The organism is Rhizobium mongolense subsp. loessense (assembly GCF_900099775.1).
In the GTDB taxonomy this organism is placed as follows: Bacteria; Pseudomonadota; Alphaproteobacteria; order Rhizobiales; family Rhizobiaceae; genus Rhizobium; species Rhizobium loessense.
Window position 1 is genome coordinate 114,138 of sequence record NZ_FMTM01000004.1, and the last position, 114,695, is coordinate 228,832.

Below are 114,695 nucleotides of genomic sequence, written 5' to 3' on the forward strand. Positions count from 1 at the left end.
CCGACGATGCTAAAGTCAATGCCAAGGTGACGGCGGGGCTTGCCGAACTGCTGCTGCGCAAGGGCGGTGCGGCAAACGAAGAAGAAGCGCAAGCTCTGCGCGCCGCGTTGCACCCTGCCGAACCTGCCATTCTGGCTCCGTCCGGCGTCGGTGGACAAGAACAGGATCTTGCCACAGACAGCGAAGCGGCCCTACGCGACAAGATGTCAAAGGGCTCGCTCGATGCGGCTTTCGAGCTGCTTCTGCTTCTCAATCGTCAGAACTCCGCCGAAGCCGATACGCTGCGCAGCCAGATTGTGCTGATGGCCAACTTATCGGCACTCGACAGCGACAGCGCGGTTATCCGCCTCGCTGGACGCTATGCCTCCTCCTTCGATGCGCAAGAGCACCCCGATGTGCTCAAGTCGTTGCTGGAGCTGGCCGCCGGTTACGGCAGCGACAGCGCCGCCGGGATCATCGAGAAGAACCGGGATGTGCTGTTTTCCATCCTCGGCAAAGACGAACTGCGTCATCTGATCTGGGAGCTCGTCGACGGCGGCTCGAGCCGCGCAGCCGAGCTTATCGCGTTCGACTTGGTTGATGAGAACGTCTACGGCTTCGACGAGGCGGATTCCAAGTGGGCCGTGTCGATGCTCGACGAGGCCAGAAGCTACCGAGCCAATTACCTGATCGCCAAACTCTACTACCAGGGCATCTACGTCGAGAAAGATCTGGCCCGCGCCACCGCTGCTATGGACCGGATGCTGGACGGCGCTGCCGAGGCGGGACAGGAGCGTCTCGTCGTAGCCGACCGCTTCGCCCGCATTAACCTGCCGGACAGCCTGATCGCAAAATACGCCCTGCCGATCTACCTGGACATCTGGAAGGGCGGAAGATCGTCGGTCATCGGTCGTCTGGCCCGCATAGTCGTCAGCGCCGAGAAGGCCGGCTACTATGTGACACGGGCGGCGATGCCCATCCCGCCGGAGGAGCTCGTCGCCGAACTGTCGAACGCCTATGACGCGGGTGACCTTTCGGCAGGCCTCATCCTCGGTGAGATCTTTCGCGAGGGGCGCCTGGTCAAGGAAGAACCGGCCCGGGCCCAGTCGATCTACGAGCAATTGAAACAGCAGTATGCGGATTCGCCCGAGATGCAGCTCAAGCTGCGCGAAGCGCTTGCCAAGCTGGTCCGGCAAGATCTCGAAGTTACGCTGAACTATTCGCCCTATTATGCCGAGGTCCGCGAGCTGGCGGACCGGCATAATCTATGGGCGATGAAGGAATATGGCGTGCTGCTGGCCAAGGGGGCGCCGCAGTTCGAAGCCGATCCGGAAGCCGGGTTCACTCTGCTTCTGAATGCGCTGTCGCAAGGCTATTTTTCCGCCGGCCCGGATGCCGCCGAACTCGCGCTTTCGACCGGCAGCGCCGACAAGCTCAAACGTCTTGCCGATGTCTACGCGAGTTTCGATCCGCGCATCCTGACGCCGGAAAGCAATGTGCAGCTCGCTAAGATCGATTTTGCGCTCAAGCAGTTCGAAAAGGCCGAGGTCCTGCTGGACACGCCGGAAATGTTGGAGGTGCCCACTGGCCGCTTTCTCTTGGTCCAAGTCAGGCGGGCGGCCGGCAAACTGGATGCGGCGGAAGCGCATCGACAAATGAAAGATGTCGTCGTGTCCTTCAAGGGCGACGATGCCACGCTACTCGACTTCGTTCAGCAACTAACGCAGGAGGATGGCCTTAGCGAAGATTTTGCTGAACCGATTCTGGTTCAGCTGGCACAACTTGCCGACAGGGGTGACGTCAATGCGATCATCGCAGCGTTCAAGCTCCGCCAGAAATGGCCGTCAAGCCAAGCGTTAAACTTCCGCAAGGTGGTCGGCTGGTGCAACATCCTTGCCGAACGTGGACAAGGCGGGCCGCTCACGCGCGTCGCCGTCAACGTCAATCCCAAGGTGGTCGGTGACGAGAGCTTCCGCTATCTGATCGACACGGTCGAAAGCGCACTGCCGCATCTGCCGACCAACGGCAATCTGCGTATGTTCCTTGCCCGGCAGTATCTGAACGGCCAATACAGGCTCAAGGACTTCGCCAAGGCCGACCAACTGACCAAGCAGGCGGCTGAACTGGGCAATGAGGAAGCCCTAAACACTATCGCGACAAATTACTATTTCGGCCAGGATGTGGAGATGGATCGCGATCGGGCCGAAGCGCTCTATCGTGATCTGGCCTTCATGGGGTCCAACCGTAGCGCATTGGCGCTGGCGCGCAACTATTCCAAGGGACCGAGCTCGCGCGTCTATGAATCGCGAGCCTTCGCCTATTACATCAAAGCCGCGCTCAACGGGTCCGTCACCGCGATGACGGAGATGGGCCGGAGTTATCTTGCCGGTGCGGGTGCCGGGCAGAACGAGCAAAAGGGCGTTGCCTGGCTGGAGAAAGCTGCCGAGCTCGGTAACACCGACGCGATGATTCAGCTCTACTACTACTATTTCATCAAGAACCCGACCAACCAGAACCCTAAGGCCGAACGTTGGCTCAACGCGCTCGTTGCGGTCGAAGTTCCAGACATGATTTTGCGCAAAGCCGTTCTGCTCTACGGCCGCGACAAGGACGCCAACAAGGATGAGATCTTTGCCCTACTCGACCACGCCGAGGAGTTGGGCAGCCAGTTCGCGCGGCGCCTGAAAAACTCCTACGTCAAGGAAGCCCGTGCAGGAGTTTCGAAATGATGCAAGCCAACTCCTTCAGCGCGGCGCGTTTATTGAGCGTCTTTTCCATAGTCGGCATGGCAGCTCTTACGTGCGCTCTTTCCGCGGCTTCCGCGTCGGCCGGTGAAATACTCTACAAGTGCGAGGGGCTCGAGGAAAAGTCTCCTCAGACTTCGATAGCAGTAAAGATGTATCAAGGTTATGGCGGCTGGTTCTTCCGCGAAGGCGACATGGAGAACATGTATGAGCTGTCTGCGGAAACGCTGGATGCATTCACGGACGTGAACGACGCCCTGCGTCATCGAGGTATTCACCTCATTTTGGTGCCGATGCTGCCCCGTGGCGTTGGCGGTGCGCAGTTTATCCCCAACGGCGGCATATTTTCTGACATGTTCTACGATCCGGCGTTCTCCGCCGAGCAGTTCCGAGCGATGGTTCAGTCTTTGCGCGACGTCGGGATCGATGCAGTCGACATTACCAAAATCAAAGACACCAAACCGGATTTCGACTGGAGTACATATTATCTGAAGCGGGACATTCACTGGACGCCGGAGGGTGCGCAAGTTGTCGCCAAGGCTCTGGCGGAGAAGATCCGTGGCCTAGCTGGCGACATTACCGACACCGTTGAGTTTAAGACCGAACTGACTGGTAAGGCCGCTCCGATACGCTTCAATATGGGCAAAGCGCTCAATGAGATTTGCCAAGAGAAGATCCCTCCTGAAAGCGTCACCGGCTATTCGACCAAGCGCAACGTCGATAACTTGGATGCGCTGCTGACCGAGGGTGACACGCCGGGCCGAGAGCTCGTCCATGTCGTCGGCACGTCCTTTACGGATGAGCGGATGGATTTCAACTTCAACGGCTTCCTTCGGGAGGCCCTGAAGCACGATGTATCTGGCTTCTCGATTGCTGGCGGTGGTCTGACACAGTCGATTTACGGCTGGACACAGAACGCCAATGGGTTGGCCAAGAAGCCTGAAATACTGGTGTGGGAATACTCGGATCTCCAGTCTGTGCTGCGAAGTGTGGAGTATGTTGACGAGACGATCGTTCCTGCAATTGTTGGTGATTGCGACGGAAAATTAAAGCTCGCCGAGAAGACGTTTGATGAGACCGATACGGTTGATCTTGATCTGCCTGCGTTGGTTGGCAAGGCATCTGATCATTACCTCGCCTACACGTTTGCCAACAAAGCACTGACCGGGTTCCAGTCGAGCTTTAGCTACGCCAATGGTCCCGCCAAGAAGGTTTCCTTCGAAAATCCGTCGCGCGTGAGCGGACTTGCCAAGCTTTATCAGGCGCTCCCCGGGGGGACGCGGAATGCACCTGTCCATGTTCGCCTCGAGATTGAGGGAGCGGCAAAATCGGCGGGCTCGGTGAAACTGTGCCGTTACCCAGAACGCATTTTCCAGAATGCGGCAACGTCCAATTGAAGAATGGTGATGAGATCATGAAACGCAAAATCCAAGCAAGCCGTATTGCAATCGTCTTGGGAGCCTACGTGGGCACCCTCTCGACGCACGTGCTGGCAAACGACGCCGGCCTCTACGATGCGCCGATACCGGCCGACAAAAGCCTCGTTCGCTTCCTCAATGTGAAGTTGAAGAACGGCGTGAGCCTCGACTTCTCGGGTCAGAAGTTCGACGTCGATCCTGTCGCACTGTCGAATTACCGGCTGATCGCAAACGGCTCCTATAAGATTTCCGATGATTCAAGCTCCACCGAGGCTAAGCTTGAGCCCGGCAAATTCTACACCGTGGCGGTCGGCGCGGACGGCGCCGGGCAAAAAGGCATCGTGGTTATTTCCGACAAGGAGGTCGAAAATCCCTCCAAGTCAGCTTTGAGCTTCTACAATTTCTCGACAAAGCCGGCCAACCTGTCGCTGCTCCTCAACGGCGACAGCAAGGTGCTGTTCAAGGATCTTGCGCCGGCCGCCATGGCATCCAAGGAGCTGCCGGTCATCGACATCGGCTTGGCAGTCTCTGAGGGGGACAGGAAGGTCACCGAGCTAGAGAAGGTTTCTCTGACCGCTAAGGACAGACAGAACGTCGTCGTCGTTGAGACGCCGAACGGTCCGGCCGGTTTCCTGGCAGCGACGGGCATCGACCGATAATTTCGAAACAGATGGGGCACGAGAGTGGGGACGAGTAGAGTGCGCAAATTTCATTTTCATCAGTCTTTAGTCGCTGCCGTCGCGGTCGTGGCCGCTTCGGCCGGGTTTGCGACCGCAGTCCGAGCCGACAATCCGGCAATTCCGCTCGACCCTCCGAATCTCGATTACAAGGCTGTGTGCAAGCCTGTAACCAACCAGGCGGCGCGCGTGAAGCTCGACCGTGATTGGACGAAGGGGCCCATCAGCGACATCAACCTGCCATCGCAGGATGTCGTTGCTCTTGCCCTCGAATACAGTCGGGGCAGCGAGCGGGTGCAGAAGTCGCCTGCCGTGGCCGAAGAACTCTTGCGCGCCGGCCTGAAGAAATATCCGGCTCGCCGCGACATCTTCCTCATTCCGCTTGCACGCGTGCTGATGGAGAACGGCTCAACTGTCGACGAAGTTCGGGAAGCAGAGTCCTATCTACTCGATGCCTATGGTTCGGGCAGCACCCGTGCGGCTTTCGTGCTGGGCCAGCTCTATGGCGACGATGGCCCGAGCGAGATGCGTGATCTGAGCAAGTCGCGCTTCTACCTAGAAAAGTCGGCGCTGGCATCCGACCCGCAGGGGATGATCGAATATGCGCGCATCATCACTCTCGACCCGCAGGCTGCGGACGATCAGAAGAAGAGTGCGGTGACCAACGCCCTTCTCGGGCTCGTGGCGCAGGTCAAGCAGGGCGATTGCTCGGCCCTGAACCAGATCGGCTTTCTCTATCTGCGCGGCAACCTCGTCAGCAAGGAGGTCGAAACCGCGCTCAAGTGGCTGGAAGCCTTTGCTAAGACCGGTGATCCGAAAACGGCGCAGAACCTGGCCGAACTTTACCGCTCGAACCAGATCGACCAGATCGACATCCAGAAGTCGGTGAGCTATCTCAAGCAAGCCGCCGAAGGTGGAATGTCGTCGGCCCAGTTCAGCCTCGGCAAGGCTTATGCGACCGGCATCTCGGTGCCGCAGGACCTCACGCTGGCTGTGAAGTATTTAGGCGCGGCCGCCGAGGCCGGGCTTCGCCCGGCAGACGAGTGGTTGGCTCGAATCTATTCGGGCGAATTCGGCGGTGACCGCAACGACGCGAAGGCGAAAACCTATTTCGAGCGCGCCATGCAAGCCCCGGACCGTTCGGAAGATGTGCCTGTGCAATATGGCGAGTTTCTTGCGAGCAGTGGTGCCTCAAAGGACGACATCGAGAAGGCGCTGAAGATCCTGCAGGCCGCGGCCGCGGCTGGCTCCTCCGATGCCAGCGACGAGATCGGCAAGATCTACCTGGAGATGGGCAGGAAGGATCCCAACTACCTGAATAAAGCCATGCAGTTCTTCAGCGAAGCTGCCGCGGCCGGGAATTCTGACGGTGCGGCGAAACTCGCCGGCATGTTCGCCTGCGGACAGGGCGCGCCGATCTCAGTGGAATTGGCAAACGACTGGCGCCACAAGGCGGCGATCTTCGGGTCGGTCTATTCGATCTATGTCACAGGCCTGAACATGCTGACCAAGGCGGACGAGGCTGACCGCGCCAAGGGTCGCGTTTATCTCCAGCAGGCGGCCTTCAAGGGCAGCCCAGATGCAATCGGCTATGTCGTCGCTCGCTGGGAGACCGGCACCAACAGCTTTGAGCAGAATCCGGAAGCTGCGCAACGCCTGCTCCTTTTCGTCTCCTCGCTGCAGGACAAGGAGCAGCAGCGCCTGGCGCAGTTGTCGATCATCAGCAACCGCTTCGACGTCGCGACCAAGCTCAGCGACAAGCTCGTCCAGATCGCCTCCCTAGATCCGGTGATCGAGTCAGGTGATCCGGATGCGCTCATGCTGAAAGCCCAACTCTTGCAGCGAGCCGGGCAAGCGACGCCGACGACGCTCAACGACATCTACAAGAAACTCGCCGAAATCGGCGATCCGCGAGGCATGCGGGAATATGGCAAGATCCTTCTGGCGGACTTGGCACAGGACTCTGCAGCCGGGCGCGCATGGCTGCAGAAGGCGGCCGATGCCGGTGACTTCAAGGCGAAGATCTCGCTCGTCGATCCTGGCGACCCGAACGCGCTACAGGATCTGGCAAAAATGACCGCCGCGGGCGAGGCGTGCTCGGTCGATGCCATCGTTAACGTGGCTCGTGTCTATTCGACGTTGCCTGATCCTCAGGCAAAGACCTTGGCACGCTACTGGCTGTCGTTGGCCGAGAGTATGTCCGATCAGGATGCCGACGACTTGTACGCGGTCGGCGCAGCCTTCCGCGATGGCGTGGACGGCGTGGACAACCGCGCCAAGGCAGAAGGCTTCTTCCTGCGTTCCTATGCGCTCGGACGCATCTCGGTCCTACGTGACTTGGCCGAAGGCCATCTGCAGGGCATGTGGACCGCTTCCTCCACCGAAAAGGCCAAGGAACAGCTGCTTACGCTCTATGCCTCCGGCGACAAGGATGCGGCTAACAAGCTGATCAGCGAGATTGCCGACGAACGCATCGCATCGACGCCGGCCGAAGTGAACGAGCTTCTGATTTTCCTCGGGCCGGACATCAGCGCTCCAGGCAAGTATCTGCTGAAGATCGCGCGCCTCAATATCGACGGCAAGTTGGGGAGGCGGGATGATGCCATGGCCATTCGTTGGTTGACAGTTTCGGCTGGGGCCGGAGAGCCATATGCCATGTATCGCCTCTACCAAGCCTATTTCTTCGGCAACGGCGCGGCAAAGGATACCACCAAGGCATTCGACTGGCTGACCAGGTCGGCGGACGCCGGCAACTCCAAGGCTGCCCGCGAGTTGGCCGTCGCTTACAAGGTCGGCGTTGTCGGACTGGATCCCGATGCTGGCAAGGCTGCTTATTGGGACAGCAAATACAAGGCCCTGTCCACGGCGCAATGAAGAGCGTTCCAGCCTCGGTCGTGAAGATCGAGGCTGGAAGCGAGACGACGCAACGAAATGAACCGAGTACATGCAATGGTCGAGCTTTCGAGATTTAGCCTCTTGGCGAGTGCCTTTATCGTGGTGGGCACAACGCAGGCCGTTCAGGGCGCCACATTGACGGTGCCCTTCGAGCTGGCGAGGCATATCGCGAAGAACAATGGCAAGAAGACCTGCACGGTCAGCCCGCCGGCACCGGTGATCTCGCTCAGTCTTTCCAGCATCTATGAGGATGACGACGAGAGCCACTCGACGATCGATCCGCAACACAAGGAACGTTACGACAAGGCGATATCCCAGACGCGCCAGTTCGCTGCATTCGTTACAAAGTATGCGAGCAACTATACCGAGACAGATGGTAACCGGCTGGATGCGGCAAGCTGTGCCCTGAAGGCGCTGGACAGTTGGGCGCGGGCCGATGCGCTTTCGGATTTGAAGACGCGCCAGAGCTATCTGAGCACGACGCGAATTTTGGCCGGCGCCGCCCTGGCCTATGTTCAAGTTCGCCCTGCTGCGGCGCTGCTCGAGTTCGATACCGGTGCCATCGAGAAGTGGCTTGGCAGTCTCGCCGACCGGACGATCCCCGTCTATACGGAATCGGGCGAGCGCAACTCTAACAAACAGAATCATCGCTACTGGGGCGGGTTTGCCGTGACCGCGGTCGGAGTTGCGATCGGGCGCAAGGACTTCCTGGATTTCGGTTTCGAGAGCTACAAGCTGGGCGTTTGTCAGGTGACGGCCGACGGCGCGCTGCCTCTCGAACTCATGCGCAAGAAGAAGGCGCGCGACTACCACCTTCATGCCGCGGGGCCTCTTGTGATGATGGCGTCGCTTCTGCAGGCCAACGGATACGATGCGCTGTCGCAATGCGACAACGGCCTGGAGAGACTGGCGCACTTCGCCTTGGGTTCAATCAACGACCCGTCGAAGATGGAGATGCTGGCGGGAGAACCGCAGGTCAATCTGCCGCGCGACAAGAACGGCCTGATCCGTCCCGATCGCATCGCCTGGCTGGATGCCTACCTGCATTATTATCCAGAGGACAGAAAGGTTTACGGGAAGCTGTTCGAAGGGGCGTTGTTCTCCTCGAATCTCGGAGGACGCGTCAGCGTTCTCTACAACGTATCGGAACGAGACTGACACTTAATTGCGTTTTGCTTCAAGGAGGCTGGTTTGAGCCTGAAATTTGGTACGAGTGGATTGCGCGGGCTATCTGTGGACTTGAAGGGGAAGCCCTCCTTCGTGTATTCGGCAGCGTTTGCAACCTTTCTGTTGCGGAACCGGATCGCAAAACCGGGCGATCGCGTTCTGGTCGGCTATGATTTCCGCGACTCCAGTCCGGAGATCGCCGCCAACGTCAAATTGGCCCTTGCTGCACAGGGCCTGCAGCCAGTCGATTGCGGCAATCTGCCTACTCCCGCGCTTGCCTTTTACGGGATCCGCACAGGCGCTGCGGCGATGATGATCACCGGCTCACACATTCCGGCCGATCGCAATGGCATCAAATTCTACCTGCCTGATGGAGAAATTGACAAAAATCACGAGCAGGGAATTTCCGCGATCGCCCAGGAACTGGTCGATTTGGAGCTGCCTGTCGCGACGGATTCGGCAAAGGAAACCGACGGGGCGGCGGATGCCGTGTCGCTGTTCATGGACCGTAACAAGACCTTGCTGCCGCAAAGTGCCCTTTCCGGTATGCGGATCGGCGTCTACCAGCATTCGACGGTTGCCCGCGACATGCTAAGCGAGATCCTGAACTATTACGGGGCCGAGGTGTTCGATCTAGGCCGATCCGAAGTCTTTATTCCAGTCGATACGGAAGCCGTCTCCGCTCAAACCATTGCAGCGTTGCAACAGTGGGCCACCGAGCTTCGCCTCGACGCAATCGTATCGACCGATGGCGATGGTGACCGGCCCCTGATCGCCGACGAGACCGGCACGCCGATCAACGGAGATATATGCGGCCTAATCGCGGCCCGCTTTCTCGGCGCCGATGCGATCGTCACGCCGATCACCTCCAACTCGGGCATAGAAGCCCTTGGCAGTCATGTCGTCCGTACCAAGGTAGGTTCCCCCTTCGTGATTGCCGGAATGCAAGAATCGTTGAAGGCACACCAAGGCGTCGTTGGTTTCGAAGCCAACGGCGGGACGCTGACCGGTTCCTCCTTTCCGGTGGCATCAGGCTTGTTCGAGCCTTTGGCAACGCGTGACGCGTTCCTGCCCATTCTGGCCGTGCTCGCCACGGCGGCGGCGACCGGCCGGGCGCTGTCCAAGCTGAAACTGGATCTCGGTCTGCCGTTCACAGCTGCCGATCGGTTGGAGAATTTTGCGACCGAGCGGAGTGCCGCATTGATGGCTTGGCTGCGCGCCGATGACGCTAATCTTGAACGCTTCACTGCCCCGCTGGGACAGGTGTCCGGGATCAGCGAGCTCGACGGACTGCGGGTGACTTTGAGCAACGGCAGGATCGTCCATTTCAGGCCGTCCGGGAATGCTCCGGAGATGCGCTGCTACGTCGAGGCCGGCAGCCCCGAGGAGACGGCGCAGGTGCTTGATACAGGGTTGGGATTGTTGCGCGGCTTCGACGCCGCCTGATCGGTGCTGAACAAGGGATAAGGCCGGCCTGACGCGGCCTTGGTGGTGGTTTGGACCTGCCGACGTGATCGGTTAGGGCCGCCGTTGGATGCATTTGAGGGGTAAGGGTGGACTGACAATGAAGAAGATGATGAGTTTGAGTAAGGCGCTTGTGGTGGGAACCATGGCGATCTCAGCGGCCGCGTGCACGAGTTCGCCTAAGTTTGCTTATGACGACGCCAAGGCCCAGATCGGTTACGAGAAGGCGGGCTTCAAGTCGCGCCGTGATCCGGAACAGTTGCTGGCCTTTGCCGCGCAGCATGCGAAGGCACAGGAAGACGTAGTCCGCTACAACCGCGCCTATGCCAATCTGGTGCGCAATCGCGGCAAGAGCCAGGAGGCCTATGCCGCTTTCGAGCGCGCTGCACTTGCCGGCGATGCCAGCTCCGGCCGCCGCCTCGTCAAGGGACATCTCGACGGGGTCTATCGTCCGGCAAACGTCCCCATGATCGCCCATTCGGTCTATCTGCCGCTGACAGCGGACAAGTCCGACGCAAACACGCGGCTGCTCCTGGCGCAATTGCTTGACAGCGGCGAGATCGGGGGCGGGGAATTCCGCACCGCGGACGCTTGGCTCGACGAAGCTGCGGCCGCGGGTGCTACCAAGGCATTCCGTGAACTGGCCGAGCGCGCTGAGAAGTCCGGCAATGTCGCGCTTGCCTCCGATTACTATTATCGGGCGGACAAGACGTCGAAGGCCGATCGTGCCCTGCGCCAGGCGCGGGTTTACTATCTCGGCCTCGAGGGTGGCCCCAACCCGAAGCTCGGTCACGCCTGGCTCGAACTGGCGCGTAAGCTCGACAAGCAGGGCGCTGGCCAGCTGGCTGCGCGCATCTATCGCACCACCTTGGGCGGGCGTGATGGCTCCTACCTGATCAGCGTTGCTACGACCGCAGGCGTCAACGTCCTGTCGCGAGAACAAGTGCTGGAAGCCTATCGCAGTGCCAAGACCAATGCGGACCGGGCGAAGATCCTCGAACCGCTGACGGCAGCGGCGCGTAATAACGATCCCAATGCGTCCTATGAACTGGCCGCCATCTACATCAGCACGCGCGGCGAGCCGAGCGAGATCAACAGCCTCCTCGTCAAGGCCTATTCCAAGGGCAAGCCTGAGGCCTTGGACCTGATGATCTCGCAGCTGATGCGGGCGGAAGCCGGTCAGGAGGCCGCGGATATCCTGTTCGACGGTGTCCTCAAGGCGGCGCAGAAAGGCAACGTCGAGGCCGCCCGATCGCTAAGCTCGCTTTATCGCATCGGTGGGTTCAAGGCTGCTAATCGCGAAGAGAGCCGCATGTGGCTGCAGCGGGCCGCCGACGCGGGCGACGCCAAGTCGCAATACGAACTCGGTGTCGATCTCTACGAGAACGGTGGCAACCCGCAATCCAAGCAGATGGCGCTGCAATATCTCAACATGGCAGCCGGGCAAGGTGACCTCTTCGCCCTGACCTACCTCAAATCCAAGACGTAACGGGAGTATTGGCGAATGTTGGACGCTGAGTATTCACGCGCCTTGGCCGCCTTTTCGGACGAGGTCTCTCTCTTGCGCGACTGGCTGTACGGCAATGCGCTGCCGCTCTGGTTCGAGGTCGGCTACGACCGGCAGGCCGGAGGTTTCTTCGAACGGGTCGGGTTGGATGGCACGCCTTGCTTGGAGGACAATCGGAGGGCTCGGGTGCATCCGCGGCAGATCTATTGCTTTGCCGCGGCCGGCGCGCGCAACGTACTTGTTGACTGGCGCGAACTGATCCAGCACGGATTTTTGTGGTTTGAGCGCGTCTATCGCAGGGACGATGCGTTCTTCGGCAGTGTCGCGTCGCCTTCGGGGGAGATGATCGACGAGAGCTTCGACCTCTATAATCAGGCCTTCGCCCTCTTCGCTTTTTCCCAGTTGGCCCTGTCCGTCCCCGAACAGAAGGACGCGATGGAAGAAAAGGCGCGCGTCCTGCTCGCCACGCTGAAGGCGGACTATGCCCATCCGGAGGCGGGGTTCGAGGAAGGCCGCCCGGTCAAGCTGCCGCTGTGCTCCAATCCGCACATGCATCTCTTCGAGGCCTGCCTCGCCTGGGAGACGATGGCTGCTGATCCTATACCCTGGGCTGCGTTGGCCGATGAGATCGCCAATCTTGCGATGACGCGGTTCATCGATCAGGAGACCGGTGCGCTCAGGGAGTTCTTCGACCGCGACTGGTCACCGTTTCCCGGCGACAAGGGACGAATCGTCGAGCCCGGTCATCAATTCGAATGGGCATGGCTCCTGGCACGCTGGGGGATTGCGCGCAACGTCCCGAAGGCAATTGCGGTCGCCGAGCGGCTCTTCGAAATCGGCGTCGAACACGGTGTCTGCGACGAGCGGCAGGTGGCCTTCATGGGGCTGTATGACGATTTTTCGATTTCTGACCCTGTCGCAAGGCTCTGGCCGCAGACCGAATGGCTGAAGGCCTCCGCCCTCCTGGCCCAGATCAGTCGTGGCGAGCAGCGGACCTATTATCTGCGCCAGGCGGTGAAGGCCGGGACGGCGTTACGCAAGTTCCTCGCCACAGACATTCCGGGGCTCTGGTACGATAAGCTCCCCCTGAGCGGGCAGTTTGTTAACGAGCCTGCGCCTGCCAGCAGTTTCTACCACATCCTTTGCTCGATCTACGAAGTCGACGACACCCTGAAACTGTTGCAGTGAATTCCGCCCATTTTTTTGCCGGTCTGTTTCGACCCGACGCCCCGAGCGGCATGATTCGCCGCCGGTCTGCAATCACGAATGAGGACATCAACTTGGCCACTGATCTTGCTTCCGACCATGAGGGCGCAGCTTTGCGCGGATGCGCGGTTTACTCGTCGTCGCGGGACGCATCGAGCCGCGCGGGCTGCCGCCCGAGTTCGCGCCAGGACTAGGACTTTCGGACATGGTCTTTTCGTCGGTCATCTTCATTTTCGTCTATCTGCCGCTGTTCCTCGCGCTCTATTACGCCTGCCCGGCCCGATACAGGTCCTATTTCATCCTGATCGGCTCCTACTGCTTCTATGCCTGGTGGCGGGTGGATCTTTCTCTGCTGATGCTGGCCACAACGGCGTTCAACTATTGCGCGGCGCTGGCGGTCCACGGGGCAGGAACGCCGCAAAGGCGAAAACTGTTCCTCGTCGCGACCGTCGTCGGCGATCTCGCGCTGCTCTTCTATTTCAAATATTTCAACTTCTTCGCCGATAGCAGTGCTTATTTGTTCAATCAGGGCGTGCCCTACAGCTGGTCCTTGCCGCACGTCATCCTGCCGATCGGCATCTCCTTTTATATCTTCCACAACATCAGCTACGTCGTCGACGTCTATCGGCGCGATCTCGAACCGTCGCGGACCTTCGTTGATTATGCGGCGTTCATCGCCTTTTTTCCGCATCAGATCGCCGGTCCGGTGCTGCGCTTTTCCGATCTTGCCGAGCAATTCTATGGCCGTGAGCACAACTGGACGAAGTTCAACTACGGTGCAATGCGCTTCCTGACGGGACTTGCGAAAAAGGTGCTCATCGCCGACTCGATCGCTCCGGTCGCCGACGCGGCCTTTTCGATCCCCAATCCGACCATGGCGGAGAGCTGGCTCGGCGCGATAGCATACACGCTCCAGCTCTATTTCGATTTCTCCGGCTATTCGTCCATGGCGATCGGACTCGGCATGATGGTAGGCTTCCATTTTATCGAGAACTTCGACGCGCCCTACAGATCGGTCAACATCACGGATTTCTGGCGCCGCTGGCATATTTCTCTCTCGAGCTGGCTACGCGACTACCTCTACATTTCGCTGGGCGGCAATCGGAAAGGCGTTGGGCGTACCTATTTTAACTTGGCGGCCACCATGGTTCTTGGAGGATTGTGGCACGGAGCAAACACGACCTTCCTCGTTTGGGGGGCTTGGCACGGCTTCTGGCTCGCGGTGGAGCGCTATTTCAACGTTTCGGCCAATGCGCCCTTTCGCATTTCCTCCTGGCTCTTCACCATGATGCTCGTGGTGATCGGCTGGGTTTTCTTCCGGGCGGCCAATATGACCGAAGCGATGAGCATGCTCGCCGGCATGGTCGGGCTGAATGGATTTGGCTTGCGCAGCGACTATGCCTGGGAGTTTCCCAACTTTGGATTTCTGCTGATGGTCGTCGGTGTCCTCACGGCGCTTGGCGAGCCGCAATTGCGCCGGTTCTTCGGACTGAAAACGACCAAGGAACTGGTGTACGTCGGAGGGATCGATTATCCGCATGTCAACCCCGTTCTGGGGGTTACCGCGACCGTTCTCGGCTTGGCTGCGATCGTCAAGCTAGTGGCCGATAGCGATACACCTTTCCTCTATTTTCAGTTCTAAGGAGTGTGCCAGGTATGGACGAGTTCACTGAGGTCGTCGCTTCCGGCGAAATAGATGCTCTGACGTCAAAAAAAGACGGGCGTAGGCTGAATGCGAAGCTGGCTTATCTACCGGCTCTGTCGATTTTCATCCTGTTTGCCTGCGGCGTTGCCGTTCTCGGCCACTTCTGGAACAGCAAGGAGATGGCGGATCATCGGCAGTCGAAGCGTTCGCTCGCAGACGTCATCCAGGGCCGTGAAGCATTGGCGGTCGAGAGGATATACAAAGACGTGTTCCCGATTCGGGACTTCTCCACTGGCTTGTTGAACCTCATAAGCTTCAAGATCTTTGGCGAAGCGCGCAAAGGGCTGATCAAGGGGAGCGACGGCTGGTTCTTCAGCGATGAGGAATTCAGCTGGAATCGCAAATCCTTGAGCATGCTAGAGAAGCATCTGAATTTCGTAGAGGACACGCTTTCCACGCTGAGGGAGGCCGGTATCGAGCCTATTCTACTTTTGATTCCGGAAAAGGCTGACATTTATCGCGATAAGCTCGGCGATGTTGCCGTGCCGTCGTCACGTGAGCACTTTTATGAAAACGTACGGCTCCGGCTGATCACTATGGGTGTACCGGTTCCCGATCTGCGGGAGGCGTTCCTACAGGCTCGTGAACAAAAGCCGGTCTTCCTGAAGTCCGACACTCACTGGACTGTGCAGGGCGCTGGTGTGGCCGCCGGTTCCGTCGCTCAGGTGCTAGCACATCATCCAGACCTGAAGCACAAGGAATTTACTTTGAAGCCAGAAGAAGAGATCGTGCATATGGGTGACCTCTACAAGTTTGCCAAGTTCTCGATCTTTGAGCCTTTCGTTCCAATGCCCGGCGATGCTCTCAGGTCGCTTGCCGCCATGAGCGCGGATGCCAGCCTCGACGACCTGCTATCTGACGAGAATGAGGGGCCGGAGGTGGCGATGGTGGGCTCCAGCTACAGCGCCAACGCCAAATGGAGCTTCGAAGCCCAGTTAAAGGCGGAGGCGAGAGTCGACGTCATCAATTTCGCTGAGGAGGGTAAGGGGCCGTTCGCCCCGATGGAGACCTTCCTCAAAGAGAAGCTCCACGAGCAGAAGCAACTCAAATATGTCATATGGGAAATGCCACTTCGCTATTTCGATGAGGTGGCGTACTGAAGCGGATGTGGTTGAATGGTCGATATTGACTTTGCCGTGAAAGTACGAGTTGCAATATTACTCTGCCAGGTGGCGACAAATGCAAAGTTTTGGATCGATCGCCTGGCTTTCTTATCCGCGGTTCGATCCCCATCAAGGCGACGGAAGGAGCACCTGTTGTGCCCCTTGGATGACGTTAGGGAACGTCCGCGTTGAGACACGTGAACAGGGTGTCAAAGCACAGTTGGGATCATGACTACCTTTATCGCCGCTCCGGTTGAGCGTTGTCAGGATTTCAGCCCACCTTTTTTACCATCGATGTCCCCGCCGAAAGAACACATCGTTGCTCGCGGTAGCGATGTTGCCCAGGCAAGCCACATGAAGCCATCTTCGTACCAACTGCCCGCAGCACCTCACAGCGGAGAAAGCCGATGAGTTCCGCGTCTAAAGCAACAATTTTACGGGATTTTTTTACCGGGACTTGTTGCGCTATGGGCTAGCTTTGGGCTCTTTCGCAGCGAGTATTTCACGGCCATGAGTTTTATCAATCGTTACTCCCCCACCACAGTAAAATCGGCCTTGCTGCTTGCTGCGATTGGCGCGGTGTGCTGCCTTGCAGGATCCGTTGGTCTTTTACTTGTCTTAAACATTCTCCTCCCGGAGAAACCATTTTTAGCCGGATTCGTGAGCATCATCGTCGTTTCGCTTGTTGTTGCATTTCCGCTGCTCCTCGCGCTGCAGCTCCGAAACGCAGAACTTGCGGCGCTGCACACGAATATTGACCATACGGCCCGGCATGATCCGGTGACGAACGCACTCACCGCCACCGCCTTTGCGACCGCGATGCAGAACTATGCCGAGCGCCGCCGGAAAATCGCAACCGACGCCGGCGGAATCATGATCGCCGTGGTCGTCGAGACGCTCGACGCGATCAGCCGCCGCTATGGCCCGCAATGGGCCGACACGGTGATGCTGTCGCTCGCCGAAATCATCAGGACCTCGGTCAGAAGCGGCGACCTCGTCGCCCGGCTCGCCTCAAACGAACTCGGCATTTTCCTGCCCGGCGCCAGCCCCGAAAACGCTCAAGACATCGGCGCACGTATCCGCAGGCGCGTCTCACAGGCTGCCTTCGAATCCGAGGAGGCGCCACTCGACCTTCAGCTCAAGCTCGGAGGCGCCCTCTTCGAGGGGGCTGAGGATTTCAACCGAATCAGACAGCTTGCCGGCGAGATGGCGTTTGATAGCGGAACTGATGATGGCGAGCCGATCGCGATTGCGAAATTGCCGGCGGCTTGACACCGGATGGCAGAAGGGCGCGCTTTTGCCGCTTTCCTGAGATTCAGTCGATTTTCAGCCGACGTGCACCGCGGTGTGTATCATGCTTGTCGGCAGTCAAGATATTGACCGCTCAAGCTTTTTTTGGAGAACACATGTGCAAGCGCCCGGTCGTTGACACCGGCGATGCTAGCGAGATCCCGACCGTCGATTGAAGCCCAAAGATGATCCAGCGCCGCTCACCGGATGATGGAGAACGGCGTAGAGGAGTTTAATTTGGCGCCGATCAGCAGAATGCCGGCTTGGTTTTTCAGCAGGCTGTAGGAGAGCACGCAGGCATCCGTTCCGACGACGGGCGATAATGTCGCGCTCGTTAGCTGCTCCATGGATCGACGATCTCGATTCCGAAACCTTCAAAATCCCTGGTATTGCGCGTAGCGAGGGTAAGATTGTGTGCCATTGCCGTAGCAGCGATCAAACCGTCCATCGAGGCGAGCCCACGATCGCTGCGCTTCGCAAGTGCCGTCAGGTCGCCACGCCAGGGCGACAGGCTCCTCTACCGGAATGACCCGCTGCTCGAAACGTTGCGGAAGATCCGTGGCAAGCCATTCCGCCAGCGCGTCGCGTTTTCGCCCACTATCCATCAAGGCAACACCGCGGCGAATTTCCGCGATCGATACAAGACTGATGAAGGCGCGATCTTCGTCAAGCCCATCGAGCCATTCCAGGACGCGTGTATCGGGACGCGGCTTCGTCACCTCGGAGAAGACATTGGTGTCAAGCAGCAGTCTCACAGCGGCAAATCACGCGGTTCATCACGTTGACGCTCGAGGTCCAGATCGGTGCCGCGCAGTGGCGAGTCCATCAGGAACTCGGCGAGCGAACCTTTGCGCGCCGTTTTCCTTTGCCAATCCTCCACCGAAACAACGACGACGCTCGGTTTTCCGTTTCGGGTGATCGTCTGGGGCACGGATTGTGCTCGCTCGATAACCTCCGAAAGATTTGCTTTGGCGCTGGCGACCGTCCAGCTCTTGTCATTGTGCGTTGATGGTTGCATTACTCAGCTCCTGACTATTTTGACTATATGCGACGGTCTGATCTAGATGTTTGATCCCAGGCTTTGATAGGGTCTCCTTGTCTTCCGCATCAAAGGATGCGCTATGGGCCAGGTTCTTCATGGAAGCGCCACGACGACAGAGGCAGTCCGTCGAGCGATACAACATAGTCAAGAGAGCCTGAGGGCTAGATGGAATATCTATTCAGCCTATATTTCTGGTGTTCTTTCATCGCCGTTCGGCTCAGACCTCTTGTTGGACCTTCTTCAGAATGATTTGCGAACCTCCTTCACGGCCTCAACCTTCGTTGCATGACCAAAATATTGAAATCCACGAGACGACGGTTCGGTCATATCGTTCCCATCGCCTGAACGAACGTATTGAACGCAAAGAATGCTGCCTTGGCAGTGCTATTCGCCGAATTAATGCCAGTCTCGCGCAACCACAGGGCACCGTTTCGGCAGTCTATTCTTGGGAAAGCCGGCGCAGCGCGTCATAAGGATCGAAGTCCAGTATTCTCGACAACTCGAGGAACTCAATGACATCCACTCGGCGCTGGCCACTTTCCAAACGCGCCACAAACGATTGATACTCACCAAGTTTGTCGGCGAGTTCCGTCTGCGTGAGGCCCGATGCCTCCCGCTTCTCGATCAGGAGCGCTATGAGCGCTCTGTGCCTTTCCGTGCCGAGAGTCTTCGCCACGTTACCCACCTTGCTTAAGGGGAACAGGCGGAGATCGGTATCGACGACCTACGCTCCGAAAAGATCATCGCCTTCAATCGCCAGAACCTCTCCTATACCGAGCGGTACTTCAACGAGAAGTTCGACGAATACGATCTGACCCGCAACATCGCCTATAGCTGCGATGATACCTATTCGCTGGTATCGCTGGTCTCCGCGGGCCTTGGCATCGGCTTTGCGCCGGAATGGGTTCAGGACCTGCCGAACCGGACCGCAGTTCCGATATAGGTGCCACATCATGAAGGACTTAGAGATGCAGGACGAAGCCTCAGCGCTTTTGGAAACCTTGGTCTTTACCTTGGGGGTCATCACCAACAGCAATGCTGAAGATCGGCGCCGGATCGCAGAGGCCTATCACGAGGCGCAGCGCATGGTGGCCACGATTGAACTTGAAAGCGGCTCGGCCCGCCATCGAATCATTGCCTGCCTCGAACGCTTTAACGCCTATAAAGCCGAGGACGACGTCGTAGCTGCCGGCTGGATGCTCACTGCCATTCAAGAACGGATAGGCGAGTGTGACCTCACGGATTGGAAATCGTCGCAGAACAGGCCGTGCAGCTGCTTTTGGCCCCGCGAAACGAGCTGCATTAGTGCAAAGCGGGGCGCGCCGAGGTGCGACACAGGACCGCCCAAATCGTATCTTTCCCAAATGTACTTGAGGGTGGTCGGTGTGGAAAATCATGATAGCGTTGTTATGGGATGGGAGGTCCTAACCGATGAAGAGGCCATTGAAGCTGCGATCGACAAACACGGCAAAGACCCGACGACGTCAGTTGCGTATTGCGCGTTCGAGGCGTCCGGCAGTCGAGACGGACCCGAGTATCGGTTTTGGTTGAATCTGTTTTTGAAGCTTGTCAAAGAGGCTCATGTCGGATGGGCGTAGGGGACCCTTGTCGCCTGGCAGTTAAACGTGAGAATGCGGCTGTTTCGGCCAGGTTTGGCATTTAAAAGGTTAGAATCCGAGCGAGCGGATTCTCAAATTGACTGCAATTTTGAAGACGCCACTGATTGGCATGGCCGTGATCTCGTCGATTGCGTTGCTGAATCGCGCCTCGTCCTATATGGCCCCGCAGCATTTGGAGTATCTCCGGTCCGGCCCGCTCGACGATGGCTACTCCGGCAAGCAGACATGGTCGAAGGTGAAGCGGCAGGATCGGACTTGCCGGTGTAGGCAGGTTCCTCCTTCCGAAGCGACGACACTATCGAGATCTGGAATGATTGCACGAGCACCCTGAATCGCACGGTTCGTAGCCTCAGGGAAGGGGTCTCGGCACGCGTCGCATCAGCAAAAGGCGTGCGATTTCGGCCGGTGATGTCCATGTTCTGTCGAGGGCCGTTCTCCTATGAGCGGACATCAATCACACGCCTCACGACCCGCAAGCGTTGTCGGACGTGGTCAGCATCAGGGTCGTAGCGGCGGACAGTAGCCCATCCAAGAAACAGAAGAAGCCCCCTGCACGACCCTGACCGCAATGGGAGGTCGAATTCCAGAAGTGCAAAGATGAGAACAATTTGCTGCAGTCAGTGTCATTCAATTAATCGCCGCCGAGGCTTCGGCTCATGCTCAATCGAACGAAGAACGCACTCCGGCACCCACCGGGGCAAAAGTCGAATTCCTGGACATCAAGAACAATCAGAAGATTCCTCGCGGCACCACCATCCACTTCGGTCTGACGAAAATGGGGATCGCCGACCGGTACGGGGCACTGATGGCCGGGGCGCGAAAGATCAAATCTTACCTTTATCGTTCACAGACGCTTCAGCATTTCCGAGGACCAGATGCGGTTAACTGCTGGAATCGTTTTGTAATTTCGGATCTCGCTCTATCTGCGACTGTAGTGAAAGGCAGTGCCCCGCCCTGGGATCTCGCCTTTCATCAACAGGAAACGCGCGCTTCCATTGGTTTTCATTGCCGGGCATTGGCTTCGGCAGGAGATAAGTCAGGAGGTTGAAATGAGCGACTACAAGTCGACCCTTGCCGTCTTGGCCATCGGCTGCACGGCTCTCATCGCGCCGCTTCACGCAAACGCATTGGACATCGGCGGCAAGAACGGAATTGGCGTCAACGGCAGCAGCAGTGGTCTGAACGCCTCTGTCGGAGGCGCCAATGGAGTTAACGCCAGTGTAGGCCGCAGTTCGAGGGGCGGCCTCGGAGTGGACGCATCGGTTGGGGGCTCCAACGGGATCAACAGCAGCACATCCGTGAGCCGTCGCAGACCCGCCCTCGACGTCAGCACAACCGCCAGCATCGGCGGATCGAACGGCGTCAACGCTGATGTCGATGCGAGCATCGGAGGCTCGCGCCTGGCCACCGCAGCAGCAAGGGTTGGAGTTTCGGAAGATGCTCCTGTCCAATCCACTCTCGGGACGCTTTCGGAAGGCGCTGCGGTCACGAGTGGTGTGGGGGCGGGCAGTATTCCTCGCAGCACGTCCCTGGCCTTAAGCGAGATGTCTACGGCAGATAAAGCCAAGGCAAAATTGCGCTGCAAGGACGTCCTGAGCTCGGGTGGATTCGACGCGAGCCTTGTCAAGCTCTGCAAAATGGTCGTCGCGATGCGCTAGCTGATCGCGCGCTCTCCGTTCCAACATCCTGATCGAGATTCCCGGTGCTTCGGCGTTTCCGACCGTCCGGGAATCCCATCGCTTGTCTGATCCGCAAAGGTGTCACCGAGCCTTTCGCGTCAATAGGTCAGGGTGACAACTACGGTATCGGTGTAGGTGCCGGGGTTGGGTGTGTCCTGCGGAGGCACGCGGCCATAGACGGTCAAGACTTGAGCCTCGCCGGATCCGGTTCCCGCAACCGTACTGCCCGGTGTTGTCGCATCTCCCCACGGCTGCGAGCGAGCTACATCCTTGTAGAGGCCGTAGGTGACCGTTTCGGCTCCTCTCGACATCTTGCGCGCCATCGGTGCCGAGTTCGTGGTGCCGCCGTTCAAGGAGATCGTATAGGTCGTTCCTGGCGTGCAGGTCGCCGTTATGGAGCCGGTGGCATCGACATTGGCGTTTAGGATACGCTTGGTGCTGACGTCGATATTCTCCACGGCGACAAGACAGTTCGCAGCAACGTTTGCATTGACGCTGAATGACGTCGTGGCCGAAGTTCCCTGGGCTGCATTGCAGTTGCTGTTGGTGGTGTAGCGATATCGGAAAGGAGCGTGGCTTCCGGAAAAATTAGTTCCAGTCGTAGCCGCTGGCTGGCTGCCCAATACCGCCCCGTAGACGGTAAAATCCAGTCGTGGCGGCAGGCGTCCATTCCCACAAGGCAAGGCGAACTCAACTATTGCTGACCACCAATGCGGGACAGATTGATCCGCATTTCCGCCGATCCAACACCTTGGCCTTGCTCAGAGCTTTGGGCGCTCTCTCCCTCGATGGCTGTCGCAAGGACCGGGGACGATCGGACCCCACCAATCGGGCCGAAATGAAATGGAGGGCGGCCGGAAGGAACTTTGTTGCCGCGCGAGGAATGGCGGCGCCGCCGCCAGGAGCAGAAAGTTTCCGATGGCCGTTGCGGGAGGACGATCGAGGCGAAGCCGCTCTCCGGTCAGACATGCCTCATCGAGCCCGCGAATGGAGCGCCGCTAACAACCGGCTAAGGGACGTGGCAATGGCGGCCACTCCGGCTTTAGTTCAGGCCGTACCAGGTCCCGCGACCCGCTCCATGAAGGGTCAGATGCCCCTGCTCGGTCAACGCCCGAAGATGATCCTTGACGGTGTTGCGGCTTGCGCCTGTGGCCTTGGCCGCGTCCATCACCGTAACGCGCCCGCGCTCACGCGCCAGTTCGAGGATCGCAACCGACAACTCCGGCAGGTCGCCCAGCAGGATGCGTTCACGCTCGATTTTGCGCTCGAGCCGCTGCTTCTGGCGCTGCAGGCTCCGGAGGAAAAACTCGACCCACGGATTCCAGTCCTGTTGCTCTGTCCGGATCGTGCCCTGCGTTCGACGAAGCGCGAGGTAATAGGCTTCCTTGTTCTGCTCGACAACGCTTTCGAGAGAGCTGTATGGCACGTAGGTATAGCCCGCCCGCAGTAGCAGCAGAGTGGTCAAGGCTCGCGACAGGCGGCCATTGCCGTCCTGGAAAGGATGGATTTCCAGAAAGACCACCACGAAGACAGCGACGATGAGCAGAGGGTGAAACGTCCCATCCCTTTCCTGGTCCTGTTGCCAGGACACTAGCTCCGACATACGGCCAGGCGTATCGAAGGGGGACGCCGTCGCGAAGACGGTTCCCAGGCTTCGTCCATCTTCGTCGAAGGCTTCGACGTTGTTGGCAAGGGTTTTCCAGTTTCCCCTATGTCGCTCATCCTTGGTCGAGTGAGCGAGCAGATCGCGATGGAGTTGGCGTATGTGATTTTCGTCAAGCGGGATGGCGTCGAAGGCGGAGAAGATCATTTCCATCACCTCGGCATAGCCTGCGACCTCCTGTTCGTCTCGGCTGGTGAACGAGCCGATTCGGAGGTTCGAGAGCAGCCTTTCGACTTCGCGGTCGCTCAGTTTTGCGCCCTCGATACGGGTCGAAGAGCCGATGCTTTCGATCGTCGCCACCCGCCGCAAGCTGGAGAGCCTGTCTGGCGCGATACGACCGAGCGCTCGCCACGCACCTTTGAATTCGTCGATCTCGGCGATCAACGATAGGATCTCAGGCGTGATACGCAATTTCGCGAGATCAAGGACCGTCATCCATTATCCCATCCGTTTCCATCCGAATGGGATATGACACAACGGGCTCCATTCTTCCATCCATTTTCATCCAATAAGGAAGAACGGCGGAAAAAAGTCAGAGCGGACATCGGGAATCCGGCCTTGGGTGGTCGCAAAAATGCTCGTGTTGGCTGCTCATCGATCGACGGTCGATCAACGCTTCGCCATCTCGCTGTCCAGCCGAGTTAAATGCCTTCAGCCTCACATTAAGAACTGCGACAACGCCGACAGGTCGGCCTTGACGGGGAAGCACTCTTGAATGCCTTTCTTTAAGAATTGAGGCCGTCCATCAAAAGTTCTTCTGACCCCATCGTGCAGGTCATCGTGTTACGGAGAATTCAGCCGAACGCGGTCCGATTTGTCCGGATCGTGATGAGGCAATTCGAATATCGAGTGTGCTTATGGACCTGTCTAAGATAGAGACGCTAATCGCTTTTGTCGGGCGATCGAACATTAGCGAGCTGACGGTGACGGAAAAAGGCGTCACGGTCCGGATCTTCCGGACGCCCGATCGGGCAGCATCACAGGGCGCGGCGCAAGCGCAAAAGGCGGCAGCAGTTGGTTCCATCGAGTCGGCTCGCGATGCGTCTTCGGCAACTGCCGAGACCTCGGCCTTCCCCGTGAAGGCACCTGTCTTCGGCGTCCTGCATCGGGCGCCTGCACCAGGCCAGGAGCCGTTCGTCAAGGTCGGCGACATGGTGGAGGAAGGACAAACCCTTTTCATCATCGAAGCGATGAAGGTCTTCAACAAAATTGGCGCGCCGCATGCCGGCCGCATTGCGCGACTGACCGAAGTCGACGGCGGAGAAGTCGAGACGGGCGACGTGCTGGCGGAGATAGCGTAATGGCCGAGCCTCTCGATGACACTCCATCGCCAAAGCAACGATTTGATACGGTTCTGATCGCCAATCGGGGCGAGATCGCCGCACGGATCCAGCGCGCCTGCCGTGAACTCGGCCTAAAGACTGTGGCCATCTGTTCCGAGGCAGACAGGCAGGCGCTTTACGGCGAGACTGCCGAGAGCTTTCTATGCATAGGTCCTGCGAATGCGGCCAAGAGCTATCTCAATCAGGATGCGATCCTCCTGGCAGCGCGTCTGACCGGCGCGGGGGCCATCCATCCGGGCTATGGCTTCCTGTCGGAAAGCGCTGCGTTCTCCGAAGCTATCGAAAAGGCGGGCTATGTTTTCATCGGTCCGGAAGCTTCATCGATTGCCACCATGGGCGACAAGATATCGGCCAAGCGGGCGATGATCGCCGCCGGCGTGCCGTGCGTGCCCGGTCCGGATGCGTCGCTTCCCGACGATCCCGCTTCCATCGAGCGCATCGCGCAGGAGATCGGGTATCCCGTGATCATCAAGGCCGCCGGCGGCGGAGGCGGAAGAGGCATGCGCGTCGTACCGGAGGCCTGCTCGCTGCACCAGGCGATCACCTTGACCCGGGAGGAAGCCCGTCAGGCCTTCGGATCCCCAGTGCTCTACATGGAGAAGTTCCTCCAGCATCCGCGCCATATCGAGATACAGGTGCTTTGCGACACCCATGGCAATGCCGTCTGGCTCGGGCACCGCGATTGTTCGATGCAGCGCCGTCACCAGAAGGTGGTGGAGGAGGCGCCGGCGCCAGGGATTTCGCCGGATGCGATCCGGCCTGTCGGGATGGCTTGCGCGCAAGCCTGTCGGCAGATCGGCTACCGAGGTGTGGGAACCTTCGAATTCCTCTACGAAAATGGCGCCTTTTATTTCATCGAGATGAATACGCGCCTGCAGGTGGAACATCCGGTCACAGAAATGACCAGCGGCATCGATATCGTCCATGCCCAGATAAGGATTGCGCAGGGTGAACCCCTAGATTTGCTTCAGAACGACGTGAGATGCGAGGGGCATTCCTTCGAATGCCGCATCAACGCCGAGGATCCCGATAGCTTCCTGCCCTCGGCCGGCATTATCGCTGATCTCGCGCTGCCTGAGGGACCGGGCATTCGCGTCGACACCCATATCCATGCCGGCTACCGGGTTTCGCCCTATTACGACTCATTGATCGCCAAACTCATCGTCCATGCGCCGATCCGGGCGGAAGCAATGGCGAAAATGCGAGAGGCGCTGGCTGCCACACGCGTGGAAGGGATCGCTACCAACCTTCCACTCCTGCGCGCGCTGTTCGAGGACGAAGCCTTCGTCCATGGCGAGACGGATATCCATTATCTCGAGCAATGGCTCAAGCAGCGGAGGGCGGCATGAGCGCGATCGACTTCAGCGATCCTGCGACCATTGCAGTCCTGGCGCACGCGCTGACGGCAGCCGGCGTGGACGGCCTGGAAATCTCCAGGCCGGACGGACAGCTGCGCATCGTCGTTTCGAAGGAAGTGGGTACCCAAGTCGCCCTGACAGGAACCGCGCAGCCGGGTTTGATGGCGGCACTGTCAGCGATCGTGAAGGCGCCGATGGCGGGCCGCTTCTGCGTCTCGCATCCCGCAGTACCGGTCGACGTCAGACAACTGCCGCATGAGGTTTCCGACAAGGACGTGATCGGTTTCATCCGCATCGGTTCCGTCCTGCTTCCCATTACCGCTGGACGGTCTGGTTTGCTGACCAGGCTGCTGGCAGAGCGCGATGCCCTGGTCGGATTCGGTGAGCCCCTGTTTGAAATCGAGCAGCAACCATGATTGCCACTTTGAACATCCTTGCGCCACAATGCGAAATCGTCCCGGCCACCAAAGGCCGGGCGCGGGTCTCCTTCATTGGAGCGCGATCCTTCCTGCTTGAAACCTCAGGGGATTTCGATCTTCCCTCCCAGCGATGGATCTGGGCCCTGTGGCAAACGGTAAAGGGTTGGGTGGACATCGCAGAAGTGATACCCGGCATGACCAATCTGCTGGCTATCTGCAAGGAGACGCCCGAGGATCCCGAAATCGTCGTCAGCCGATTGCTGGAGGCATGGGATAACGCCCAAAGCATCGATCTGGCAGGGAAGACTATCGAAATTACGGTCCACTACGGCGGGCCATATGCGACCGATCTTCCCGCCCTGTGCGAGCTTTCCGGACTAAGCGACCGGGAGGTCGTACGCATCCACTATGAAGCGACCTATCGCGTATTCGCCCTGGGCAGCGCCCCGGGCTTTGGCTATCTGCATGGCCTCGATCCCCGGATATACATGCCCAGAAAGACAGTCCCATCGCTGAGGATGGAGAAAGGCTGCGTGACGATTGGCGGCATGCAGACGGGCGTTGCGATGCTGACCGGACCGAATGGATGGAACTCCATAGGCTACGCGGAACTGCAGATGTTCGATCCGGCTTCCTCGATACCTGCCCTGATGGCGCCGGGCGATACCGTGCGCTTCGTGCCGGCAAGGATCGAGCTATGATCGAGATCGTCGAAACCGGCCCATTCAATACGGTGCAGGATCTTGGCCGCCCAGGCTATCGCGATATTGGTGTGTCTGCCGGCGGCGCCATGGATCCGTTGGCTGTCAGGATCGGCAACATCCTCGTTGGCAACGATGAAGATGCGGCGGCGATAGAGGTGCAGACCTTTCCATTCAAATTGCGCTTCGACATGCACACCGTCTTCGCCGTGACAGGCGCCGACGGCCAGCCGGTGCTCGATGGCAGGGAACTGCTTGCATGGTGCACGCATGTCGCTGAGGCGGGCCAGGTTCTCGAACTGAAGCAGCCGCCGACCTTGGCGCGTGCTTATATCGCGCTCGCGGGAGGGCTGGATGTGCCGGTTCTCATGGGCTCGCGAAGCACGGCGCTTCGCGGCGGATTCGGTGGCAATGCCGGGCGTCCTCTCATCAATGGAGACCGGATAGAAATCGGCTCAACATTTGATGAACTCCCGCTGCCGGTCAACGGTATCGCCGTCGTCGAGCCGGCCGTCGCGCTCGGCGATGTCTTTCCCGCCCCCATCGACGGCGCGTTGCCGGTCCGTGCCATAGCCGCCGGCGAGCAAGAGCTGTTTGTCTCAGATGGCGAGGCGTTCTGGAGCCAGGTCTGGCGTATTTCATCTCGCAGCGATCGCACCGGCTATCGTCTGTCCGGGGAGCCAATCAAGCCCACGAAGACGATCGAGATGCGCTCCCATGGTGTCGTCCCGGGCGTGATCCAGGTGCCGCCGGGAGGGGAGCCGATCATTCAGATGAGCGACGCCAATACGGCGGGTGGCTATCCGAAAATCGCCGGCGTCATCGAATGCGATCTGTGGCGGCTCGGCCAGGCGCGCGTTGGCAGCCGGTTGCGGTTCGTGCGCTCGACGCATGCTGAAGCGCGTGCCGTTGAGCGGGCCGTTGCCCGGTATGTCGAGGATGTCCAGCGAACGTCACAAATGGTCAAGCGCGCTTTGAGGGCGATGGCATGACGATAGTTCAACGGCTCAATAGGAGGAGGCGATGAAGTTCGATCTGAATTCCGACATGGGCGAAGGTTTCGGTCCTTACCGGCTATGCGATGACGAGGCGATGATGAAGATCGTATCATCGGCCAATATCGCCTGCGGCTTTCACGGCGGGGACCCGGACACGATGGCGCGCATGGTGCGTCTTGCGAAGCAACACGGCGTCGGCATCGGTGCGCATCCAGGCCTGCCGGATCGGGCCGGTTTCGGGCGGCGCGAGATTCCATTCCATCCGGATGAACTTCGCCAGCAGATGCTCTACCAGCTCGGCGCGCTGATCGCGATCGCCAAAAGCGAAGGCGTCACCGTCGGCCATTTCAGCTTTCATGCGGCCATGGGCAATATGGTCAATCGCGATCCCGTGCTCGCCGATCTGATGATGGATGCCATTTTCTCTGTAGACCCACGCCTCGTGGTATTCGCTTCTCCTGACAGCGAAATCGAGAGGGCGGCGAAACGCGCCGAGCTCAAGACGCTTTCGCTGTTTCTGGCAGACCGCGCCTATGACGGCGGTGGCAAGCTGGTGGCCCGCGGTCTGCCGGGGGCCCTGATCAAGGACGAGGCCTCGGTCCGGGCGCGCGTTCGCCAGTTCCTGACCGATGGTACCGTCGAGACCATCGACGGTACTGTCATCGCAATTCCGGCCCGGTCGATTCTCGTTCATAGCGATACGCCCGGCTCGCTGGAACTTGCCCGCATCGTCCGCAGCGAAATCGAGGCTTCCGGCGCCACCCTCGCGCCTGCGGCCGAACTTGCTTCCTGATTGAGCCCTTGCCGTCACGGTTCCATCTCACCGAAAGATCATGTCGATGTCTTCCATAGCCGACCGTCTGAAAAACGTTTCCATCTCCGCTTCCGCAGCCATGACCCAACGCGCCAGGGAACTGGCCGCCAAGGGCATCAAGGTTGTCAGTCTTTCCTCCGGGGAGCCGGACTTTCCGACGCCGGCTCATGCGATCGAGGCGGCCCATGCAGCAGCACTCGGCGGCGACACCAAGTATCCACCGATGGATGGAACGCCGGCGCTCAAGGCCGCGGTCAGCAGGAAGTTCAAGCGGGACAACAATCTCGATTACAATGCCAGCCAGATCGTCGTTTCCGGCGGCGGCAAGCAGGTGATCTTCAATGCAATGCTTGCGACCTGTAATCCGGGCGATGAAGTCGTCATTCCCACGCCGTCGTGGGTCAGCTACGCCGATATCGTCAAGTTCGCCGGGGGTGTTCCGGTGGCCGTTCCGTGTTTCGAACAGGCCGGTTTCAAGCTGCGCCCCGAGGATCTCGAAGCGGCGATCACGCCGCGCACCAAGTGGCTTATCCTGAACTTCCCGAACAATCCGACGGGGGCGGCCTGCTCGCGTGCAGACATGGCCGCCATCGCGCAGGTCATGCATCGTCATCCGCACGTCTGGATTCTAACCGACGATATCTACGAGCACCTGATCTATGGCGGGTTCGAGTTTTGCACGATCGCCGATGCCGACCCCAGGCTCTACGATCGCGTCCTGACGATGAATGGTGTTTCCAAGGCCTATGCTATGACAGGCTGGCGGTTGGGGTATTGCGCCAGCGGTTCGAAGGAACTGATCGCCGCGATCAGCAACGTCAACGGCCAAAATGGTGGCGGCATCACCACAGTCACGCAGGCCGCGGCCATTGCGGCGCTGGACGGGCCTCAAGATCTCCTTAGGGAACGGGCGGCAATCTACCGACAAAGGCGCGATTTCGTCCTCGACCAGCTGGCGAAGATCGAAGGGCTGCGCTGTCACAAGCCCGACGGCGCCTTCTACATCTATCCCAACATCTCCGGCCTGATCGGCAAGACCACGAAGGGCGGGCGCAAGATCGAGACCGACGTCGATTTCGTCATGGCGCTCGTGGACGAGCATCACGTCGCGACGGTACAGGGTGCCGCCTATGGCATGAGCCCCTATTTCCGCATTTCCTACGCGACAAGCATGGAAATGCTCAACGAGGGCTGCGCACGCATCGCCCAGTTCTGCCGGGATATGCGCTGAATTACGACCGCAGCCTTCCGGTCCGCTTGCCGCGCCGCAGGGCATTCGTCCAGCTCGCAGGCTTTAAAGTTTCAGCCGCTCGGTCAGTTCGACGAGAATGTCCTTGACGGCGAATGCCGGCTCTGACAGCGAACTCTGATCCGACGTGCAAAGTGAGAGCGTTTCCTCGAGCCTGGGGGAGAGCAGCCGGCAAACGAGAGGCTCGTTCGATTCTGACACGATGCGATCGGCAATGGCCTTCGGCATGATGGTCGCTCCGAGGCCCGTTCCTACAGCGCGGGCAAGCGTCCGCACGATCTCGACTTCCGCCACGACCTTGAGATTGATTCGACTGCGCGTGAATGCGGTATCCACCGCGCGGCGCACGAAATTGTAGGCCGGCGGCAGCAACATCGGCAGTCCGTCGAGCGCTCCAACCGGAATGGGTTTGGAATCCGCTTCGATGGCGAAGTCGCGATGTGCCACGAGGTAGAATTCTTCACTCAGAATCGGTTCGAACCGGACGCCCTTGATCGGGCCGACGCCGTGGATCAGGGCCATTTCCAGCCTGCCGTTCATGATCATCTGGCTATAGGTCTGGCCGACGCTTTCGGTCAGGTGAAGCAGAATACCGGGATGCCGTTTTCTCGTCTCGGCCAGGAGTTCGACAGACAGCGTGGCGGCGCTGCTGAACGGCACGAGCCCCACGCTAACGCGCCCTGCAAGCGAATTGCCGGCGGCCGCGGCGTCTGCCTGGGCCTGTTCCATCTGGCGCAGGATGATCTGGGCATGCCGGTAGACCGCATGTCCTGCGTCGGTCATGGTGACGCCCTGCTGGCTGCGGATCAGCAGTTTCTGGCCGAAATGTTCCTCAAGTGCGGCCAGTTGCTGGCTCAGTGCCGGCTGGGCGAGATGCAGGATGTCCGCCGCACGCGTGATGCTGCCGCTGTCCACGATGACGATGAAGGATTTGAGGCGTCTTATATCCATGGGGGAATTGGCACTATGTGATCTTCGCTGGAGCATGTTTACAGACGCGCCCCCGTTTTGCAAAGCGACGCTGGCCGCAGGCCGTCTTCACCCTCAATAAAGGCCGAGAATTCTGGCGCCTTGGACCGTCCGCCGGTCGCCCGCCAATCTCCATAAAAGTTGCTTATTACTCCAAAAGTAATCGGTCTTAGGCAGAGCGTTAAAGCTCCGTTATTGTCCACAGCAACAACAAGGGGATCAAAATGCCATTCTCCGATTACAAAACCGCATTGGTCACCGGCGCTTCCTCCGGCATCGGTGCCGCAGTCGTGGAGCGGTTGTGCCGAGAGAATCTCGAAGTGCATGCGATCGCTCGCAGCACCGGCGCCCTGAAGGAATTGGCCGAGCGTACGGGCTGCATTGCGCATGTCATTGATGTGAGAGATAGCGCGGCAATTGCCGATCTCGCCAACCGCGTGCAGTTCGACATTCTGGTCAACAATGCCGGCGTTGACCGGCCGAAGAAATTCCTCGAAGCGGACGAAGGAGACATCGATCTCCTGATCGACGTCAATCTTCGTGCCGTCCTGCACCTGTGCCGTCTGATCGTGCCTGGAATGGTGGCGCGCGATTGCGGACACGTCATCAACATCTCCTCGATCGCCGGCAACTACAATTTCGGCGGCAATTCAACGTACCATGCCGTCAAGGCAGGCGTCGCCATGTTGTCGAACCAGTTGCGGATCGACGCGTTCGGCAAGCATGTGCGGGTGACGGAAATCTGTCCCGGCCGCGTCGCAACGGATATCTTTAACCACGTCCACGGTAATGATCCGAGCGTCCGCGAACGCTTCATCGACGGTTTCGAATTGCCTCAGGCCGCTGACATCGCGGAGGCGATTGCATTCGCAATCGCTGCGCCTGGAGCGGTGAATATCGGACACATGGAGATCACGCCGACGCTTCAGGTGATGGGCGGCTTGCAGACGGCCAAGCCGGAAAAGACTTTTCCCGAGGCCGGCCAATCCGGGGAGCCGAAGCGGTGAGCGGCTTCGATCTCTCGGCAATCTTGAGCAACCCGGAATATGTCGAGATGCTTCTGCACGGCATCGAAATGACGTTCGTCATCTATATAGGTTCGTGGCTGCTGGCGATGACGCTCGCGCTTCTGTTCCTGGGTCTGCGTTTTTCACCGCTGCGTTTCGGCAATCCGGTGGTCGCCGCCTATGTTTCGTATCATCGGAACGTCCCCACCCTCGTCCAGCTCATGCTTTGGTATTTCGGCATATTCACGCTGATGCCGCAGGATTGGACGACCTGGCTCGCCGCCCACAATGCCGAAGCCATCTTTGCTGTTATCGGACTGGGACTTTGCCAGGCCGCCTATTTCAGTGAGGATCTGCGCTCGGGCCTGCGCTCCGTCAATCCTGGTCAGATGGAAGCCGCCAAGGCCCTTGGGCACAGCTATATCTCGGCGATGCGTTTCGTGATCATGCCACAGGGCGTTCGCAATGCGCTGCCGCCGCTCATAAACCACAGCGTTTCCCTGTTCAAGAATAGCAGCCTTGCTCTCGTCATCGGCGCATCGGAGCTCACGCATGCCGTGAAGGAAATTGAGAACTTGAGCTTCAGGACCTTCGAAATCTACCTGGTCGGCACAGTCCTCTATCTGTTTTTCTCGCTCCTGATCATGACCGGCGGCGCCTACCTCTCGATGCGCGCAGATCCTGCAAGGAGTGCACGCGCATGATTAACGACATCATCGCGATCATCAAAGACTACTGGCTGCTGCTGTTGATCGGCCAGTATCCAAACGGGCCGCTGGGCGGGCTCGCCAACACACTCATCCTTTCGGCACTCAGCATCGCTCTCGCTTTTCCAGTCAGCATCCTTTTCGCATTGGCCAGGTTGTCGAAATGGCCAATGCTGCGCTGGCCAGTTACCGCTCTCGTCTACGTCACCCGCGGCGTACCTTTGTTGATGCTCATCCTTTGGAGCTATTTCCTCGTCCCGCTCTGGACTGGGGCGGATGTACCCAGTTTCGTGACCATGCTCACGACGCTGGTGGTCTATCAGGGCGCTTTCTTGAGTGAAGTGGTCCGTGCGGGGATTGTCGCGCTCGGGCACGGCCAAATGGAGGCCGCTCGAGCGCTCGGACACAGTTACCTTGGTGCGATGCGCTACATCATCCTGCCGCAGGCACTCTACAACATGATACCGAGCATCATCTCGACGTTTGTCTCGACAATCAAGGACACGACGCTCGGATATGTGATCAACGTGCCGGATCTCACCTTCGCGGCCAGTCAGGTCAACAACCAGCTGCTAACACAGCCTTTCCAGGTGTTCCTCATTCTCGCGATTGTCTACTACGCAATCTGCTGGAGCCTGACCCACGTCGCAAATCGTCTCGAGAGGAGCATCGCGCGCCGGCGCGCCGGTCCCTCCAGCCTGCATGCAACACCCTTGGTTGCGACCTCAAAAATCGTATCGGAGCAGCTATGAGCACTTCAATTCCATCGACGCAGGAGTTGCAGACGATCCGCCTGTCGAATGTCTGCAAGAGCTATGGCGACTATCCGGTCTTGAAGGACATTGATGCCGAGGTGGCCCAGGGAGAGGTCGTGGTCATATGCGGACCGTCCGGTTCGGGAAAGTCCACACTGATCCGCACCATCAACCGGCTTGAGGAGATCAGCAGCGGATCGATAACACTCGACGGCCGCAATATTCATGCGCCAATGCGTGCGAAAGAACTGAATTTACTTCGCAGCCGCATCGGTTTCGTGTTCCAGAGCTTCAATCTTTTTCCGCATCTGTCGGTGCTCGACAACGTGTCGATGTCGCCGATCAGGGTGAAGGGCGTTCGGCCCGAGGCGGCGCGCGACAAGGCGATCAAGCTTCTCGAGCGTGTTGGTCTGGCCGACAAGGCCCATTCCTATCCAGGTCAGTTGTCTGGTGGACAGCAGCAGCGCGTCGCCATTGCCCGCGCGCTCGCCATGGAGCCGCCGGTAATGCTCTTCGATGAACCCACGAGCGCGCTCGATCCGGAAATGGTTGGCGAAGTGCTGAGCGTCATGAAAAGCCTGGCGGCCGAAGGCATGACCATGCTCTGCGTCACCCACGAAATGGGCTTCGCCCGCGATGTCGCAGACCGCATCTGGTTTATCGATGCGGGGCAGATCCTTGAAACGGCGTCTCCCGAAGACTTCTTCAAGAGCCCGCGCCATCCTCGCGCCCAGCGCTTCCTGGCCGATCTAAGGCATTAACCACCATCATAACAAAGGAGAACAGCAATGAACTGGAAATACCTTGTCCTGGGTGTCGTCCTAGCTGGCGCAATCTCGCCGGCGAAAGCGGATCAGCTGGAGAAAATCAAATCCGCAGGGACTTTGCGCTGCGCGACCTTTGCCGACGTCCCACCCTTTGCGTCCCCCGATCTGAAGACGCGTCAAATGGCCGGCTTCGACGTCGATCTTTGCACCGCGATCGCCAAGGAACTGGGCGTCAAGGCCGAGATCAAGCCGGTCTCGGTTGAAGCGCGCGTGCCGGAGGTCAAGCTTGGCCGCGTCGACATTACGGTTGCTAACCTCGCTTATACATTGAGCCGGGCCGAGCAGATTCAGTTCAGTGATCCCTACTATCTCGCGAAGGAAATGCTCATTGTCCCGGCCTCCGATCCTGGCAAAAGCAAGGCGGATTTCGCGGGCCAGAGAATTGCCTCGACCAAGGGCTCCACATCCGAAATGTCGATCAAGCTCAACAAGTCCGAGCCCCTGACATTCCAGGACACCGCTTCGGCCTATCTTGCGGTTCAGCAGGGCAAGGCGAGGGGTATGGTGGCCAATACCATGACGACGACCAAGTTCGTCAACGAATCCAAGACCAAGGGCAAAGAAATGCGGATGATCGAGGAACCGATGTTGTTCCAGCCGATCGGCATCGGTATGGCCAAGGACAATCCGGACCTGACCGCCAAGATCAACGAGGTGCTTCGCAAGCTCGATACGTCGGGCGAGCTCAACAAGATCTGGGACAAGTGGCTCGGCCAGAACACCGAATACAAGATGACCCGGACCGACAAGGTGGTGCCGCTCTCCGAGCTGAAGTTCGACCCGATTCCGTAAGCCACCACTCGCTCGGTCCGGCCAAAACTTGATCTCAAAACATTGAAGACTGCAGGCGGCGGGACGTGCTCGCCGTCGGTCTTACCCATGGAGTTTTTTATGATCCACATCAAAGACATCGCTGAACGGCCAAGCAAGGCTGATGTCGAGGCACTTTCCAAATTCTCGCCAGCAACAATCCACGAGGCTCAAGGACGCAAGGGGGCGCTTTCCTCTCGCCTTAAGCCGGTTGATTATCGCATGAAGCTGTGCGGTCCGGCCTTCACCGTAAAATGTGCGCCGCGTGACAACATCATGCTGCAGCTTGCCATCAACTACGCAAAGCCAGGCGACATCATCGTCGTGTCGGCCGGCGAATACGAGGAAGCCGGCTCTTTCGGCGACGTTCTGGCCAATGCCTGCCTTGCCAAGGGCATCGGCGGACTGGTGACCGATACCGGAGTGCGCGATACGCTTCAGCTGAGGGAACTCGGCTTCCCGGTTTTCTCGCTCAGCGTCTGCATCAAGGGCACTGTCAAAGAAACGATCGCCGCCGTGAATGATCCGATCATCGTCGGTGGGGAGATCATCAATCCCGGCGATATCATCGCGGGGGATGCCGATGGCCTGGTCGTTGTCCGGCGCGCTGAAGTCCAGGATGCAGCCCGGTTATCGCAGGCCCGCGAGGATGCCGAAGCCGGCTATATCGACGCCTATAAGCAGGGCAAGTCGGTGATCGAAGTCAGCAAGCTTGAACCCGTTTTGAACGCCAAGGGGCTGGTCGTCGACATCTGAGACCGGCCCGCGCCGAAGTCCAGCTGTTTGTTGCCGGCTTTACTTTGGAAGTGCTGCAGAACGAATACAACTATTGCCGCGACACCTCATCTCCTACGTCAACGGGACATAGGCGCGGCTCTTTGCGTCGAGCCAATCGAGGTCGGTTTTGCCGGCTGCGCGCAGATAGGCTGCGGCCCTGAGAAACAGAGGATGGCGCAGATCCCGCTTCGTCAGAAGATGATGGTCTTGCCTTTCGATCCGCTTCATCATTGCCGCCTTCTCAGGCTCGTCGCTATATGCACGCGCCAGAAAGGTCACAAACCCATCTGTGAACTCAAACACGTCGTGCTCGTAATGGTAATCGCAAAACCCGTCAGCGCCAGGCTCGGATGCATCGATGTGATGCGATACCTCCACCGTCATGGGCCAAGCCGTGCCGCCCCGCTCCAAGACGGCCTTGGTGCGCCACAAGGCCACTCGCGCTCGGTAAAACGTAACCGGTGTTCCGCTCCCACATTGTTCTCACCGCCGTGATCTGTGATTGCCTTTCCGGGGACGAGCAACTGGAGTTTCTCCATGGAGAGTACATTGGAGGTTCTCACGACCAGGCAGTCTGGACGTGAGGTTCACCGTCACTGGCCGGACGAGGTGAAGGCGCAGATCGTTTCGGGGAGCCTTCGGCCAGGCGTGTTGGTCAACGAAGTCGCGGAGCGACGTAAGCGGTGTTTGCCTCACACCTTGACCTCGACGCATTGTGCCATTTCGAAGAATGCCACTGTGACGAAGATGGCAACAATGCTCCACAAGCGGACATTGCGGCTATCGAACTCCGTACTATGCGCCGTCGCAAAAGTTAGGAAAACACAATTGCTCTAGCCTTGAGCTAGAGCCTCAACGGTTTAATGGCCTTTATCACATATAGGGGGTGCTCGTGCAGGCAACGATCCAGCTCGTCAGAGATCCGGGTTCACATGAACGGTCCGCCATTGCCGCTTCGCTGATTGAGTTCAACGCGTCTCGTATCGGGCGTCCGACCGAAGATAAACTGCTGGTCTTAACTGTCACTGAGCCCGAAACGGGAAATATCATTGGTGGGCTTTGGGGTAGCACGATTCATGACCACCTGCATGTCGATCTACTGGTAGTGCCGGAAGCGCTTCGCCATGGTGGTATTGGCCGTCGTCTCATGACGCTCGCTGAGCAAGAGGCCATAGATCGCGGCTGCCGAGGCGCGTGGCTCACGACCCATAGCTTCCAGGCGCGCGGGTTTTACGAACGGCTTGGGTATGAGGCCTTCGGGATCATGGATGATTTTCCACCGGGACACAGCTTCATCTTTCTGCGGAAGCGATTTGAGACGGCCGGAGACTTAGCGTCATGAACCAGGCCCAGTCGGCCCGAAGCTGCGAAATCGGCCAACTGGTCGGCTTTTCGAAAGCAACATTTGGGTGGCAATGGAGATTTATCCACCCTTTTGTGACACATCGCACATGTCAACTTCGAATGTCGCTCTGGGGTACACCCCAAAGTTACATGGCTACAGGGCTGTCGCAAAAGCCTCCTTCAATCGCTGGACTTTTGCGTCTGACATTTGCGACGGGAATTTGTGAGCAATTTAGGCCTTGCAAAATCTGCTCAGAAAAAATCAGGATTTTCGCGGAAGCACTAATCACCGCGAGATCTTGCCGACCGCTCTGCCGCTAACCGCAAAGATGCGGCCGATGGTGTTGAGCAGAAGTTGGGCGGCGAGAATAGCGGTTGTGCCGGTATGGTCGTAGTCGGGCGCGACTTCGACCAGATCAACGCCGACGATGGTGCCACGCTTCGCAAGGCCGGCAATCAGTTCCAACACCTCATAGTAGATGAAGCCTCCATGACTTGGAGTGCCTGTACCTGGCGCGATCGATGGATCGAAACCGTCGATGTCGATGGAGAGGTAATAGCGTTCACCTGCAGGAATTCGGTTCAGAACGCCTTCGACGCCGAGATTACGGATCTGACGCACCGATAGAATGTCCGATCCTTGAGCGCGGGCATGGTCGTAACCTTCCTTGGCGGTGGATGATACATTGCGGATGCCGAGCTGCGTCATGCCGGTGACCCAAGGCTTTTCCGACGCGCGGCGCATGGGACTGCCGTGGCCGTAGCGCACGCCGTGACGCTCGTCGACGAAATCGAGATGCGCGTCGAACTGCACGAGATGAATCGGCGCCTGGTCACCGAAGGCATTGATGCAGGGTATGTTGATGGAATGATCGCCGCCAAGCACGACCGGGAGCGCGCCCGCCGCAAGAATCTTGCGGACACCGATTTCGATATTGGCGTGGCTCGAAATCGTGTCGGTGTGAATGATATCGGCATCGCCGATATCGACGATCCTGACGCCTTCGAGATAGGTTACGTCGTCTTCATGATCGTAAGCTCCCGCGTGACCGAACGCAAACAGCGTAGACGCCTCGCGGATGCTTCTTGGTCCGAAGCGCGCGCCGGAACGCCACTGCGTGCCGAAGTCGAAGGGCGCGCCGAGGATAGCGATATCCGCTGCGATCTGGTCCCAGTTCTCGACATAAGGGCTCTTGGCAAAGGTAGAAATGCCGACGAAGGGCAGGTTGAGCCGGCCATTGTCGTAACCGTGAGCAGCCATGATCGTTCCTTTCAAGGTATCAAAGCGCGCGTTCGCGCCAGGTTTGTAGAAATTGCGCAAGACGCATGCTCTTCGGCTCGGCGAAAAGCGCTCGCGGCGAGCCTTCCTCGACAATGCGACCGCCATCCATGAAGACGACGCGGTTGGCCGCATGGGCAGCGAAACCCATCTCGTGCGTGACGATGACCATGGTCATGCCCTCCGCCGCGAGCGTCTTCATGACCGAAAGCACCTCGCCTACCAGTTCGGGATCGAGCGCGGACGTCGGTTCGTCGAACAGCATTGCCTTTGGCTTGCAGGCAAGCGCCCGGGCAATCGCCACGCGTTGCTTCTGCCCCCCGGACAGACTGTCGGGACGGCGGTCCGCGAACGTGGCAAGCCCTACCTTTTCCAGCATTGCACGCCCGGTTTCCTCCGCTTGCTTTCGAGCAGCGCCATGCGCCAGCCGAAGCGCCAATGTGACATTGTCGAGAACGCTCATATGCGGCCAGAGGTGGAAATGCTGGAACACCATGCCGAGCGGTCGGCGTGTTTCCGCCAGTTCTTTCGCACCGGCCCGTTCCCGCCCGAGTGGCGTTTCCCGCCAGCCGATCATCTTTCCAAAAACTTGCACCTCGCCGCCGTCGTAAGGGTCGAGAAAGGCGATCGAGCGCAACAGCGTGCTCTTGCCCGAACCGGAGGGGCCGATGATGCAGGTGACGTCGCCGGCATGAATGTCGAGGTCGATGCCGGACAGCACCGTCTTCGCACCGAACCGCTTCTGAAGTCCGCGCACCGAGATCGCAGCTCTTCTTGCCGTCATATCAGGAGCCTTTCACCGCAAAGTGCCGCTCCGCATAAAAGCCGAACCGCGAAATAATTTCGACGAGCGCCCAGTAAAGGAGGGCGATGGTAAGATAGGGCGTGACGACGGCAAAGGTGATGGAACTGATGGTGCCGGCAACCTTCGTCAGTTCGCCAAGCGTGATGACAGATAGGACCGCCGACTCTTTCACAAGATTGATCGTCTGCCCCACGGAGGCAGGAAGCGTGAGGCGCAGTGCCTGGGGTAGTTCGATGTTGAGAAAGGTTTGGCCCGGCGTGAGGCCGAGCATTTCGGCGGCCTCACGCTCACCCTTCGGGATCGCGTTGAAGCCGGCACGAAAGATTTCCGCAAAAGGGCCCGCGCCATAAAGACCGAGACCGACGACGCCAGCGACATAGGGGCTGAGCAACAAACCAAATTGCGGACCGCCGTAATAGAGAAGGAAAAGCACCAGCGCGAGCGGTGCGCCGCGGGCAAATTCGACGTAGAATCGAATCGGCAGCGCGATGAACTGGAAGCGGCTACGGAGCGCCAGTGCCAGAACGATGCCGACGAGAATGGAAATGCCAATGCCGAGCAGAGAAACCGCAACCGTCGTGGCGAGGCCGGCGGCATAGAGTGGAATATCGTTGACGAAACCGGGCATTATCGTTTTGCCCTCCGCGCCAAGTGGCGTTCGAGCAAAAGACCGATACATGCCAGCACCGCTCCGATCGTCACGTAAAGCAACAGCGCTGAGGCATAGGCTTCCAGCGGACGGAACGTAGACGCGGCCACTTGCTGCGCCCGGCGGGCAATGTCGGTAACGGCGATCACGGAGACGAGCGAAGAGTTCTTGACGAGAGCCTGCATCTCCCCGACCAGCGCCGGCAGCATCAGACGCACCGCCTGCGGTGCTTCGATCCTGAAAAACGTCTGGCTGGCGGACAGACCAAGCATTTCAGCCGTCTCGATCTCACCCTGCGGGATCGCTTGAAGTCCGGCGCGGTAGATTTCCGACTGGAAGGCGGCGGTGTTCAATGCCAGTGCCAGTGTTGCCGCGACGGCGGGTTCCAACGCCAGTCCGAGAAAGGGCAAAAAATAGAAGACGATCAATAGTTGTACGAGGATGGGGGTACCTCGCCAGAAGGAGAGATAAAGCCCTGCCGCGCGGCTCACGACCTTGCCGCCGCGGGAAGCCGCGGCAAGGAGAATGGCCAATGGCGCACCGAGAAGAAGTGCCGAAAAACTGACCGTGACCGTGGTGACAAGGCCGTCCAGAAGCGGTGGCCAAACGCCTGCAAGTGCCCTGTTCATTACCGGTTCTCTTCGTCCGGCTTACTCGGCGGCGGGAAGGGATCCCGGCAGTTCCATTGGAGCGCCAAACCACTTCTTCTGCAGTTCGACAAGCTTGCCGGATTTGTTGAGCTTGACGAGCTCCGCATCGATCAGGGCGTTGAGCGAGGCGCTGTCGGCATCGTTGCGGCCAGCCCAGGAGAAATAGGTCTTTTGACCGAAAGTTGGCAGCACGACTTCGAAGACGTCCGGGCGCTGCCGCGCTGCTTCGAGGAGGTTAGGCAACGAGTTGACGACGGCGCTGATACGACCGGCTCCGAGGTCTGCATAGGCTTCTGAGAAGTCGGTGTATGTCGAAACCGCTATCTCACCCTTGCCGCCCGCCTTCAGTTCGCCGGCGAATTTTTCAAGCGCTGCAAGCTGGGCCGAGCCTGCCTGCGAGCCGACTGGCTTGCCGGCAATGTCTTCTGGCTTGGTAATCTCGGCATCACCCTTGCGCTTCAGGACAGCCATCGTGGCATCTGCGATCGGTGCGGAAAGATGGTAGGCCTTCATACGCTCCGGCGTAACCGTGACCGAAGTGACGACATAATCGAAGCGGCTAGCCGCAAGACCCGGCAGGATACCTTGCCAAGGCAGATCGAGCCGCTTCAGTTCGACGCCGGGCATCGCCTTCATGACTTCTTCAATGATGTCGGCGGAATAGCCAACGATCTTCCCGTCCTCGACAAATTCGAACGGCGCAAAGCGTGCCTCGGTGGCAACGGTGAAAACCTTTGCAGTCTTGATCTTTTCCAGCAGATCGGCGGAGCGCGCGGCAGGCGCAGCAAGGGCGACAGCAAGCACCGCGCCCACCAGAAGGATCTTCGAATTCCGAATGGCTTTCATAGTTTCGTTCCCCTGTTTTTTTGGATCGCTTAGTGATCTCCGCAGAAGAGAAAAGCATGGACAATAGCGCAGAAAAATAGGAAAGATATAAAGTTTACATCAGAATTATTAATGTAAGGAAAGACGGATGCTGCTGGCTCAATCCGACCTTCGCTCCTTGACGGCGTTTCGGGCAGTCGTCGAGCATAAGAGCTTTCTCGGCGCACAGATCGCGCTCGGCCTTAGCCAATCCGCCGTCAGCTTTCACATCAAGGCTCTGGAAGATCGTTTGGGCTTCAAGCTCTGCCGGCGCGGCCGCTCGGGTTTCGAGCTGACGGATCGTGGCGCTATCGTGCTTGAACGATCGAAAGGACTCTTTCTGGCGCTCAATGCCTTCGAGAGCGACATTGGTGCGCTCAAGAACCGGATTACCGGCACACTGAGGCTCGGCCTGATCGACAACACCATCACTGACTGCGATCTGCCGATCCATCGAGTTATCGCTCGTATTAGCGAGAAGGCACCTGAAGCGCGAATTGAACTGGCAATCGACTCTCCGGATGCACTGCTTTCCGAAATTGCCAATGGCGGACTCGACATCGCGCTTCTACCGGAAACGCAACCCTATCAGGGTCTGAAGCTCTCCCGACTTCGGGAGGAAATCCATTCGCTCTACTGCGCCCAGGGGCACCCGCTCTTTAAGCAAGTGGAAGCCGAATTGACGATAGAACGCATCGAGGCCTTCGATTTCGTTGTACGCCCATACGCCAACATGCGTGAATTGCAATTCTTTCCGCAGGCACGAGCTCGCGCTATCGCCTCCAATATGGAGGCACAGGCGATGTTCGTGATGTCCGGACACTATCTCGGTTACTTGCCGGACCATTATGCACGCGACTGGGTTCAGAAAGGTTGTTTCCGGTCGCTTATTCCGGACGAAACTCGAATTCACTCCACATTCGTCATTGCCACGCGTTCCGCAGAAAAGCCCTCGACCGTCCTCGACCTCTTCATCCGCGAACTGGCAGGCATTGCCTCGGAATCCTTACATAAGGAGGATTTTCTCGCTGCGGGGAACGTGGCACGTCTATAAGACTTGCCCAATCTCGGGACGACTGGCCCTTTTGATCGGCGGCTCTGAAACGGGTGGATTGACGATGACCGCTGCAAACTCCACCGCATCCTCGGGTGCGGGCAGAACCAGCTTGCCCTGTCGTGCCATCGTTCTCCAGGTCGACAGGTGGTTTGGCTTCAAGCCATGGCGCTCGGCGACCTCATTCACCATCGCGCCGGGCCGAAGGCTCTCCGAAACGATCTGCCTTAACGTCGTCCGGCCACTGCCGGTGAACCTCACGCCCAGACTTCCTGGCCGTGAGAACCTCCAATGTAGTCTCCATGGAGAAACTCCCGTTGCTCGTCCGTAAAGGCGATCACAGATCAGGGTGACCAGAGCAACGTGGGGCAGGAACAGCGGTTACGGTAAAACAGCTTTTCGATCTGCACCAAATCTACATGTCAGCGAGGTCGTCCTCGCCCCAGCTTTCTTTTGCGGGCGCCGCGCTTGCCCAATTCATGCGCAATCGGCACATTTGTCGCCAAACGCATTGTAGTCTCTAGACGATCTTCCATCTCATCCGCAAGGATTAGGAAACCGGGGCCTAAGATATCGCATTCTTCAGCCAACCGGTACGACCGTCGCGAAATCGAGGCCGGAGCGCTGCCAATCTTCAAACGCGCGATGTCGAAGCGCGTCTTGAAAGCGAATTGAATCCGAGCTTTTCCGAAATCTCTTGTGCTGCGTTCAACAGGCTATCGAGATAGGCAGCGCGATTGCGCAGCCCGTCCTCGCGCGGCGCAACGAGGCACAGCGTGGCGATGCAGGCGCCATCAGCCTGATAGATCGGGACAGCCAAACAATGGGTAAAATTCTCCACTTCACTATTGAAGGTGAAATATCCATCGCGTGCTGCCTGCCTTACCTGGGCGATGAAATCCTCCGGCTCCAGCCGCCGGCCGTTCGGCAAAACGAAATCCTCCGGCGGGATAAGTTCAAGGATTTCCTGATCCGAAAGGTTTGAGACGAGGAGGCGGCCTGACGCGGTCCAGGGAATGGAAACGAGTTCGCCGACATTCGAGGAGATTCGGAACGGTCGGATGCCCTCGCGCATCATCGCAACCGTATATTTGTTGCCCTCGAGCAGACACATCTGCGCCGTCTCACGCGTTTCCTCGGCGAGATGAACCAGCATGCGATCGCACTCGCGCATCAGGTCGAACTGCTCTGCATATGCCGTGCCGAGAAAATAGAGGCGACGGCCGAGAAAGACCCGGCCGTCGCCACCTTGATAATCCAACATGCCGTGGTTGAGCAGCAGGTTGACGAGCTCGTAGATAGAGGAGCGCGGCGCGCCGATTTCCGCAGCGATCTCATTCGGGCGCATGGGCCGACGCTTCACACGCAGGAACTCAAGAATCTCGAAGGCGCGATCCAGTCCCCGCGTCCGTCGTGATACCGTGTCGCCGTAGGCTTCGGTCATTTTCTGCTCCGGAGTTGCTGTCAGGCGCGATCGGCGCGATAGGCCACGCAATCGACTTCTACCTTGCAATCGACCATCATCCGCGACTGAACACAAGCGCGTGCCGGTGCATTCGCGCCAAAAAATTCAGCATAGACGCCATTGAAGCTCCAGAAATCGCGGGGGTCATCGAGCCAGACCCCAACGCGCACGACATCCTCCAGACCGTAACCGGCTTCGTCGAGAATACTGATCATGTTCTCGATCGCCTTGCGACTCTGTGCGACAATACCGCCGGGTACGATTTCGCCGTTTTCCATAGGAACCTGGCCGGAGACATAGAGCCAGCCTGCTGCTTCCGTCGCCCGGGCAAAGGGCAGCGGTTGTCCGCCGGCCCCGGTTTCGCCAGCACCGTAACGCTTGATTGTCATTGGATCTCTCTTCTAGTTGAAACTTGAGGTTTTGAGGAATTCAGCGAGCCGCTCTGTCTTCGGACTGACGAACATTTTCTTCGGGTCGCCTTCCTCGCAGATGACGCCTTGGTTCATGAAGATGACGCGCGAGGAAACTTCGTAGGCGAAGCGCATCTCGTGGGTGACGAGCAGCATGGTCATGCCGTCGGCCGCAAGCCTCTTGATGACCTGAAGCACTTCACCGACCAGTTCGGGGTCGAGCGCAGAGGTCACCTCATCAAACAGCATCAGCCGCGGCGACATGGCGATGGCACGGGCGATCGCGACGCGCTGCTGCTGGCCGCCGGAAAGCTGACCGGGATAATGGTTCATGCGAGCGGCGAGGCCAACGCGATCGAGCCACTTTTCGGCAATGGCGCGGGCTTCCGGCTTCGTCATTTTCTTCACCTTGACGAGGCCAAGCATAATGTTTTCAGCCGCACTCATGTGGGGGAAGAGATTGAACTGCTGAAACGCCATGCCGGTCAGCGCACGCTGGCGTGCAATTTCTTTCTCGCTTTTGCGGCGCCGGGTTACGCCTTCGACGCGATAGCCGATCTCCTCACCGTCCAGCCTAATCGTGCCGCTTTGGAATTCTTCGAGCATGTTGATGCAGCGAAGCAAAGTCGTCTTTCCAGAGCCGGACGATCCGATGATAGAAATGACTTCGCCTTCCTGGACGCTACAATCGATGCCCTTGAGGACTTCGTGGATGCCGTAGGTCTTACGCAGACCCTTGATGTCGAGAATGGTCTTGACCATTGGGGAGCCTCTTCAGGACGGCAGGGCGGTCTTGCGCTCGACATATTTGCCGAACTGCTCGATGCCGTAGTTGACGATGAAATAAAGAGCGCCCGCCAGGAAATAGAACTGCAGGCTCATGAAATTGCGGGAGATGATCTCCTGCGTGCGCAGGAGAAGCTCCGCCACACCGATGACAGAGAGCAGGGTCGAGGCCTTTACCATCTCGGCTGCCGTGTTCACCCAGGACGGCAAGCACTGGCGCATGGCCTGTGGCCATAGCACGGAGGTGAAGGTCTGGGTGAAGGTCAGGCCGATCGCCTTGGCGGCTTCGGTCTGTCCCTTGGGGATTGCCTGAAGGGCTCCGCGCACGATTTCGCCGACATGCGAGGAGCAGAAGATCGCAAGTGCGAGGACACCTGCCGAAAACGGCCCGAGATCAACTCCGGCGGCGGAGGAGACGTAATAGCTGGCCAGTACGAGCACGAGCACCGGCGTGCCGCGAATAACATCCGTATAGGCGCGGACCACTAAGCGCAAAACTGCGCCGCCGTAGACGAGCGCCAAGCCGACGAAAACGCCGAGTACGGAACCCGCGAGGATGGCCAGCAAAGAGATCGATACAGTCATGGCAAGGCCGTTCATGATGACGTATCGGGCGATCCAGAGTTGTTCGAGAAAAGTGTGAGACATCCGGGCTTACCTCGGCAGGGCCAGACGGCCCTCGACGAAACGCATCAAGGCGGCGATGAGGAAACAGGTTGCGACATACAGGGCGGACGTGACCATCCAGGTTTCCACGACGCGGAAGCTCTCGACGTTGATCTTGCGGGCCGCAAATGTCAGCTCGGGCACGGCGATGGCGGCGGCGAGCGAAGTGTCCTTGAAGAGCGAAATGATCGTTGAAGACAGCGACGGCAGCACGTTACGCAGCATCAGTGGAGCGATGATGGAGCTGCGGATTTGCATCCCCGTCAGGCCGATGGCGAGCCCGGCTTCGGTCAGACCTCCCGGAATTGACAATAATCCGGCCCGAAACACCTCGGCGAGATAAGCACCCGAATAGAGGGACAGAACCAGCACGAAGCTTTCCAATTTATCGAGACGGACGCCCATCTGCGGCAGCGCGAAATAGGCAAATAGCACCAGAACGAGGATCGGCAGGTTGCGGATCACCGTGACATAGACCTGCGCTGCTGCGACCCCATAGCGGTTCTTCGACGTTAGCGCGAAGGCCGAAAAAAGACCGATAACCGCTCCAATCAGGATCGAGATCACCGCAAGGCCAAGGCTAAGCGCGAGCCCGTTCAACAGGAAATCGAAGTTACGCCAAACGGCCGCGAAATTCAGAGTATAACCCATGGCGTGCCTTCCCCTGAGGCTGAGGGAGCGGGAAACGGGTCCCGCTCCACACGGCTGTTATTTGAATTCGACCGGGAAGCCGATCTGAGGCGGGGTTAGGTCTTTGCCGAACCAGGTTTTGAAAGATTTGGCGTAAGCGTCGAACTCAACGCCGGTCATGGCTTCGTGCAGGGCGGTGTTGACGAAGTTCAGCCAATCCTGATCGCCGCGCTTGACGCCGCAGGCGTAGGTTTGCGGGCTCCAGCCGTAGCCGGCATCCTTGTAGCGGCCCGGATTTTGCGTCATGTACCAGGCGAGCGACGACTGGTCTGTCGCAGCGGTATCAGCGCGTCCAGATTCGAGCGCCTGATAAATGAGGTCCACGGATTCATATTGATCCACCTTGGCCTCCGGCAAAGCAGCATGCACCATGGCCTCTGCATAGACATTTTGCAGGACCGAGACAGTGACAGACGAGCCAGCCGCCTTCAGTGCGGCATAATCGGCATATTTTCCATCCGCTTTGAGCATCAGACCCACACCTTCGCGATAGTAAGGGATGGTGAAGGCGATCTGCTGAGCGCGTTCGCCAGTAACCGTCATGAACTGGCAGGTGATGTCGACCTTGCCGGTCGTTATGTTTGGGATGCGGGCGTCGGAGGACTGGTTCACATACTCAATCTTTTCGGGATCGCCGAAGAGCGCCTTGGCGATGATGTGGCCCATATCGACGTCGAAGCCCTGAAGCTTGTCGTCTGCGCTCTTGAAGTGCCAGGGCGCATTGGTGCTGCCTGTGCCAAGGACAAGATGGCCACGGGCAAGCACTTCGTCGAGCTTGCTGCCATCGGCGAGGACGGGCGTAGAAAACAGAGCAGTGGCGACGGCCAGCGACATCGTGCCGGCGAGGAAGGAATTGGTCATCGTGTTCCCCTTGATTGACCGTTTTTCTGATAATCCAATATAGCGGACATCTGTCTGTCTTATTGGATTGACATATCAAGAGGTATGAGGAATGACTTGTCAATAGGCTCTGCCATAAAGATGAAGCGTCGATTGACGACAGGTTTCCGGCAGTGCAGCATTCCTCATACCGTTCTGCGAGGCTCCCATGCCCTTCTCATCTAAAGATTTGACGGCGATCGACACGCCGGCGGTGCTTATCGATCTCGACATAGCCAAGCGGAACATCCAGCGCTTCCAGGATTATGCAGACAGGCACGGTCTGCGTGTGCGCCCGCACATCAAGACACACAAGTTGCCGGCCGTCGCAGAGATGCAGCTTGCAGCGGGCGCAATCGGCGTCACCTGCCAGAAGGTTTCCGAAGCCGAGGCGATGGTTTCCGGCAGCAACGCCATACGCGACGTCCTGATCACCTACAACATTATAGGCGCGGCCAAGCTGGCGCGTCTCAAGGCGTTGGCCGGAAAAGTAAATCTGTCTGTCGTCGCCGATAGCCGCGCCGTCGTCGACGGGCTCTCGGCGGCCTTCCATGGCGCGCCTGCGCCGCTGGCGGTGCTCGTTGAATGCAATACGGGCGCGGACCGCTGCGGCGTCGCGACGGTCGAGGAGGCGGAGAACCTGGCTGTCGCGATTCAGGCGGCACCCGGCCTCGTTTTCGGCGGGCTGATGACCTATCCGCCGGCAGGCGGCGAGGCGCAGGTCGAACGTTTCATGCGGCAGGCCACGAGCCGCATCAATGCGCGGGGACTGACCGTTCCGGTTGTTTCCTCAGGCGGTACGCCATCCATGATGCATGCGGCCCGGTCCCCGATAACGACGGAGTATCGCCCGGGAACCTACGTCTACAACGACAGATCGCTCGTGGCGCGTGGTGTCTGCGGTTGGGAGGACTGTGCACTGAACGTGCTCGCCACGGTGGTCTCCGTTCCCGCGCCGGATCGCGCTGTGATCGACGCCGGTTCCAAGACGCTGACCTCAGACTTGCTCGGCCTTGCAGGTTACGGTCATGTGCTCGGACGCGACGACGTTACGATCGACCAGCTTTCGGAAGAGCATGGAAGGCTGGTCAGCACGGGCGCGATCGGCCTTGCGGTCGGCGACAACGTGCGGATCGTGCCAAATCATGTCTGCGTCGTCACCAATATGGTTGATGCGGTCATGGTGACGAGTGGCGATCGGATTGGACCGGAAATCTGGCCTGTCGTCGCGCGTGGAAAAATTGTTTGATAAACTGGCGGGGCACGACGTCGCCTGATGCGCGCATCCTTCCCAAAGCCAAGCCTCTTGTTTCAAGTCCTCACGAGGCCGTCCTTTCCTATGTTGGGGCTCAACCAAGCATACCGATCTAGGAGGGCATGGCGCCAATATCGCGGCTACGAGCGCCACAACACTCGCGTCGGCGCTTTAATCCATGTCTCGTGACGAAACAGAGATCGAAGGGCGCCAGGCATTCCTCGACTTCCTTCGCCAACCCAACCAGCGACGGAAGACCGGCTCGCCAAAGCGTGCGGCGTCCGAAAGGTCGCCGCGACCAGATCCGTTGCGGCAGCTTTGCGGTCGATCTTCGACGAAGATCTCGCAAATTATTGGCATAATACACATGGCGTTTTGAAAGTTTTTATGTAAAAACATTGAGTTAGCTCACCTGCCTTCGAAGGCGCGATTAGAACTCGTGACGGAAAAGTGGAACGCAAAGTCAATCTCAAAGATGTCGCGCGCGATGCGGAAGTGTCTCTCAGCACGGCCTCGCACGCCCTGAACGGAACCGCCCCGCTTACGATCGAAGTGCGTGAGAGGGTTTTGAATTCAGCAAAGCGTCTGGGTTATCTCGAACGCCGAAGGAAGAGGGCGACAATCGCGGCGTTGCGCGTCTTGCTTCTTGCAATTCCCGACGATGCCGCTCCGCAAAGTGACCTCAACTTGGTGAGCTGGACGATCCTCAACGGCCTTCGGAAGGAATGTGAGCGACGCGGGATTAGAACCGTACCCTTTGTCAGCACCGGCCGGAGAATCGATGGCAATCAGGTAAGGCAGATTGCGCTTTCGGAGCGGGCTGATGGTATCGTGATCTTGAACGACGATCAGCCGGATCTCATCCGAAGCCTTGCTTCTGCCGACATGCCCGTCGTCATCATAAACGGCGAAGATCCGGCCATGCTGGTCGATACGGTCACGCCGGAAAACCGCTTCGGAGCACGGTTGGGTATCGACCATCTGCTCGCGCTTGGACATCGTCGAATTCTGCACCTGACCTGGAAGGGCCGAACGACGATCCAGCGCCGATATGACGGCTTTTCCGACGCGTTTCTTGCCGCGCAGCTTCCTGTTCTGGAGGGCATGATCCTTGAAGCTGAAGGATATGAACCCAGGCATGGCGAGGCTGCCATCAATGCGCTGCTTGATCAGGATCCTGAAATGCGAGGGGCGACCGCGATTTTTTGCGCTGCCGACAACCTGGCGCTTGGATGCCTGAAGGCATTGGCCGATCGCGACATTCGCGTGCCGGAGGCGATTTCCGTGCTGGGATTCGATGATATCGTCCGAGGCGAGTTCAGCCGTCCGCCATTGTCGACAATCAGTGTTCCGGCCGACAGGCTCGGGGCTGCTGCCTTGTCCTTGATCGAACAGCGGCTGATCGCCAATGATCCGCATCGGCCGGCCCACCGCCTGGAACTGGGATGCCATCTCGTTTTGCGTGGCAGCATCGCGCCGCCACGCTGACCGGGATCACTTCATCCCGGTTCCGGCGATACCTGTGGTGATGTATTTCTGCAGAAACACGAACACGATCGTCACAGGGAGCAGGCTGAGAAAAGTCATCGCAAGGATGTAATGCCACTGCACCGAGAATTCTCCCTGAAATGCATTCAGGCCGACCTGCAGCGTAAAATTCTCGCGGCTATTGAGGACAATAAGCGGCCAGAGGAAATCATTCCAGCGCCAAAGAACGGAGAAGATCGCCAGCACCGCCAAGGCGGGTGCCGTCAGGGGCAGAATGATGCGCCAGAAGATGCAAAATTCGCTGGCCGCATCAACGCGTGCCGCCTCAATAAGTTCATCGGGAATCGTCAGCATATATTGTCGCAGCAAAAACACGGCTGTCGGAGAGGCGATCGTCGGAAGGATGACGCCCCACAGGTTATCGGCAAGACCAACACCAACGACCACCAGATATGCCGGGACCATGACGACGGCGAGCGGGATCATCAAGGTTGAAATGATGATCACGAAAACCGTCTTGTCGCCGCGAAACCGGTATTTCGACAATGCGAAAGCTGCCATGGCATTGACCAGGAGTGTCAAAACCGTTGCGACGAACGTGACAAAGACCGAGTTCTTGAGGAAGGTCAGGAAGTTGAAACGCGTCAACGGATCGGCGTAGTTTTGTGTGGCCACGGTCAACCGCTGCACGGGTGTGATACTCTTTACATCGACGCTGACGGGCTTTTCCGGACTGACGGGGTCAACCATTTGGGCTTTGAGGCCGATACGGCGGACCATCGCCATTTCGCGCTTCTCACCGTCAATGGTGACCTGCCAAAGGCTAAGCGGCTTGTCGAACCCGGGTACAGTCTGCTCGACGGCAGCGCGGGGAAGCAGCGTCGGCGGAAACCGGGTGATCTCAGCCGCCGGCTTCAGCGAGGAAAGGCCCGCCCAGACAACGGGAACAAGCACCGCAAGGGTTCCGGTAAATAGCCAGATCCATGACAATATGTCGGTCATATCGATGCGTCCGGCCCGGCGCGTGCGCGTGAGAAACCTGATGGGATTCATAAGGCTATTCATTTTATGACTCCATTCGCCGGCCAAGGCGCAGCTGGATCAGCGTCAGTACCAGGAGCACCGATCCCATGAGAACCGATGCCGCGGATGCAAGGCCGAAGAGACGCAGATCGCTGCTGAAAGCCATCTGGTAGATGTATTGCACGATAAAGCTGTTGGCGGTGCCCGGGCCACCGCCGTTCGTAAGAACCCAGGCTTCGTCGAAGATCTGGACGGACCTGATCATCAAAAGAATCAAAACGACCAGAAGGTTCGGACCCAGCAGGGGCAGCGTGATCCTGAAAAGCGTGCGGCGCGGCGAGGCTGCATCGATTGATGCGGCTTCATAAAGCTCCTTCGGGATGGCCTGGAGACCGGCCAGGAGGATGAGCGTGTAAAAACCCATGTGAAACCAGACGGAGACGACCACGACGAAGAAGCGCGACCAACCGACATCCAGAAGGAAGATTTCCGGGGGTACGCCGAGCATTTGCAGGAAGGCATTAAGCAGCCCATTTCGATCAAGGAACCATTTCCAGATCAGGCCGATGACGACGGGAGACAGCAATACCGGATAGAAGAAGATTGCCCTGAAGAAGCCTCGCGCGGCAATTGCTCGATTGAGTATCAGTGCGGTGATCAGGGCGACGAGCAATGTGGCGACGACGTTGAATGCCACGAACCAAAGCGTATTCCACACTGCCGTCCAGAAAAGCGATTCCCGGCAAGTCCCCGGCCTCAGATAGTCAGCGCAGGCAAGCAGGGTGCGAAAATTGTCGAAGCCGACAAACGGCCGGTCCGACACGAACAGGTTCGTCCCGCCCGTAAAGGCGTAACCCACGGCGATTGCGATGGGGAGGAATGTGAATATGCCGAACAGAACCAGGTTCGGTGCCAGAAACAGCCATGGCATACGTTTGCGGCCGAGCACGCGCTCCATTCCGTTTACGGGGGCCTCGACCACTCGCATGATCGTTTCGCCTGCCTGATAAAGGACCGCACCTGCCTTGAGCGTCGTCATATCACAGCCTCCCTTGGCCTTGCCGCCGGCCAAACGCCAGGCCGCTTTCGGGATCGAAGAGATGAACGCGCACAGGCATGGAGTTGATCAGGACGCGGTCACCTGGTGAAGGCGCGAAATGACCTGCCTCGTGAATGATGATCTGCTCGTCCTTTCCCTCCAGGTTGCCGTAGACATAGGTTTCGGTTCCAAGACCCTCATGATACTGGACGACGAACGGTAACCCATCTTGACTGGAGCGTGCAAAGTGCGCAGGCCTGACGCCGGCAAGCACTGCCTGGCCAACCTGGATCCCGGAAAGATCCACATCGCTGATCAGCTTGCCGCCGTTGCCGACGTCGACGATAACGCCGCTTTCACCGATACCGGCGACCTTACCCTTTATGATGTTCATGCGTGGAGAACCGAGAAAGCCTGCCACAAAAAGATTTCTCGGGTAATCAAACAATTCCAGCGGAGCGCCCACCTGCTCTACCTGTCCGCTGCGCAGCACGACGATCTTGTCGGCCATTGTCATCGCCTCGACCTGGTCATGGGTGACGTAGATCATCGTGGTTTTGATCTCACGATGGAGTTTTGTGATTTCGGCTCGCGTCTGGACGCGCAGCGCGGCGTCGAGGTTCGAAAGCGGCTCGTCGAAGAGAAAGATGTCCGGTTCGCGCACGATTGCCCGGCCGATCGCGACGCGCTGGCGCTGCCCGCCTGAAAGTTGCTTCGGACGCCGGTCCAGATAGGGTTCGATTGCCAGCATCCTGGCCGCTTCGGCAATCCTCGCCTCGATCTCGGCGCGCTTGAACTTGAGGTTCTCCAAGCCGAAAGCGAGGTTCTTGCGAACGCTCATATGCGGATAAAGCGCATAGGACTGGAAGACCATGGCGATCTTGCGTTCGGCGGGCGAGAGCTGGCCTACGTCCCGCCCTCCGATAGAGATTACGCCGGACGTTATGTCTTCGAGACCCGCGATGATGCGCAGCAAGGTCGACTTGCCGCATCCGGAGGGACCAACAAAAACGACGAACTCGCCATCCTTGATATCAAGTTCGACATCATGCAGGACCTTGATGGCGCCATATGACTTGTTGACGGTGGAAAGCTTCAGTTCTGCCATGCCCTGCTCCCATCAGGTGTCGCCGTGTCGACGGCGACGTCTATCTTGTTCCATCCCTGCGGCAGGGGTGCTGGTCTTTTGATCAGCACCTCTTCCAGAAAGATACCCGTGACTCCGGCCACGTAAGCGGCTGGCATTCCTCCCGGATAGCGCTCAAGACCGATCACCCGTCCGTCCGAACCGCGCGTCCAGGCATTGGCACGGCCGTCTCCATCGGCGCGCGGCGCCAAATCCGCATTCGTCGGGCGCAGGTCGTAGAATTGCCCTGTGCCCAGTTGCCCGGGCTGCTGGACCAGGTTCATGCGCGCCATCCGGATGTTTCGAATGCCGGCGCAAGACGTCGAAATCAAAGTGATCGCCCCTTCCATTCGGCCGGTTATGTCTTCGACGATCAGGTTCTCGATCGCCCCGGCAGTCCGCGCCGCGACGCGGTCGACGACATTGATCGTCAACGCCTCTCCCGAACCCCAGAAGCCGTCGAGCGTTTCGTGGCACTCTACTCCAATTCGCGAAAATCGGACGTTCGATATCCGACCGCCGTCGCGCGAGAAAACTCCGAGCGCGCGGTTGGAGGCCGAGACATTGCAATCCTCGAATACGGCATTTGTGATATCGCCATGCGTTTCCGTTCCGATCTTAAGGGCGCAACTCAAGCTTTGGATCGAGCATCGGCGGACGAGAATGTTTTCGCATTGGCCTATGGCGCCACCCGCAGGACCCATACTCGTCTTCAGGCAAATGCCGTCGTCAGCGGTCGATATCAGGCAATCTTCGATGATGGCGCCGCGGCATGCATCGAGAACGATACCGTCCGTATTGGGAAGACGATGGTCGTTCTCGATCCTCACTCCCCTGACAGCAACATCCGTGCAGTCGACAAAATGCAGCGTCCACATCGGCGAGCGGGATATATGGATGGAACTGATCTCAACCCCGTCACAGGCCTCGAAGACGACAACGCGCGGTCGAAAATCGGCCGGGATGAATGTTCCTACCGTCTTGTCGTCGCCGACGATAAAGCTGTCGCAACCGGCTTCGAGGCGGCCAAAGCCCGTCAGGCTTATCCGCCGCGCATTTTTGGCGACGATCATGCCGCGGTTTGATCTTTCGGCAATGACCGAAACGGTCGTATGCGCATACGCGTCATAGTCCGGGACCGGACGCAGGATCGCGCCGGCGGCCAGATGAAGATCGACGCCGGATTTGAGCTGGAGCCCCCGGCAAAAATGGATACCCGCCTCAAGTACCACGCGCCCGCCGCCTGAAACCGACGCTTGGTCGATCGCTGCTTGCAATCGAGCGGTGTCGTCGCTGCCGGCCGCAACGATCGAGATTGGAGGCGCCGCGCTCATTGCAGGTGACCGCGCTCCAGAAGGACTTCCGTCAGGAGCAGCATGGTGAGCGCCTGGCCGTAAGGCGTCGGCACATTCGGTATGCGCCTGTAGAAATCGAGGTCGTGGCCCATCGGTGTGCCGTCCGAAACACCATGGACCACGCCTTCCTCGTCGATGCGCGCCAGCACGGCCGAAAGCGCCCGCTCGGCGTAGATCCGGTCGCTGCTATCCAGAATGCCGGCATCTACGCCACGCAGTATGCCGTAGGCAATTCCGGCGGTCGCTGACGTCTCCAGTGGCGACGAGGGGTCGTCCAACAAGGTTGTGAACATCCCGTCCGGCCTCTGGCACGCCTTGAGCGAGCGTACCTGGCTGGCAAGGACATTGGAAAGGTAACGCCGGTCCTTCTCCCCTAGCATCGGCACGAGCTCGAACAGCTCCGGGATGGCCACCGTGATCCAGGCATTACCGCGAGCCCAAAAGGCATTGGCAAAATTGTGCCGTCCATTGAAGGTCCAGCCATGATACCATAGCCCGCTCACCGGATCCGACAGGTAGCGCGTGTGGATCACGAACTGGTAGACAGCTTCGTCGACCCATTCGTCGCGTTTGCAAAGCACGCCAGCGCGCGCGAGGAAGAGGCAGGCCATGAACAGCGTGTCGTCCCAAAGCTCGCCCTCGTTGAGGCGTTCTTTGACGACGTGTTGAAAACCACCGTCCTCGGTTTTGGGCAGTTCCTTTACCAACCATTCGGCCCAGTCTTCGACAAGGGCGCGAAAATCGGGGCGATCGACATGCTGAACGAGGATGGCAAGCGGCAGCATCGGAGCCGTGCTGTTGATCTGGCGTGGCGGTAGGCCCCGCTGGATCTGGCTGCTGTACCAGGCAACGAGGTCCTGAAGCGCTTTTTGATCATCGGTGGAAATCGCGCGTCTTAGGAAGCCGTAAAGACCGACGCCGACTTCCCAATCCCATTCGTCAAACTGGATCCCCGAGGTGGAACCGGCGCTCACCAGGCCTTCCCTGATGCCCTTGAGACGGCTGAAAGCCATCGCGACCCGATCGATGGTCGAAAGAAGGGCGGCATTGTCGACAGATGTTGGGTTCATGCTGGCACCTATATTCAAGAGTAGAATGGTCTTTCAGTGCCAGCGTCGGATGCTGCACTGTCGTAGGTAAGGATTGGATGCGGTTGATCGTGAGCCAAGGGCCTGGCCTGCCCACCGAGCGACAGCCCGTCGACATAAGACAAACTGATGGCCGGACCGCCCCTTGGCGTCAGCACAAGACGCCGACGCTCGGGCTCGAAGGAGACCGCCGTCTGGCGGATGCGCTCGACGAAGGTCGTGAACGCGTCGCCATCGCCGCATCCGACGATCGCTGCCCAGCCACAAAGCGACCCGTAGGAACGCACTTCTCGGCCAGCCGTTGGACCGTCCGAAATCAGGTCCAGACCGTTTGACGCGTAGATTGCAGAAAAACCGTTGCCCGAGCGTGCCATCAGCCAATTGGCGTCGATGATGAGATCGTCCAGACCGTCGCGGCCGATATAGGCATGCGTCCATGCATGCCGTGCATCGCGGGTTTCCTCAATCAGGAGGGCGACATCACGATGCTGGGCGACGCGCGGCAGGATGCCGTTGCCGGCCCAATAGGACGGCCTTTGATTGCCCCATGGATCATCTTCGCCAGGATGATTGATCCAGAGCCTTGCCATGGGATGGCCAGCCAGGCGCACATCGATGACATGCTGCTGATGTCCCTTCTGCCCAGTCTTGTGATCGATGACGGTCGAAAGCTGTGCGGCTTCGTTCTTGAAAAGGACGAGCTTTGCGCTCTCCAGGCCCTGACTATAGCGAGCCTCCACGCTTCTGCCGGGCACCAGGTTTGCAAGATCGGCGAGATCGGCAGGCGGTTCGTAGCTGCCGGCGCAAAACAACGGCAACGATGCCACCCCGTTGTTGAGCCAACCGGTTCCGAAAGCGACCTGTGCGAAGGGAGCGAGCTCGGTCAGAGGGCCGGCGCGCAGCTCTTTGTCATAGGCGCGGCCCTGCGATCCGGCCGGAACACCAGAAAGCGTGTGCAGGGCGATCATCCGGAAAATGAGATCGAGCTGCGCACGCGCGCGGTCGGCAATAGGCGCCTCAGCCCAGCGCTCCAGCGCCAGCAGCCCGATGAAGTCGACCGGGTAGTATGCCGCCGAATTCCATTCCGCAAGGCCGTGGGCTTCCACACTGTCGAACCAGCGCGCCAGGCGCGCGGCGGCGAGCTCTGCCTGCTGTCTTCCTGTCCTGCCCGAAGCTGAAAAGGTCTCCTGCGGCAAGAAAAGCCCTGCCAAGAGCTGGCTTGTGTGAAAGCACAGCACGTGGTTTTCGCTCCAAAACCACATTGCGTCATTGCCCGGTTCGTCGACCCAATAGCGGTAAGAAAGAACGGAGTGCTTTATGCGATCGGCGGTGCCGGCCGGCATTTGAGCGGCATGGGCGCCAAGCAGCCAAAGGAGCGGCACCATGATGAAATCCGAGCAATCTTCACGCGCATCGATGGCGGCGAGCGTTGCATTTATGATGCGGTCAAAACTCGCCTGGTCTTGGTAGCCGGTTTCCATCATTGCAATGATGCGCGCCACACGATCAGCACCGAAGCGGGCGCTGTATTCGAGCGCTTGTCGCTTGCGATCCTTCAGTGTCGCCTTGAGTGACGATGGAGAAATGTTTGCAAGAAAGGCGGCATCGATGACGCGCGTGACCGACCCCGGCCCGCTGCCTATCGTCAGATGCACGCCATGATAGCCATCTGCAATGCGACACACATTTTCGGCTATGAGACGGCTTTGATGGGCACGCAGGGTCAAGAGCGAGTGTGCAAGAACCGGCCGCTCATGGCCGTGGCCGATGACCTTCAGCTCCACCGGCACGTCGCGCTTTGGCGCCGCATCGAAGACCAGTTCCAATGGCTGGTTGACGAAGACGTCGCGTGCAGGGCGCACACCGCGCGCGAGGTTTTCCAGTTCGCGGACTTCGTCCTGATCCAGCGCCACAGGCAACAGTACGCATAGCGGCTCCTTGTCCAGCACTTCAAGTTCGAAGAACCAGATCGTGTCGCGTTCGGCAAGGTCCTCGGAGTGAACGAGAATCTGGTTGTCGCCGGCTTCCAGCGACAGCGCGATGTCCGTTGAACTTTCCAGATTGCGCCTGAATGGTTCGAAACGCACCGCTTCCTGCCCATTGACCCATATGCGAACGCCGCCGCAGGTCTTGAGCCTGAGATGCAAGAGACGGGGCGACGCCGTCCTGAAAGTGCCCCTCAGCCATCGACGCAGATGGGTTGGCACGTGCCAGAATCCGGTGAACTCGACGCGGCGGTTTGGGCCAGGTAGGTAGAGGCTCTTTGTCGGCCACGACGTATCGGCAATGAGTTCCCGCCCGACCATTGTTGACCAGAAAGCCTTGCGGCACGGCAGATCCCCAACGTCGACGAATCCATTGATGAAACGATAGTCGACGCGATCTTCCGCCGTCGCAGCGATGCCAGGAAAATAGCTGGCGATGAGGTCAGAAACCGCCCAAGCCGTCACGGTCTGACCTTGGCCAACATAGTATGCAGCCGCCTCGAGGCCCGGCCCTTCGTTCACAGATCGCCTCCTCCGCAATCGAATGAAAAATTTTTCATTTCCGGTTTTGTGCGCGTTCTTTTAAGTTTTGCTCAAATATCCACGCAACTGCCGCAGAAAATAGCTTGACGGCAGGAATGTCAAGTATATGAAATTCGTTCATCGACGATCTCAATCGCGATTTATGAAAATGTTTTCATGGGAGGATGAAAATGAAGCACTCTATTTCGGCAGCATTCGCGCTCGTTCTGACGGCCGGTTCCTTCGCGTGGTCCAGCATGGCCATGGCGGAAACCAAGACGATTACTTTCCTGTTCACCGACGACGACCAGGCTTACGTCGAGCGAATGGAAGCACTCAGCAAGGAATTCGAGGCCGCACATCCCGACGTCAAGGTCAACTTTGTGTCGTCCGGCTATGACGCCGTTTCCAAGCAACTGCCTGTGCAGCTTGCCGTCGGCGAGGGGCCGGATGTCGCCAAGATTTCCGACTGGCAGCTTGCGCCATATTACCTCGACATGCGTCCTTACATGAAAGACGCGGAAGGTTTCGCCAAGCTGCATGGCGACAGTCTCAACATTCTTCGCTTTCCGGGCGTCAATGATCCGCAGTCGATCAACGGATATGTCGCGTCGCAGACATTCAATCTGCCGTTTGTAAACAAAACGCTTTTCGAACAGGCAGGCGAACCGCTTCCGAAACCCGACGCCACGTTGAAGGAAATCGTCGAAGCGTCCGCGCGTGTTGCCAAGGCCACGGGTGCCCAAATTCCCTTCACGATGGATCGATCGGGGCATCGCTTTTCCGGCGCCGCATTCTCGTATGGAGCGACCTACGTCAAGGACGGCAAGTTCTCGTTTCCGGACGATGCCGCCAAGCGTTACATTGCAGATCTTTACAACTGGACACAGGACGGTTCCTTCCCGAAGGAAATGTGGGGAGCGGCCGGCGGATCCCAGTACAAGAACATGGGCGACGAATTCGTCAACGGTAACGTCGTGACCTATCTTGCCGGCAACTGGATGGTGAACCCGTTCCAGCAGAAGATTGGCGATGCTTTCGATTGGACCGCGATCAGCGCGCCGTGCGGCGATGCCGGCTGCTACGCCATGCCGGGCGGCACCGCGATTGTTGGCTTCAAGCGCACCAAGTATCCGGAGACCGTCGCCGCCTTCATCGAGTTTCTGGGTTCCGAAAAAATCCAGCGTGAGGTCGCCGAGAATTACGTTATTCTGACAGGCGCCGACATCAAGGACCCGCAGTACAAGCTCGCGAGCGACAATGCTAAGGATGCGATGGCCGTCTTTTTGGCGAGCCGCAAGAACGTGCCGCAGGCAGCGCGCGACATGGAGCGCATGAAGGGATCCTCAGCGATCTACCAGTTGATCGTCCAGAGAATGAGCCAGTTGATCGTCGGCGAACTGTCGCTCGACGAAACCTATGCGGCGATGAGCGCCGACGTCGACAAGACCAACCAGGCAATCGCTGCCAAATAGCCGGCCACACTTGTCTCGCAGAATGCCAATCCTCCACGGCCTTGACCGAAGGCCGTGGATCGCAGCGCGCAAACGGTCGGTGCAGGCTGTGTGAATGCTCGACAGTTTTGGCGGTGATCCTTCCAAAGACTGCGTTCGGCCTTTCGTTGTTGGAGACGAGCGTTGTAGGCTGGAGGTTGCCGACCTGATTGGCCTCGCGCAACGCGGTCATCACTGACAGCGACGTGTAGAGCGCCGGCATCCGCTTTGGATTGAACCGGCCACCATAGAGTTCGGCTCCCCGACCCGAGAGTGGCTGGCGAGCATAGAGCGGGTTCACCGCCCGGTTGAGCTTACCTCCATATCGCATTGGCTGGGACTATGCATGTATGCCGGCGTCGACCGCGTCGATATAATCGAGCACCTCATCCGAACGGCCGTCGCGCACCAGCTGCATGGCTGTCTGGCCCGAGAAGCCGGACAGGGGCTCTGAGCGGTACCAGGCATAGGCCATCAAAGGCGAGCCGAAGCGCGGCTCGACCTTGTTGACGACTTCGATCATCTCGCGCAGACGCCGCTGCGTCTTGCCGGAGCGGAAACGGTCCTTGCGTTGGATTGCGTCCTTGCCGAGACCGGCCGTGCGGGCGATCTCTTCTCTGGTCGTGCGGAAGGCGTCCGCGATCTTGTGCGGTGCAAACAGCCCGTTATCCGCATATTGGGCGAGATCCATCTCTCTCACCTCCGTTCAAGTCTGCCAATCTCTCTGACGGTATATAGCGTCAGAAGCGCCGGCATTTAATCGAACTGATCGCAAACAACGCGAGTTGATCCGGATTGGGCTGCATGGAAAGGTTGAGTGCGGCTGCAAGGGGCCCGCGCGCTCTTAGCTAGGGACTTCTGCTTTCTGAGAGGGCCGAACGGTCCTACGACCCTACAGTTTTCGTTGAAGCGAGCTCTCGAGCGGGCAAGGTGGCAATGCAACCTTCAACTCGCAGTCAAAGGGAAAAGCAAATCCCGGTCGAAGTTCGCTCGCAGCCTGACGGGATCGTTTGCGCTACGATTGACCGTTAATCTCAGCGACTGCTGCCTGATGGGCTTCGTTCTTTTTACCCGTCCCTGCCCACAAGGCCAGCAAAATGACAGCAATGATCAGGTAACAAATTTTGCTCGATAAGGTTCGCAACGCACTGTTGCCACGCGTACACTCGAACTGGCTCAATTATTCGCGCTCCCTACTGTTGGGCGTTGTTTGGCGCCATATTTAATGCTTTAGAAAGGTTGCATGAACATCCAAATGTGGGACCCTAATGTGCGTGAGGCGTATGGCTTCGACGCGCGCTTTTTTGGATGAAGCGGCGTTATCCTGCATCTCGTGCAGTCCCTTGATGGCGAATGCCGCGGCTTCCCATCATGCGTCAATGGCCGAGATTCGATTGGCGTCGGCCTCACCCAGACAATGCCCTTGAGCCGATCGTTGTATTCGACGAGTGGTCTTATCAGCGTAAACGATCAAAGACGAACGGGGCCCAGGATCCGTCGTTAGCCTCGTGCGTGGCGCAAAAGAGGTTCGTCTTACCATTTGGCCGCCGCGCCATATATTCTCGAATATGAATATCCTATGGAAGAGGCCAAGGCGCTTAGGGATTTGGCGGCGAATGTCGCCAATACTCGCCTTGTCGTTGATCCTGATTTCGCCGTTCGCTTCCGCAGCTTCTGTGTTTGCAGCAGAGCGCGTTGCCATTGTGCTGAAGTTGAACGGTGCTGTCGGACCAGCGATGGCTGACTATGTAAAACGCGGTCTTCAACATGCCGATGAAACCAGTGCGAGCCTGGTCGTCCTGCAGATGGACACGCCGGGCGGCCTCGACACTTCGATGCGGGACATCATCCGCGCGATCATCGCCTCGCCAGTGCCTGTGGCAGGTTTTGTGGCGCCCAGTGGCGCACGTGCTGCCAGTGCCGGGACTTATATTCTCTACGCCAGCCACATTGCAGCCATGGCCCCGGGCACCAATCTGGGCGCAGCGACACCGATCTCGCTTGGCGGAAGCCCTTTCGATGGCGACCCTGAACCGGGCAAGGATGAACCGAAGGAGCCGGGCAGGCAGCCACAGTCACCACGCAATGCCAGTGAAGCGAAAGCCATCAACGATGCGGTCGCCTATATTCGCGGACTTGCCGAACTGCGCAATCGCAATGCCGACTGGGCAGAGCGTGCCGTGCGCGAAGCTGCAAGCCTTTCATCGGCCGCCGCCGCACGAGAGCATGTCATCGACTACACCGCGGCCACCATCGAGGATCTCCTGAGGCAGGCTCAAGGGCGCAAGGTGCGGGTCGGCCAAAGGGATGTCCAGCTCGAAACCGCAGGGCTTGCTGTCCACGTACTCGAACCGGATTGGCGAACGCGCCTGCTTTCCGTCATTACCGATCCGAACATTGCCCTAATCCTCATGGTGATTGGCATATACGGCCTGATCTTCGAATTTCTTGCCCCGGGAACCCTGATGCCCGGTACAATCGGCAGTATCTGCCTGCTGCTTGGACTCTATGCCCTGGCATTGCTGCCGGTGAGCTACGCCGGCGTCGGATTGCTCGCCCTTGGTGCCGGGCTGACAGTGGCCGAGGCGCACGCGCCCTCTTTCGGCGCCCTCGGTATCAGCGGCGGGATTGCACTGGTGCTCGGTGCGGCTCTTCTGTTCGACACGGATCTCCCCGAGCTTGAAGTCTCCTCGTCCGTATTGGCCGGCATCGCCATTGCCTGTTTCGCTTTCAGTCTCATCGTTGCCCGCCTCGCAATCGTTTCGCACCGGCGCAAAGTCGGCACCGGCACCGAGCAGATGATCGGTATTTCGGGCAAAGTCGACAGTTGGAAGGGCGCCTCGGGATATGTCATCGCGCATGGCGAACGCTGGAGGGCAACCTCCAGCGAACCGCTCGTCGCCGGCGATAGCGTTAGGGTGACCGGTCGAACCGGGCTGACGTTAGACGTCGTGCGCCGGGCGCAGGAGACTTAGCGGCTTTCACAAAGCAGGAGGAAGCGTCATGGGCATCTTTGCAGAACTCGCATTTTATCTTGTGGTCGTCCTCGTTTTGCTGCTCGTGATCGCATCGGCGATCAAGATCCTGCGCGAATATGAGCGCGGCGTCGTGTTCACGCTCGGCCGCTTCACCGGCGTCAAAGGCCCCGGCTTGATTCTATTGATCCCCTATGTCCAGCAAATGATCCGCGTGGACTTGCGCACGCGTGTGCTCGATGTGCCCGGTCAGGACGTTATCTCACATGACAACGTCTCAGTCCGCGTCAGCGCTGTCATCTATTTCAGGGTCATCGATCCGGAAAGATCGACGATCCAGGTCGAGGACTTCATGACGGCAACGAGCCAGCTCGCTCAAACAACGCTGCGTTCGGTCCTCGGCAAGCATGATCTTGACGAGATGCTGGCCGAACGCGACAAGCTCAACAGCGACATTCAGGAAATCCTGGATGCCCAGACCGACGCATGGGGCATCAAGGTTGCCAATGTCGAGATCAAGCATGTGGACATCAATGAATCCATGGTCCGCGCGATCGCCCGGCAGGCGGAGGCCGAACGCGAACGGCGCGCCAAGGTCATCAATGCCGAAGGTGAGCAGCAGGCTGCAGCAAAGCTGCTTGAAGCCGCCGAAATCCTCGCCAGGCAGCCGGAGGCCATGCAGCTTCGCTATCTAAGTACGCTGAACGTGATCGCTGGCGAGAAGACCTCGACGATCATATTTCCTTTTCCGATGGAGCTCGGCAATCTGATGCCGTTCAAATCGGCCCAATCGTCGCAAAGCTCAAGGGGATGATCGATGGGTTGGTCCTTCAAGATGGGTACGATCGCCGGCACGGCCGTACGGGTTCACATTACCTTTGCGCTGCTGCTCGTGTGGATTTGGATGACGCATTACCGGATCGGCGGCATGCAGGCGGCCTGGGGCGGCATCGTTTTCATCATCGCCGTCTTCGTCTGCGTCGTGCTGCACGAGTTCGGTCACATTGCCGTTGCGCGCTACTTCGGGATCAAGACGCCTGATATCACATTGCTGCCGATCGGCGGCGTCGCCCGTCTTGAACGCATGCCCGAGGTGCCTCATCAGGAGCTGCTGATTGCCATCGCCGGCCCGCTCGTCAACGTCGCGATTGCGGCGTTGATCATTCTTGCCATCGGCGCCTCAGCGGGCATCGAGCAGATGGCCGGTGTCGAGGATCCTGGTGGCGGTTTCCTGGCTAGGCTTGCCGGCGTCAATATCTTCCTCGTACTTTTCAACATGATCCCCGCCTTCCCGATGGATGGAGGACGGGTGCTGCGGGCTGCGCTCGCATCGCGCTTCACCTGGTCACGCGCGACCCAGATAGCCGCTACGATCGGCCAGGGCCTAGCCTTTGTTTTTGGCTTCGTCGGCCTTCTTTACAATCCACTGCTGATTTTCATCGGTATCTTCGTCTACCTCGCAGCAACGGCGGAAGCGCAGAATGCGCAGATCCGCGAGCTCTCCAGCAGAGTCCTCATCAGCGACGTGATGGTCACCAAATTCGTAGAACTTGAACGCTCGGCGAGTATCGACGAGGCGATCGAGATGCTGCTTGCGACAACCCAGCGCGAATTTCCGGTAACCGATTCCACCGGCCGCTTTGAAGGGCTGCTGACGCGCGACGACATGATACGCGCCTTGAAGGAAAAAGGTCCGGACACGCCGGTTGCAAGCGCGATGCGTACCGACATTCCGAGAATCCATCATCGCAAAAGCCTCGAAGATAGCTTGCGTTTGATGCAACAGGGAAATGTTCCGGCGATCGCGGTCGTAGACGGTGCCGATCATCTCATCGGTCTTCTGACGCATGAAACGATCGGAGAAATGATGATGGTTCGTGCGGCCGTAGCCGACGGTTTCCGCTTTGGCCGACTGCGCAGATCCAAGTCCTTGTAGGTCTCGAAAGAAGACGCAGTTTCGCCCGCGCCGAACATTCTGACGCTCATTGCATTCAGATTTCCAGTCTCGGCAGTCCCCATCGGCCCTATTGGGGGCAGTCCTTTGTCCCTGGGACTTTGGCATTGCAATTGTTGGCGGCTGTTCTACTGCTCCCCCCACCGGATACGGACATTCCCAGAGTCTCGACATGATGGGCATAATTTTGCCTGGTGTTCTGGTCGACGACCGCGAGGGGGGCGGAAGCAACCAGCCCCGCCGCAGCGCCGACGGTGTGCGCCGCACCTGCGGTGGCAGCCACAATGTGATCGCCGAGTCCCAATCGGCTGTCGGTCAATGCCTGACCGGACGACAGGCGTGCGCCGATCAGTTGAACGATCTCCGGTGACTCGGCAAACTTGCTGTGATGCAGTCTGTCGCCAGCCTTGACCTTGGTAAGGTCGATGACCGTTATGTCGTTGGCTGCCATTTCCTCCTTGTAGGGCGACTGCTCCGGATCGATTGCTCCCAATCGGGAGACATTGCCCCAGACCCGGCGCGAGACAGCCAGAGCGCGATCGTCGCGCGAGACAAAGAGCGTGAATCTTGGACGCTGCTTGCCCATATCGATAATCTGCGAGCGAAAGACATCTACATCGACATCGGGCGCCGCCAGCATGACATTCTTGAACTTGCTCGGCAGTCCGTCGTTGCGGATGGCCATCTGGCGCAAGGACTCCAGCGCCAGCCAGTTGCCCATCGAATGCGCCAGGATCGAGACTTCCTTGACCTGCGGATCACGCGCCAGATACTGGAACAAATTCTCGACGGCGTTGCGGGTATAGTTCGTGCTTTCGCGGTCATAGCCATAGGCGAGCAGACTGCCCCTGGAGGGCCATGTCGCGAGGACGGGGACGCTGTGTGCACCGGAATCGTGCACGATCTGTGCGAAACGGAAGACCGCGTCCTCGAAATGATTGTTGAAACCGTGGATGAAGACAAGGACGCTGCGGTCCGGACTTTTGCGCACGGAACGGCTCAACCAGTTTTCCGCCGCCGGCCGATCGATTTCCTGCGCCTTGACTGTCGCAAAATCCGTTGCCGGGTTCGGGGGAAGCTTCCGTGGCCAGGAGACCTCGCCCGCTTTACGGGCGCTATCGGGCGGCACGGATACCGTGATCTCGGCGAAGTTTGGCGTGAGCGCTCGTTCGCCGCTGAACATCTCGCCCGGCTTATCGGCACGACCCCGCGTCGTTGCGACCAGCATTGCGACCTGACTGGCGGATGGCGATGCGGCGACTGGTTGCAAGACACCCGTCGGGCGGCTTGCGCAGGCCACCAGCATCGTCGCAAGGACGCCTGCAGCAATGGGCAAATGCCTCCAGCACGATTTGTGTGAAAAACGGACTACGGGCATCGGTAGCCAACGATCTTGCCATAGGCATCCCGGACCGGCACGCATTGCGGGGCATAATAGGTCGAAGCTGCCGCTCCCGCGTAAACGGCGCGCCGGGTCGTGCGGCGTGCGACGCCCGCGTAGCTGACTGGTGTCAATGGCCGCCCAATCCTTGCTTCCGCTTGCGAAATCAGATCAGCCGGTTGATCGGGAAGGAGTGTGCCACTCCAGAACATCTCAAGGACCCCGATGGCGGTGGCGAGCATGTATGTTGCAGTTCGACGAACAGCCATCTCCACTACTCCTTCTGCGCTTCTGCCGGAGCCGCCAGTTCGCCGACATCAGCCAATGCGGTGATTTCGATCGATTTCGCGCCCTCAGGCGGGGCGAAGGTAAAACTCTTTGCGTCGGGTTCCGTGCTGGTGTCCCAAGACTTGATCCGTAGCGTGTATTGCGGAGCGGCCGCCAGGGTCTTGCTGGTAATGACATATTTCCGCGGGATCGGAGTGGCGCCGAGCTCGACCCAGAGCTGCCAGTCCGTTTCCTGATTGCGGAATGCCAGATGTTCGCATTCGACACCGTCGACAACGCCGTGACCGATGTGCTTTGCTTGGATTACGCCGGCAACCAGCTCATCATACATATTGGAGAGCAGCAGATCGGCGCCTGGCATTTCAATATTGTGCTCGGCTCTCAGACGATCGATCATCTGGTCGAGTGATCCAGGCAATTCAAGCTGCGCGAAGGTGTTGGTATGCTTACCAAGCACAGTGACCGTCTTGCCGTCATAAACGAGTTCGACGTCCGTGTAGCCGCCCGTTCGCGTAACCCGCAGCTTGTCCGGTCGGTGCAAGGCTGCTTCGCCTGAAGAGGTGAACTGCAGTTTCTCGAGTTCAGGTGTGATCACCTCGATATCGACGTCGTACTTCAACACGACGTGTTTCTGTCCCGACACGTAGTCGGACATCGCTTTTAGGATCTTCTTTGCGTCCTCACCCTCGGCGCGCGCCGGCTGCGAGACCGTAAGCGGTAGCGCCAACCAAGCGATGAACAGCGAAAGCATAGCTACGAGCTTTGTCGGGTTCATGTGCGCATACTCCTGTGCGGCGTTGGGTGGACCTTCAATACTAGCGACTATCACTGCACGAGTTCGATCTCGCTCAGCCGCCATGACTTGTCGAAGAAAGGCTCCAGCGGGCTGTAGAGGCGAAGGATCGTCCACCAGCCCTTGCCGGGCACGGTCTGGATCCAGTTGCCGCGTGGCACGTCCTTGGGCTGCTCGGGCGCAAACCAGATAGTCGTCGACCCATCGGTGCTTTTCTCGGCGGCAGGCGAGGGATAAGTCTGGCTGCCGGCGCGCGGAAACTTCTGCGGCGTCTGCAGCATCGATCGGGTCTGGTTGTCGTAGACCGTGAACGACCAGAAATTCGCCTCAGGGATGTTCGGCGGCAATGTCACCTTGTAGGTCTTTGCGCCATCGAAATAGTTCTTGTCGGCATCCACGAAGCCCATGAGATACTGCGACCCGACGTTGGGCAGCCGCATGATCATGCCGGGGGAATCCATCGTATAGGCGTAGTAGAACGCGGTCCTGGAATCGAGCGTGCGCGCGCCGGTTGACGGCACCGGATCGAAGAAGCCCTCCTTGGTGATGTTCGGCGGTGGCGTCTCGAAGTTGTAGCCCCCCTGCCACAGCATGTTGGACCATCCTGAATCCGGGTAGTATGCCCAACCGGGATATTCGTTCGCGCGCCAGTTCAGCGTCCGGCCCGCAGCGTTGCCCATGACGGCCGCTTCGGTGAGAATCTTCTTCATCCGCTCGTCGGGATTGAAAGGCTTTCCCTTCACGATCCCGATGGCGGCCAATTGACCCGTGAGTTCGGGGCTGAACGAGCCGGCCGGCTCCATCTGAACCAGCTTGTCGACCATTTCAAAAAAGGAATAGTCGCTCGGCGGGATGGTGTTGAACGCCTTGCCGCTGCCCTCGACGAACTTCGTTTCGGGAGGGGGCGGATTGGCCGCGAGCCTGACCTTGCCTTCGAAGGCTGTGGCGATGCTCGTACCGTATCCACCGGGCGTGTAAGGATAGATTTTGAGGTTCTTCCTGATCAGGTCGACGCTCGGCTTTGGATCGCTTTTCTCCATAAAGGCGCGAACGGCATAAAGAAGATGACTTGTTGTCGAGCGGCCGATATGGAAACCACTGTCGGGAAGCGGGCCGTCATAGCCTGGCGGCAAGAACAGATACCTGCCGCCTTCGCCACGGTCGGGACCCGGAAAGCCGATGTCGATCACCCAGCCGAACCACATATCGTTGATGGTGCCGAGCGCCTTGGGCGGAACCTCGACCACCAACGGGCCCTTCGTCAGGTCGAGTGTCCCGACGGTATAGATCGTATCGGCGTTGGCGGTGAGAAAGAGCGAATTCGAATCCATCAGGTCGGAGAAGATGACGATCGAGTTGTCCTCTGCGCCGATGCTTTTGAAACCTTCGCGGATTGCATAGGCGGAGGCCCCGCTGTAGCTGTTGAGATAGGCGTCGAGGGCGCGCGTGAAGTCCAGCGTGTCGCGGACCTTCTCGACAGTTTCCTTGCTCGGTGCCCCGTCCTTGAACTCAAGCGTTCCGAGGTGCGTTGCGACCTTATCCGGCGCGGAAAGCGACCGTAGAACGTAGTCGGGAACCTGGGCCATGGTGATACCGGTTTGCGCCACAAGGAATGCTGCGACCCCTGTGACAATGAACGGTCTCTTCATTGAATTTCCCCCCTTTTTTGGCTGTTCCCATCCCCCGACAGCTGACGTCAGCCGTAGCCGCAGTCATGCGCGTGCCAGCTCACCCGCCTTTAAGCTTGGCTCAATGCTATGCTCCAGGCGGTTCTCCGTCCTGTCATTTCGCGACAAAAGAAAAATTCAGGAATAGCCGGGCTTGGCGCGGCTGCCGGACTTCTTCTGAGGAGCTTGCGATCGACGGAACTCCGAGGGCTTGAGCCCGGTCCAGTGGCGAAACGCTCGCGTGAAATTCGCCGGGTCGGAGTAACCAAGCTCATAGGCAACATCGATCACCCGAACGCTCGGATCAGACATCAACCTTAATGCGGTCTCGAAGCGAACTTCGGCCAGGAGATCGGAATATTCCTCCTCAGATTCGGACAGGTACCGCTGCAGGGTGCGCGGATGCAGGCCCACAGCCTCGGCGACATCACTGAGCTGGCAGCGCCCCCGGTTCATCAGCGCCGATATCACCTGCTTGATCGAACCCGCAAAATCGCCCGCAGGCGACGAGCGCTCGAAGGCCGTCTGATCGTGCTTGTCGCCCCACTCGTTTCCGGACCAGAACCAGCGCATGGGCCGGTTCAAAATTTCCGCCGGAAAGACAATACCCGTAAATTCCGACTGTCTTAGACGTGCGCCGTCAAAGACCTTCCGCACCGGCCCGAGGTCAAGGACCGGATTGGGCGAGAGCACTTCTCCCGGCTGCCAGGAAGGTCCGGCGGCCAACCGCACGAGATCCCGCAAGAGCAGGAGCGCGCACTGCTGCGCGTATCGGCTGCCGGCTGCCGTCTCGCAAGTATAGGCATGAAAGATTTGCACGTCGTTGCCGGTGCGGGACCACCAGATACGTTCAGCCGAACTGTAAAGCGGGAATTTCGAGTGGAGCTTGCCGAGTGCATCATGCAGGGTCAATGACCGCCGCAGGCTCCTTCCGAACGCGCCGAGGCTTTCAATCCGCGCATGCTCGCCAACGGCAAAGCCAAAATCGGGCGAGCCCACGGCGCGAGCACTTTTGTCCAGAAACGAGTGAGCCAATTGAACGGGAACGAGCGCTTCCGGATCTTTGTGCACAAGGGCCGGGATGAGCGCCTTCTCGAGCACGCGCTCGACCGGCGCACCGATTTCTTCCATGAACTCCACGAAGGGAAGGTACGCGCTGCCGCGAACCAGGGGCGTACCAAAGGTGACCGGCATATACGCACATCCTACAATGTAACTTGAAAAAAAGCGCAATCAGAAGTTCAGTGCATGCAATATACGACGAATATGAACGTTTGTTAATATACCGCGAGGCGATCGGGGAGAATGATGGTTCGTGCAGCACCAGAGGGCTGCCGCTTTTGCCGTCTGCGCATGCTTCGATCAGAGTCCCGACCGCTGGTGCGAGAGACGCACGCTCTGCGAATGACCACATGCCCCGCGATCTAGGTCCATCTGCGGTAGGTCGCCGCCGACGAACCGGGCCTAAGCTTCAAGGCGCTGCTGGGTCTGCCTGTCGAAAAAATGGACCTTGGCCGTTTCGAAGGACAGCTTCACGTGCTGTTCCGGGCTCAGCTCCACGCGTTCGCGGACGACCCAGGTCAGTTCCTTGCCTTCGACCTCTACCGCGACATGCGTTTCCGACCCCGTAGGTTCGACGACCTTGACGACTGCGTCCACGCCGTTCTCGCCGCCCAGGGCGATGTCCTCCGGGCGAATGCCCAACGTCAGAGATCGATTTGCCGAGTTGGCCGGGGCCTGCGACAGCTTCACGCGTGAACCACCAGATAGCGACAATGCAGGACCTCCGGTTTCCTGCAAGGTACCCTCGAGAAAATTCATCGCGGGGGAACCCAGGAAGCCTGCAACAAAGATGTTGCGGGGCCTGTCGTAGAGCTCAAGCGGGCTGCCGATCTGTTCGACGCGGCCGCCTTGCAGCACGACGATCTTGTCGGCCATGGTCATGGCTTCGATCTGATCGTGAGTGACGTAGACGATCGTGGTCTTCAGGCGCTGGTGCAAAGCTTTGATCTCCGCTCTCATCTTCACCCGCAGCTTTGCGTCCAGATTTGAGAGGGGCTCGTCGAAGAGAAACACTTTTGGATCTCGAACAATGGCGCGACCCATTGCAACGCGCTGTCGCTGTCCGCCCGACAACTGGGCCGGCTTTCGATCGAGCAGGGGCTGCAGCCCCAGAATGGCCGCAGCTTGCCCTACCTTGTGTTCGATTTCTGGCCGCTTCACCCCGGCGAGTTCGAGGGCAAATCCCATATTTTGCGCGACCGTCATTTGTGGGTACAATGCGTAGTTCTGGAAAACCATCGCAATATCGCGATCCTTCGGCTGAAGGTGGTTTACAATCCGACCTTCAATGCTGATCTGGCCAGCGCTAATCTCCTCAAGCCCGGCAATCATACGCAGCAACGTCGACTTGCCGCAGCCAGAAGGGCCGACGAGAATGACAAACTCACCGTCGGCGATCTCGACGTCCACGCCGTGAATAATGTCGACCGCGCCGAAGGACTTCTTAACGTCTTTGATGCTCAACCCAGACATAGGGGACCTCTTTTATACCCTTTGGCGCTTCTTGCGTACGCGCAGGGCTTGATATGGCTTGCGCGGAATTTCGACACCAAAGGCCGCGTCGGGCTTGCCTCCCCGGACGATCGCACCGTGCCGCACAGGATGGGTCACCGGGGCCGCTACCTTCTTGGCAGATGTGACTGTCATCTCCCAGGTGTCGATAAGATCGACGTCGTAGTCGTCGCTATCCATAGGCAGGCCCGATGACCAGATAATCGGCTGATGCTCGCCGAAATAGATGAGACGGAAGTCCCCGTCGCCGTCACGCGCTCCCGAAACTCGAGACCACGGCCATTCCGTGACCGGGCCGATCGGGTTCAGGCCATGTTTCGCATCTGCCTCTACCAGGTCGCGGAGGAAGCCGATGCGCTTCCAGGCTTCGCCATGAAGCGCACCACCCTTCGCCCACCAGATAAGGTCTTCGGGATGCGCATAGGTTTCACCATGGCCGGCATAGCCGCCGCGCGTGAGGGTGATCCAGTAGCGGTGAACGAGCTCCTGTGCGCTCAGATTGCCCCAGGACTGCAGGATGTCGCCCTCGTATTCCGGCTCGTCGTTCACGACCGGCTTGCCATACGCATCTCGCCACTCCTGCGTCCGCTTGACGTCCGGGTTCTGAATGCAGGTGTGCGTTACCCATGGCTTGCGATGATCATAGTTTGCCGTCACGTCGCCGTTGTGGATCGAGCGCAGATGCTGGTAAGGGTCATTTTCCTCCAAAATTTGGAAGTATCGATCCCACTGCGCCATCGGCTTGGTATCGATCAAGAAGTCGTACTCGTTGGCAAGAGCCCACCAGATGTTGCGGTAAGCTGACAGGCGCGCCGCCAGGTAGGCGACATAGCGGAAATCCTGTTCTGCGGACATGTCTGCATAGCCCCACCTGTCGTATGGGTGGAACATGATGATGTCCGCCTCGATGCCGAGCTCGCACAACGCGGCCACTTGCTTGTCGAGATGCTGGAAGAGCACAGGGTTAGGTCTGTCGAAGTCTTCCTTGCCATCTGCGCCCTTCTCGAAGCACGCGTAAAGGGGCTCGTTGACGTTGTATGGATAATCCTTCGGAAAGACGCCCATCCGGATCTTGTTGAAGCGGGTCTTCTTGAGGGTCTCAAGGGTCTGTTCTTGCATCCTAAGCGGCTGGTGGGTCCAAGCGTAGCAGGTCGTACCGAAGGAAAAGAACGGGCTCCCATCCGCGTAGGCGAAGTGGAATTTGTTTCGCACGCGCACCGGACCGTGATTGCCTGCCGATGGCGCGGTCGCCACCACAAAGCCGGTCTTTCCGTCGAGTGCGGCGATCTTGGAGCGAGTGCGGAAAGACCATTGTCCCTCGACGTCGGGCATAAAGCGGATACGATAGGTGTCATCGCCATCATAGAAGCCCGGCACACGCACTTGCCGGCTCTTGTGCGTGAACACGGCATCGAATGCCACGTCGACGTAGGGGTTTCCGTCGCAAGGCCCCTGAAAGGAGGCTTCGAACATTCCCCACTTTTCGACGGTTGCATCGGACATCACATTCTCCTCGTAAAAATGTCGATTCTCAGCCTTTGACCGCACCGGAGGTGAGGCCGGATACGAAATAGCGCTGGAATATCAGATAGACGATCGTCGCTGGCAGGACCGTCATGACGATCGCAGCGTTGAGCTGACCATAGTTGCTCGAGAACTGGCCCTGGAATGACATCAGGCCGAGCGGCAGGGTCCACATGTGTTGATCCTGCAGCAGCACCAGCGCCATGGCGAACTCGTTCCACGTGGAGACGAAGTCGAGAATGAGCAGTGCTGCAAGGACAGGAAGGCAGACCGGCAGAAAAATCCGTCTGAAAATCGTCAAATGGCTTGCGCCGTCAATGAGCGCTGCTTCCGAGAGTTCCTTGGGAATCCCTTTGAAGAACCCGTGCAGAATGAAAACCTGATATGGAACGCCGAACGCGATGTAGGGAAGAATGACACCGGGATAGGTGTCGATGAGGCCGAACGAGTTCACCAGGGTGAATAACGGGGCGAGCATCACCTGGAAGGGAATCATCGTGCCGAACACGACGAGCAGCAACAGTGCTTTGCTGATCATGAGCTTGATCTTGGCAAGGGCGTAGGCGGCCATCGCCGATAGCATCAGGCCCAACGGCACCTTGATGACCGTGATGATGACGCTGTTGAAGAAGGCGCTTGCGAAATTGCCGCGGCTCCACGCTGCACTGTAGTTCTCCAAGGCGAGTTCAGTCGGAGGCATGAACGCGCCCGTGCCCGTCACCGCCGCCGGCGTCTTTAAGGATGTGAAGACTATGAAGACGAACGGCGCGATCCAGATCAGTGCCACGATTACCAAGGCGACCCACAGACCGAGCAAGATGGGATCTCGCCTCACTGATAATGGCTCGGTCGTGAGGCGCATAGTGGTCGAACCAGTCGGCACTGCTGTCACGATTCAACCTCCTCGTGCTTTTGGGTCCATCTGAGATAGGGGATGACCACGCTTATGGTGATCAGGAGCAGTACGACGGATATTGCGGCGCCGCGGCCGAAATCGAAGATCTGCATGGCCTGCGTGAACGCCCAGAGCGCGAGCATCTGAGTCGACTGCGCCGGCCCGCCGCCTGTCAGACCATAAACGATGTCGAACGCCTTCAACGACGAGATGATGGAAAGAACGAGAACGATGGTGATGGTTGGGCGCAACGCCGGCAAAGTCACGTGCTTGAACACCGCCCACCGTCCAGCCCCATCAATACGCGCGGCCTCGACAAGCGTCTGTGATACATTCTGCAGGCCCGCCAGAAACAGGACCATCGAGAAGCCGACAGTTTGCCAAAGATAGGCGACGAAGACGGAATAGAGGGCGATATCCTTGTTGCCCAGCCAGTCCTTGATCCAGCCCTGCATGCCCCAGGAGGTGAGCATTTGGCTGAAGAGGCCGAAGAACGGATCGTACATCCATTTCCACATCGTGGCGACAGCGATCGGCGCAATGATGACCGGTAGGTAGAAAACCGCCCTAAGGCTATTGCGGCCGAAAATCTTCTGATTGAGACTGAGTGCCAAGAGGAGCCCGACCATTGGTGGGAAGATCAGGCTCATTACCGTCCAGATGACCGTATTGCGGAAGGCTACCCAGAAAACGGGGTCTTTCGTGAAGATCGCCGAGTAGTTTGCCAGGCCTACGAACTGCCGATGCGGGTCCAGTCCGTTCCATTTCTGGAAGCTCAGGACGACGACGTTGAGCATCGGATAGAGGGCAAACACTGCATAGACTGCCAAGGCTGGCACCAGCAGAATGAGCGCTTGCACGCGCGGATCGTATGTCGATTGTCGAAGTGACATGCTCTCCTCCTGGCAGTGGAGAACCGCTGCCAGCTCATGAAAAGGGGGGCCGGCCGATCTCGGATTCCGATCAACCGGCGCCTTGGGAGGAATCAGGTGCGGCTTGCAATGAAGCTCTGTAACTGCTTGGCCGCTTCAGCAGGCTCCACGCTGCCAGAGGCGACGTCGTTGATGACGCGGAAGTATTCCGTCGTGACATCAAGCGGGAACGCCTGGTCGCCGTTCATGTAGACCTTGCCGTATTTCCTGAAGATATCCAGCCATTCCTGCTGGAGCGGCTTCACGTTGGAGTATTCTACGTTCTTGTTGACCGAGGTCGAGCTGATCTGACCGACCAGATCCTGCTGCACCTTCGTCGAAAGGAAGTAATCGAGGAACTTCGCCGCTATGTCGGGGTTCTTGCTCTTGGTGCTGATGTAGTTGTATTCGGCAAATCCATAGAGACGGTCGGTGTTGGTCGGGAACGGGAAAATGCCGTAGTCGTCGAGGTTTGCACCAGAGCCGTCAAGCTGGCCGACCAGCCAGTCGCCTTCGAGCATCATCGCTGCACGACCTGCGGTGAAGAGGCTGTAGGACTGCTTGTTGTCAATGCCCATGAACGGCTGCAGCGTGTAGTCCTTCGTCCATTTGGCAAATTCCCCGAACGCCTCCGTCGCGCAGGGCTCCTTCGTCCAGTCGACCTTCATCGCCTTCAGCGCGTCATGCTTTTCGGAGCCGCATTTGGTCTCGAGGATTACGTCTACCAGACGCATGACGTGCCAATTGACGGTGCCGCCGAACGTGAAGGCGGGAATCCCTGCAGCCTTCAGCTTCTCGGCTGCAGCGAGAAGGTCGTCATAAGTCTTGGGCTCGTCCTTGATGCCGGCCTGTTCGAAGAGCTTCTTGCTGTAGTAGACCGCTTCGCCCTTGAATGTGAACGGCACGCCGTGCTTGCCGCCCGGATAAAGGGCGGCGAAAGCCGCGGCCGAGGGCAGCAGTTCGTCGTTCCATTTGTACTGGGCGTAGTACTTGTCGAGCGGCAAAGACAGGCCGGCCTTGACGTATTCGCCGCCAAGTCCCAAGCCCGCCCAGCTAAAATAAATGTCGGGTCCCTTGTCGGAACCTGCAGCGACGCGCAAGGCTGTCTTGTGCTCGTCGACAGCGCGCTGGACGATCTCGACATGGGAGCCGGGGTTTGCGGTTTCGAAATCTGTTGCAACCTTCTTTAGGGCGACATTTGCGGCATTGTTGTCGAAGTTGAGGGTCCAGAGCGTGATTTCCTCTGCAAGAACCGGCGTTGCCGATAGTGCCGCGACGGCCATGGCAACGATGCTCACAGACTTTAATTTCGCAGATGGGGTCAGCATTACCGTCCTCCTCTTGTAAGCCGACCTCCTTTTTGCAGATAGTCATTGACATGTCAACTGGTATGATGAGCTAACCATCACGTGTCGACGCCAACCACGCCATCGCTTCAATCACGATGACGGCCGAGGCCGCGCCCGGATCGACGTGTCCCATGGCCCGGTCACCGAGCCGGGCCGCGCGACCCTTGCCGGCGATCATGCCGCTCGTCGCCTCACAGCCGTCGCGCGCCGCTTGAACTGCGGCCGCCAAGCATTGGGAGAGGGAGGCGCCCCGACGCCGGGCATCCAGTGCAGCATTGGCCGCCGGCCCCCAGGCGTCCATCATCGTTTTCTCGCCGAGCTCTGCCTTGCCGCGCTCATGGATGCCTTGAACCATCGCCGCGACAACAGATAGGAAGTCGTCGTCGCTCAATGCCTGCTTGTCCTTCGCGGCAGTTCCGGCGCGCATGAATGCCGTGGCATACAGTGGCCCCGAGGAAGCGCCGACCGCGTTCAAAAATGCCTTGGCGGCGGTGTTGAACACAGGCGTCGGCGCAGTCTGGGTGGAGTCGAGTTCGCCAACGGCCTTAGCGACGGCCTGGCAACCAGCATCCATCGCGAGGCCATGGTCCCCATCGCCGATGACACCGTCCAGCTCGCAAAGATGGTCGCGGTTCTTCGCCATGTCCTCGGCGATGCGCGCAAACAGGTGCTGCAGATCCCTGGTTGTGATGGCCATTGGTCACCTCGTAAACATGGCGCAATCGCAGGGATGGTCGATCAAGCGCTGAAGCTCCCCATCAAGGTGCATGACGGTGATCGAGGCGCCGGCCATCTCAAGCGACGTGCAGTAGTTTCCGACGAGTGATGTGTGGACGACAATTCCGGTGTCATCAAGCCGGGACTTCACGCGACGCATCATGATGTAGAGTTCCATCATCGGCGTCGAACCCAAAGAGTTGACCAGGACTGCGACACGATCGCCGGGACTGGCATTCATCTCCCGAAGAATGCTGTCCATGAGTTCGTCGGTCACCTCGTCGGCCGTTTTCAGCGGCCCGCGGGCCACGCCGGGCTCTCCGTGAATTCCCATCCCGATCTCCATCTCGTCTTCGCCGATCAGGAAGTTCGGTCTAAGCGTCTGAGGCAGCGAACACGGCGAGAGCGCGACGCCCATCGTGTAGGTCCGCGAATTGGCGTGCCGGGCGGCGCGCTCGACGTCGTCGAGGGAATAAAGCAGATCGCATGCCGCACCAGCGGCCTTGAATATGAAAACGTTGCCCGCCACGCCGCGTCGCTTGTGAATTTGGTCCGAAGGGGCCGAGGCAACGTCGTCCGTCGTCAGAACGGTCCGCACTTCTATGTCGTCTAAGGCAAGCATTTCGGCGGCCATATCGAAGTTCATGACGTCGCCGGCGTAATTGCCATACATGAAAAGAACACCGGCACCGCCGTCGACGGCTTTGGCACACGCGATAATGGGATCGGGCGGCGGCGATGCGAATACATTGCCTATCGCAGCAGCGTCTGCGAGCCCTTTGCCGACAAAACCGAGGAATGTCGGTTCGTGCCCGGACCCGCCGCCGATGACCAGCCCGACCTTGCCTTGGCGCGGTCCGTTTTTGGCAATGATCGCCCGTGGCATGCCCTCGGCCGCATAAAGATGGTCCGGATGAGCCGCAAGGACACCTTGCAGCATCTCATCGACGACGTTTGCACCGGAATTGATAAGCTTCTTGGTCTTCACGCCGATCCTCCCCTGATCCAGGCACGATGTCATAGATGCAGCTGCCAGGCTGAAGGTCAATCGGCGAGTGGAAAGACCGCTGTCGCGAGGGGGGCGAGTTGAAGGATTGCGCTCGCATCTCCTGACACACTCGTGCACGCGCCACGATCGATGGTTTGTTCGCAGCCCGTCAGGTTGACAATGTGAAGGCTTGCCCCTGTGGTGCCGTTAACGACAAATGCCAGGACCTTCGAGGGGGAGGAGGACAGGCACTCCTGCCAGGATGAACCAGCCAATGCAGACAGCGTCCGCACCGTATTGAACAACGGGCGCCGGCCGCCTTCCTGGATCGGTTCAGTCGGACCGGCGATCAAGCCAGACGAACCGGTCAACGCCGATAGGGTCAGGCATTCGAGATCGGCATCCAGCACTCGGATGGCGTAACCAAGTGCAAAGGCCTCCGCGAAACGTCCGTTATGGCGCGGGTCGCGGCTGGCCATGGGGATGCGTGCACCCGACGGATTGTCCATCGTGCGGCTGCCATAGGGGTTCTGTCGCATCGCGATGGTCGACGGGCCGATCCGGTAGGGTTTCCGGCCGTAGATGGCCCGCACGGAGCGGGTGATGAAGGGCAGGGACTCCAATGTCTGCATGACGCTGAGATCGTCGGCCGCATGCACGATGGGGTTGGTGCAGTGGCTGATGAAGTCAAGCGGTCCGTCCGGTACCTGCTTGCGGTTGAGTTCGGTAAAATAGCTCAGCATGCCGCCGCCGATGCGAATACCCGAAAAAGCCGAGCGGGCTCCCGCGTAGACCTCTTCAAGAGGTGGGCAGTCTGGCCATTTGCTGCCGGGCGGCGTTGATTGCCGGTCGACCGAGGGTGAGATCATGATCGCATCCGGGTTGAATTCCGCCGACTGCATCTGTCGGGCAATCTTGGCCGCCTCGAATGCTGGGGATTGCTTGCAGGGAAGTGCGATCTCCAGCGTCGAGCGTCCGCGGTGAATGGCGGCGATTGCGGCGAACCGGTTGAGCGCTTCGACGCCATGTCCAGAACCAGGATCGAAATGGAAGAGGAGTTCCTGGGGAGCGATTTCCGATAGTGTCGTCTTTGCCGAGAGCGTCGCATCAGCTTCCTCGGGTGTAATGATTAGACCGATTGCCGGCATCGTCCCGGTCCGCGTCCCGAGCTTGAGTTTTATAGTTTTGCCGAAGGCCGCGGCCAAGGGGCGTCGCGCACGGCGGCCGTCCGTGATGATGAGCGATGCTTTCTGCCGGACAGGCTGATTTTCCGCAATTGCATAGGGCCACGGAAGGGCGAGTGGTCTGACGTAAGTCTTGAATGAGGCATCCGACCAGTTTCTCTGGTCTTCCATTTCAAAGGTGTCGCCCTCCATCCTGCATTCCGCCTTGACGCCAGGCATGACGTCATGGCTGATGGCGCGCATGTCCTTGAACGGTTGCCACGGCTCGACTAAATCGGGAAACCTTGTCGCGACGATCCTGCCGTCGACGTGCTCGACGGCAGCCCGCGTTCCGGCTATTCCGACGATCGGATGCAGGATGCAGAAGCCGCAGCGGTTGGTCTCGAAGCCTGTTTTTGAGACAACTTCGGCCGCGAAATCGAGCCGGTCGGTGCTTCCAGCGATGCGAACGTCGATGAGGAGCGTCGTGTTCTGCGGTCCCTCGCATTGAGCCCGGTAGCCGACCTCGAAACGATCACCCTTCTGGCTGATCTTGAGGTCGGAGATCTCCGGGCTGTAGGTGCCCCAGTCCCGGTCGCGCACAAGGTAGGAGATTGCTCTCAGCACCTCGGTTCCGTCATAGCGAATGGTGCGGAGGCTGCCATTGGCAAGATCGGCCTCCAGTTTTCCGGCACGCAGTCGGACCGGCTTCGGTTCGACGAGACGGGTGCCGTAGAGCAGAAATGGATCGAGCGTCATTGCAGCATAGCTCCGACATCGATCGTCTGACCGGTCGCTGCACTTTCATAGGCTCCCTCGACGAGTGCGAATGTCCTCAGATTGTCGGCGCCGGAGGTCGAGTGGGCCATGCCGCGCTTCAACTGGTCGACCCAGTGTTGCTGGATCGCGTACACGCTCTCCTGAATGTTATGCCAGGGCCGTGACGCCCAGGGCAGCAGCTTCGGAGACACATTCGTGGTCGTGGTGCCCCGCGCGTTGTTCACTTTGAGGCTGTAACCTTGGGTGAGCCGGATCGTGCCCATTGATCCGTCAAGCTCGACCAACGTCTCGGGGAACGGTTCGCTCGAGAGTTTCGTGGCGTAACTGACGTCGACGACCGATGTGGCGCCGTTTTTGTGGTCAAGCAGGATCGTCGCGACGTCCTCGCCCTTAATCTTGGGATTGACCCGCGTCGTGCGAGCCGTGATTGCCGAAACGTCGCCGAGGATGTAACGCGCAATGTCGAGTGCATGGATGCCGAGGTCCTCGATGATGAACCGCTCACCTTCTGCCAGATACGGCTGTCCCGAAAAGACGTCATAGCCGGAGCGGAAGGAGAAACGTCCCCAGAAGGGTGTGCCGATTGCGCCCTCCTCCAGCGCCTTTCGAACCGCCTGGATCGGCGTCTGCCAGCGGAAATTCTCGTGCACCATCAGCGCTACGCCGGCATTATGGCACGTCTCGACCATGATCTTTGCGTCCGAAAGCGTCTTGGCAAACGGCTTCTGGCAGATGGCCGGCACCTTGTGCCGGGCCGCCATTTCCACAAGGGCGCGGTGGCTTTCCACCGTCGTGGCAATATCGACGAAATCGAAACCGCCGTCTGCAAACAGTGCTTCGGCATCGCTATAGCGGCAATCGATGCCGAACTGATCTCCGACGACCTTCAACCTTGCCGGATCGCGGTCGCAGATCGCGACGATCCTGGCGCCTTCGACATCGTTCCATGCGTGCATCTGGTTGATCGAAAAAAAGCCGCAGCCGATCAATGCACCTTTCAATTCGGTCATTTCAACCCGCCTTTGCCATCTGCATGAGAGTAACGCGTTGCTGCAGCCGACGCTGGGCCTGATCGACAACCACGGCAATGATAATCACCAGTCCCTTGATGACCATCTGCCAGAAGGACGAGACGCCCATCATCACCAGCCCGTCCGACAGGATGCCTATGACGAAGGCGCCAATAATCGTTCCGCCGATCGTCCCGCGGCCGCCCGACATCGATGTTCCGCCAAGAACCGCCGCAGCGATCGCGTTGAGTTCGAAGCTCTCACCCGTCGCCGGATGCGCGGCCATAAGTTCCGATGAGATGACGACGCCGACGATGGCCGCGCAAAGGCCCGAGAACATATAAACGAAGGTCTTCACGAGATCGACGCGGATCCCCGACATGCGTGCTGCGCGCTCGTTGCCACCGACGGCGAAGATATGACGGCCGATCGGCGTGGAGCGCGCGACATAAGCTGCAAGCAAGGCGAGCGCGATGAGGATCCAGATCGATACCGGCAAGCCGAGCACCCGACCTGCGCCAAAGAAGTCGAAGCCGGTCGTGGCATATTCAGGCCGGCCGACAAGGTTCGGAAATGTCTGGCCGTCTGAGGAAAGCAGCGCGAGACCGCGGGCGATATACAGGGTGCCGAGCGTCGCAATGAACGGGGCAACGTTGAGCTTCGTAATAAGCAGCCCGTTGATGAGACCGATGATGAGACCAATCGAGAGCGTGATCAAAACGATCTCGAAAAGGTTGAAATAGATGGTGTAGCCGATTGGCAGCTCGATGCCGTAGAGGATCAAACCGCCGGCGACCATGCCGCAAAGCCCGACGATCGATCCGACCGACAGGTCGATGCCGCCGGTGATGATGACGAACGTCATGCCCATCGCCAGGAAGGCATTGAGCGCGACGTGTTTTGACATCAGGATCATGTTCGCGGTCGAGGTGAAGTTCGGTGCGAAGATCGCGAAGAAGACGATGACGGCAAAGAGCGCGATGAAGGTTCTGAGCTTCATCAGCGTCAGGAGGAAAGAGCCGTTCGCGCTCGCCGGCGATGAGGTGGATGAAGTAGCGGCCGTCATGACGCGTGTTTCCCTTGATGTCCATGTCCCTTGGCTGAAGCCTGGACGATGGCTTCTTCCTTTGCCTCGCTGCGATCGAAAACGGCCACCAGTTGGCCGTTGCTCAAGACCGCGATGCGATCGGAAAGCGCCATGACCTCTTCGAGGTCAGAAGTCGAAAACAGAATGGCGAGCCCGTTTGCCGCCAACCGGCGCATGGTGCGGAAGACATCGGCCTTGGCGCCGACATCGATGCCGCGGCTTGGCTCGTCCATCAAAAGCACTTTTGGGTTAGTCATCAGCGCCTTGCCGATGACCACCTTCTGCTGGTTGCCGCCCGACATCGAGGTCACTTCAAAATCCGGGTTAGGCGCCTTGATCGAAAGGTCCCGGATGGCATCGCGAATGGCCTTCTTCTCGGCGCCGCTGTCGATATGGAAGAGGCGGGTAAAGCGACCAAGGCTTGCCAAGGTCAGGTTGGAGGCGATGGAGAGCACCTGGACCAGTCCCTCTCGCTGCCGGTCTTCCGGAATGAGCGCAAGGCCGCGGCGGATACGCCTGGTGGTATCGCGGGCGCGCACTTCCTTGCCTTCGATGAAGATCTTGCCCGTCGAGTGCAGGTGACGGCCGATCACGCATTCGAAGAATTCGCTGCGCCCGGCGCCCATGAGACCATAGATGCCGAGAATTTCACCCGCTTTGACGGAAAGCGAGACGTTGTCGACCGCAAGCCCGCCCGTCGGTCGCGGCAGGCTGATGTTTTCGGCCCGGAAGACCTCGTCTCCGACGGCGTGATCTGCCGATTTTGCGAAATCCTTGGCGTCAGAGCCGATCATGGAGCGCACGATCCAGCGTGTATCGATATCGCGAACCATCGCCTGGCCGGTAATCTGGCCGTCGCGCAGCACAGTGATGAAATCGCCGATGCGCATCAGCTCTTCAAGCCGGTGTGAAATGTAGACGATCGCCACCCCTTGAGCCTTCAACTCCGCAATCACCTTAAAGAGGACTTGGACTTCGGCGGCCGAGAGGGCTGAGGTTGGTTCGTCCATGATCAGGATACGCGCATTCAGCGACATCGCCTTGGCGATTTCGACGAGCTGCTGCTGGCCAATCGGCAGATCCTCGACCATCGCTTCGGCCTCGATTCCGGCATCCAGACGCTTCAGAAATTCATTGGCTTTCGCAGCCTGTGCCTTGTGGTCGATGCCGAACAGGCCGCGTGTGATCTCGCGAGTGACGAAGATGTTCTCCGCGACCGACATGTTGGCGAAGAGATTGAGTTCTTGAAAGATCATGCCGATTCCGTAAGCTTGCGCATCGGCCGGGCTGGCGAACGAGACCGGCTCACCATCCAGGATGATGCGGCCGAGTGTCGGGCGCTCGACCCCGGCGATGATCTTCATCAGCGTCGATTTGCCCGCGCCGTTTTCGCCGACCAGCACGTTAACGGCACCTCGGTGCAGCTCGATGTTGGCGCGCTTGACCGCGACGATGCCGGAATAGACCTTCGACACGTCGTCGAGGCGCAGGATAATGTCGTCCTTCGGTGTGGCGCTCGCCGTCATGATGCCACCGTCAGTCGGCAAGGCGTGACAAGTGGAAGCTGCCCGCTGTTTGGCAAAGGGAAGGCCCCGATGACGGTCACTGTCTTGCCGGTCAGGCCCTCGCGGGCGATAGCGGACAGGAAGGCGGTATTGGCCTTCTCGTTGAACGCCTTGCCAAACTGCGCCCACTCGATCTGGTTCTTGAATTCGTTGAAATTGACGAAGTCGAGCGTGTCGCGTAACGCGGTGCCGCGCAGAGCCGGCCCGATCTGGACCTTTGCATCGGCCTTTCCGTCGCCATTGGCGTCGACATCGAGCGTTGCTGCACGCGATGCCGTGTCGGCGGCAACGACCTTGCCGGTGAATTTCACCGCATAGGTCCATGGCGAGCTGCTCTGCTTGCGTGGGTTGCCATATCTCTCCCCCGCCTGGTCTGGAGTGGAGGTGGCCAGCTGCAAGACGTCCTTCAGTTCGCCTGCGCGCTTCTCGAAATAGGGTACGACCTGGGGCTGCCAGATTGCCTCGACCTTCGCATTCGGGTCGAAGGCGGTCTTGGCCGCTGCTGCCGCCTTTTCCTCTGCGGTCGGCGTCTTGATGATCTTGCAACCGGGCAAGGCCGCCGCCACGACAGCAGCGAGCAGAGCGCCCTTCATTCTCAACATGCAATGAACCTCGACGTCATACAATATGCACCGCAAAGGGCGCAGTGCTGCGCCCTTTGCAGGACACGGCTGCGGTTAGTTCGTAAGCGCGAAGGTCTCGAGCTTGTCAGCGTTGTCGGCGTTAACGAGAACGCAGTCCATGAGCTGCTTTTCTTCTTTGGGTGTCATCTTGTTCTTGATGTAGGCGTCTGCCTGTTCGACGGCCAATTGCGCCTGGGCATAGGCCGGCTGCAGCACGGTCGCCTTGATGCCGCCGGATTTGATGGAGTCGCGGACATCGTTGGAACCGTCAAAGCCCACGACGATCACGTCCTTGCGACCGGCAGCCTGGAGGGCTGCGATCGCGCCCATGGCCATCGTGTCGTTGCCCGAAATCACGCCCTTGATGTCGGGATTGGCCTGGAGGATTGTCTCCATCTTCGAATAGGCCTCCGTCTGGCTCCAGTTCGCCGACTGCTTGGCGACCAGTTTCAGGTCCGGATAGTCGTCGATAACGTCATGGTATCCTTGGGAGCGGATGCCGGCATTGGTGTCGGATTCCTTGCCCACGAGCTCGACATAATTGCCCTTTTCGCCCATCAACTTGACGAACTCCTGCGCGCCAAGCTGGGCGCCCTGGTAGTTGTTGGAAACGATCTGGGCAACGGCGACCCCCGTCGCGTTGATTTCGCGGTCGATCAGGAAAGAGGGGATGCCCGCATCCTTGGCCTTCTTGACGGCCGCGACAGAGGCGTCTGCACCGGCATTGTCGAGGATGATGGCCTTGGCGCCCCTCCCGATTGCGGTGTCAATCATTTCGGACTGCTTGTTGGCATCATCGTCATGTGTCATGACGAGGGCCTCGTAGCCAAGTTCCTTTGCCTTGGCCTCAGCTCCGACGGCTTCGGCCTTGAAGAAGGGATTGTCATGGGCCGGCGTGATGATGGCGATAAGGTCGGCCGAATATGCCGGAATGGCCGTTGCGAGCGCCAGTGCGCTGGCGAAGGCCGCTATTGTCAATTTACGTGTTAGTCTCATTTTCTCCTCCCGAGTGTGAATAACCCCCCGTCTCCCTTGGGGCGGTTGAGGGGAGGCGATGCCTCCCCAAGCCAGTTCAGGTGATACGCCGGATGCTTTCGGCGATCTCCTGTGGTTCGAATACCTTCTTCCAGTCTTCGCGCATCAGCGCAGGGATGCCGAACTCGATCGCCTTGTTGCAGGCATCCGAAAACACGCCGTCAACTTCCTTGAAGATGACCGCGCCGAGCACGTTCATATGGCCGAGCAGGAAGTCGCGGGCAGCTTGCTCAGGCACGCCGCGCGCGACGCATTCGTCCATGGCCTGTCGCATGACGACGAGCAGCGATGCGCAGACGGTTTCCGACAAGCCAGGTTCGAGCATTGCAAGTTGGTCGACCGTAACCCGGTGCGAGCGCATGACGGGCGCCCAGATGACCTTGGCGATCTCCTCGCCGAGCGCGTATGCGCTTTCTGGTCCCTGCATCAGCGCCGAGACAATGTGCTGCTTGGCGAACAATCCCCCGAAATGGTCCTTCTTTGCCTGCATCTCCGTCTCGTCATTGAAGATTGGCGGATGGCAGGGATGGGTGACAAAATAGGTGAGATCGTCGCGCTTTGGCAGATGACCGGCAAAGGGAGCTGCAGCGTCCAGGGCCACGACCATGGTGCCGGGCTTGAGCTTGTCGACGATGCCTGCCGCGACTTTTCCGATCGCCGTGTCCGGCACGGCAAGGATGACCACATCGGCGCCATCAAGGGCGGCATCGACCGGCATGCATTCGAGATTGAGGTCATTCTTCAGTCGGACTTTACCGGCGTCGCTAACCTCAACATGGCGCACGTCGAAACGCGAACCCTTGAGGTTCTTGGCAAGCCGATATCCCATTTTTCCGCCTGCGCCGAATAGGGCAATTCTAGTCATATTTTCCTCACCTGTCCTCAGTCTGATAGGATCATATACTGGTATAATGAGTCAATCACCATATCACCAAATAAACATCGCGACGTGGTTTTCTTTGTCGAGGCGATCAATCGCCGCACCATTTTCAGCCGAAGGGCGGCCAGAAGGATCGAATTGCGACGTGCTGGGCGCCGACCTTGCGAATGGCGGCGAAGGAAGAGATGACGAACTGCTGGATGCGAAATGCCACGTTCACGGGACCCCATCGGCGAGGCGGCGCGCGAAGGCGAGCGCTTCGTCGACGGTCTTGTTCATCAAAGCTGGTGCCGACCGAGATGCTGATCTCAGTTCTTCCTTCCATCGCGGATCTGCGCGAAATAGCCGTCGGATCCGACCTGGCCGCCCTTAAGAGCGATCTGCAGGCCATTCGTCGGCTCATAGCTGCCATGCGCGAGGCAAAGCGGAGAACCCGGTGTGTGGGGAAGCGGAAGAAGCGTCGTCAGAGCGTCGATCTTCAACTGCCTGAGTGCATGACTGGAGGTATCGCCACCGGCAATGACCGCACGCGAAAGCCCTTCGCTCTCGATCAAACGGCGCAAGACCGAGCCGAGCACACTTCCGAGCTTGTGACGAGCGCCCGGGACCATGTCGATGTGGATGCCAACGTTCGCCGAGGGGCCAAGGGCGGTATGGAATATGACGCTCTTTCCCTCTCTCAGCTTTCGAGTGCCGGCCTGTACCGCTTCATCCGCCGAGCGTTGGCTATCTTCCGACACCAGTGCAAGAGGGTCGAGTGCAATGCTTTCAAAGCCGTCATGGACCGCATTTCGAATTTGGCGCTCGGTCGTCGCAGATACGCTGCCGGATACGACGGCGAGGCGGTCAACCGGGCCGACATCGGCAAACTCGATGCTGCTTTTGCCGATAACGCCGTTTCGCCGCCAGGCACTGATAAGCGCGTATTCGACGCCTGACGAGCCGGCAACGAAACTCGAGGATTTGCTGGTAAGACGGAGGAGCTGTTTACCTGCGGCCACCTGCGTCGCCTCGGATTCGACATCGATGAGCACAATCCCGTCTGAAACCGACGCGAGTTCGTCGATACGCGCGTCGGCGTTTGCCGATGTGAGCGCAACCAGATCGGCGACTGCAACGGGAATGCGGGTCTGCTTTGCCAGGTGGACGGCAAGGTCGGCCTCATCCATCGGAGTCACCGGATGGCAGTTCATCACCGGGTGCCGGTCGATGCGATAGATACGGCCCTGGTAGGCGGCAAAAAGGTTGCCGAAGGCGGTATAACGCTTCAATTGCGGCGCACCAACGATGACAGGCACAACGGACTGAGCGAACGTCGTCCGGCCGATTTCGATCGCCTTGCCGATGCTGCCGATCTCAGCACTGGAATCGAAGGTCGAGCAGACCTTGTAGTGGCATATCTCGGCGCCCAGCGACTTCAGCCATTCGAAAGCGGGCGTCAGGTGCTGTTGCATCCATGCGGGTGTCTCGCTGCGGCTTGTTCCCGCAATGCCGATCGCCTGGCAACCCTTGAAGCGGGCAAGTATTTCGGGCGTAGGGATGTCGAGAAACAGCGCAGTCGCAATGCCGTTCGACGCCAAGGCTTCCATGACATCGGTGGAGCCGGTAAAGTCATCGCCGTAATAGCTGACGAGAAGCTTGTCCATCGCGATCAGGCGCCTTTTCCTTCGCTGAACTTTGCAATGGAAGCCGCAAGCTCCGGGTGATCCTTGGCGTAGGCCTCCAATGGTATGTCGGCGATTGCGGCCTGCCAGGCCTGCTGTACCGCCCGAACGCCGGCCGCCGGTCCGCCGGGATGACTGACGATGCCGCCGCCGCAAAGGTAGAGAAGGTCGGTGGTACGGCCGGTTCGTTGGTAGGTCTCCGGCGCCTGTCCTCCCCACTGACCGGATCCAGCAACTGGAAGCGGGCAGTCGGAGGCGTCGAAGAGCGGCGTGGTGACGGCCTTGAACGATGCGATGAAGCTTTCGTCCGGTTCCCAGTATTTTGCCCGGATGCCGTTGATCTGGAACTGGTCGACGCCGAGCAGTCGCCAGAATTGCTGGTAGACCTTGAAGTCCATGCCGGCGCCAGGGTTGCGCGTCAGCACGTCCCAACCGTTGCGATGCGCATGCAGCACCAGATTGGACCGCTTTCGAAGAAAACTCATACCGCCGAAGCCGATCGAGTTGATGTTGACGACGGCGCAGTTGCCGCCGGCCTTGGCGACGATGTCGTGGTTGCGCATCATTTCGTCGGGGTCGGCATGCGAGATGCCGAATGCATACATGACCTTCTTGCCGGTCTTCTGTTCGTGGTCCAGAATACGCGGCATGATCGCTGCGACACGATCCTGGAGCGGCGAATAGGCCGGGCTCATCAGCTTCTCGTCATCCTTGATGAAGTCGACGCCGGATTTGATGAGTTCGCCGACAAGCTCCGCCGTTTCGTGCGGCCGCAGGCCAAGGGCTGGCTTGACGATCGTTCCGATGATCGGACGGGCTTCCACTCCGGTCAGGCGGCGACTTCCGTGAATGCCGAACTGCGGTCCCGGATGGGCGCCCTTGAAGGCGTCCGGCAGCTTCATGTCGACGATGCGAATGCCGGTCATGCCCTTGATGGAATAGACGCCGCCGATCGCGATGGTCATCAGGGCCGAAAGATCTGTGCCGATCGCGTCCAGCGGAAAGGCGATGTCGACATCGGCGCGGTGGAGCAGAGTGCCGGGGCCAACCTCCGGCCATGTTGGACGGCCTGCATCGCCGAGGCGGCGGATCGCCAGCACTCGGGCGGCGACACGCGATTTCAACTCCTCGGTTTCACCCGGAACGGGCACGAAGGTTCCGGTCGACTGGTCGCTTGCGATCTTCTCCGCCATTGATTCGACGCTCCCAGGCGTCTCGATGCGGTAGGTCAGCGTAATCATCATGACGTGCAGGGTGCTCCTTTCGTCGCAAACGATTGTCATGGCGTCGACTTATGATCTGGTATAATGAGTATTCCAATCGATGAAAAGTGGAATCTTTCGATGCGCGAATTTCAGGCTGAGCTTTGTTCTCGGCATGGAAGATGGTAGGAGGAAACATTTTGAGCCAGCGAGATCTCATGACACAACCCATCGAACAAATCGTCCGCCGGAAACTGTCCGACGAAGTGTTTGATCGACTCGAGCGGATGATTACGTCAGGCGAACTTCAGCCTGGCGATGAAATGCCGTCCGAACGCGTTCTCATGGAGCGCTTTGGCGTTGGTCGTCCTGCAATCCGCGAAGCGATGCAGTCACTTGCCAATAAGGGGCTCGTGAACATTTCCCATGGTGAACGAGCCAAGGTACTGCAACTGACGGCTCGATCGATCTTCCGTCAGGTCGATTTGACCGCGAAGATCATGCTGTCCCAGTCGGCCGATTCTCTGGAGCATCTGAAGAGCGCCCGAATTTTCTTCGAACGGGGCATGGCGCGGGAGGCCGCTCAACGTACCAAGCAGAGCGACGTCGACGAGCTTCGCGACATTATCGACCGCCAGCGCCGCGCATTGGGACATGCAGAAGAATTCATCGCCGCGGATATGCAGTTTCATACGCGCATCGCTCAGATTTCCGGCAATCCGATATTCGTCGCAGTGAGTGAGGCAATGCTGGCATGGCTAAAGGAATATCACACCGAAATGCTCATCTGGACCGGTAAGGAAAAGCTTACACTGGTCGAGCACGAGGAAATCCTTGAGCGGCTTGCCGCAAACGACGCCGATGGTGCTGAGGCTGCGGTTCTGAAGCATCTCGAACGCTCGCGGGCGCTCTACACGAAATAGTTCACTCGCGTCGCTTGCTCATGCTCTCTCGGAAATGCTCGCGGCAAAGGCCTGGAGCAGGGCTAGCCCACCCGGCCAGTCCTCAAGCCCACTGCGGCCGTTGATATGGCCGACTGCTCCAACCTCGACAATCTGGCTGCCCCATTCAGCCGCCCGCATGCGGGCATATTCAATCTTGCCATAAGGATCGTCGGAACTTGCAATGACGAGAGAGGGAAAACGGAGCTTGCCTTCAGGTGGGCCGGCGAAACCAGCAGCCTCCGCTGGAAAGGCATCGGACTGTGGATCGGGAACCGCCACAAGAAAGGCGCCTGCCACGGGAAGAGAAGAAACGCGCTGCCAATGGACGATCAGAAGGCACGCGAGACTGTGGGCCACCAGCAGCGGTGCATTCTTCGTCGCGGCGACGGTTCGCTCCAGCGCTGCGGCCCAGTCCGGTAAATCCGGCTTATCCCAGCTCTTCGGTTGAAAACGGATCGCTCGGGGATTTGTCCGCTCCCAATGCGTTTGCCAATGTGTCTCCCCTGATCCTCCAATACCGGGCAGAATGATGATGTCGGCCATGCGTTCTCCTTTCATGCCGGGAAGATGGCGTCTTCCATCTGTCTCTGGAATAGGCAATCATCGGAAAACACATCCGATTTCCGATGAACTAAAGGTCAAAGCATGACACCTGCCCAAAACGGCCGCTTCCTGCTCGATCCGACCGATATCGCCATCATTGAAGCATTGCAGGAGGACGGAAGGATTGCGATTTCGGAACTTGGACGCAAGATTGGGTTGTCTCAACCGGCGACGTCGGAGAGGGTAAAGCGGCTGGAAGAACGTGGCATCATCGCCGGATACGGAGCACGTATCGATGCCGCCCGGCTGGGATTGGGAATGATGGCGGTCGTGCGCCTTCGCACGACGCACGAGCACATCCGCGCATGTCTGAAGCAATTTTCCGAAATGCCGCATGTCATAGAAGTGCTGCGGCTGACGGGAGAGGACTGCTTTTTCCTGAAGGTTCTGGTTCCGTCACCGGGAGATCTCGAGGCGATCGTGGATTCGATCGCGCGGTTCGGAGCCGTAACAACGTCACTCGTCTTGCGCGGCGAGCCGCCGAAATTCATCGGGCGCACGCTGATCCACCGGGTTTAGGAATTCCAGCACAAGGCCGATCAGGCGGATTTTACGAGAGCAAAAACGGACGCAACGTCGACCAAGAAGAGGTATGCCTGTGCAGCAGCCGATGCCGACAGAGACAGGGATTTTGCAGTTCCTCGCAATCTGTGACAGCTTCTATCCCGCTGATGCGGTGGCGGCTCCCATTTCCCAGCAAAGGCAATGGTACGATGCTCTTTGTGCGCGTTTCGACCAGCCCCTGCCTGAGGGACTGACGACTGAGGATGCCCTCGTTCTCGACAAGATAGCGACACGGCATTATCGGCCGCAGGCGATCAGGACACAAACTGTCCTGCTTTATCTGCATGGCGGCGGCTTTGTGGTGGGATCGCTTGAGAGCCATCACGCGATCTGCGCCGAGATTGCTGATTTTGCAGGTGCCGAGCTAATCTCGGTCGATTATCGCCTTGCGCCCGAATATCGATGGCCGGCGCAAACGGATGATTGTTTCGAGGTGTTGAAACACCTGCTCGTCTCGGGCAGGCAGATCGTGCTGATCGGCGACAGTGCGGGCGGCAATCTTGCTGCTGGATTGGCGATCAGAGCCCGGCAGCAGCGCTTGCTCGGCATTGCTGGCCAGGTGCTGATCTATCCGACGCTTGGTGGAGACCTTGTATCCGGTTCCTACAGTGAAATGGAAAATGCACCGGGGCTGAGAACGTCGGACGTCGCCTATTACCGCACAAGCCTGAAGGCTCCGCCAGGCGATCCTGTCGCCGAACCCCTTGCCGCCGCCTCGTTTGCGGAGCTGCCGCCCGCCTTCATCACCGTCGCTCATTTCGATCCGCTGCGCGACGATGGCCGCCACTACGCGGCAAAGCTTGCGAAGGCCGGTGTGGAGGTCTGGTTCCGCGAAGAGCCGCAATTGGTGCACGCCTGGCTCAGAGCGCGTCATATGAGCGAAGGAGCCCGCCTCGGCTTTCGGGCAGTATGCGAGGCCGCCAGCCGTTTTGCTGCAGCATGACATTACATCAGATCCCGCGGGATCTGCTTTTCTGCGAAGATCTTTTCAAAGACCTCAGTCTCGCCTTCATAGGCCGTAACAACGGCGCTGATCGTCCAACTCGTCTTTGTGCAGGAGATCCTGGCCGTCGACACGGTGCGCACAGACCAGCCGGGGCGCTGCATGTCGCATGTCCACGTGGAGGTGCCGGTCATCGAGAGAGGATCGTCGGGTGCGATCGACCAGACTTCCTGCCTCAACTGCCGTGTCGAAAGCCCGGTCCCGGGATGCTCGAAAAGACCGGTGTCCTCATGGATCTGATAATGGGTAAAATTGGCGCTGAGGTCACGGACGACCTGTCTTTTCGTGGCAGCAGGAGCGTGCTCGATATACTTCGGCAGTGGATCAGCATCGTCGGGCGCCTTCATCTCGATCTGTTGATGGTCGCCGAGTCTGGGAAGTGCAAGGCCGATCGAGGCAATATCGATGCTCATGCCAGCGTCTTGCGGAGGCGGCAGTATCAGCGGCCAATAGGCAGTCGAGAGTGAAAGGCGGATGCGGTGACCCCGGCGGAGGCGATAGCCGCATGCATCAAGGACGACGCGCACCGTGGTCCGTTCTCCCGTCTTCAGCGGTTGCGGCCTGGCATTGCTGTCGCGATGAGCAAGGTTGAGCACGCCGAACGAGATGCGTGTCGCTGTCCCATCGGGATGAACATCGACCAGGCGCACGCAAAGATTGGCGGTCGCCGCCTCTGAGCGAAGGGAGAGAGTGAGTTCCGGCCGGCCGAGATAGTCATGATCCTCGGCAATCGGCACGGTCTCGAAAACGAGAGAGCCCGCATCGTCGCCGCGCTGGTCGAGAGCCATCTCCGCATCCGGCTTCAGCGTGAAATATTCGCCTGAGGCAGTGCCGGTATCGAGCGGTGAACGGAGATAGGCGGGATGCTCCGGCGCCTGGGGGATCGGCATCCCCTCGGTCAGCCGGCCGAATTGCTCGACATAAAAGCACTGCATCTTTGGCGGCTCCCAGACATGCTTGGCGATCCAGAAGCCGGGGTCGAAATCGCGGCGCGGCGCTGGCCGGATGGCGTCGAGGATATAGGCGCGCACCTGCGGCAGCGCATCGGCGCCGTTTTTGTCGCCACGCAGCCAGCGGTTCCACCAGGCGATTGCCTCTCCGTGAAAGTCGGTGCGTGGTTTTGGCCAGGCGAAATGCGGGTATTTGTGAACCCAAGGCCCGATGAGCGCCTTCGCCTTGCCGCCGAGACCTTCCACCGCCATCAGCGGCGTGTTGCGGTAGCCATCGGCCCAACCGGCGATCACAAGTGCGGGAATGTCGACGCGGGAAAAATCTTCCGAAATCGAACCATGTCGCCAGAAGTCATCCTTGCGCTGATGCTTGAGCCACTCTTCCATGAAGAAGGGTTCGCTCTTAAGGCGCTTAAGCCACATTTCCTTCCAGCGGTCGCCGACGATTGCAGGATCCGGCGGGCGTGATTGATAACCGAGCATGGTCGCGGCCCAGGAAAGCTGAGCCGAAAGATGACATCCGTTCTTGTAATGGATGTCATCGTTAAAACGATCGACCGTCGAAGCGATCGAGATGATCGCTTTAAGAGCCGGCGGGCGAAGGGCTGCGACCTGAAGACTGTTGAAACCGCCCCAGGAGATACCCATCATGCCGACAGAACCGTTCGACCAGGGCTGAGCAGCGATCCAGTCGATCAGTTCACAGGCATTGGCGAGTTCGAGCTCGGTATATTCCCCGTCAATGACATCGTCGGATTCGCCTGAGCCTCTGATGTCGACGCGCACCCCTGCAATGCCCGCAGCGGCGAAGACGGGATAGGTCGATTCATCACGAAGGCTGGTTCCGTCGCGCTTGCGGTAAGGCAAGAACTCGAAGACTGCCGGGACGGGATCGGCCACCGCCTCGTCAGGCATCCAGATGCGCGCTGCAAGCTTTGTACCGTCCTTCAGGGCGATCCAATGGTTTTCGATGGTCGTGAAGCCGCGTTCGGTCATGGTGTCCTGGTGAGCAAGATGCGGAGGAATGGTGAACCGATGGGAACAATCCGCCTCCTGAATTCAGTTGCCGGCGCTCTCCATCCTGCGTGTGGTGAGCACCCGCTCAAGCCAGCCGATCTCCATCTCAGGTACGGATTTGAGCAAGAGATCGGTATAGTCGTCGAATGGCGGGGAGAGCACCTTGGATTTTGGTCCGAAGCGGACGAGCTTGCCGCGATGCATCACTGCAACGCTGTCGGCGATCGCCCGCACGATGGCGATATCGTGGGTGATGAAGATGTAGGAAAGCTGCGTATCTTCCTGCAGCCGCAGAAGAAGGTTCAGGATGCCTTCCGCGACCAGCGGATCGAGCGCTGACGTAGGCTCGTCACAGAGAATGAGTTCCGGTTTTGCGGCAAGTGCCCGGGCAATGGCGACGCGTTGCTTCTGCCCCCCTGAAAGCTCCGCCGGGTAGCGATCGATGAAGCCGTTGCCCATCTCGATCTGATCGAGAAGTTCCTTGACCCGAGCGATCTTGGCCGCCCCGCGCAGGCCGTAATAGAACGTAAGTGGCCGGCCGATGATGTCGCGCACGGTCTGGCGCGGGTTCATCGCCGTGTCGGCCATCTGGTAGATCAGCTGGATGCGCCTCAGATCGTCATGCGAGCGACTTTTGACATTCGACGTCAAAGCATTGCCGTTGAAAGTCACCTTGCCCTCGCTCGGCGGCAGAAGACCGGTGATGACGCGCGCAAGCGTCGACTTTCCGGAACCGGATTCGCCGACGACGGCAAGCGTCTGGCCCTTTGGAACATGCAGCGAGACATCGTGCAGTACCTTGAAGCCGTTGGAATATTCAGCGCTGACATGGTCGACCTTCAAGAGCGTATCTGATTGGTCGGGTGCTTCTTCTCGAGCAGCCTGACGCACATTGACGAGGGCACGCGTATACTCTTGCCGCGGCGCCTCGATGATCTGCTGTACGCTGCCGTACTCGACCTGCTTTCCATAGCGCAGCACCATGATGTCGTCGGAAATCTGAGCGACCACGGCGAGGTCGTGGGTGATATAGAGTGCTGCGGTGCGTGTCTTTTCGATCGCATTCTTGATAGCGGCAAGGACATCGATCTGGGTTGTGACGTCAAGCGCTGTCGTCGGCTCGTCAAAGACGATGAGTTCGGGATTGGGGCAGAGCGCCATGGCCGTCATGGCGCGCTGCAGCTGGCCGCCGGATACCTGATGGGGAAAGCGATCTCCAAAGGTCTCGGGATTCGGCAGGCCAAGCACCCGAAACAGGTACATTGCCCTTTCCCTCGCTTCCTCTTTGGTCATGAGTCCATGTTTCACCGAGGCCTCGATGACCTGATCGCCAAGCCGGTGCGCGGGATTGAAAGCGGCTGCCGCCGACTGTGCGACGTAGCAGACGCGCGCACCGCGGATCCGGCGGATACCGTCCCTGTTGAGTGCGAGAATATTCTGGCCGTCAAGACGAACCTCGCCGCCTGTAATTTCGGCGCCGCCTCGCCCATAGGCCAGGGCCGAAAGCCCGATCGTCGATTTGCCTGCGCCCGATTCGCCGATGAGGCCAAGGACCTTGCCCCTTTTCAGGTCGAAGGACACGTCATCGACGATCGTCACGCGCTTCGGCGGCTCGCCGGGGGGATAGCTGGTCGCTTCGATTTTCAGATTGCGGACGGAAAGAAGCTCAGGCATCGCCGCGCCCTCCCTTGAGGCTGGACGTACGTTTCAACAACCAGTCCACGACGAGATTGACGCAGACGGCAAGGGCTGCGATCGCCGAACCGGGAACAAGGGCTGCGGAAATCCCGAAGATGATGCCGTCCTTGTTATCCTTGACCATGCCGCCCCAATCGGCAGCCGGCGGCTGAATGCCGAGACCGAGGAAAGAAAGCGTCGACAAGAACAGGATCGAGAAGGCAAAGCGCAAGCCAAATTCGGCAAGCAAGGGTGTCAGCGTATTTGGCAGGATCTCGCGGAAGATGATCCAGGTCTTGCCTTCGCCGCGCAATTTCGCTGCTTCGACGAATTCCATGACGGCGACATCAAGCGCGACCGCCCGACCGAGACGGTAAACGCGGGTGGAATCGAGAATCGCCATGACGAGAATCAGCACGATCAGGTTCTGTGGCAACACGGCGAGAACGACGAGCGCGAAGATCAGCATCGGGATCGACATCATCAGATCGTTGAATCGTGAGAAGACCATATCGACCCATCCGCGCGAGACGGCCGCTGTGAAGCTCAAGATGATGCCGAGCGAAAAGGAGATGATCGTCGCGGCGAGGGCGACAAACAGCGTCGTGCGGGCGCCAAAGATCAGACGGGATAGAATGTCGCGGCCGAGATTGTCGAGCCCAAAGAAATACTGGCCATCGGCTATCTGCCAGACGTTGCCGACCACTTCCGTTTCGCCATAGGGGGCAAGCAAGGGCGCAAAGATCGCACAGGTGAAGGCGGCTGCAATGCCGACCATACCGATCCAGGCCGTGATGGGGACGTTTCGCAATCTCATCGCGGGTGCCTCAGTCGCGGATTGGCGATGATGGCGAGGATGTCGGCCACCATGTTCAGGAAGATATAGACGGCAGCGAAGATGAGGCCGCAGGCCTGCACGACCGGCATGTCGCGGACCGTGACGGCGTCGACCATATACTGACCCATGCCGGGATAGACGAAGACGACCTCGACAACCACGACGCCGACGACGAGATAGGCAAGGTTGAGCGCCACCACGTTGATGATCGGCGCTAGCGCGTTGGGGGCTGCATGCTTGACGATTGATCGGAAGGCACCGAGGCCCTTGAGCTCGGCAGTTTCCATATAGGCTGAAGACATAACGGAAAGGATGGCCGCGCGCGTCATTCGCATCATATGCGCCAGGACGACGAGAACGAGGGTCGCCGTGGGAAGCGCGATCGCCTTCAGTCGGTCGACGAGGCTCATGCTGTCATAGACGGTCGCCGGAAAGGTCGCCACGCCGAATTTGACGGCGAAGAAAAGGATCAGGAGATAGCCGATGAAGAATTCCGGCAGCGAAATCGCCGCCAGCGAGATGATGTTGATGATCTTGTCCGGCAGACGGTTGCGGAAATGGACGGCGAACATACCGAGACCGACGGCAAGCGGTACCGAGATGACCGCAGCAAAGCCGGCAAGGAAGAGTGAATTGCCAAGACGCTTGCCGATCTGCTCGCCGACGGAATTTTTACTGGCCCACGACGAGCCGAAGTCACCGCGCAGGGCATCGCCGAGCCATTCGAAATAGCGCGTCGTTACCGGACGGTTCAGCCCGAGTTCCTGACGGATATTGGCGACGGCTTGAGGGGTTGCTGACTGGCCGAGATAGGTTGTCGCGAAATCGCCGGGCAGCGCTTCCAAGCCTCCGAAAATCACGACGGAGACGGCAAAGAGCAGGACGATGCTGAGCACGAAGCGCTCGAGAACAAGGGCAAGCAGAGGAAAACGCTGCTTGAACCTCAGGCCGGGCAAGACGTGACCTGACGGAGGATTGGACATGGCAAAGGCCTCGTGCTGAAACGTCGGGAGGACCGCGGGATGATTCCCACGGTCCTGGCTGCATTAGAGATGAGGGGCGTTAGCCCCTTCACGTGCTAGGCGTCCAGCCAGACGCGGGTCGCGACGTAACCGTTCGACATGTCGTTGCCGATATCGTGAACATAGCCTTTTACCTGCTTGGTGGAAGCATTCACGAAGTCGTTGAACATCGGCAGGATGAGCCCGCCTTCGTCACGCACCATCATCGCCATCGTCCGGTACATGTCCTTGCGCCTGGTCTCATCGAGTTCGGCGCGCGCCTGCAACAGCAGCTTGTCGAAATCGGGACGCTTGAAGCGTGTGTCGTTCCAGTCGGCTGTCGACAGATAGGCGGTGGAGTACATCTGGTCCTGCGTCGGCCGCCCGCCCCAATAGGACGTCGAGAACGGCTGGACGTTCCAGACGTTGGTCCAATAACCGTCGCCGGGCTCACGCTTGACCTCGATCTCGATGCCCGCCTTCTTGCAGCTTTCCTGATAGAGAACGGCCGCATCGACCCCACCCGGGAAGGCCACCTCGGAGGTGCGCAACAAAACAGAGCCGCTGTGACCGGACTTCTTGTAGTGGAATGCCGCCTTGTCGGGATCATACGCACGTTGCTCGATGCCCTCGGGAAACAGCGCATAGGTATTGTTGATCGGGAAATCGTTGCCAACCTTGCCATAACCGCCAAGGATCTTCTTGACCATGGTTTCACGATCCATGGCGTATTTCAGGGCAAGGCGCAGGTCATTGTTGTCGAATGGCGCGGTATCGCAATGCATGATGAAGACGTAGTGGCCGCGGCCGGAGGTCGACAGAATCTCCACGTTCGGTGCTCGCTTCAAAAGATCGACCGTCTTCGGATCGACGCGATTGATGTAATGCACCTGGCCGGATGACAGCGCTGCGATACGGGCGGTAGCATCATTCATGCCGATGATTTCGATAGAATCGACATAACCACGGTCGGAACGCCAGTCGTCCTTGTTCTTCTCGAAAGTTGCGCGCACACCCGGCTCGAAGCTCGTCAGCTTGTAGGGGCCGGTGCCGATCGAGGCGAGCGGATCGTCATTGCCACCATTTGGCTGGATCACCAGATGATAGTCGGTGAGCAGCAGTGGCATATCTGCATTGCCTTCGCTGAGCGTCAACACGAGATTGCCGCCATCCGCCTTGATATCCTTGATCGATCCCAGCACGCCAAGGGCGCCGGATTCGGACTTGGCGTCCGTGTGGCGCTTCAGCGTCGCGACGACGTCGTCGATTGTCAATTCCTTGCCGTCGTGGAATTTGACGCCCTTGCGGATCTTGAAGGTCCAGGTCGCCGCATCCTTCGACGGCTCCCAGGATTCGGCAAGCGCAGGGACTGCAGCCCCCGTCAGCGGATCGGATTCAACCAGCATATCGCCCCAGCAGCGGCCGACGCAGAACATGAACTGCGACAGGAATTTTGCTGGATCCTTGGAATCGGTTGCCGCCCCGCCTTCGAGGCCGAGCTTCAGATGACCGCCACGCTTCGGCTCCGCTGCCTGTGCGCTTTCGGTGAAGAGTTTATCGGCAACAGCCAGCGTGATGCCTGCTGCCATGGCACGCCCGATGAATTCACGGCGGCTCAGTCCACCGGTAGTTACGCGACTTGTGAGATATTTCGTATAGCCGTTCATTCCCCTGTTCCTTCTTCTTGATGCGTTGACAGAACTTTCGGGCAATTGGCGGCATGCGGTTTCCTCTTCCAGCTGCGCCGGCCCGAGATCATGCGGGAAAAAGGCGGTTGCCGCCGCCGCGTCACTTTCCTTTCCACTTTGGGGTTCGCTTCTCCGCGAAAGCCCGCGCGCCTTCCAATTGGTCGTCGCTCGAATAGAGGGCATCGACCGTTGCAAGCTGCCGTTTGGTGATCTTGTTCATGGCAGTCTGAAACGTTGTTCCCTCCGCTTCGCGCACGATTTCCTTGATTGCGGCATAGACAAGCGGCGGTCCGCTTTCGAGCAGCCGGCCAAGTTCCCACGCACGGTCCATCAATTTGCCGGCCGCGACGACCTCGTTAACGAAGCCCCAGCGATGGGCCTCGTGAACATCGAGCCAGCGTCCGGTCAGGAGCATGTCCATTGCGATATGGTAGGGGATGCGCTTGGGAAGCTTGACGGAAGCTGCATCCGCAACCGTTCCCGAGCGGATTTCCGGCAGCGCAAAGGTCGCATGTTCAGCCGCGACGATCAAATCCGCCGAAAGGGCAATTTCCAGTCCGCCGCCGCAACAGATGCCGTTGACCGCACAGATGATCGGCTTGTTCAGATCGCGCAGTTCCTGCATCCCGCCGAAGCCTCCGATGCCGTAGTCGCCATCGACGGCATCGCCCGCCGCTGCCGCCTTGAGATCCCAGCCTGCGGAAAAGAATTTTTCGCCGGCTCCGGAAATGATGGCTACGCGCAAAGCTGAATCGTCTCGGAAGTCGCGGAAAAGAACGCCCATCTCCCGGCTCGTTGCAAGATCGATGGCGTTCGCTTTCGGCCGGTCGATGATGACCTCGAAAATGCCGCCGTCGCGTCTCGTGCGAATGGAGCTGCTCAACTTCTGCTACCTCCTTCGCCGTATAAGGGCGTCGACTGCGACAACGCCCTTGTTTTCGGGAAGAACCATCAACGGATTAATGTCCAGTTCCTCCAGACACGCGGCATTCTTTACGACATAATCTGCCGCTGCTGCGACAGCGAAGACAACCGCTTCGAGGTCGCCTTTTGGGCGGCCACGATAGCCGTTGATCAATTTTCCGATCCTCAGACGCGAAATCGTCTCTGTTATTGCTGTTCTTGTCGTTGGGAGCGACAAAATGGCGGAATCTTCAAGCAATTCCACCAAAATTCCGCCCGAACCGACTGTGAGCGTCAAACCGAAGACAGGATCGCGTGCTGCTCCAATGATCAGCTCCGCGACGCTGTGCTCCACCATCTTTTCGACCAGGAAGGCCTTGGTGCCGTTCATCGATATGGCTGCGTCAAATACCGCCGTTGCGTCCTTTAAGTTGAGCGCCACAGCACCTGCCTCGGTCTTGTGCTCAATGGCGAGCCCCTTGAGCGCGACGGGATAGCCGAGCGCGTCCGAGCGCTCCATCGCCTCTTGCGGAGAATTCGCAACGAAACCGGCAGGGACGGGAACGCCAAAGGTGGAGAGCGCCGCCTTTGCATTGGCCTCATCCAACGTTTCGATCTCGCCTTCGACTTGTGGCACGTCGAGCAGACGTGGCCCTGGTGGAACGCTCCATTCCCGGCCGATGCGGCTTGCGATTTCAGTTGCCGCAAGCGTTTCGAAGATGCCGCAAAAAGGCACGACGCCTCTCGTCATCAGGCTGACGGCACGATCTTCAGGCATGTTTTCGGGGAGCGTCGCGACAACGCCTGCAAGCCCACCGGTGGAGGCTGAAGCGGCAACGATCGCATCGACCGTCGTCGTCCAGTCGGTAGCATCGCATCGGTCGGTCCGCGGGAAATCGAGCACGACGAGATTGAGCGCGTAGCCGCCCTTAAACATTGCCGTAAAAGCCTGCGTCTGGCGAGCGAGATCGCCCCACGCAAATGTGTGGTAGTCCAAGGGATTGGAAAGGGTGACCATTTCTCCGAGCGCGAGGCGAAGCGGCGCCAGCTGTCCAGGCCGCAAGGCGCGAAATTCCACGGCACGACCGACGGCGGCATCTGCCATCAGCGACGCTTCACCACCTGAACAGCTCATCGAGGAAATCGCATTACCGGTAAGTGGTCCGGCAACATGCAGGAGTTTTAGCGTTTCCAGCAATTCCGGCAATGAGCCGACACGGCCGATCCCCAGACGGCCAAGAACGGCATCGGCGACCGCGTCGCTGCCGGAAAGCGAAGCTGTATGAGAAACCGTCGCTCGTTTCGCCTGCTCGGATTTCCCGACCTTCAGTGCAACGACCGGCTTTTTCAGCTCGCGTGCTCGTCGCGCGAGCTCCTGGAGCGCAGGCAGGCTCCCGAAACCCTCTACGTGAAGCCCGACCGCGGTGACGCGAGGGTCCTCGAGCAGCGCGTAGGCGACGTTAGAAAGCGACGTCTGCGCCTGGTTGCCGACCGTGACCAGATAGGCGATGGGCAGGCCGCGCGTCTGCATGGTCAGGTTGAGCGCAATATTTGAAGACTGCGTAAGAATTGCAACGCCGCGGTCGACACGTTGCATCCCATGCTGGTCGGGCCAGAGCAATGCGCCATCAAGAGCGTTGATCAGGCCATAGCAGTTCGGCCCGAGGATCGGCATGTCGCCTGCCGCCTCCAGCAGGCGTCCTTGAAGATCGGCACCGTCGGCCAATTCGCCGGCCGCCTCGCTGAAGCCCGATGCGTAACAGACCGCACCGCCTGCTCCTCTTGCAGCAAGATCTCTGACGATCTCGAGTGTCAGCATCCTGTTGACGCCGACGAAAGCGGCATCTGGCACAGCGGGCAGTTCCAGGATCGAACGATAACAGCGCCGTCCATGAACCTCTTCGAGTTTTGGATGGACGGGCCAGACGTCTCCACCGAACCCCATTCGGTCGCACTGCTCGATAACCCGATGCGCCTCGCGACCGCCGAACACAGCGATCGTTTGAGGTCTGAGCAGGCGGTCGAGCGAGCGCTGGGTCATCGTTTCATGCTCCAAATGGCCGCAGCAGCTCACGGCTGATGATGTGGCGCTGTATCTCGGACGTGCCGTCCCAGATGCGCTCGACGCGCGCATCTCGCCAGAAACGGGCAATCGGCAGATCGTCCATCAGCCCCATCCCGCCGAAGATCTGGATCGCTTCGTCAGTTACGCGCGCAAGCATTTCGGAAGCGTAGAGCTTTGCCGAGGCGATCTCGCGGTTGGCGCCAATACCTTGATCGAGCCGCCCGGCTGCAGCAAGCGTCAGCCAATCGGCCGCATCGATCTCGGTGATCATGTCCGCGAGCTTGAAAGAAACGCCCTGATTGGCCCCGATCGGCTTACCGAACTGCCTGCGCTCGGCAGCGTAGGGAAGGGCCATGTCGAAGACGCGCCGGGCCCTTCCGACGCAGGTGGCGGCGACAGTCAGTCGCGTGCCGTAGAGCCATTCATTGGCGATATCGAAACCGCAATGGATCCCGCCCAGCACCTGGCTTTCGGGAAGCCGGCAATCGGTGAAGTTCAAGATGCAATTGTGGTAGCCGCGATGCGATATGGAATCGTATCCCTTGAGGATCTCGAAGCCCGGCGTGCCGCGGTCGACGAGGAAGGCCGTGATTTTCTTCTTCGTGCCCTTCTGTGTCTCCTCCTCGCCGGTTGCGGCAAAGACGATGACGAAATCGGCGACGTCGGCATGCGAGATGAAATGCTTCGTGCCGTTGAGAATGAAATCGCTGCCATGACGGCGGGCCGCACACTTCATGCCGCGCATATCCGAACCGGCATCCGGCTCGGTAATTGCAAGCGCATCGATCCGGTCGCCGCGCACAGCCGGCAGCAGATACCGGTCCCGTTGGTCACCTTCGCAGGCCATGAGAATACCCGAGGGACGACCGAAGAAGACCGTCAGGGCCATCGAGCCGCGGCCAAGCTCCCGCTCCACCAGAGTAAAAGTGGTATGGTCAAGCCCGGCGCCGCCAACCTCTTCAGGGAAATTGCAGGCGTAAAAGCCGAGTTCGATACACTTGCGCCGGATCGCCTGGCCAAGTTCAGGCGCGACGACGCCGGTGCGCTCGACGGCGTTTTCGTACGGATAGATTTCCGTTTCGACGAAGCCGCGAACCGTTTTGACGATCATCTCCTGTTCTTCGTTAAGAGCAAAATTCATGACGAACTCCAACGCTTCTGGCCGACATGGCGGCCGGCTCCTTCAGGACGGGAGAGAGCCGCATGGGCCGCGGCGATGGCCCCGGCTTTCTCAATCACCCCAGCTGCGGCAGGTGTCGTTTTGCCGGCTTTTGTGTTGACATGCAGCAACATGTGCTCGGCGGTCGCAATCGCCTCGCCGGTCGCCGTGTCATGGATCGTGTGGAACACCTGCAACCGCTTTTCATCGACTGAAAGCACCTGACAGGTTGCGTGGATTGCCTGACCGAGCTTGGCCTCTGCGAGATGGCGGATATGGGTCTCCACCGTATAATAGCTTTGCCCCGCCTCAACATAAGCGAGATCAACACCGATGAGGCGCAGGAGGGCATCCGAAGTGTCGCCGAAAACCTGCAGGTAACGGTGCTCGGTCATATGGCCATTATAGTCGACCCAGGCGGGGCTGACCTTGGTTTCGACCAGTCGCAGCGGTTGCGAAAGATCAAATGACGCCTTCGTCGCTCCGCCCGCTGCCCAAAGCGAGTGCTCGAAATCCTTAAGCAGCTTTCCAGCACCCCAGCCCTTGCCGCCATTGGACCCCTTCAGGGCCTGAAGGATACCGACGAGGTTCTCGTCGCGAATTCGTTCGAGTTCACGAATGGAACGGCCGGCTGCCTGCTCGTCGGACTGCTGACCGATCTTTTCGACGAGGGCGTCGTCAAGATCGACCACGTTGGTGAGCTTCGTCCAGGGCCATGCGAGGCAGGGACCGAACTGTGCGAGGAAGTGGCGCATGCCAGCCTCGCCACCTGCAATCCGATACGTCTCAAAGAGACCCATCTGTGCCCATCGCAGGCCGAAGGAATAGCGGATCACGTCGTCAAGCGTCTCGACTGTGCAGATATCGTCATGGATCAACCAGAGGGCTTCGCGCCAGAGCGCCTCGAGAAGGCGGTCGCCGACGAAAGCCTCGACCTCCTTGGCGATGTGAACGCCTTTCATGCCAATCGGCGGCAATTTTTCCATCGCTGCCTTGATCGTCGCCATCGCCGTCTTCTCGCCGCCGACGATCTCGACCAACGGCAGGAGATAGACCGGATTATAGGGATGGGCGACGAAGAGGCGTTGCGGATACTGCATGTCCCGCTGAAGATCGGTCGGCAGCAGGCCCGACGTCGAGGAGCCAATCAAGGCGTCCGGTCGCGCTGCCGCGTCGATCTGGGCTAACACGCTACGCTTCAAGTCGAGCCGTTCGGGCACGCTTTCCTGGATCCAGTCGGCATCGACGACGGCTTCTTCCAGGCTGCCGCAGAAGGCCAACTTGCCGCGTTTTGGCAGCGGCGCGCCTGTCAGCATCGCATAGGCCCGTTCGGCATTGGCGAGGACCTCGGAGATGATGCGGCGCGCGTCAGGATGTGGATCGAAGACGTCGACGTCGATACCGGCCAGAAGGAAGCGAGCAATCCATCCGCCGCCGATGACGCCGCCGCCTATGCAGGCTGCCTTGTTGATCCTGATCATACGGCCCTCAGCGCTTCGTCAGTTTCAGCTTCTTTCGGACCTCTTCCGGTCCGATGATGCGCGCGCCCATGCCTTCGACGACCTGCACTGCCTTTTCGACAAGCTGTGCATTGGTGGCAAGCACGCCCTTGCCGGCATAGAGATTGTCCTCGAGGCCGACGCGGACGTTTCCGCCGGCGAGGACAGCCGCTGCCGGATAGGCCATGGCGTTGCGGCCAATCGAGAAGGCCGAAAAGGTCCAGCTCTGCGGCACGTTGTTGACCATCGCCATGAAGGTATTGAGATCGTCTGGCGCCCCCCACGGGATACCCATGCAGAGCTGGATCAGCACCGGGTCCTCGATCAGGCTTTCTTCGGCGAGCTGTTTTGCGAACCAGAGATGGCCGGTATCGAACGCCTCGATTTCTGGCCGCACACCGAGATCGGTCATTTTTTTCGCCATCGCGCGCAGCATGCCTGGCGTATTGGTCATGACATAGTCGCCGAGACTGAAATTCATGGTGCCGCAGTCGAGCGTGCAGATTTCCGGCAGGCATTCGCCGACATGGCTGACACGCTCGCTGGCGCCCGCCATGTCGGTCCCTTTTGGGTTCAGGGGCAGTGGCGCTTCGACATTGCCGAAAATCAGGTCGCCGCCCATGCCGGCCGTCAGATTGAGCACGACATCGATCTCGGCGGAGCGGATGCGATCGGTCACTTCCTTGTAGAGGTCGTTGCGCCGGCTTGCGGTACCGGTGTCCGGATCGCGGACATGGCAATGAACGACTGCCGCCCCAGCCTTGGCGGCGTCGATCGCGGAATCCGCGATCTGCTTGGGAGTAACGGGAACGTGGCTGGATTTCGAGACCGTATCGCCGGCGCCGGTCACGGCACAGGTGATGAAGACATCGCGGTTCATCACAAGAGGCATTTTGTTCTCCCTCGTATTGAGACCATCACGCGGCAAAGCCCCGGTCATTGCTTTGCATTAACGGAACTAGGTGATACAGTTTCGGAAATCGTGGAGGGTCCATGCTGACGCGATCGACAGAACGGCTCGATATCGACCTTCTGATCTTGCCGGAAACGAACCTGATCCTGATCGCCTCGGTGATCGAGCCGTTGCGAGGCGCCAACCGCATTTCCGGCAGCGAGATCTATCGCTGGCGTCTATTGACCCCGGATGGCGATCCGGCTCCAACCACCAGCGACATCCCGGTTCCCGCCTGCGCGCCCTTCAAGGCAACGGCCGATACAGCGCCGCTCTTCGTGCTCGCAAGCTACAACTGGCGGCAAGGTGCCACTTTGACCCTGAAGATGCAGCTTTCGCAGGCTGCTCGCTACCGAACGATGATTGCCGGCATCGAATCCGGCACGTGGCTGCTTGCCGAAGCAAGCCTTCTTGATGGTTGTTCTGCGACTATTCATTGGGAGGATTTCGAAGATTTCGCTCTCGCCTACCCGCACGTTCGTGCCTCAAGGGACCGCTTCGTCATCGATGGCAAGCGGCTGACCACTGCCGGCTCATTGCCGACCGTCGACCTGATGCTCGAGGTGATCCGGCAGCGGCAAGGCTATTCGCTGGCGCTGGAGGTCAGCCGGCTCTTCAGCTACGAACAAGCAAATTTCCATTCCGAGCATGAGCTTTCGCCATCGACGGTCAGTTTGCGGATGCGCGATCCGCGTGTCGCTCACGCCATCCGGTTGATGGAAGACAACATCGAGCAGCCTTTGGTCCTGGCCAGGCTTGCGCGCCGCGTCGGCATCAGCGCGCGCCACCTGCAGGGGCTTTTTCAGGAGAGCATTGGGGCGCCGCCGCATGTGCACTATCTGGCGTTGCGGTTGAATGCTGCCCGTCGCAAGGTGATCGAGACCAAGGCATCTTTTGCCGATATCGCTGCCGCAACCGGCTTCAATTCGGCTTCCGCCTTTGCCCGCAGCTACCGGGCAAGCTTCTCCGAAAGCCCCTCCGACACCCGGCGACGCCTTCGCCGTCGCATCATGTTGGCGCAAGAGCGGCCATAGGCTGGAAGGCCTCGCGCACCCTTTCGGCCAGTTCCTGGATCGCCGCGGTGGAATGATGCCGGCTGCGGCGCAATACCACGCGGGATGAATCGACCAGCGGAAAGCCATCAGCACTCGTCAGTTCCCGGCATCCGGGCGGGATGTTGCTGCGCGAGAGCGTGGTCACCGCAAGCCCGGCGGCGACCGCGTTCTTCAGTCCGGAACTGGTATCGGCAATGACGGCAATGCGATATCTGCGGCCGTGCTGTTCCAGCGAACGAAGTGCAAAATCGCGGCACCAGGTTGAATTTCTGTAGATTGCGATCGGCAGCGGATCGGCGTCGTGCAACCGATGCACCAGCGAGGTCACCCAAACCGTAGGGTCGATGCAAAGTACCTCGCCGTTGATCTGATTGCTCCAGTCGAAAACGACGGCGAGGTCGAGTTCGTCGCGTTCGAGCGCTGCAAGATTATGGGATGTGTAATCGCAAGAGATCGTCACCTCGACGGCCGGGTGGCGCACGGAGAATGCAGCAAGTGCGGCCGGCAATACGGTCTGACTATATTCTTCGGGGATACCGATGCGAACGGGCCCGTCCAGCGGCTTGGTCCGGATCGTCGCCGTTGCCTCGTTCAGAAGGTCGATCACCCGTCGGGCATAGGGAAGGAGCTGCGTTCCAGCGCCGGTCAGAGCAACGCCGCGCGCGCCTCTATCGAAAAGCGTTTCGCCGATCGTGTCTTCTAGTCGTTTCACCTGAGCGCTGACAGCCGACTGGGTTCGGCCGATACGCTGGGCGGTGGCCGAAAAGCTCGACGTTTCGGTCACAACCAGAAAGGTCCTCAACAGGTCGCTTTCAATTGGTTCACGCATGGGCAGCCACAAGGAAATCCGATGGCAGATATCTCTACTATTCGTTTGCCTGATGTCAATTGGGGGCGCACACAGATCGTGTCGCTTCAGTCTTGTCCCAAGGCAGCCCGCATGACCATCCATCTTCAGGCACGATCCCTCGGGCTCAGCGAGCACGAAAAAGGCATTGCTCTTGTGGTCGCCGCAACTCTTGCTTGGAGCGCCAGTGGCCTCTATTCGCGGCTCTTGACCGTCGATGTGTGGACGACAATCGCCTGGCGCTCGCTATTCGGCGGTCTTTTTCTCCTGGTTCCGAGCCTCTTCCTCGAAGGCGGCTTTTCCAAGCGTCAATGGCGCTCGGTCTTTCATCCCTCGGGTCTTGCGATGATTGCATGTCAGACCTTCAGTCAGGCCTGCTTCATTGGCGCACTTTATATGACCAGCGTTGCGAACGTCACGATGATCTACGCCACCGCCCCCTTCATTGCCGCCCTCTTCGGCTGGCTGATCCTGAAGGAGAAAGTCGCAAGGCGAACCCTCGTTGCCGGGGGCGTCTGTTTCTCGGGAGTTGCGGTCATTGTCGCCTCTTCGATCGGCGGCGGCACAGGAACCGGCGACCTTCTGGCGCTCGGAATGACCGTCTCATTTGCCCTTGTGATCATCATTCCCCGCATCAACCCCGATGTGCCAAGCCTCCCCCCGACTATCGTCAGTGCGTTTCTCACCCTTATCCTCTTTGCACCTTTCGGTTCGATCGGTTCCCTTGATCTTCACAACTGGGTCGTGCTTGCGGCATTCGGGGCTACGAATTTTGCCATTGCGCTGGTTCTGTTCCTTGCGGGTGCACGACGTATGCCGCCGGCGGAAGCTGCCCTACTCGGCACCATGGAAATCATTCTGACGCCTTTCTGGGTCTGGCTGTTCTTTGCCGAGCAACCGCCGGTCGCCACGTTCTTGGGCGGTGCAATCATCCTGGCTGCCGTGCTCTCACATACGATCATCGACTTCCGCCGCTGCCGCCGGATGCTCGCAAAGGCTGAGAATTCTCCTTTCTAGAATTGGGCTGATATTCACAAGCCATCTCCCCGATCGCCTGTTCCTTCGATGAGTCGTGCGGACTTGAGGAAATGCTCAAGTGTCCATTTCTGCAATCTTTGCTTGGGGCTCTTTGAGGAGTATTATCTGAAGTTAAGAACCTAGATCATGAGTGGGATGCGGACGGACACGGCATGCCCCTTCCTCATCCCGCCCATCAAAGGGCGAGAAAAGCCCATGCTTTCGGGAGGAAAAAATGAAACGCAAAACCCAGGTCGAGGGGAAAACGTCGCGCCGTAGATTCCTAAGCGGCGCAGCCATGGCTGGCGCGGCGATGATGGCGACGCCAAGCGTCGTCAAGGCGCAGGGGCCGGTCAACATGCGCTGGCAGAGCACCTGGCCTTCCAAGGATATCTTCCACGAGTTCGCACTCGATTTTGCCAAGAAGGTCAACGACATGACCGGCGGTGATCTCAAGATCGAGGTACTGCCGGCGGGTGCCGTTGTGCCGGCCTTCGGCCTGCTCGATGCGGTCTCCCAGGGGACGCTCGACGGCGGCCACGGCGTGCTTGTCTATCACTACGGCAAACAGACGGCGCTGGCGCTTTGGGGCTCGGGCCCAGGCTTTGCCATGGATGCCAACATGCTGCTTGCCTGGCATAAATATGGCGGCGGCAAGGAGCTGCTCGCCAAGCTTTACGAATCGATCGGCGCCAACGTCGTCTCGTTCCCCTATGGCCCAATGCCGACACAACCGCTCGGCTGGTTCAAGAAGCCGATCGCCAAGGCCGAGGATATCGAGGGCCTGAAGTTCCGCACCGTCGGCATTTCGATCGACGTCTTCACCGCTCTTGGGGCCGCGGTCAACGCGCTGCCTGCTGGGGAAATCGTTGCGGCGCTCGACCGCGGGCTGCTTGATGCGGCCGAGTTCAACAATGCCTCATCCGACCGGGTACTCGGCTTCCCGGATGTGTCGAAGATCTGCATGCTGCAAGGCTATCACCAAAATGCCGAGCAATTCGAAATCATGTTCAACAAGACCAAGTATGACGGCCTGCCCGAACAGATGAAGGCAATCATCACCAATGCCGTCGAGGCGGCGTCTCAGGATATGGCCTGGAAGGCGATCGACCGCTATTCGAAAGACTATGTCGAGATGCAGACGACCGACAAGGTGAAGTTCTACAAGACTCCGGAGGCGATCCTTAAAAGGCAACTGGAGGTCTACGACGAGGTGGTGAAGAAGAAGGCCGGCGAAAACCCGCTGTTCAAGGAGATTCTTCAATCGCAGATCGCCTTCGCAGAGCGGGCAACGCGATGGGAGCAGGACACGGTCGTCGGCCGGCGGCTGGCCTTTGATCACTACTTCGGACCGAACGGGGTGGCAAAGGAACTCTGAGGTGTGATTCAAGCATCACCGGGCAGGAGCCCCGGTGATGCTTGCAGTGAGGATATGCTCTTTGCCGGGGGCACGCGTGAACATTCAGCATTTTCTGCTCAGGGTGGATGCAGTCAGCGTGTGGGTCGGAAAAGCTTCGGCCTGGCTCATCATCGGCCTGATGACGCTCGTTTGCGTCGAGGTGTTCAAGCGTTACATCCTGAACATGCCGACGGCATGGATCTTCGACGCCAGCAACATGTTCTATGGTAGCCTGTTCATGCTCGCCGGAGCCTACGCGCTGGCGCAGAATGCGCATGTGCGCGGCGATTTCGTTTACAGCTCGCTAAGGCCCCGGACCCAGGCTGGGCTCGATCTCGTCCTTTACGTCCTCTTCTTCCTGCCTGGCGTCGCCGCCCTTGTTTACGCCGGCTATGACTATGCAGCGCTTTCCTGGCGGATCGGCGAGCATTCGACGGTGACGGCAGAAGGCCCACCGATCTATTACTTCAAGACGGTCATTCCGGTGGCGGGCGCGCTCGTCATGCTGCAGGGACTTGCCGAAATCCTTCGCTGCATCGTCTGCCTGAGGACCGGTGCGTGGCCGGCCCGGCTCAAGGACGTGGAGGAGATTGACGTTGTTGCCGAGCAGCTTGCGCAAAGCGAGCACGTAGACGCAAAGACGCGCGAGGCAGCGATCGAGCGCGCCCACGACCTAGACAGGGCAGCGCGGCAACGGGGAATGGGGGGAGATATCGAAACGTGAGCGATCCGTTCCTCGGGCTGACGATGCTGCTTCTCATCGTGGTCGTCATCATGATGGGGTTCCCGACCGCCTTCACGCTGATGGGGCTCGGCATGCTCTTCGGCTTCTACGCCTTCTATAATCCGGCCGAGCACTGGATCGACAATCGCGTCTTCGATCTCATGGTTCAGCGCACCTACGGGGCAATGACCAACGACGTCTTGATCTCAATCCCGCTCTTCGTATTGATGGGCTACGTGATGGAGCGCGGCGCGCTGGTCGACAAGATGTTCTACAGCATCCAGCTGTCGTTCCGGCGCGTTCCTGCGTCGCTTGCCGTGGCAACCCTGATCGTGTGCACGTTCTGGGGGATTGCGAGCGGTCTCGTCGGCGCCGTCGTCGTGCTGATGGGGGTGATCGCCATGAGTCCGATGTTGCGAGCGGGCTATGACGTTAAGCTTGCCTCTGGCGTCATAACCGCTGGCGGTACGCTGGGCATCCTGATCCCGCCCTCGGTGATGATCATTGTCTATGCGGCGGTTGCCGGGCAGTCCGTGGTCAAGCTCTACGCTGCCACGATGTTTCCCGGTTTCTTCCTCGCGTTCCTCTATCTCGCCTATATTCTCACCTGGGCGGCGATCAATCCGAGGGTTGCACCCGCCTTGCCGGAGGAGCAGACGCGGGTGCCGGTGGCAAGCTGGATGCGCAGTCTTCAGGCGGCCTATTCGCAAAACATGATGCTCGGACTTGTGCGCGCATTGACCTCGCCATCGAAGGCGATGGCACTCGAAACGGCTGAGGGACGGCTCACCTACTGGACGCTCCTCAAGAATTTCTGTGCAGCCCTCGTGCCCTTCTCCTTGACTGCGTTCACGCTGGCGCTGGTGTGGTGGTATGTTGTCATCCATCCGCAGGCCTTAGGAGAGGCCGAAGCCCCGGAGGGGTTGGAGCAGCTCGGAGCGCCCGCGGCGGATGCGGGCGCGGCCGTGGTCAATGGCCCGGCGACGAGCTTCTACGTGACGTTCGCACTCGTTGCAGCAATCGCTGCTGCGGCCCTTTCCCGTTATTACTACAACATGGGCGCGGAGCGGCTTCAGGTGATAAAGCTTCTGGTGTCTTCCGTCATGCCGCTTGCGGTCCTCACTGTCGTGGTGCTCGCCGTCATCCTGTTCGGTATTACGACGGCAACCGAGTCAGCCGCAGTCGGCGCGGCCGGCGCCTTCCTGTTGGCATTCCAGGCCCGAACGCTCAACTGGAAACGCACCAAGGAGGCAGTATTCCTGACGGCGAAGACGACGGCGATGGTCTGTTGGCTCTTCGTCGGCTCCGCACTTTTCTCCGCCGTTTTCGCCATTTTAGGCGGGCAGGCGCTGATCGAAGAATGGGTGCTGGCGCTTGAGTTGACACCGGTGCAGTTCATGATCCTGTCGCAGGCGATCATCTTCATTCTTGGTTGGCCGCTGGAATGGACCGAGATCATCATTATCTTCGTGCCGATCTTCCTGCCGATGCTGAGACATTTCGATATCGACCCCATCCTTTGGGGCGTCCTCGTCTTCGTCAATCTGCAGGCAGCCTTCCTGTCGCCGCCGGTGGCGATGTCGGCTTACTATCTCAAGGGCGTTTCACCGCCGCACGTCACGCTCAACCAGATCTTCGCTGGTATGATGCCCTACATGCTGATCGTCATCCTTTGCATGGTGATCATGTATGTTTGGCCGGGAATGGCACTTTGGCTTCCGAATTATCTTTACGGCTGAAAGATTGCTTTGCGCCATTCTGCTTGCACAGAAGGTGCTTGCATTTCCTTTCGTGCACTTCACATTGACGAAAAGGCATTTGAGGGAGGTGGTCATGACGGATGATCGCAACGCGACGCTCGTGCACGTATCGGGAAGGGTCCAGGGCGTCAGCTTCCGCATATGGACAAAGACCCAGGCACAGCGGTTCGGCTTGACCGGCTGGGTGCGAAACGAAGACGACGGATCTGTGACCGCATTGATCGCCGGACAGGATGCGGCGGTTTCTGCAATGTTGAAACAGTTTTGGAACGGACCCGCCGGCGCGTCCGTTTCCAATGTCGTGACCGAACAGGCCTCCTTTGATGAGGTGCCATCGGACTTCCGAATCACGAGCTGAGGCTGACGCCTTCGAAGCGGCATTTGTTATGGCGCCCCAGACGTCAAACGCTTGATCCGATGACAAGCCCGGCTAGTGCCTTGCCGATTTCTGCCTGGCAAACGTCAGGATATAATCGTCAGCGATATCAGCGACCGCCATGGCGATCTCTGCTGCCGAAAACTCCATTAGCCCCTCGCTGAAAATGATCTCGTGAACGGCCTCTTCGATCTTCTGCCGGCAGGCAAAAAGACGATCGGCATGATTGACCTGTATAGAAGGTAATTCCATAGTTCTCATAACTCCGACCTTTAGCGGTGGTGACCACCGACGACGCATCGACCCAATAGAAACACCCGCTGACGCTGCGATTGCTCGGCCCATCGGCCGAAAGCCCCCAATATTGACGAAGGAAGCATAACTGTAAAAATTGACGGGGATGCGTGAAATCGACGTGACACAATTTTAAATAGCAGTATAGTATTTCATGCTAAAACAAACTGCCTTGGGACTCGTTGCACATTTATTCCCAAGTCAGGTACCTTAAATTGAAACCAGTTAGACTTTGGTTGCATGACATTAAGACGATCCTTGGTGGGACACCAAGAATATCGTTCGAGAAAAGGTCACCTTTAGTTGCATTTTTGACGGAATGCATCATGATGCGCGTCGCATGAGCCATGAGGGGGCCCCATGAAGGCGAAATCTCCAAATGCCATTGATATATATGTAGGTGGTCGTCTGCGGCTCCGGCGCAAGGTTCTTGGCTTGAGCCAGAGCAGTTTAGCGGACGCCTTGGGTATTACATTTCAGCAGGTGCAAAAATACGAGAAGGGTATGAACCGAATTGGTGCCAGCAGGCTCCAGAGGATTGCGGAAATTCTCAAGGTCCCCGTCGGGTTCTTTTTCGAAAACAATGCGAGCGCATCACCCGATGTCGAGCCGCGGCGGGAGACGGATGATGTCACGCTGTTTATGACGTCGAAGGAGGCAGTGGCACTGAGCAGGGCATTTCTGGCAATCGAAGATCCCAACGTCCGTCAAAAACTGCTTGCCCTTACCAGAAGCCTTGGCTCTGCAACCCCGGTCGAGAACCATCGCGACAGTCCCAGTCAGATAGAGTCCGAGCGAGGATAAAACACTTTGGTGCTGTATTTGCAGACATTTGGCGATCTGCGACTGGCCGATGCGAATGGCAACGCCATTCGCTATCCGGCCAAAGGTCTGGTGATGGTCGCCTATCTCTTCAGCCGCAAGTCCCATGAACTGAGCCGTCATGAGCTCTCGGACTTTCTATGGGCCGATGCGGAGGCCGAGCTGTCGGGACTTAACCTGCGCAAATTGATCTCACGTATTCGACAGGTCGACGACGATACGAACGCGGCGCTGCTTCAGATCACCTCCGGTTCGATCCGGCTTCGCACGGAGGCTCTTGCCGTCGATCTCCAGGCTCTTGACAGCGCAATGCCCCCCTTGGCGCGATTGAGAGCGATCAGCGATCTGCTCCAGCGGGATTTCATGGCAAGCGTGAAACCCTCAACCAGGTCGATTGACAACTGGATCACGGCAGAGCGTCGCAATCATAGATTGAAGCTTCGCGAAGTGCTCTTTAACGCCCTGCCACATGCCCAAGGCAACGATGATGTCCGGGCAATATCCACCGCGGGCCTTTATCTTCTGGAGAAAGATCCGGGCGATGAAGAAATCAGGGAAATGCTTCGCCGGCTACCGGGAACCAACCTGGCTGACGCGGATAGGCGTGAAAAGGCAAGCAGGCCAAAAATCGACGCCCTGCCATTGAGCCCGCAAGACGCGCTCGTTCGCATCGAACCTGGCAAGCCCTCGTCGTCAGTCCTTCCTC

At 58.9% G+C, this 114,695-nt stretch carries 104 protein-coding genes and 4 pseudogenes (2 of these 108 cut by a window edge); 46 read left to right on the top strand and 62 right to left on the bottom strand.

Features of this window, described 5'->3' with window-relative positions:
• From BLP23_RS15450 to BLP23_RS15500, 11 genes are all read left to right on the top strand, one after another.
• On the top strand, positions 1–2,708 hold the 3' portion of the coding sequence (locus BLP23_RS15450) for a tetratricopeptide repeat protein (RefSeq protein ID WP_167363901.1). Its footprint begins 310 nt before the window's first position; only the last 2,708 of its 3,018 coding nucleotides appear in the window; its start codon lies beyond the left edge, outside the window; the stop codon is at positions 2,706–2,708.
• Positions 2,705–4,120, top strand: coding sequence for an alginate O-acetyltransferase AlgX-related protein (locus BLP23_RS15455; RefSeq protein WP_092585689.1), 1,416 nt, complete (start codon positions 2,705–2,707; stop codon positions 4,118–4,120). The genes BLP23_RS15450 and BLP23_RS15455 overlap by 4 nt, the downstream gene beginning before the upstream one ends.
• Positions 4,121–4,137: 17 nt before the next feature.
• A complete protein-coding gene (locus BLP23_RS15460; RefSeq protein ID WP_139187069.1) occupies positions 4,138–4,800 on the top strand; it encodes an alginate O-acetyltransferase AlgF in 663 nt (220 codons plus the stop codon).
• 39 nt (positions 4,801–4,839) lie between these two features.
• Positions 4,840–7,692: a tetratricopeptide repeat protein gene (locus tag BLP23_RS15465; RefSeq protein ID WP_092585691.1), complete on the top strand. Its 2,853-nt coding sequence runs from the start codon at positions 4,840–4,842 to the stop codon at positions 7,690–7,692.
• A gap of 57 nt (positions 7,693–7,749) precedes the next feature.
• Positions 7,750–8,871 carry an alginate lyase family protein gene (locus BLP23_RS15470; protein ID WP_092585692.1) on the top strand — a complete coding sequence of 374 codons (1,122 nt, stop codon included), beginning with the start codon at positions 7,750–7,752 and terminating at the stop codon, positions 8,869–8,871.
• A gap of 33 nt (positions 8,872–8,904) precedes the next feature.
• Complete coding sequence (locus BLP23_RS15475) at positions 8,905–10,326, top strand: phosphomannomutase (RefSeq protein WP_092585693.1); 1,422 nt, start codon at positions 8,905–8,907, stop codon at positions 10,324–10,326.
• Between the two features lie 118 nt (positions 10,327–10,444).
• The gene (locus tag BLP23_RS15480; RefSeq protein ID WP_208603159.1) at positions 10,445–11,833 is read left to right on the top strand and encodes a tetratricopeptide repeat protein; all 1,389 of its coding nucleotides are present in this window, start codon (positions 10,445–10,447) and stop codon (positions 11,831–11,833) included.
• 15 nt (positions 11,834–11,848) lie between these two features.
• A complete protein-coding gene (locus BLP23_RS15485; RefSeq protein WP_092585695.1) occupies positions 11,849–13,039 on the top strand; it encodes an AGE family epimerase/isomerase in 1,191 nt (396 codons plus the stop codon).
• A 139-nt stretch (positions 13,040–13,178) separates the two neighbouring features.
• The gene (locus BLP23_RS15490; RefSeq protein ID WP_233426718.1) at positions 13,179–14,699 is read left to right on the top strand and encodes an MBOAT family O-acyltransferase; all 1,521 of its coding nucleotides are present in this window, start codon (positions 13,179–13,181) and stop codon (positions 14,697–14,699) included.
• Between the two features lie 182 nt (positions 14,700–14,881).
• Positions 14,882–15,862, top strand: a complete 981-nt coding sequence (locus BLP23_RS15495; RefSeq protein ID WP_167363903.1) for an alginate O-acetyltransferase AlgX-related protein — start codon at positions 14,882–14,884, stop codon at positions 15,860–15,862.
• A 663-nt stretch (positions 15,863–16,525) separates the two neighbouring features.
• On the top strand, positions 16,526–17,137 hold the full coding sequence (locus BLP23_RS15500) for a diguanylate cyclase domain-containing protein (RefSeq protein ID WP_233426719.1): 612 nt from the start codon (positions 16,526–16,528) through the stop codon (positions 17,135–17,137).
• Between the two features lie 218 nt (positions 17,138–17,355).
• Here BLP23_RS15500 and BLP23_RS33705 read toward each other — a convergent pair whose 3' ends face one another.
• The 4 genes and pseudogenes from BLP23_RS33705 to BLP23_RS15520 form a co-directional block, all read right to left on the bottom strand.
• The gene (locus BLP23_RS33705) at positions 17,356–17,502 is read right to left on the bottom strand and encodes a hypothetical protein (protein WP_167363904.1); all 147 of its coding nucleotides are present in this window, start codon (positions 17,500–17,502) and stop codon (positions 17,356–17,358) included.
• Positions 17,490–17,910 (bottom strand): annotated as a pseudogene (locus BLP23_RS15505) (PIN domain-containing protein). Before BLP23_RS15505 ends, BLP23_RS33705 begins: the two are co-directional and overlap by 13 nt.
• A complete protein-coding gene (locus tag BLP23_RS15510; protein ID WP_092585698.1) occupies positions 17,907–18,173 on the bottom strand; it encodes a type II toxin-antitoxin system Phd/YefM family antitoxin in 267 nt (88 codons plus the stop codon). The pseudogene BLP23_RS15505 and the gene BLP23_RS15510 overlap by 4 nt, the downstream one beginning before the upstream one ends.
• Before the next feature lie 463 nt (positions 18,174–18,636).
• Entirely contained in the window at positions 18,637–18,873 is a 237-nt protein-coding gene (locus tag BLP23_RS15520) for a helix-turn-helix domain-containing protein (RefSeq protein WP_407691792.1), read from the bottom strand.
• A 21-nt stretch (positions 18,874–18,894) separates the two neighbouring features.
• Between BLP23_RS15520 and BLP23_RS15525 the strand changes: the two are divergent.
• The 3 genes and pseudogenes from BLP23_RS15525 to BLP23_RS15545 form a co-directional block, all read left to right on the top strand.
• Positions 18,895–19,122, top strand: a pseudogene (locus tag BLP23_RS15525) (LysR substrate-binding domain-containing protein); the annotation flags it as partial.
• Positions 19,123–19,606: 484 nt separating this feature from the next.
• Complete coding sequence (locus tag BLP23_RS15535) at positions 19,607–19,795, top strand: hypothetical protein (protein ID WP_092586097.1); 189 nt, start codon at positions 19,607–19,609, stop codon at positions 19,793–19,795.
• Positions 19,796–20,865: 1,070 nt separating this feature from the next.
• Complete coding sequence (locus BLP23_RS15545) at positions 20,866–21,474, top strand: hypothetical protein (RefSeq protein ID WP_092585701.1); 609 nt, start codon at positions 20,866–20,868, stop codon at positions 21,472–21,474.
• Between the two features lie 119 nt (positions 21,475–21,593).
• Here the strand turns inward: BLP23_RS15545 and BLP23_RS15550 are convergent.
• Positions 21,594–22,136: pseudogene (locus tag BLP23_RS15550) on the bottom strand (Csu type fimbrial protein); the annotation flags it as partial.
• 401 nt (positions 22,137–22,537) lie between these two features.
• Positions 22,538–23,593 carry a Fic family protein gene (locus BLP23_RS15560; RefSeq protein ID WP_092585703.1) on the bottom strand — a complete coding sequence of 352 codons (1,056 nt, stop codon included), beginning with the start codon at positions 23,591–23,593 and terminating at the stop codon, positions 22,538–22,540.
• Positions 23,594–24,015: 422 nt separating this feature from the next.
• On the opposite strand from BLP23_RS15560, the gene BLP23_RS15565 reads away from it, so the two are divergent.
• From BLP23_RS15565 to BLP23_RS15595, 7 genes are read left to right on the top strand one after another with little or no spacing between them, the layout of a single operon-like run.
• On the top strand, positions 24,016–24,459 hold the full coding sequence (locus BLP23_RS15565; protein ID WP_092585704.1) for an acetyl-CoA carboxylase biotin carboxyl carrier protein: 444 nt from the start codon (positions 24,016–24,018) through the stop codon (positions 24,457–24,459).
• Positions 24,459–25,850: an acetyl-CoA carboxylase biotin carboxylase subunit gene (locus BLP23_RS15570; RefSeq protein ID WP_092585705.1), complete on the top strand. Its 1,392-nt coding sequence runs from the start codon at positions 24,459–24,461 to the stop codon at positions 25,848–25,850. The genes BLP23_RS15565 and BLP23_RS15570 overlap by 1 nt, the downstream gene beginning before the upstream one ends.
• Positions 25,847–26,275, top strand: coding sequence for a biotin/lipoyl attachment domain-containing protein (locus BLP23_RS15575; RefSeq protein ID WP_092585706.1), 429 nt, complete (start codon positions 25,847–25,849; stop codon positions 26,273–26,275). Before BLP23_RS15570 ends, BLP23_RS15575 begins: the two co-directional genes overlap by 4 nt.
• A complete protein-coding gene (gene pxpB, locus BLP23_RS15580; protein WP_092585707.1) occupies positions 26,272–26,979 on the top strand; it encodes a 5-oxoprolinase subunit PxpB in 708 nt (235 codons plus the stop codon). Before BLP23_RS15575 ends, pxpB begins: the two co-directional genes overlap by 4 nt.
• Complete coding sequence (locus BLP23_RS15585; protein WP_092585708.1) at positions 26,976–27,971, top strand: 5-oxoprolinase subunit C family protein; 996 nt, start codon at positions 26,976–26,978, stop codon at positions 27,969–27,971. Before pxpB ends, BLP23_RS15585 begins: the two co-directional genes overlap by 4 nt.
• A gap of 31 nt (positions 27,972–28,002) precedes the next feature.
• Positions 28,003–28,770: a 5-oxoprolinase subunit PxpA gene (locus BLP23_RS15590; protein WP_092585709.1), complete on the top strand. Its 768-nt coding sequence runs from the start codon at positions 28,003–28,005 to the stop codon at positions 28,768–28,770.
• A 40-nt stretch (positions 28,771–28,810) separates the two neighbouring features.
• Positions 28,811–30,022 (top strand): pyridoxal phosphate-dependent aminotransferase, encoded by a 1,212-nt coding sequence (locus tag BLP23_RS15595; protein WP_167363905.1) that lies wholly within the window; start codon positions 28,811–28,813, stop codon positions 30,020–30,022.
• Positions 30,023–30,085: 63 nt separating this feature from the next.
• Here BLP23_RS15595 and nac read toward each other — a convergent pair whose 3' ends face one another.
• Positions 30,086–30,991 (bottom strand): nitrogen assimilation transcriptional regulator NAC, encoded by a 906-nt coding sequence (gene nac, locus BLP23_RS15600; RefSeq protein ID WP_092585710.1) that lies wholly within the window; start codon positions 30,989–30,991, stop codon positions 30,086–30,088.
• Positions 30,992–31,233: 242 nt separating this feature from the next.
• Here nac and BLP23_RS15605 point away from each other — a divergent pair, with 242 nt between their 5' ends.
• The 6 genes from BLP23_RS15605 to BLP23_RS15630 all read left to right on the top strand — a co-directional run bounded on the left by BLP23_RS15605 (position 31,234) and on the right by BLP23_RS15630 (position 35,871).
• Complete coding sequence (locus BLP23_RS15605; protein ID WP_092585711.1) at positions 31,234–32,016, top strand: SDR family oxidoreductase; 783 nt, start codon at positions 31,234–31,236, stop codon at positions 32,014–32,016.
• Positions 32,013–32,720 (top strand): amino acid ABC transporter permease, encoded by a 708-nt coding sequence (locus BLP23_RS15610; RefSeq protein ID WP_092585712.1) that lies wholly within the window; start codon positions 32,013–32,015, stop codon positions 32,718–32,720. Before BLP23_RS15605 ends, BLP23_RS15610 begins: the two co-directional genes overlap by 4 nt.
• Positions 32,717–33,475 carry an amino acid ABC transporter permease gene (locus BLP23_RS15615; protein WP_092585713.1) on the top strand — a complete coding sequence of 253 codons (759 nt, stop codon included), beginning with the start codon at positions 32,717–32,719 and terminating at the stop codon, positions 33,473–33,475. The genes BLP23_RS15610 and BLP23_RS15615 overlap by 4 nt, the downstream gene beginning before the upstream one ends.
• Positions 33,472–34,239 carry an amino acid ABC transporter ATP-binding protein gene (locus BLP23_RS15620; RefSeq protein ID WP_092585714.1) on the top strand — a complete coding sequence of 256 codons (768 nt, stop codon included), beginning with the start codon at positions 33,472–33,474 and terminating at the stop codon, positions 34,237–34,239. The genes BLP23_RS15615 and BLP23_RS15620 overlap by 4 nt, the downstream gene beginning before the upstream one ends.
• A 27-nt stretch (positions 34,240–34,266) precedes the next feature.
• Positions 34,267–35,097 carry an ABC transporter substrate-binding protein gene (locus BLP23_RS15625; protein WP_092585715.1) on the top strand — a complete coding sequence of 277 codons (831 nt, stop codon included), beginning with the start codon at positions 34,267–34,269 and terminating at the stop codon, positions 35,095–35,097.
• 99 nt (positions 35,098–35,196) lie between these two features.
• The gene (locus tag BLP23_RS15630; protein WP_092585716.1) at positions 35,197–35,871 is read left to right on the top strand and encodes a 4-carboxy-4-hydroxy-2-oxoadipate aldolase/oxaloacetate decarboxylase; all 675 of its coding nucleotides are present in this window, start codon (positions 35,197–35,199) and stop codon (positions 35,869–35,871) included.
• 93 nt (positions 35,872–35,964) lie between these two features.
• Here the strand turns inward: BLP23_RS15630 and BLP23_RS15635 are convergent, their stop codons facing one another.
• Positions 35,965–36,276: a hypothetical protein gene (locus BLP23_RS15635; RefSeq protein ID WP_139187070.1), complete on the bottom strand. Its 312-nt coding sequence runs from the start codon at positions 36,274–36,276 to the stop codon at positions 35,965–35,967.
• A gap of 508 nt (positions 36,277–36,784) precedes the next feature.
• On the opposite strand from BLP23_RS15635, the gene BLP23_RS15645 reads away from it, so the two are divergent.
• Complete coding sequence (locus BLP23_RS15645) at positions 36,785–37,234, top strand: GNAT family N-acetyltransferase (RefSeq protein ID WP_092586099.1); 450 nt, start codon at positions 36,785–36,787, stop codon at positions 37,232–37,234.
• Positions 37,235–37,522: 288 nt separating this feature from the next.
• Here BLP23_RS15645 and speB read toward each other — a convergent pair whose 3' ends face one another.
• The 5 genes from speB to BLP23_RS15670 are packed head-to-tail and all read right to left on the bottom strand — an operon-like array spanning position 37,523 to position 41,465.
• On the bottom strand, positions 37,523–38,497 hold the full coding sequence (gene speB / locus BLP23_RS15650) for an agmatinase (RefSeq protein ID WP_092586100.1): 975 nt from the start codon (positions 38,495–38,497) through the stop codon (positions 37,523–37,525).
• A gap of 19 nt (positions 38,498–38,516) precedes the next feature.
• Entirely contained in the window at positions 38,517–39,299 is a 783-nt protein-coding gene (locus BLP23_RS15655; protein WP_092585719.1) for an amino acid ABC transporter ATP-binding protein, read from the bottom strand.
• 1 nt (position 39,300) lies between these two features.
• Positions 39,301–39,948, bottom strand: coding sequence for an amino acid ABC transporter permease (locus BLP23_RS15660; RefSeq protein ID WP_233426720.1), 648 nt, complete (start codon positions 39,946–39,948; stop codon positions 39,301–39,303).
• On the bottom strand, positions 39,948–40,598 hold the full coding sequence (locus tag BLP23_RS15665; RefSeq protein ID WP_092585720.1) for an amino acid ABC transporter permease: 651 nt from the start codon (positions 40,596–40,598) through the stop codon (positions 39,948–39,950). Before BLP23_RS15665 ends, BLP23_RS15660 begins: the two co-directional genes overlap by 1 nt.
• Before the next feature lie 21 nt (positions 40,599–40,619).
• On the bottom strand, positions 40,620–41,465 hold the full coding sequence (locus tag BLP23_RS15670) for a transporter substrate-binding domain-containing protein (protein WP_092585721.1): 846 nt from the start codon (positions 41,463–41,465) through the stop codon (positions 40,620–40,622).
• Positions 41,466–41,592: 127 nt separating this feature from the next.
• Between BLP23_RS15670 and BLP23_RS15675 the strand changes: the two genes are divergently transcribed.
• The gene (locus tag BLP23_RS15675) at positions 41,593–42,537 is read left to right on the top strand and encodes a LysR family transcriptional regulator (RefSeq protein WP_092585722.1); all 945 of its coding nucleotides are present in this window, start codon (positions 41,593–41,595) and stop codon (positions 42,535–42,537) included.
• Here BLP23_RS15675 and BLP23_RS33180 read toward each other — a convergent pair.
• The 7 genes from BLP23_RS33180 to BLP23_RS15710 all read right to left on the bottom strand — a co-directional run bounded on the left by BLP23_RS33180 (position 42,532) and on the right by BLP23_RS15710 (position 47,415).
• Complete coding sequence (locus tag BLP23_RS33180) at positions 42,532–42,798, bottom strand: transposase (RefSeq protein WP_233426721.1); 267 nt, start codon at positions 42,796–42,798, stop codon at positions 42,532–42,534. The two genes, BLP23_RS15675 and BLP23_RS33180, sit on opposite strands and share 6 nt — an antisense overlap.
• Positions 42,799–43,171: 373 nt before the next feature.
• Complete coding sequence (locus tag BLP23_RS15685; RefSeq protein ID WP_092585723.1) at positions 43,172–43,981, bottom strand: IclR family transcriptional regulator; 810 nt, start codon at positions 43,979–43,981, stop codon at positions 43,172–43,174.
• A gap of 20 nt (positions 43,982–44,001) precedes the next feature.
• Positions 44,002–44,391: a RidA family protein gene (locus BLP23_RS15690; protein ID WP_092585724.1), complete on the bottom strand. Its 390-nt coding sequence runs from the start codon at positions 44,389–44,391 to the stop codon at positions 44,002–44,004.
• Between the two features lie 12 nt (positions 44,392–44,403).
• Positions 44,404–45,174 carry an amino acid ABC transporter ATP-binding protein gene (locus tag BLP23_RS15695; protein WP_092585725.1) on the bottom strand — a complete coding sequence of 257 codons (771 nt, stop codon included), beginning with the start codon at positions 45,172–45,174 and terminating at the stop codon, positions 44,404–44,406.
• A 12-nt stretch (positions 45,175–45,186) separates the two neighbouring features.
• Positions 45,187–45,846: an amino acid ABC transporter permease gene (locus tag BLP23_RS15700; RefSeq protein ID WP_092585726.1), complete on the bottom strand. Its 660-nt coding sequence runs from the start codon at positions 45,844–45,846 to the stop codon at positions 45,187–45,189.
• Positions 45,847–45,852: 6 nt separating this feature from the next.
• Positions 45,853–46,515 (bottom strand): amino acid ABC transporter permease, encoded by a 663-nt coding sequence (locus tag BLP23_RS15705; protein ID WP_092585727.1) that lies wholly within the window; start codon positions 46,513–46,515, stop codon positions 45,853–45,855.
• A gap of 57 nt (positions 46,516–46,572) precedes the next feature.
• Positions 46,573–47,415, bottom strand: a complete 843-nt coding sequence (locus tag BLP23_RS15710; protein WP_092585728.1) for a transporter substrate-binding domain-containing protein — start codon at positions 47,413–47,415, stop codon at positions 46,573–46,575.
• A 187-nt stretch (positions 47,416–47,602) separates the two neighbouring features.
• Here BLP23_RS15710 and BLP23_RS15715 point away from each other — a divergent pair, with 187 nt between their 5' ends.
• Together BLP23_RS15715 and BLP23_RS15720 are read left to right on the top strand one after the other, a co-directional pair.
• Positions 47,603–48,682 (top strand): D-TA family PLP-dependent enzyme, encoded by a 1,080-nt coding sequence (locus BLP23_RS15715; RefSeq protein ID WP_407691793.1) that lies wholly within the window; start codon positions 47,603–47,605, stop codon positions 48,680–48,682.
• A gap of 456 nt (positions 48,683–49,138) precedes the next feature.
• A complete protein-coding gene (locus tag BLP23_RS15720; RefSeq protein WP_092585729.1) occupies positions 49,139–50,176 on the top strand; it encodes a LacI family DNA-binding transcriptional regulator in 1,038 nt (345 codons plus the stop codon).
• A gap of 6 nt (positions 50,177–50,182) precedes the next feature.
• Here BLP23_RS15720 and BLP23_RS15725 read toward each other — a convergent pair whose 3' ends face one another.
• Genes BLP23_RS15725 through BLP23_RS15750 form a run of 6 tightly spaced genes read right to left on the bottom strand, consistent with a single transcriptional unit; the run spans position 50,183 to position 58,314 of the window.
• Positions 50,183–51,229, bottom strand: a complete 1,047-nt coding sequence (locus tag BLP23_RS15725) for a carbohydrate ABC transporter permease (RefSeq protein ID WP_208603163.1) — start codon at positions 51,227–51,229, stop codon at positions 50,183–50,185.
• Positions 51,230–51,242: 13 nt separating this feature from the next.
• The gene (locus BLP23_RS15730) at positions 51,243–52,238 is read right to left on the bottom strand and encodes a carbohydrate ABC transporter permease (RefSeq protein WP_092585731.1); all 996 of its coding nucleotides are present in this window, start codon (positions 52,236–52,238) and stop codon (positions 51,243–51,245) included.
• 1 nt (position 52,239) lies between these two features.
• Positions 52,240–53,346: an ABC transporter ATP-binding protein gene (locus tag BLP23_RS15735; protein ID WP_092585732.1), complete on the bottom strand. Its 1,107-nt coding sequence runs from the start codon at positions 53,344–53,346 to the stop codon at positions 52,240–52,242.
• Positions 53,334–54,698, bottom strand: coding sequence for a polygalacturonase PglB (gene pglB / locus BLP23_RS15740; protein WP_092585733.1), 1,365 nt, complete (start codon positions 54,696–54,698; stop codon positions 53,334–53,336). Before pglB ends, BLP23_RS15735 begins: the two co-directional genes overlap by 13 nt.
• Entirely contained in the window at positions 54,695–55,789 is a 1,095-nt protein-coding gene (gene bglB / locus BLP23_RS15745) for a beta-galactosidase BglB (protein WP_092585734.1), read from the bottom strand. Before bglB ends, pglB begins: the two co-directional genes overlap by 4 nt.
• 14 nt (positions 55,790–55,803) lie before the next feature.
• Positions 55,804–58,314 carry a hypothetical protein gene (locus tag BLP23_RS15750; protein WP_092585735.1) on the bottom strand — a complete coding sequence of 837 codons (2,511 nt, stop codon included), beginning with the start codon at positions 58,312–58,314 and terminating at the stop codon, positions 55,804–55,806.
• Positions 58,315–58,499: 185 nt separating this feature from the next.
• Here BLP23_RS15750 and BLP23_RS15755 point away from each other — a divergent pair, with 185 nt between their 5' ends.
• Entirely contained in the window at positions 58,500–59,789 is a 1,290-nt protein-coding gene (locus tag BLP23_RS15755) for an ABC transporter substrate-binding protein (RefSeq protein WP_092585736.1), read from the top strand.
• Between the two features lie 94 nt (positions 59,790–59,883).
• Here BLP23_RS15755 and BLP23_RS15760 read toward each other — a convergent pair.
• Positions 59,884–60,138 (bottom strand): annotated as a pseudogene (locus BLP23_RS15760) (RES family NAD+ phosphorylase); the annotation flags it as partial.
• Positions 60,139–60,147: 9 nt separating this feature from the next.
• Positions 60,148–60,498, bottom strand: coding sequence for an antitoxin Xre/MbcA/ParS toxin-binding domain-containing protein (locus tag BLP23_RS15765; protein ID WP_092585737.1), 351 nt, complete (start codon positions 60,496–60,498; stop codon positions 60,148–60,150).
• Positions 60,499–61,423: 925 nt separating this feature from the next.
• On the opposite strand from BLP23_RS15765, the gene BLP23_RS15770 reads away from it, so the two are divergent.
• The 3 genes from BLP23_RS15770 to BLP23_RS15780 are packed head-to-tail and all read left to right on the top strand — an operon-like array spanning position 61,424 to position 64,718.
• Positions 61,424–62,782, top strand: a complete 1,359-nt coding sequence (locus BLP23_RS15770; RefSeq protein ID WP_092585738.1) for an NfeD family protein — start codon at positions 61,424–61,426, stop codon at positions 62,780–62,782.
• A gap of 28 nt (positions 62,783–62,810) precedes the next feature.
• Entirely contained in the window at positions 62,811–63,596 is a 786-nt protein-coding gene (locus BLP23_RS15775; protein ID WP_092585739.1) for a slipin family protein, read from the top strand.
• Positions 63,597–63,599: 3 nt separating this feature from the next.
• Entirely contained in the window at positions 63,600–64,718 is a 1,119-nt protein-coding gene (locus BLP23_RS15780; RefSeq protein ID WP_092585740.1) for a site-2 protease family protein, read from the top strand.
• Between the two features lie 88 nt (positions 64,719–64,806).
• Here BLP23_RS15780 and BLP23_RS15785 read toward each other — a convergent pair whose 3' ends face one another.
• From BLP23_RS15785 to oiaX, 21 genes are all read right to left on the bottom strand, one after another.
• Complete coding sequence (locus BLP23_RS15785) at positions 64,807–66,042, bottom strand: alpha/beta hydrolase (RefSeq protein WP_092586103.1); 1,236 nt, start codon at positions 66,040–66,042, stop codon at positions 64,807–64,809.
• Between the two features lie 62 nt (positions 66,043–66,104).
• Positions 66,105–66,329, bottom strand: coding sequence for a hypothetical protein (locus BLP23_RS15790; RefSeq protein WP_233426741.1), 225 nt, complete (start codon positions 66,327–66,329; stop codon positions 66,105–66,107).
• 62 nt (positions 66,330–66,391) lie between these two features.
• The gene (locus BLP23_RS15795; protein WP_092585742.1) at positions 66,392–67,180 is read right to left on the bottom strand and encodes a DUF2092 domain-containing protein; all 789 of its coding nucleotides are present in this window, start codon (positions 67,178–67,180) and stop codon (positions 66,392–66,394) included.
• A gap of 50 nt (positions 67,181–67,230) precedes the next feature.
• Positions 67,231–68,847 (bottom strand): DUF1254 domain-containing protein, encoded by a 1,617-nt coding sequence (locus BLP23_RS15800; RefSeq protein ID WP_092585743.1) that lies wholly within the window; start codon positions 68,845–68,847, stop codon positions 67,231–67,233.
• A 156-nt stretch (positions 68,848–69,003) separates the two neighbouring features.
• Positions 69,004–70,059, bottom strand: coding sequence for an AraC family transcriptional regulator (locus BLP23_RS15805; RefSeq protein WP_092585744.1), 1,056 nt, complete (start codon positions 70,057–70,059; stop codon positions 69,004–69,006).
• Positions 70,060–70,329: 270 nt separating this feature from the next.
• Positions 70,330–71,400 (bottom strand): ABC transporter ATP-binding protein, encoded by a 1,071-nt coding sequence (locus BLP23_RS15810; protein WP_092585745.1) that lies wholly within the window; start codon positions 71,398–71,400, stop codon positions 70,330–70,332.
• Positions 71,401–71,412: 12 nt separating this feature from the next.
• Complete coding sequence (locus tag BLP23_RS15815) at positions 71,413–72,942, bottom strand: DUF5060 domain-containing protein (RefSeq protein ID WP_092585746.1); 1,530 nt, start codon at positions 72,940–72,942, stop codon at positions 71,413–71,415.
• Between the two features lie 28 nt (positions 72,943–72,970).
• Positions 72,971–73,855 (bottom strand): carbohydrate ABC transporter permease, encoded by an 885-nt coding sequence (locus BLP23_RS15820; protein WP_092585747.1) that lies wholly within the window; start codon positions 73,853–73,855, stop codon positions 72,971–72,973.
• The gene (locus tag BLP23_RS15825; RefSeq protein WP_092585748.1) at positions 73,852–74,751 is read right to left on the bottom strand and encodes a carbohydrate ABC transporter permease; all 900 of its coding nucleotides are present in this window, start codon (positions 74,749–74,751) and stop codon (positions 73,852–73,854) included. Before BLP23_RS15825 ends, BLP23_RS15820 begins: the two co-directional genes overlap by 4 nt.
• A gap of 92 nt (positions 74,752–74,843) precedes the next feature.
• The gene (locus BLP23_RS15830) at positions 74,844–76,097 is read right to left on the bottom strand and encodes an extracellular solute-binding protein (RefSeq protein ID WP_092585749.1); all 1,254 of its coding nucleotides are present in this window, start codon (positions 76,095–76,097) and stop codon (positions 74,844–74,846) included.
• 70 nt (positions 76,098–76,167) lie between these two features.
• Positions 76,168–76,815, bottom strand: coding sequence for a dihydroxyacetone kinase subunit DhaL (dhaL, locus tag BLP23_RS15835; protein ID WP_092585750.1), 648 nt, complete (start codon positions 76,813–76,815; stop codon positions 76,168–76,170).
• Between the two features lie 3 nt (positions 76,816–76,818).
• Complete coding sequence (locus tag BLP23_RS15840; RefSeq protein ID WP_092585751.1) at positions 76,819–77,823, bottom strand: dihydroxyacetone kinase subunit DhaK; 1,005 nt, start codon at positions 77,821–77,823, stop codon at positions 76,819–76,821.
• 56 nt (positions 77,824–77,879) lie between these two features.
• Positions 77,880–79,745 (bottom strand): D-apionate lactonase, encoded by a 1,866-nt coding sequence (gene apnL, locus BLP23_RS15845; protein WP_092585752.1) that lies wholly within the window; start codon positions 79,743–79,745, stop codon positions 77,880–77,882.
• Complete coding sequence (locus BLP23_RS15850) at positions 79,742–80,776, bottom strand: Gfo/Idh/MocA family protein (RefSeq protein WP_092585753.1); 1,035 nt, start codon at positions 80,774–80,776, stop codon at positions 79,742–79,744. Before BLP23_RS15850 ends, apnL begins: the two co-directional genes overlap by 4 nt.
• A 1-nt stretch (position 80,777) precedes the next feature.
• Positions 80,778–81,842, bottom strand: a complete 1,065-nt coding sequence (locus BLP23_RS15855) for an ABC transporter permease (RefSeq protein WP_092585754.1) — start codon at positions 81,840–81,842, stop codon at positions 80,778–80,780.
• The gene (locus tag BLP23_RS15860) at positions 81,839–83,389 is read right to left on the bottom strand and encodes a sugar ABC transporter ATP-binding protein (protein WP_092586104.1); all 1,551 of its coding nucleotides are present in this window, start codon (positions 83,387–83,389) and stop codon (positions 81,839–81,841) included. The genes BLP23_RS15855 and BLP23_RS15860 overlap by 4 nt, the downstream gene beginning before the upstream one ends.
• Positions 83,386–84,030: a DUF2291 family protein gene (locus BLP23_RS15865; protein ID WP_092585755.1), complete on the bottom strand. Its 645-nt coding sequence runs from the start codon at positions 84,028–84,030 to the stop codon at positions 83,386–83,388. The genes BLP23_RS15860 and BLP23_RS15865 overlap by 4 nt, the downstream gene beginning before the upstream one ends.
• Positions 84,031–84,105: 75 nt before the next feature.
• Positions 84,106–85,047, bottom strand: coding sequence for a D-ribose ABC transporter substrate-binding protein (locus BLP23_RS15870; RefSeq protein ID WP_092585756.1), 942 nt, complete (start codon positions 85,045–85,047; stop codon positions 84,106–84,108).
• 76 nt (positions 85,048–85,123) lie between these two features.
• Entirely contained in the window at positions 85,124–85,951 is an 828-nt protein-coding gene (locus BLP23_RS15875; RefSeq protein ID WP_092585757.1) for a phosphogluconate dehydrogenase C-terminal domain-containing protein, read from the bottom strand.
• A 323-nt stretch (positions 85,952–86,274) separates the two neighbouring features.
• Positions 86,275–87,612 (bottom strand): four-carbon acid sugar kinase family protein, encoded by a 1,338-nt coding sequence (locus BLP23_RS15885; RefSeq protein ID WP_092585759.1) that lies wholly within the window; start codon positions 87,610–87,612, stop codon positions 86,275–86,277.
• 5 nt (positions 87,613–87,617) lie between these two features.
• Positions 87,618–88,874, bottom strand: a complete 1,257-nt coding sequence (oiaX, locus tag BLP23_RS15890; RefSeq protein WP_092586105.1) for a 3-oxo-isoapionate-4-phosphate decarboxylase OiaX — start codon at positions 88,872–88,874, stop codon at positions 87,618–87,620.
• A 176-nt stretch (positions 88,875–89,050) separates the two neighbouring features.
• On the opposite strand from oiaX, the gene BLP23_RS15895 reads away from it, so the two are divergent.
• Positions 89,051–89,755 carry a transcriptional regulator NanR gene (locus BLP23_RS15895; protein ID WP_022712742.1) on the top strand — a complete coding sequence of 235 codons (705 nt, stop codon included), beginning with the start codon at positions 89,051–89,053 and terminating at the stop codon, positions 89,753–89,755.
• An 18-nt stretch (positions 89,756–89,773) separates the two neighbouring features.
• Here BLP23_RS15895 and BLP23_RS15900 read toward each other — a convergent pair whose 3' ends face one another.
• The gene (locus BLP23_RS15900) at positions 89,774–90,319 is read right to left on the bottom strand and encodes an RBBP9/YdeN family alpha/beta hydrolase (RefSeq protein WP_092585760.1); all 546 of its coding nucleotides are present in this window, start codon (positions 90,317–90,319) and stop codon (positions 89,774–89,776) included.
• A 102-nt stretch (positions 90,320–90,421) separates the two neighbouring features.
• Here BLP23_RS15900 and BLP23_RS15905 point away from each other — a divergent pair, with 102 nt between their 5' ends.
• Together BLP23_RS15905 and BLP23_RS15910 are read left to right on the top strand one after the other, a co-directional pair.
• Complete coding sequence (locus BLP23_RS15905) at positions 90,422–90,898, top strand: Lrp/AsnC family transcriptional regulator (protein WP_092585761.1); 477 nt, start codon at positions 90,422–90,424, stop codon at positions 90,896–90,898.
• Positions 90,899–90,971: 73 nt separating this feature from the next.
• Positions 90,972–91,886, top strand: a complete 915-nt coding sequence (locus BLP23_RS15910; protein ID WP_092585762.1) for an alpha/beta hydrolase — start codon at positions 90,972–90,974, stop codon at positions 91,884–91,886.
• A 2-nt stretch (positions 91,887–91,888) separates the two neighbouring features.
• Here BLP23_RS15910 and BLP23_RS15915 read toward each other — a convergent pair whose 3' ends face one another.
• From BLP23_RS15915 to BLP23_RS15960, 10 genes are all read right to left on the bottom strand, one after another.
• A complete protein-coding gene (locus BLP23_RS15915; protein ID WP_092585763.1) occupies positions 91,889–93,892 on the bottom strand; it encodes a CocE/NonD family hydrolase in 2,004 nt (667 codons plus the stop codon).
• Positions 93,893–93,955: 63 nt separating this feature from the next.
• Positions 93,956–95,587, bottom strand: a complete 1,632-nt coding sequence (locus tag BLP23_RS15920) for an ABC transporter ATP-binding protein (protein WP_092585764.1) — start codon at positions 95,585–95,587, stop codon at positions 93,956–93,958.
• Positions 95,580–96,407 (bottom strand): ABC transporter permease, encoded by an 828-nt coding sequence (locus BLP23_RS15925; RefSeq protein ID WP_092585765.1) that lies wholly within the window; start codon positions 96,405–96,407, stop codon positions 95,580–95,582. Before BLP23_RS15925 ends, BLP23_RS15920 begins: the two co-directional genes overlap by 8 nt.
• Positions 96,404–97,411 (bottom strand): ABC transporter permease, encoded by a 1,008-nt coding sequence (locus BLP23_RS15930; protein WP_092585766.1) that lies wholly within the window; start codon positions 97,409–97,411, stop codon positions 96,404–96,406. Before BLP23_RS15930 ends, BLP23_RS15925 begins: the two co-directional genes overlap by 4 nt.
• A 95-nt stretch (positions 97,412–97,506) precedes the next feature.
• Positions 97,507–99,096: an ABC transporter substrate-binding protein gene (locus tag BLP23_RS15935; RefSeq protein ID WP_092585767.1), complete on the bottom strand. Its 1,590-nt coding sequence runs from the start codon at positions 99,094–99,096 to the stop codon at positions 97,507–97,509.
• Positions 99,097–99,217: 121 nt separating this feature from the next.
• Entirely contained in the window at positions 99,218–100,000 is a 783-nt protein-coding gene (locus tag BLP23_RS15940) for a carnitinyl-CoA dehydratase (RefSeq protein ID WP_092585768.1), read from the bottom strand.
• A gap of 6 nt (positions 100,001–100,006) precedes the next feature.
• The gene (locus BLP23_RS15945; RefSeq protein ID WP_092585769.1) at positions 100,007–102,061 is read right to left on the bottom strand and encodes an acetate--CoA ligase family protein; all 2,055 of its coding nucleotides are present in this window, start codon (positions 102,059–102,061) and stop codon (positions 100,007–100,009) included.
• 4 nt (positions 102,062–102,065) lie between these two features.
• Positions 102,066–103,226, bottom strand: coding sequence for an acyl-CoA dehydrogenase family protein (locus BLP23_RS15950; RefSeq protein ID WP_092585770.1), 1,161 nt, complete (start codon positions 103,224–103,226; stop codon positions 102,066–102,068).
• On the bottom strand, positions 103,223–104,725 hold the full coding sequence (locus BLP23_RS15955) for a carnitine 3-dehydrogenase (protein ID WP_092585771.1): 1,503 nt from the start codon (positions 104,723–104,725) through the stop codon (positions 103,223–103,225). Before BLP23_RS15955 ends, BLP23_RS15950 begins: the two co-directional genes overlap by 4 nt.
• Positions 104,726–104,732: 7 nt before the next feature.
• On the bottom strand, positions 104,733–105,635 hold the full coding sequence (locus BLP23_RS15960) for a 3-dehydrocarnitine:acetyl-CoA trimethylamine transferase BcoG (RefSeq protein ID WP_092585772.1): 903 nt from the start codon (positions 105,633–105,635) through the stop codon (positions 104,733–104,735).
• Positions 105,636–105,736: 101 nt separating this feature from the next.
• Here BLP23_RS15960 and BLP23_RS15965 point away from each other — a divergent pair, with 101 nt between their 5' ends.
• Positions 105,737–106,729, top strand: coding sequence for a GlxA family transcriptional regulator (locus BLP23_RS15965; protein ID WP_092585773.1), 993 nt, complete (start codon positions 105,737–105,739; stop codon positions 106,727–106,729).
• On the opposite strand, the gene BLP23_RS15970 is transcribed toward BLP23_RS15965, so the two are convergent.
• Complete coding sequence (locus BLP23_RS15970; protein ID WP_092586106.1) at positions 106,704–107,579, bottom strand: LysR substrate-binding domain-containing protein; 876 nt, start codon at positions 107,577–107,579, stop codon at positions 106,704–106,706. The two genes, BLP23_RS15965 and BLP23_RS15970, sit on opposite strands and share 26 nt — an antisense overlap.
• A 111-nt stretch (positions 107,580–107,690) precedes the next feature.
• On the opposite strand from BLP23_RS15970, the gene BLP23_RS15975 reads away from it, so the two are divergent.
• The 5 genes from BLP23_RS15975 to BLP23_RS15995 all read left to right on the top strand — a co-directional run bounded on the left by BLP23_RS15975 (position 107,691) and on the right by BLP23_RS15995 (position 112,855).
• Positions 107,691–108,614, top strand: coding sequence for a DMT family transporter (locus BLP23_RS15975; RefSeq protein ID WP_092585774.1), 924 nt, complete (start codon positions 107,691–107,693; stop codon positions 108,612–108,614).
• Positions 108,615–108,849: 235 nt separating this feature from the next.
• A complete protein-coding gene (locus BLP23_RS15980; RefSeq protein WP_092585775.1) occupies positions 108,850–109,992 on the top strand; it encodes a TRAP transporter substrate-binding protein in 1,143 nt (380 codons plus the stop codon).
• Between the two features lie 37 nt (positions 109,993–110,029).
• On the top strand, positions 110,030–110,737 hold the full coding sequence (locus BLP23_RS15985; protein ID WP_167363907.1) for a TRAP transporter small permease subunit: 708 nt from the start codon (positions 110,030–110,032) through the stop codon (positions 110,735–110,737).
• On the top strand, positions 110,734–112,476 hold the full coding sequence (locus BLP23_RS15990) for a TRAP transporter large permease (protein WP_092585777.1): 1,743 nt from the start codon (positions 110,734–110,736) through the stop codon (positions 112,474–112,476). Before BLP23_RS15985 ends, BLP23_RS15990 begins: the two co-directional genes overlap by 4 nt.
• Before the next feature lie 94 nt (positions 112,477–112,570).
• Positions 112,571–112,855 carry an acylphosphatase gene (locus tag BLP23_RS15995; protein WP_092586107.1) on the top strand — a complete coding sequence of 95 codons (285 nt, stop codon included), beginning with the start codon at positions 112,571–112,573 and terminating at the stop codon, positions 112,853–112,855.
• A gap of 72 nt (positions 112,856–112,927) precedes the next feature.
• Here the strand turns inward: BLP23_RS15995 and BLP23_RS16000 are convergent, their stop codons facing one another.
• Complete coding sequence (locus tag BLP23_RS16000) at positions 112,928–113,125, bottom strand: hypothetical protein (RefSeq protein WP_092585778.1); 198 nt, start codon at positions 113,123–113,125, stop codon at positions 112,928–112,930.
• 402 nt (positions 113,126–113,527) lie between these two features.
• On the opposite strand from BLP23_RS16000, the gene BLP23_RS16005 reads away from it, so the two are divergent.
• Positions 113,528–113,971, top strand: a complete 444-nt coding sequence (locus tag BLP23_RS16005) for a helix-turn-helix domain-containing protein (RefSeq protein ID WP_092585779.1) — start codon at positions 113,528–113,530, stop codon at positions 113,969–113,971.
• Between the two features lie 9 nt (positions 113,972–113,980).
• A protein-coding gene (locus BLP23_RS16010) for a peptide antibiotic resistance protein (protein WP_092586108.1) crosses the window boundary here: on the top strand, positions 113,981–114,695 show its 5' end (the start). It continues 1,130 nt past the right edge of the window; 715 of the gene's 1,845 nt are visible here — the first part of the coding sequence; the start codon lies at positions 113,981–113,983; its stop codon lies off the right edge, out of view.

What these genes read in the sequence shown, in the direction of transcription:
- BLP23_RS15455 (WP_092585689.1), top strand. Translation starts at nt 2,705, where the DNA reads ATGATGCAAGCCAACTCCTTCAGCGCGGCGCGTTTATTGAGCGTCTTT.
- BLP23_RS15460 (WP_139187069.1), top strand. Translation starts at nt 4,138, where the DNA reads ATGAAACGCAAAATCCAAGCAAGCCGTATTGCAATCGTCTTGGGAGCC.
- BLP23_RS15470 (WP_092585692.1), top strand. Translation starts at nt 7,750, where the DNA reads ATGAACCGAGTACATGCAATGGTCGAGCTTTCGAGATTTAGCCTCTTG.
- BLP23_RS15480 (WP_208603159.1), top strand. Translation starts at nt 10,445, where the DNA reads ATGAAGAAGATGATGAGTTTGAGTAAGGCGCTTGTGGTGGGAACCATG.
- BLP23_RS15485 (WP_092585695.1), top strand. Translation starts at nt 11,849, where the DNA reads ATGTTGGACGCTGAGTATTCACGCGCCTTGGCCGCCTTTTCGGACGAG.
- BLP23_RS15490 (WP_233426718.1), top strand. Translation starts at nt 13,179, where the DNA reads ATGCGCGGTTTACTCGTCGTCGCGGGACGCATCGAGCCGCGCGGGCTG.
- BLP23_RS15495 (WP_167363903.1), top strand. Translation starts at nt 14,882, where the DNA reads ATGGCGGATCATCGGCAGTCGAAGCGTTCGCTCGCAGACGTCATCCAG.
- BLP23_RS33705 (WP_167363904.1), bottom strand. Translation starts at nt 17,502, where the DNA reads ATGGAGCAGCTAACGAGCGCGACATTATCGCCCGTCGTCGGAACGGAT.
- BLP23_RS15510 (WP_092585698.1), bottom strand. Translation starts at nt 18,173, where the DNA reads ATGCAACCATCAACGCACAATGACAAGAGCTGGACGGTCGCCAGCGCC.
- BLP23_RS15535 (WP_092586097.1), top strand. Translation starts at nt 19,607, where the DNA reads ATGGGATGGGAGGTCCTAACCGATGAAGAGGCCATTGAAGCTGCGATC.
- BLP23_RS15545 (WP_092585701.1), top strand. Translation starts at nt 20,866, where the DNA reads ATGAGCGACTACAAGTCGACCCTTGCCGTCTTGGCCATCGGCTGCACG.
- BLP23_RS15560 (WP_092585703.1), bottom strand. Translation starts at nt 23,593, where the DNA reads ATGACGGTCCTTGATCTCGCGAAATTGCGTATCACGCCTGAGATCCTA.
- BLP23_RS15565 (WP_092585704.1), top strand. Translation starts at nt 24,016, where the DNA reads ATGGACCTGTCTAAGATAGAGACGCTAATCGCTTTTGTCGGGCGATCG.
- BLP23_RS15570 (WP_092585705.1), top strand. Translation starts at nt 24,459, where the DNA reads ATGGCCGAGCCTCTCGATGACACTCCATCGCCAAAGCAACGATTTGAT.
- BLP23_RS15575 (WP_092585706.1), top strand. Translation starts at nt 25,847, where the DNA reads ATGAGCGCGATCGACTTCAGCGATCCTGCGACCATTGCAGTCCTGGCG.
- pxpB (WP_092585707.1), top strand. Translation starts at nt 26,272, where the DNA reads ATGATTGCCACTTTGAACATCCTTGCGCCACAATGCGAAATCGTCCCG.
- BLP23_RS15585 (WP_092585708.1), top strand. Translation starts at nt 26,976, where the DNA reads ATGATCGAGATCGTCGAAACCGGCCCATTCAATACGGTGCAGGATCTT.
- BLP23_RS15590 (WP_092585709.1), top strand. Translation starts at nt 28,003, where the DNA reads ATGAAGTTCGATCTGAATTCCGACATGGGCGAAGGTTTCGGTCCTTAC.
- BLP23_RS15595 (WP_167363905.1), top strand. Translation starts at nt 28,811, where the DNA reads ATGTCGATGTCTTCCATAGCCGACCGTCTGAAAAACGTTTCCATCTCC.
- nac (WP_092585710.1), bottom strand. Translation starts at nt 30,991, where the DNA reads ATGGATATAAGACGCCTCAAATCCTTCATCGTCATCGTGGACAGCGGC.
- BLP23_RS15605 (WP_092585711.1), top strand. Translation starts at nt 31,234, where the DNA reads ATGCCATTCTCCGATTACAAAACCGCATTGGTCACCGGCGCTTCCTCC.
- BLP23_RS15615 (WP_092585713.1), top strand. Translation starts at nt 32,717, where the DNA reads ATGATTAACGACATCATCGCGATCATCAAAGACTACTGGCTGCTGCTG.
- BLP23_RS15620 (WP_092585714.1), top strand. Translation starts at nt 33,472, where the DNA reads ATGAGCACTTCAATTCCATCGACGCAGGAGTTGCAGACGATCCGCCTG.
- BLP23_RS15625 (WP_092585715.1), top strand. Translation starts at nt 34,267, where the DNA reads ATGAACTGGAAATACCTTGTCCTGGGTGTCGTCCTAGCTGGCGCAATC.
- BLP23_RS15630 (WP_092585716.1), top strand. Translation starts at nt 35,197, where the DNA reads ATGATCCACATCAAAGACATCGCTGAACGGCCAAGCAAGGCTGATGTC.
- BLP23_RS15635 (WP_139187070.1), bottom strand. Translation starts at nt 36,276, where the DNA reads ATGACGGTGGAGGTATCGCATCACATCGATGCATCCGAGCCTGGCGCT.
- speB (WP_092586100.1), bottom strand. Translation starts at nt 38,497, where the DNA reads ATGGCTGCTCACGGTTACGACAATGGCCGGCTCAACCTGCCCTTCGTC.
- BLP23_RS15655 (WP_092585719.1), bottom strand. Translation starts at nt 39,299, where the DNA reads ATGACGGCAAGAAGAGCTGCGATCTCGGTGCGCGGACTTCAGAAGCGG.
- BLP23_RS15660 (WP_233426720.1), bottom strand. Translation starts at nt 39,948, where the DNA reads ATGCCCGGTTTCGTCAACGATATTCCACTCTATGCCGCCGGCCTCGCC.
- BLP23_RS15665 (WP_092585720.1), bottom strand. Translation starts at nt 40,598, where the DNA reads ATGAACAGGGCACTTGCAGGCGTTTGGCCACCGCTTCTGGACGGCCTT.
- BLP23_RS15670 (WP_092585721.1), bottom strand. Translation starts at nt 41,465, where the DNA reads ATGAAAGCCATTCGGAATTCGAAGATCCTTCTGGTGGGCGCGGTGCTT.
- BLP23_RS15675 (WP_092585722.1), top strand. Translation starts at nt 41,593, where the DNA reads ATGCTGCTGGCTCAATCCGACCTTCGCTCCTTGACGGCGTTTCGGGCA.
- BLP23_RS15685 (WP_092585723.1), bottom strand. Translation starts at nt 43,981, where the DNA reads ATGACCGAAGCCTACGGCGACACGGTATCACGACGGACGCGGGGACTG.
- BLP23_RS15690 (WP_092585724.1), bottom strand. Translation starts at nt 44,391, where the DNA reads ATGACAATCAAGCGTTACGGTGCTGGCGAAACCGGGGCCGGCGGACAA.
- BLP23_RS15695 (WP_092585725.1), bottom strand. Translation starts at nt 45,174, where the DNA reads ATGGTCAAGACCATTCTCGACATCAAGGGTCTGCGTAAGACCTACGGC.
- BLP23_RS15700 (WP_092585726.1), bottom strand. Translation starts at nt 45,846, where the DNA reads ATGTCTCACACTTTTCTCGAACAACTCTGGATCGCCCGATACGTCATC.
- BLP23_RS15705 (WP_092585727.1), bottom strand. Translation starts at nt 46,515, where the DNA reads ATGGGTTATACTCTGAATTTCGCGGCCGTTTGGCGTAACTTCGATTTC.
- BLP23_RS15710 (WP_092585728.1), bottom strand. Translation starts at nt 47,415, where the DNA reads ATGACCAATTCCTTCCTCGCCGGCACGATGTCGCTGGCCGTCGCCACT.
- BLP23_RS15715 (WP_407691793.1), top strand. Translation starts at nt 47,603, where the DNA reads ATGCCCTTCTCATCTAAAGATTTGACGGCGATCGACACGCCGGCGGTG.
- BLP23_RS15725 (WP_208603163.1), bottom strand. Translation starts at nt 51,229, where the DNA reads ATGAATCCCATCAGGTTTCTCACGCGCACGCGCCGGGCCGGACGCATC.
- BLP23_RS15730 (WP_092585731.1), bottom strand. Translation starts at nt 52,238, where the DNA reads ATGACGACGCTCAAGGCAGGTGCGGTCCTTTATCAGGCAGGCGAAACG.
- BLP23_RS15735 (WP_092585732.1), bottom strand. Translation starts at nt 53,346, where the DNA reads ATGGCAGAACTGAAGCTTTCCACCGTCAACAAGTCATATGGCGCCATC.
- pglB (WP_092585733.1), bottom strand. Translation starts at nt 54,698, where the DNA reads ATGAGCGCGGCGCCTCCAATCTCGATCGTTGCGGCCGGCAGCGACGAC.
- bglB (WP_092585734.1), bottom strand. Translation starts at nt 55,789, where the DNA reads ATGAACCCAACATCTGTCGACAATGCCGCCCTTCTTTCGACCATCGAT.
- BLP23_RS15755 (WP_092585736.1), top strand. Translation starts at nt 58,500, where the DNA reads ATGAAAATGAAGCACTCTATTTCGGCAGCATTCGCGCTCGTTCTGACG.
- BLP23_RS15765 (WP_092585737.1), bottom strand. Translation starts at nt 60,498, where the DNA reads ATGGATCTCGCCCAATATGCGGATAACGGGCTGTTTGCACCGCACAAG.
- BLP23_RS15770 (WP_092585738.1), top strand. Translation starts at nt 61,424, where the DNA reads ATGTCGCCAATACTCGCCTTGTCGTTGATCCTGATTTCGCCGTTCGCT.
- BLP23_RS15775 (WP_092585739.1), top strand. Translation starts at nt 62,811, where the DNA reads ATGGGCATCTTTGCAGAACTCGCATTTTATCTTGTGGTCGTCCTCGTT.
- BLP23_RS15780 (WP_092585740.1), top strand. Translation starts at nt 63,600, where the DNA reads ATGGGTTGGTCCTTCAAGATGGGTACGATCGCCGGCACGGCCGTACGG.
- BLP23_RS15785 (WP_092586103.1), bottom strand. Translation starts at nt 66,042, where the DNA reads ATGCTGGTGGCCTGCGCAAGCCGCCCGACGGGTGTCTTGCAACCAGTC.
- BLP23_RS15790 (WP_233426741.1), bottom strand. Translation starts at nt 66,329, where the DNA reads ATGTTCTGGAGTGGCACACTCCTTCCCGATCAACCGGCTGATCTGATT.
- BLP23_RS15795 (WP_092585742.1), bottom strand. Translation starts at nt 67,180, where the DNA reads ATGAACCCGACAAAGCTCGTAGCTATGCTTTCGCTGTTCATCGCTTGG.
- BLP23_RS15800 (WP_092585743.1), bottom strand. Translation starts at nt 68,847, where the DNA reads ATGAAGAGACCGTTCATTGTCACAGGGGTCGCAGCATTCCTTGTGGCG.
- BLP23_RS15805 (WP_092585744.1), bottom strand. Translation starts at nt 70,059, where the DNA reads ATGCCGGTCACCTTTGGTACGCCCCTGGTTCGCGGCAGCGCGTACCTT.
- BLP23_RS15810 (WP_092585745.1), bottom strand. Translation starts at nt 71,400, where the DNA reads ATGTCTGGGTTGAGCATCAAAGACGTTAAGAAGTCCTTCGGCGCGGTC.
- BLP23_RS15815 (WP_092585746.1), bottom strand. Translation starts at nt 72,942, where the DNA reads ATGTCCGATGCAACCGTCGAAAAGTGGGGAATGTTCGAAGCCTCCTTT.
- BLP23_RS15825 (WP_092585748.1), bottom strand. Translation starts at nt 74,751, where the DNA reads ATGTCACTTCGACAATCGACATACGATCCGCGCGTGCAAGCGCTCATT.
- BLP23_RS15830 (WP_092585749.1), bottom strand. Translation starts at nt 76,097, where the DNA reads ATGCTGACCCCATCTGCGAAATTAAAGTCTGTGAGCATCGTTGCCATG.
- dhaL (WP_092585750.1), bottom strand. Translation starts at nt 76,815, where the DNA reads ATGGCCATCACAACCAGGGATCTGCAGCACCTGTTTGCGCGCATCGCC.
- apnL (WP_092585752.1), bottom strand. Translation starts at nt 79,745, where the DNA reads ATGACGCTCGATCCATTTCTGCTCTACGGCACCCGTCTCGTCGAACCG.
- BLP23_RS15850 (WP_092585753.1), bottom strand. Translation starts at nt 80,776, where the DNA reads ATGACCGAATTGAAAGGTGCATTGATCGGCTGCGGCTTTTTTTCGATC.
- BLP23_RS15855 (WP_092585754.1), bottom strand. Translation starts at nt 81,842, where the DNA reads ATGACGGCCGCTACTTCATCCACCTCATCGCCGGCGAGCGCGAACGGC.
- BLP23_RS15860 (WP_092586104.1), bottom strand. Translation starts at nt 83,389, where the DNA reads ATGACGGCGAGCGCCACACCGAAGGACGACATTATCCTGCGCCTCGAC.
- BLP23_RS15865 (WP_092585755.1), bottom strand. Translation starts at nt 84,030, where the DNA reads ATGTTGAGAATGAAGGGCGCTCTGCTCGCTGCTGTCGTGGCGGCGGCC.
- BLP23_RS15870 (WP_092585756.1), bottom strand. Translation starts at nt 85,047, where the DNA reads ATGAGACTAACACGTAAATTGACAATAGCGGCCTTCGCCAGCGCACTG.
- BLP23_RS15875 (WP_092585757.1), bottom strand. Translation starts at nt 85,951, where the DNA reads ATGACTAGAATTGCCCTATTCGGCGCAGGCGGAAAAATGGGATATCGG.
- BLP23_RS15885 (WP_092585759.1), bottom strand. Translation starts at nt 87,612, where the DNA reads ATGGACAAGCTTCTCGTCAGCTATTACGGCGATGACTTTACCGGCTCC.
- oiaX (WP_092586105.1), bottom strand. Translation starts at nt 88,874, where the DNA reads ATGATGATTACGCTGACCTACCGCATCGAGACGCCTGGGAGCGTCGAA.
- BLP23_RS15895 (WP_022712742.1), top strand. Translation starts at nt 89,051, where the DNA reads ATGACACAACCCATCGAACAAATCGTCCGCCGGAAACTGTCCGACGAA.
- BLP23_RS15900 (WP_092585760.1), bottom strand. Translation starts at nt 90,319, where the DNA reads ATGGCCGACATCATCATTCTGCCCGGTATTGGAGGATCAGGGGAGACA.
- BLP23_RS15905 (WP_092585761.1), top strand. Translation starts at nt 90,422, where the DNA reads ATGACACCTGCCCAAAACGGCCGCTTCCTGCTCGATCCGACCGATATC.
- BLP23_RS15910 (WP_092585762.1), top strand. Translation starts at nt 90,972, where the DNA reads ATGCCTGTGCAGCAGCCGATGCCGACAGAGACAGGGATTTTGCAGTTC.
- BLP23_RS15915 (WP_092585763.1), bottom strand. Translation starts at nt 93,892, where the DNA reads ATGACCGAACGCGGCTTCACGACCATCGAAAACCATTGGATCGCCCTG.
- BLP23_RS15920 (WP_092585764.1), bottom strand. Translation starts at nt 95,587, where the DNA reads ATGCCTGAGCTTCTTTCCGTCCGCAATCTGAAAATCGAAGCGACCAGC.
- BLP23_RS15925 (WP_092585765.1), bottom strand. Translation starts at nt 96,407, where the DNA reads ATGAGATTGCGAAACGTCCCCATCACGGCCTGGATCGGTATGGTCGGC.
- BLP23_RS15930 (WP_092585766.1), bottom strand. Translation starts at nt 97,411, where the DNA reads ATGTCCAATCCTCCGTCAGGTCACGTCTTGCCCGGCCTGAGGTTCAAG.
- BLP23_RS15935 (WP_092585767.1), bottom strand. Translation starts at nt 99,096, where the DNA reads ATGAACGGCTATACGAAATATCTCACAAGTCGCGTAACTACCGGTGGA.
- BLP23_RS15945 (WP_092585769.1), bottom strand. Translation starts at nt 102,061, where the DNA reads ATGACCCAGCGCTCGCTCGACCGCCTGCTCAGACCTCAAACGATCGCT.
- BLP23_RS15950 (WP_092585770.1), bottom strand. Translation starts at nt 103,226, where the DNA reads ATGAATTTTGCTCTTAACGAAGAACAGGAGATGATCGTCAAAACGGTT.
- BLP23_RS15955 (WP_092585771.1), bottom strand. Translation starts at nt 104,725, where the DNA reads ATGATCAGGATCAACAAGGCAGCCTGCATAGGCGGCGGCGTCATCGGC.
- BLP23_RS15960 (WP_092585772.1), bottom strand. Translation starts at nt 105,635, where the DNA reads ATGCCTCTTGTGATGAACCGCGATGTCTTCATCACCTGTGCCGTGACC.
- BLP23_RS15965 (WP_092585773.1), top strand. Translation starts at nt 105,737, where the DNA reads ATGCTGACGCGATCGACAGAACGGCTCGATATCGACCTTCTGATCTTG.
- BLP23_RS15970 (WP_092586106.1), bottom strand. Translation starts at nt 107,579, where the DNA reads ATGCGTGAACCAATTGAAAGCGACCTGTTGAGGACCTTTCTGGTTGTG.
- BLP23_RS15975 (WP_092585774.1), top strand. Translation starts at nt 107,691, where the DNA reads ATGACCATCCATCTTCAGGCACGATCCCTCGGGCTCAGCGAGCACGAA.
- BLP23_RS15980 (WP_092585775.1), top strand. Translation starts at nt 108,850, where the DNA reads ATGAAACGCAAAACCCAGGTCGAGGGGAAAACGTCGCGCCGTAGATTC.
- BLP23_RS15985 (WP_167363907.1), top strand. Translation starts at nt 110,030, where the DNA reads ATGCTTGCAGTGAGGATATGCTCTTTGCCGGGGGCACGCGTGAACATT.
- BLP23_RS15995 (WP_092586107.1), top strand. Translation starts at nt 112,571, where the DNA reads ATGACGGATGATCGCAACGCGACGCTCGTGCACGTATCGGGAAGGGTC.
- BLP23_RS16000 (WP_092585778.1), bottom strand. Translation starts at nt 113,125, where the DNA reads ATGGAATTACCTTCTATACAGGTCAATCATGCCGATCGTCTTTTTGCC.
- BLP23_RS16005 (WP_092585779.1), top strand. Translation starts at nt 113,528, where the DNA reads ATGAAGGCGAAATCTCCAAATGCCATTGATATATATGTAGGTGGTCGT.